This is a genomic window from Curtobacterium pomorum (assembly GCF_044497295.1).
Taxonomy (GTDB): Bacteria; Actinomycetota; Actinomycetes; order Actinomycetales; family Microbacteriaceae; genus Curtobacterium.
In genome coordinates this window covers 964063-1077351 of the sequence record NZ_CP172409.1, presented here as the reverse complement: position 1 = coordinate 1077351, position 113289 = coordinate 964063, and the positions used below count along the sequence as shown (strand labels likewise).

The following is a 113289-nucleotide window of genomic DNA, read 5'->3' as shown; positions in this document are numbered from 1 at the left end:
CGCGCCGCAGGGCGAGTCGGAGCCGGCGCATCGCCAGGGTGTCGAGGCCACCGAGCGGGCCGGTGGCGAACGCCGTGGCCAGGGCGGCGTCGAGCGGCAGCACCCCGAGGGCGACCGCTGCGGCGTCGAGCAGCGCGCGCGCTGCCGAGTCGTCACGCGGACGGACGGGCGCGGCGCCGGCGGTCGCCGGGACCTCGGCCACCGACAGGGCACGCACGAGCTCGGGGATGGCGGCGCCGCTGCGGGTGACGACCGCCATCCGGTGCCACGGCACACCGTCGAGCAGGCGGTGCGCGCGGAGCCGTCGGGCGATGGCGACGAGCAGCGCCGACCGGCTCGCGGCCTCGAGGTGCACGACGGCGTCGGCTCGGGCGTCCTCGTCGCTCGCCGTCGCCGCGCGCTGCCGACCGGCCGCCGCCGTGCCGATGCGCCCCGTGATCCCCGAGACCAGCGACCGGATCGGCGCGGGGTACCGGTGCACGGTGCCCAGGACGAGTTCGTCGACCCGGTCCACGCCGAGTCGGACCGCCAGGCGACCGAGCACGTCCGGTTCGGCGCCGCGGAACGCCGAGGCGGCGATGTCCGGGTCACCGAACGCGACGACCTGCACGCCGGACCGGGCGAGCGCGCCGAGCAGCGCCACCTCGCCCTCGACGAGTTCCTGGGTGTCGTCGACCACGATCAGCCCGAGGGCCGCGATGCTCGCCGGCAGCTCCCCCCGCAGCACGGCGGCGGTGGCGAACGCGACGAGCTCACCGGAGTCGAGGCTGGTCGCACGGAACGCCGTGACCGACGCCCGGTACTCGTCGACGAAGTCGCCGACGGCCCGCCACTCGGGTCGACCGCCCTCGTCGGCGAGCTCGCGCATGTCCTCGGGTTCGACACCCGCCGCCACCGCACGCATCATGACGTCGCGCAGCGCGGTCCGGAACCCGGCGCGCTCGCGCACCACCGCGGTGATCGGCTCGGGCCAGTCCGGACCGGTACGGTCGAGCTCGTGGCCGGCGAGCAGGTCGGCGATGATGCGGTCCTGCTCACCACCGGTGAGCAGCGTCGGCGCCTCCTGCCCCTGGACGGCGGCGGCGTGCGCGACGATCTGGAAGGCCAGCGAGTTCACGGTCCGGGCGAGCGCACCCGGCACGACGCGGTCGACGGCGGCCGCGAGTCGGTCACGCAGCGCGGTGGCAGCGGTCCGCGCCGAGGTCAGCGCGAGCACCGTGGCGTGCCCGTCGGGACTGATCGCGTCCGGTCGGTGCAACCGGTCGGCGACGAGCCGGGCGAGCGTCGTCGTCTTGCCCGTGCCGGGCGCCCCGATGACCGCCGCGTGTCGACCGTCCGGCAACGCGAGCACGGCCGCCTGGGACGGGTCGTCGACCAGGGCACGTGCGACGCCGGCGTCTGCGGGAGCTGGCGTCAGCGTGGTCTGCGGCACGCTCGTACGGTACCCACGACCGCCGACACCACCCGGTCGGGCGCGGGCGCGGCGTGCACCCCGGCCGTCGAGTGCGCCCGCGGCGAACGTCCGATGTCCTCCGGGACGGCTCGGATACGCTGTGCTCGTGGACATCAAGATCGGCATCATCAACAGCCCGCGCGAGATCGCGTTCGAGACCGCCCAGACCGCCGACGAGATCGAGAAGGCCGTGTCGGAGGCCCTCGCGTCGAAGGCGACGCACCTGTCGCTCCAGGACGAGAAGGGCCGCCGCTTCATCGTGCCGGTCGCCGCCCTGGCGTACGTCGAGGTCGGCGCGGAAGAGGCACGCCGCATCGGCTTCGTCGCCTGACGACGTGGAACTGCTCTTCGCCGTCCTCGGCGGCCTGATCATCGGCGGGATCGCGCACGTGGTCCTGCCGTGGCGCGCTAGTCGTGGCGTCCTGATCGGGCCCGCCGTGGGCGGCATCGCCGCTGCCGTCCTGTGGGAGGCACTGACCTGGGCCGGCTGGCAGTACGACGCCACCTGGATCTGGGTGGTGGCCCTGGTCGGTGCGGGCGTCGTCGCCCTCGTCGTCGAGTGGCTGCTCGGGACGCGCCGTGACAAGAGCGACGTCGAGTACTACGAACGACTCAAGGCCCGCGGGGTCTAGGCCGTCAGGCCGAGCGCGTCCATCCGGCGTGTGTGCGCGGCGATGAGCTCCGTCCAGACCGGCTCCAGCCGCTCCTGGTCCTCACGCGCGTGCGACGCCAGGGCCGACCGCGCCACCAGCAGGGTGTCCCCGACGAGCCGTCGGCCCCACATCGCCAGGCGCGAACCGACCTCGGGGTCGTCCTCGATCCGGGCGGTCAGTTCCTCGACGACCGCGGGTTCCTCACGCGCGTCGAACACGGAGCGCAGCCGTTGCCGCACGTCGTTCGGCAGCGAGCGCAGCAGGTTGCCGAACAGGTCGTTCAGGATGCCGGCCGTGACGTAGCCGGTCAGCATCGACTCGTACCAGTCGGCACCGCTCGTGCGTTCGAGGAACCGGTCGATCGCCTCGCGGTGCGGCGCCATCAGTGCCGCCGGGTCCGAACCGTTGCGCTCGATCTCGGCGACGATGGTGCGGTGCCGGTCGAGGGCCGTCGTCGCGAGCACGCCGGTCACCAGGCGACCGGACAGCGTCGGCGCCGAGGCACCGGCGCGACCCATCGTCTCGTAGACGGAGAGCTGCAGGTACGCGGCCTGGCCGAGGTACACGTCCAGCTCGGGGGTGACGTCGTCGAGCGCCAGGCGCTTGACCTGGGCTGCGCCTCGCGGGTTCCGCGACGCGAGCCACGCTGCTGCGAGCTGCGCCGCGCGCTTCCGGTTCCACCACGACACCACCCGGAGAGCATAGCGGGAACCGCCTCGCGCCCCGCTCCACCCGCCCATCGGTAGACTGGCCGGGACTTCCACCAGAACTAAGGTGATTCTTTGACTTTCGCAGACCTCTCCATCGAGCAGGACATCGTCGACGCGCTCGCGGGCAAGGGCATCCTCGAGCCCTTCCCGATCCAGCAGCAGACGATCCCGCTCGCCCTCACCGGCCAGGACATCATCGGCCAGGCCAAGACCGGTACCGGCAAGACCTTCGGGTTCGGCCTCCCCCTCATCCAGCGCCTCGGAGCCGACCCGGCACCCGGCGTCAAGGCACTCGTCGTCGTCCCGACCCGCGAGCTCGCGGTCCAGGTGACCGAGGACCTCGAGGTCGCCACCTCGAACCGCCCGACGACCATCGCGGCGATCTACGGCGGCAAGGCGTACGAGGGTCAGATCGAGCAGCTCAAGGCGGGCGCCCAGATCGTCGTCGGCACGCCCGGGCGACTCATCGACCTGCAGCGCCAGCGACTCCTCGACCTGTCCCACGTGCAGGAAGTCGTCCTCGACGAGGCCGACCGCATGCTCGACCTGGGCTTCCTGTCGGACATCGAGCGCATCTTCCAGGCCATCCCCGAGGTGCGGCACACGATGCTGTTCTCGGCGACGATGCCCGCGCCGATCGTCGCCCTCGCCCGCCGGTTCATGAGCCGTCCGGTGCACATCCGGGCGACCGACCCGGACGAGGGCCTCATGCAGGCCAACATCAAGCACCTCATCTACCGCGCGCACTCCCTGGACAAGGACGAGGTCATCGCCCGCATCCTCCAGGCCGAGGGCCGCGGCAAGACCGTGATCTTCACCCGCACCAAGCGTGCGGCGGCGAAGCTCGTCGAGGAGCTCAAGGACCGCGGGTTCAACGCCGCAGCAGTGCACGGCGACCTCAACCAGGAGCAGCGCGAGCGCGCGATGGCCGCCTTCAAGGCCGGCAAGCGCGACGTGCTCATCGCCACCGACGTCGCCGCCCGCGGCATCGACGTGGACGACGTCACGCACGTCATCAACCACACGATCCCGGACGACCCGGACACGTACCTGCACCGCGCCGGCCGCACCGGTCGTGCGGGCAAGACCGGCATCGCGGTCACGTTCGTCGACTGGGACGACCTGCACAAGTGGACGCTGATCGACAAGGCCCTCGAGTTCGGCATCCCCGAGCCCGTCGAGACCTACTCGTCGTCGCCGCACCTGTTCGAGGAGCTCGACATCCCGAAGGGCACCAAGGGCCGTCTGCCCGGTGCCTCGTCGCACGCAGCGTCGGCGGGTGCCCCTGCCGAGAAGCGCAGCAGCGACCGTCCGGCCTCCGGTCCGCGTGACGCCTCGCGTTCGCGGTCGCGCAGCCGCACCCGCTCAGGAGGCGCGGAGCAGCCCGCCTCGCAGGCCTCTGCCTCCGAGTCCACGGCTCCGACCTCCGCGCCCACCGACGACACGTCGGCCACCGAGGGTGGGACCACAGACGGCGCCGCGAAGCGTCGCCGCCGTCGCCGCCGTCGCGGTGCCGGCACCGGCGATGCCTCGGCGACCGCCTCGGCACCGCAGGGTTCGTCGGACGGCGAGTAGCGCCTCCAGACCGAAGGGTCCGTCGCTGACGCGACGGGCCCTTCGTCGTCTCCACCCGCCGACCGCGCCCGCGAAAGCGACAGATCGCCGCGAACTGTCGGCGGGAATCTGTCGCTTTCGCGGATCGGTCAGGCCGCGCCGTGCGAGATCTGTCGCTTCGGTGAGACAGCGCGACGGGTCAGGACTGCGTCAGGACAGGCGTGAGCCGGGGCCGACCACGGGTGCGCTGCCGGTGGCCTCGGACAGGATCGTGTCGAACGCGGCCCGAGCGGTGCGGTGCTCGCCGAGCCGGTTCGGCTTGCCGGTGCCGTGGTAGTCGCTCGAGCCGGTGACGAACAGGCCGTAGCGCGACGCCCAGTCGAGCAGGGTGCGCTTGCCGTGCGCGAGGTTCTCGCGGTGGTCGACCTCGAGCCCGCCGAGCCCGGCGTCGACGAGGTCGCGGAGCATCGGCTCGTCGATGACGATCCCCCGCGACGACGCCGCCGGGTGCGCGATGACCGGCACGCCGCCGGCCTGTCGGATGAGTTCGACACCGCGCAGGGGCGACGGCGCCTCGTGCGGTTCGTAGTAGCCGGACGCCGGGTGCAGGATGCCGCGGAACGCCGCGCTCCGGTCGGACTCGAGGCCCCGGGCGACGAGCGCGTCGGCGATGTGCGGGCGGCCGATGGTGGCCCCGGGACTCGCCTGCGCCAGCACGTCGGCCCAGGTGATCGGGTGGTCCGCACCGATGCGGTCGACCATGCGGTGTGCACGCGAGAGGCGGCCGTCGCGGATGCGGTCGGTCTCCTCGACCAGGCCGGGGTCCTGGGGATCGACGAGGTAGCCGAGGACGTGCACGCTGCGGAAGCCGATGCGCGTGCTCAGCTCGAGACCCGGCAGGAGCGTCAACGGCAGCGCACGTGCGGACTCCGATGCATCGGCCCAGCCGGCGGTCGTGTCGTGGTCGGTCAGCGCGACGGCGTCCAGGCCGGCGGCCGCGGCCGCTCGGACGAGCTCCGCGGGTCGCTCGGTGCCGTCGGAGACACTCGAGTGCGCGTGCAGGTCGATGAACGGGTCGGGCACGTCGACAATGCTATCCACAGGTGCGGGGCCGCAGAGGACGCCGGGGCAGCGCGGTGCGATGATGGAGCCATGGCCGACACGACTCCCCGCGCGACGAGCAACCGTTCCACGACCCCAGGGTCCTCGACCTTCAAGGACTTCATCGGGTCCCAGTGGGCCGACCGCGAGCAGACGATCCCCGCGCCCCGCGAGCAGGCCGCCTTCGCCGCCGAGCGTCGTGCGCGCATCTCCGAGCTGCACCCGGGCCGCACGATCGTGGTCCCCGCCGGCCAGGCCAAGGTCCGCTCGAACGACTGCGACTACCCGTTCCGCCCGCACTCCACGTTCGCCCACCTGACCGGGTGGGGCACCGACACGGTCGTCGGTTCCGTCCTCGTGATGACGCCGAACGGCTCCGGGCACGACGCCACGCTCTACTTCCGCGCCACGGCCGGTCGTGATTCGGAAGAGTTCTACGCGAACCCGGAGATCGGCGAGTTCTGGGTCGGCCCGCGTCCCTCGCTCGACGCCGTCGCCGCCGACCTCGGGCTGGCCACGGCCGACCTCGGTGCCTTCCCGGCCGTCGCCGACGGGCTCGACGCCTCGGCGCTGCTGGTGCGCGAGGCCGACGACGACCTGACCCGCACCCTCGACGCACGACTCGGCAGCGCCGTCGGCGGCGCGCCGGAGACCGACGACGCACCGGCCACCGACGACGTCCTCGCCCGTGACCTGTCCGAGCAGCGCCTGGTGAAGGACGCGTACGAGATTAACGAGCTCCGCAAGGCCGTCGACGCCACGAAGCACGGCTTCGACGACGTCATCGCCGACTTCGACGCCGTCCTCGCGCATCCTCGCGGTGAACGCATCGTCGAGGGCACCTTCAACCGCCGGGCCCGCGCCGACGGCAACACGGTCGGCTACGACACCATCGCCGCCTCGGGCCACCACGCCTGCATCCTGCACTGGACCCGGAACGACGGTGCCGTCCAGCCGGGTGACCTGATCCTCATCGACGCCGGGGTCGAGGTCGACTCGTTCTACACGGCCGACATCACCCGCACCCTGCCGGTCAGCGGCACGTTCTCCCCCGTCCAGCGCATGGTCTACGACGCCGTGCTCGAGGCGGCGGACGCCGCGTTCGCGATCGTCAAGCCGGGCATCACGTTCCGCCAGGTGCACGCCACCGCGATGGAGGTCATCGCCCGCAAGACCGCCGAGTGGGGCTTCCTGCCGGTCTCGGCAGCAGCATCCCTCGAGCCGGACAACCAGTTCCACCGCCGCTACATGGTGCACGGCACGAGCCACCACCTCGGCCTCGACGTGCACGACTGCGCGAAGGCCCGTCGCGAGATGTACATCGACGGCGTCGTGCAGCCCGGCATGGTGTTCACGATCGAGCCCGGCCTGTACTTCCAGCAGGACGACCTGACCGTGCCCGAGGAGTTCCGCGGCATCGGCGTCCGGATCGAGGACGACATCCTGGTCACCGAGGACGGCGCCGAGAACCTGTCGGTCGGCATCCCCAGGACCCCCTCGGAAGTGGAGGGGTGGATCGCCCGCTCCGGCCGCTAGCCTGAGCGGGTGACGACGCCCGACGCCTCCACCGACGCCCGCACGCCGCAGTTCTCGATCGAGGTCGAGCACTTCGACTCCCCGGACGCGCAACGACTCCGTGCCGCGCAGCGTCTGGAGATCGACCGCGCCTACGGGGGCGACACCGAACCCGGCGAGAAGCCGACGGCCGACTCCATCGCGGTGTTCTTCGTGGCGCGCGACGAGGCGGGCACCCCCCTGGCGTGCGGCGGTCTCCGGGTCGTCGCCGACGGCATCACCGAGATCAAGCGGATGTACGTCCGGCCGGAGTCCCGCGGCTCCGGCGTGGCAGCCGCGCTGCTGCGCCGGCTCGAAGAGGCCGCGCTCGACCTCGGGTCACCCGCGCTCGTGCTCGAGACGGGGAACGAGCAGAAGCGCGCCGTCGGGTTCTACGAGCGCGAGGGCTTCACGCGCATCGCCAACTTCGGCCCGTACGTCGGTGCCCCGCTGTCGATCTGCTACTCGAAGGTCTTGTAGGACCCAGCCGGCAGACCCGGAGGTCGCAGGGGTCAGGCGCGCTCGTCGCCCTTCGAGGACGACGGGGACGACGGTGCCGGCGGCGTCGCACCGGGCACCCGCTCGCCGTACTGCGGCGGGTCCTGCGGACGACGCTCGGGGATCGCCGGCCCGCCCGAGGTGGGTCGGTCGGCGGGAGCGGCAGCTGCCGGGTCTGCGTTCTCCCCGTACCGGGGCCCGTCGTTCGTGCCGTACCGCGGCGGGGCGGTGGGCGCATCCGGCTGCCCGCCGGGGGCCGACGTGCCGGGCTGATGCGGGCCTCCCGGCTGCTGGTGGGGCGTGGCGTGTCCGCCGTACGGCGACTGCTGCGGCGGGGCGGGACGCCACGGCTGCTGTCCCTGCACGGGCGCACCGGGAGCGCCCTGCTGGGGCTGCTCGTTCCAGTGCGTGGACGGCGTCGCGCCGTGCTCGCCGAGGATCCGCTGCGCCTGGCCGGTCAGCTGCGGGTTGACGACGATCTGGTAGTTCGTGGCCAGCACCTGGTGGACGCTCGTGAAGTCCCGCTGCCGCTTCGTGATCGCGAACGAGACGATGCCGTAGAGCATGCCGAACGCGGCGCCGATGATCGCTGCGGCGAGGATCAGGCCGCCGGCACTCGGCGAGAACAGGGTGAGCACGATGCCGAAGAAGATGCCGAGCCAGAGCCCGGACAGCGCTCCGGCGATCGCCGCGCGGCCGTAGGTCATCTTGCCGGTGACACGCTCGACGGTCTTCAGGTCGTTGCCCACGATCGAGAGCTGGTTGACCGGGAAGTCGGCGTCGGCGAGCTTCGCCACGACGCGCTGGGCGTCGGGGTAGCTGTCGTACGTGCCGAGGACGTCGCCCTTGGGCAACGTCGGGAAGGCCTGGGCGGTCCTGCCGGCGAAGGGACTCTGATTGCTCACACAGCCATCATTCACCGCACACCTTGCGATCGCACGTGCACCGCCGGGGAAGCGCCACCACGCACACCGACTACGCTGGGTCGGGTGAGCGCCACGAAGGTCTTCGTCGCCCGCCTCGCCGGGTGCTCCGTCTTCGACCCCGCGGGCGACCGCGTGGGCAAGGTCCGGGACGTCCTGGTGGTCTACCGCCGGGCCGATCCCCCGCACGTCGTGGGGTTGATCGTCGAGGTGCCGGGCAAGCGCCGCATCTTCGTCAGCGTCGGGCGCATCACCTCGATCGGTGCCGGCCAGGTGATCACCACCGGGCTCGTCAACATGCGCCGCTTCGAGCAGCGCGGCGGCGAGGTCCGGGTGATCGCCGAGATGCTCGGCCGCAAGGTGCTCATCAAGAGCCAGCGGATCCGCGCCACCATCGAGGACGTCGCGATCGAGGACCGCGGGCAGGGCGACTGGGAGGTCGCGCAGCTCTTCCTCCGCAAGCCGAAGACCACGCCGTCGCCGTTCGGCAAGGGCCCGACGACGTTCGCGACGTGGAACGAGGTCACCGAGGACGAGCTCCCCGGCGAGGCCCAGTCCGCCGAGCACGTCATCGCCGCGTACTCCGACCTCGTGCCCGCCGACCTGGCGAGCACCCTCCTCGACCTGCCGGAGGAACGCCGGTTCGAGGTCGCCGAGGAACTCCCGGACGACCGGCTCGCCGACGTGCTCGAGGAGATGCCCGACCAGGAGCGCGTCGAGATCCTGTCGCGGCTCGAGGACGCCCGCGCGGCGGACGTGCTCGACCAGATGCAGCCCGACGACGCCGCCGACGTGCTCGCGCAGTTCTCCGACGAACGGAGCGAGGCGCTCCTGCAGCTCATGGAGCCGGAGGAGGCGCAGGACGTCCGCATGCTCCTGGAGTACGAGCCGGACACCGCCGGTGGTCTGATGACCACCGAGCCCGTCATCGTCTCCGCCGACGCGACCGTCGCCGAGGGGCTCGCGCTCGTCCGCCGCCACGACCTCGCCCCGGTGCTCGGTGCCGCGGTGTGCGTCACGCTGCCGCCGTACGAGCCGCCGACCGGCCGGTTCCTCGGGCTGGTGCACTTCCAGCGCATGCTCCGCTACCCGCCGAACGAACGGCTCGGCACGCTCATCGACCAGCAGACCGAACCGGTCCGGGTCGACGCGAGCGCCGCCGAGGTCACCCGTGTGATGGCGACCTACAACCTGCTGTCCGTCCCCGTGGTCGACGACGCCCACCGCCTCGTCGGGGTGGTGACGATCGACGATGTCCTCGACCACGTCCTGCCGGACGACTGGCGAAGTCAGGGCGAGGGGGAACCCTCACCGCTTCCACGCCAACGCCCGCGCAAGACACCCGTGACGACGGGAAGGAGGACCACCCGTGGCCCGAACGGATGAGAACCGTCGCGATCGCGAGCGCTCCGACGTCCGCCTCGACTCCCCCAAGGGCATGCGCACGCGCGTGCTCCCGACCCGGCGCCGCGGCGGACGCGGCGACACGTTCGGTCGCGCGACCGAGGGCATCGCACGTGGCATGGGCACGCCGTGGTTCCTCATCGGCCTCACCCTGTTCTGCGTGGTCTGGATGGGCTACAACACCCTCGCGCCCAAGCCGTGGCAGTTCGACTCGGCGGCGATCGGCTTCACCGCGCTGACCCTGGTGCTGTCGCTCCAGGCCTCGTACGCCGCGCCGCTCATCCTGCTCGCGCAGAACCGGCAGGACGACCGCGACCGCGTGCAGTTCGAGCAGGACCGGCAGCGCGCCGAGCGGAACCTGGCGGACACCGAGTACCTGGCGCGCGAGGTGGTGGCGCTCCGGCTGGCGATGCGCGACATGGCGTCGAAGGACTTCATCCGTGCCGAGTTGCGATCCCTGCTCGAGGAACTCGACCGGCGCGACGCCGACGACGCCGGCTACGCGAACGAGCCCGGCAGCTCCACCCGTGGCTGACGCGGCTCCCGCCGACGAGCAGCTGGGCACGGCGGTCCTCGCTGCGCTCGGCCGCGTGATCGACCCCGAGATCCGTCGGCCCGTCACGGAGCTCGACATGATCCGCGGGGTGGACGTGCAGCCGGGAGGCGCGGTGCGCGTCGACCTGCAGCTCACGATCGTGGGGTGCCCCGCCGCCGACACCATCGAGCGCGACGTGCGCGTCGCCGCCGGTTCCGTGGACGGGGTGTCGTCGGTCGAGGTCGACGTCTCGGTGATGGCCCCCGCGACGCGTGCCGCGCTCACCGAGCGCCTGCGCGCCGGCCGGCCGAACGGCATCCAGTTCACGGCGGACTCGCTCACCCGGGTCATCGCCGTGACGAGCGGCAAGGGCGGTGTCGGCAAGTCGACGGTCACCGCCAACCTCGCCGTCGCGCTCGCCCGACGGGGCCTGCGGGTCGGGATCGTCGACGTCGACGTGCACGGCTTCAGCATCCCCGGGCTGATGGGGCTCACCGACGAGCACGGTGTCGCGCCGCGTCCGACCCGCGTGGACAGCATGATCCTGCCGCCCGTCGCCCACGACGTGAAGGTCGTGTCGATCGGCATGTTCGTCGACGACGCCTCCACCGCGGTGTCCTGGCGCGGCCCGATGCTGCACCGCACCGTGAACCAGTTCCTGACCGACGTGTTCTTCGGTGACCTGGACGTCCTGCTGCTCGACCTGCCGCCCGGCACCGGCGACGTCGCGATCTCGGTCGGCCAGCTGCTCCCGCACGCCGAGGTCCTCGTCGTCACGACTCCCCAGGCCGCCGCAGCCGACGTCGCCGAGCGCAGCGGGATCGTCGCTCGGCAAACGGGCCAGCGGGTGATCGGGGTCATCGAGAACATGGCCGGGCTCGTGCAGCCCGACGGCTCGGTCCTGCACCTGTTCGGCGAGGGCGGCGGCGCCGAGACCGCGGCCCGGCTGTCCCGTGGCCAGGACGCCCCCGTCCCGGTGCTCGGCAGCGTGCCGCTCTCCGTGCCGCTCCGCGAGGGCGGGGACAGCGGCCTGCCCGTGGTGCTCGGCGTGCCGGAGGACCCCGCGGCCGTCGCACTCGCCGCGATCGCCGACGGCATCACGACCATGGGGCGCGGCCTGGCCGGACGGAAGCTCGGCCTGTCGCTGTCCTAGGCTCGTTGCCATGAGCATGGATCACGTCAGCGTCGACTGGGACCGCGCCCGCGACACGAACCGGGCGAACTGGGACGACCGGGTCCCCATCCACGAGGGTGCCTACGCGATCGACGAGCTGTCCGACCCGACGCGCCGCTCCGACGTCGTGCGCGACGACCTGCCGGCGCTGACACCCTGGCTGCCGAACGGATCGCTCGCCGGCCTGGACGTCTGCCACCTGCAGTGCCACATCGGTACCGACACCGTGTCGCTCGCCCGAGAGGGCGCCCGGCTCACCGGGGTCGACTTCTCCCCCGCGGCACTCGCGTCCGCTGCCGGCCTCGCGACGCGGCTCGGCCTCGACATCACCTGGGTGGAGACCGACGTGCTCGACGCCCGTGCCGCGGTCACCGGCGACTTCGACGTCGTCTACACGAGCATCGGGACGATCACCTGGCTCCCCGACCTCGACCGCTGGGCCGCCCAGGTCGCCGGCCTGCTGCGCCCGGGCGGGGTGTTCTTCATCCGCGACGGCCACCCCGCGCTTTACGCCCTCGACGAGACCGCCGACGAACTCGTCACCCGGTACCGGTACTTCCCGGACGGCACCGCGCAGCAGTGGGACGACGCCGGGACCTACGCCGGCGACGGCACCGTCGCGAACACCCGGACGTTCGAGTGGCCGCACCCGCTGTCCGAGATCGTGAACGCCCTGCTCGGCGCCGGTCTCCGACTCCGGCGCCTGGATGAAGGGCGCACCCTGCCCTGGCGCTTCAGTCCCCGCATGGAGGACACCGGCGACGGTTCGTGGGCGTGGCCGGACGTCGATCGTGACCGGATCCCGCTGACCTACACGATCGTCGCCACCCGCGACTGACGACTCGGGCATCGCCCGTCCACCTGACGCACGCCTGTACGTTCGTTCATGGACAGGTCGTTCCACCCCGGAGCATTATGCAAGGGCATTGCACAATGCCCTTGCGGAATGTGACCGTCAGGGCTCCACCCGTCGGACGAGGACGTCCGGCCGAGGACAGGAGAACCGTGTGAACCAGAACACCCGCGTGCGATCGGGCCTCGTGGCCACCATCGCCGCCGTCATCGTCGCCGGAGGCTCGCTTGCAGCAGCGCCAGCCCTCGCCGCGACGACCTGCGCGACCACCTGGAGCGCCGGCACCGCCTACAACGGCGGAGCCACCGTCAGCGAGAACGGAACGAACTACACCGCGAACTGGTGGACGCAGGGCGACGACCCGGCGACCCACTCGGGGGCGACGGGCAGCGGCCAGCCGTGGGCCTCCGCCGGGGCCTGCACCGGTTCCGGCGGCGGCACCACGCCGCCCGGTGGGGGGACGACGACACCGGGCACGGGCGGGAGCGGCGGCACCGCCAAGGGACTGGTGTTCAGCCCGTACAAGGACATCACCGTGAACCTCGACTGGAACACGAACGTCATGAACACCGCCGTCACCGGCACCCGCATCCCGGTCGTCGGGTCGAGCAACAGCCTCGTGTCCACCCGCGAGCCCGGCCTCAAGGCCATCACCCTCGCCTTCGCGACCGGCACGTGCGGCAGCGAGAACTGGGGCGGTGTCGCGGCGGATGCCTTCGCGAACGCCAACATCCCGAAGCTCGACGCCGCCGGCGTGGACTACATCGTGAGCACGGGTGGCGCAGCCGGCTCCTTCAAGTGTTCGGGCGCGGCACTGCAGAGCTTCATCGCCCGGTACGCCACCCCGCACATGATCGGCGTCGACTTCGACATCGAGAGCGGCCAGTCCGCCTCGGACGTCCAGAACCTGGTGAGCGCCGCTGCCCTCGCCCAGGCGAAGTACCCGGGCATGCGCTTCTCGTTCACGCTCGCGACCCTGGCCGCCAGCGACGGCTCGTACGGCGGGCTGAACAGCACCGGCGACGCCACCGTGAAGGCGATCAAGGCGTCGACCCTGACGAACTACACGATCAACCTCATGACGATGGACTTCGGCCGCGCGACCGCCGCGAACTGCGTGCTCTCCGGCTCCACCTGTCAGATGGGCAAGTCGGCGATCCAGGCCGTCACGAACCTGCAGCACACGTACGGCATCGCGTCGTCGAAGATCGAGGTCACCCCGATGATCGGCGTCAACGACACCACCGACGAGGTCTTCACCCTCGCCGACGTCGACACCCTGTCCGCCTACGCGAAGGCGAACGGCCTCGCCGGGATCCACTCCTGGTCGCTCGACCGGGACACGCCCTGCGCCTCGACCACGGCATCGCCGACCTGCAGCTCCGTCCCGAGCGCACCGGCGCTCGCCTGGACGGACCGGTTCCTCGCCGACCTGCGGTAGCTGACTGGCGGTGGTCAGCACCACAGGAAGACGGGAGGCCCGGTGCCAGCTGGCACCGGGCCTCCCGTCCGCCGTGTCGTCACGTGACGGGCGTCAGGTCGCTTCCGCGTCGAAGGGTGGCGCTTCCCCCACGGCCAGTGGCACGACGGGAGCCGTCGCGCGCACCTTGGACGCGGTCACCTGCGCGGTCTGGACCGCTGCGGCGCTGCTGGCGCCGCCGGAGTCGAGGAGTGCATCGCGGATGATCCGGCGGGGGTCGTACTGTCGCGGGTCGAGCTTCTGCCACTCGATGTCGTCGAACTCGGGGCCCATCTCGTCGCGCATCCGCTCCTTCGCGGTGTCGGCGAACCGGCGGACGGCCTTCACGAACTCGGCCAGTTTCTGGGCGTACATCGGCAGGCGCTGGGGCCCGAGCAAGAGCACGGCAATGATCCCGATGATCAGGATCTTGTCGAGCGGGATGTTCACGTGAGCGAGCCTAACCCGTGCGGCTCGGATGCACCCCTAGAGTTGTCATCCGAACGGAGTGTGCGTGTCAGAGAAAGAGTCGAACTGGAAGTTCGCCGAGGACATCGTCTCGGAGTCCGAGGCGATCGCCCGCGCTCGTGAGCACTCCCTGGAGCTCGGTGTCGAGGCGATCTCGCCCGCGATCGGCGCGCAGATCGGCGTCATCGCCGCAGCGTCCCGAGCCACGAGCATCATCGAGATCGGGACGGGCCTGGGAGTCTCCGGGCTGTACCTGCTCGGCGGCGCGCCGGACGCGACCCTGACCACGATCGACGTCGAGGTCGACCACCAGCAGTTCGCCCGTGACGCCTACATCAGCGCCGGCACCGCCCCCGCCCGGATCCGGCTCATCCCGGGCCGCGCGAACCAGGTGCTCCCCCGGATGAACGAGGCGTCGTACGACGTCGTCCTGGTCGACGCCGACCCCGAGCACGTCATCGAGTACGTCGAACACGGACTGCGGCTCGCGCGCCTCGGCGGGACCGTCCTGGTGCCGCACGCGCTGTGGCGCGGGCGCGTGGCCGATCCCGTCAAGCGGGACCGGGCGACCACTGACTTCCGGCTGCTGCTCACCGAGGTGTCGACGTCGGGCGCGGTGCGGAGTGCGCTCTCGCCGGCGGGCGACGGTCTGCTGCAGCTGACGAAGGTCACCGCGTAGCGCACGCTGCGTCACCCTGACCGTCGGTCACTCGAGGTGCCGGAGGTACCGCTCGGGTGATTCGAGGAACGAGCGCTGGTTGCGCACCAGGTCGAGGTCCTCCCACTCGGTGCGCCGGAACCCCCACTCGCCGACCTCGTGGATCGTCGCGCCCGGGAACGCCGCCAGCACCGGCGAGTGCGTCGAGAGCACGACCTGTCCGACCCCGCTGTCGACGATCGACCGCAGCAGCGCGATGAGCGTCAGGCACCCGGAGAAGGACAAGGCCGACTCGGGCTCGTCGAGGATCCAGAGCCCCGGCCACTGCGCGCGGTCGATGACGAAGTCGAGGAACGCCTCCCCGTGGCTGCGTTCGTGGAACACCGGCTCCGGGCGGGAGTGGTTCGGGTGGTCCTCGAGGTACGTGAAGAAGCCGTGCATGGTCTCGGCGCGCAGGAAGAAGCCGCCGCGGGGCGCACCGAAGTCACGGCGGAGGACGATGTGCTCCCACAGGTCCGACTCGGACGGGCGAGTCGAGTGGTTCGCCAGGGTGGAGCCGCCCTCCGGGGACATCCCGAAACGGAGCGCGATGGCCTCGATCAGGGTCGACTTGCCGACACCGTTGTCGCCGACGAACACCGTCACGGGGTCGAGGTCGAGCCCCTCGTCGAGCAGCTGCCGCACCGGGGGCAGCGTCGCCGGCCAGACGTCGCGCGGCATCGGGTCCGGGTCGCGGTACTCCTCGACGCGGCGGATCGGCATGTGGGTCCTCGACACGAGGCCATCCTGCCGGACGCAGACGACGGGCCCGGCGCGTACACGCTCCGGGCCCGTCGTACTGGTGCTTTCGACTACTAGGCCGAGACGACCTCAGCGAGTGCGTCATGGAGTTCCTTGGCCTCGGCATCGTTGACCGAGACGACCAGGCGGCCTCCTCCTTCGAGCGGAACCCGCACGATGATGAGTCGACCCTCCTTAACAGCCTCCATCGGCCCGTCACCGGTCCTCGGCTTCATGGCTGCCATCAGATGTCCCCTTTCGTGCAGTACATGCCCGCTCATTATCTCGTATTGATGGGGCAACTGCGAAACCGCCCAGGTTGGGGGTGTCGGATCGGCGGATCTTCGCGGGTTGCGTTCGTAACCTTGGCGGATGCCGAACATCCGCTCCACGCGCCGTCAGTCCCCCAGCGGACGACCCGAGCGGACCGCGCGGTCCGACGACGCCGTGCCCGCCGGCCTGCGGATCGGCGCGGCGTTCACCTGGCGCATCCTCGTCGTGGGTGCCGGGCTCGCGGTCCTCGTGGCCCTGGTCGTGCTGCTGCAGGACATCGTGGTGCCGTTCCTCATCGCGCTGCTGGTCTGCGCGCTGCTCATGCCGATGTCGTCGTTCCTGCAGCGGCACCGGTGGCCGAAGTGGACGGCGGTGCTGTCGAGCCTCGTGGCCCTGGTGCTGGCACTCGGCGGGCTCGCGCTGCTCGTCACCGAGCAGGTGCGGTCCGACCTGCCGTCCCTCGAACGCCGACTCCACCACAGCGTGCAGTCGCTTCGGACCCTGCTCGACAGTGAGCCGTTCGGGATCACGGCGAAGGACGTCGACGGATGGGTGTCGAACGGCTTCGACTACCTGCAGGCGCACGCCTCGACGATCCTGTCCGGGTTCCAGGCCGCCGGCACCGGCGCCGTGCACGTGCTCGAGGGGCTGTTCATCATCGTGTTCACGACGCTGTTCGTGCTCATCGACGGTCCGCGCATCTGGGGCTGGGTCGTTCGGCTCTTCCCGCGCCGTGCCCGCGCGCGCATCGACGTCGCCGGGCATGCCGGATGGAAGACCCTGACGAGCTTCATCCGTGTCCAGCTGGTGGTCGCCGTCACCGACGCCCTCGGCGTGACCATCGGCGCGCTCGCCCTGCAGATCCCCCTGGCGATCCCGATCGGCGTCGTCGTGTTCTTCGGTGCGTTCGTCCCCGTCGTCGGCGCGATCGTCGCCGGTGCGGTCGCGGTGCTCATCGCCCTGGTGTTCAACGGGTGGGTGCCGGCGCTCGTGATGCTCGGGATCGTGGTCGTGGTGCAGCAGCTCGAGAGCCACGTGCTGCACCCGTTCCTGACCGGTACCGCCGTGAAGGTGCACCCGCTCGGGGTCGTCCTCGGGGTGACCGCGGGCACGACGATCGCCGGGGTCGTCGGCGCGTTCTTCGCCGTGCCGTTCATCGCCACCGTCAACGCGATGGTCGTGGCGGCGGCGAACTGGCGGCCGGGTGACCCGGAACCGATGTCAGCGACGGTGCCGAAGCGCGAGCGGAGCGGCCCCGCTGCACGACTCCTGGCCCGCGCCCAGGCCCGGGAGCGCCGCGCCGATCACGGCGGGGTCCAGTCGTAGCCGTCGATCCACCAGCAGGAGTACAGCCAGACCCACTGCAGCCCGACGAACGCCACCACGACGGCCACCCGGTACACGCGTGACCGCGGCAGCGCCACGATGCCGAGCAGCGGCGCGATCGGCACCAGGATCCGCCACGTGCTCGACTGCGGGAAGAACACGGCGAGCAGGTACACGACGTAGGCGATGCCCCAGAGCCGCAGCTCGATCCCGATCCGACGTGCCGCGGGCATGCAGACGAACGCCGCGAAGCCGACGACCACGACGGCCAGCAGGATCCCGCCGGCCGGCTGGTGGAACCACCAGCCGAAGCCCTGGATCCACGGCGCGAACGGGACGAGCTCCTGCCACCCGACGTACGACGACCGCCAGGCGAGCTCGGTGTCGGTGTACGCCTTCGGGACCCCCGTGACGGCCCAGGCGATCGCCGGCCACGCCAGGCCCACCAACCCGGACACCACCGCGACCACGGCGGGCGGCACGAGGCGGCGCAGGGTGAGCGGCTCCGACGACCGCACCCACGCGGGCCGGATCGCCCATGCGCCGACGAACAGGACGACGAGCAACGAGAAGGCGAGCCCGGTCGGCCGGGTCATGCCGAGCAGCAGCACGGCGGGCAGCATCGTCCACCACCGCCGGCCGACCATGAGCAGGAGCGCGACGAGCAACAGGAACAGCCCCATCGACTCGGCGTACGCGACCTGGAACATCGCCGACACGGGCGCGACGCAGAACAGCACGGTGGCGAAGGTCGCCCGTGCCGGGTCGAGGAAGCGCCCCATCAGGCGGCGGAACACGAGCGCAGCGCCGAGTCCGGCGAGCAACGACACCGACACCGCGACGAGTTCGAACGACGCTCCGGTCAGCAGCATGAGGCCGCGCACCAGGAACGGGTACGCCGGCATGAACGCCCACGCGTTCTCGGTCACGTGCCCCGCGGCGTCCACCGGCAGGGTCGACGGGTAGCCACCGGTCGCGATCACGCGGTACCAGGCGCCGTCCCAGACGGACGCGAACGACAGGTACCCCGGGCGCTGGACGGTGAACGAGTTCGCCGCCTGCACGCTCGCGAACGCCTGCATCATCAGTCCGGTGACGAACCGGGCGAGCACGTAGACGACCGTGATGCGGACCCACCACGGCACGACCCGGTACCGGGCGCGCCAGCGGGTGCGCGCAGGGGTCGGCCGGGAGACCCCGGCCGTCGTCAGGCCGTCAGCCACCGACGGAGGCCGGCCTCGACCGCGGTGATCTGCGCGACCGGGACCTGCTCGTCGTCGTGGTGGGCGAAGACGGGTTCACCCGGGCCGTAGTTGACCGCGGGCACCCCGAGCGCCGAGAACCGCGCGACGTCGGTCCAGCCGTACTTCGGACGGGGCTCCGGGCCACCGACCGCGGCCACGAAGTCCTGTGCGAGCGGGGCGTCGAGGCCCGGTCGGGCCCCGGCGGCCAGGTCGACGATCGTGACCTCGTACCCGTCGAAGAGTTCGCGGATGTGGGCAACGGCCTCGTCGGCGGAGCGCGAGGGCGCGAAGCGGTAGTTCACGTGCACCATCGCTTCGTCCGGGATGATGTTGCCCGCGATGCCGCCGCTGATGCCGACGGCGTTCAGGCCCTCGCGGTACTCGAGCCCGTCGACCGTGACGGTGCGGGGCTCGTAGGCGGCCAGGGTCGCCAGGATCGGTGCCGTCTTGTGGATCGCGTTGTCGCCGATCCAGCTGCGGGCGCTGTGCGAACGCTTGCCGAACGTGCGGATCTCGGCGCGGAGGTTGCCGTTGCAGCCACCCTCGATCTGCGCGCCGGACGGCTCCCCCAGGATGGCGAAGTCGGCGGCCAGCAGCTCCGGACGGGTCCGGGCCAGACGACCGAGGCCGTTCAGCAGGTCGCTGACCTCCTCGTGGTCGTACCAGACCCACGTGACGTCGACGGAGGGCGCAACCAGGTCGTACGCGAGCTTGAGCTGGACCGCGCAGCCGGCCTTCATGTCCACGGTGCCGCGACCCCAGAGGATCTCGGTGCCGTCCTCGGCGGTGCGGAACTCGGTCGGCAGGTTGTCGTTGAGCGGCACGGTGTCGATGTGTCCGGCGATCACGACACGGCGGTCGCGCCCGAGGTTCGTGCGTGCCACGATCGCGTCACCGTCGCGGATCACCTCGAGGTGCGACAGCGGCGTGAGCACCGCCTCGATCGCGTCGGCGAGGGCCTGCTCGTTCCCCGACACCGATTCGATGTCGCAGATGGCACGGGTGATGTCGATGGACGAGGCGGTGAGGTCGAGCTGCTCCGGCATGCGGTCACCTTATCGGCCGCCGCTTGCGTCGCGCTGGCCGACGGCACGGCGGTCCGGGAGGCACGGTGCCGGTCCGCAGCGTCCGTCCGGTCGGTCCGGTGCTCCCGTCCAGGGCGTCGGTACCCTGGTGCGGTGACCGACACGACCGCTGCCACCGACCCGACCGCCGCCGACCGCCCGACGCACGCCTGGGGCCACGGCCTCGCGACGATCGCCGCCGACGGCACGACGCTCGACACCTGGTACCCGGAGACGCACCTCGGCGCGCTACCGACCGACGCGGAATTCCCCGCCGAGCTGCAGGCGCACGTGGGCGACGACCCCCGCCGCGAGGTCCGGATCGAGGCCGTCACCACCGAGGTCACCATCGACGCCGCACCGACCAGCACCGAGGACGCGTACCTGCGCCTGCACCTGCTCAGCCACCTGCACGTGCGTCCGAACACCATCAACCTCGACGGGATCTTCGGGTACCTGCCGATCGTCGCGTGGACGAACGCCGGACCGGTGCACCCGGAGACCCTGACCCGACTGCGCCCGTCGCTGCAGCGCGCGGGCATCGCCGTGCACGCCATCGACAAGTTCCCCCGCCTGCTGGACTACGTCGTGCCCGACCGCGTCCGCATCGGCGACGCCAGCCGCGTCCGCCTCGGCGCGCACCTGGCGCCGGGCACGACCGTCATGCACGAGGGCTTCGTGAACTTCAACGCCGGCACCCTCGGCGACGCCATGATCGAGGGCCGTGTCTCGCAGGGCGTCGTCGTCGGACACGGCACCGACATCGGCGGCGGGGCGTCCATCATGGGCACGCTCTCCGGCGGTGGCACGCACCGGGTCTCCCTCGGCGACCGCGCACTGCTCGGCGCGAACGCGGGCCTCGGCATCTCGCTCGGCGACGACTCCGTGATCGAGGCCGGCCTGTACGTCACGGCCGGCACGAAGGTCGTCCTGGTCGGCGCCGCCCCGAACCCGGACGGCACGCCGAAGACCGTCAAGGCGGCGGAGCTCTCCGGCGCCCCGAACGTCCTGTTCCGCCGCAACAGCCTGTCCGGTGCGGTCGAGGCCCTGCAGCGCGCGGGCGAGGGCATCCAGCTCAACACCGCGCTGCACGCGTAGCTGAGCTCCACCACGGGAGCGATTGGCTGATATGTAGCCTCTTGCGCGTCAAACATCAACTCTCCTACGGTGAAATCGGCGCCGCACTGTAGCGACGCCTCGAGATCAAGGGGAAGAAGATGTCACTTCGCACCACCGGTACGGCGATCGGATCAGCTGTCGCCATCATTGCGTCGAGCTTGCTCATCGCTCCGTCTGCTCACGCAGAGGGCCGCTCAGCACTGAGCGGCCCGACCGCGACCGCGATGTCGCAACCGCTGGCGAACATCACGTCAGAGCAGCTCGATGTCGCCGTTGCCGAAGCCCGCGCAGGCGGGTACGTCACCGACGAGCGCGTCGGAAGCGACGGCGAGCGAACGACGACCGTCGAGCTCGGAGACGGCTTCTCGTTCGACCTCGTGCAGAGCGATCCCCGAGCTCGTCTCGGTGCGGGCAGCGACAAGTACGGAACCTACGTCTCCTTCAATGCGACTGATCAATCCGCCATCATCAGCGGTGCAGGCTGGGCCCTCGGCGCGGCCGTCTGCGCGATCAGCGCGGGGACCTTCTGCGTGGTGGCTGGAGCGATCATCGCCGCCGCGACGTGGGCGGTGACCACCAACGGCATTCGGTGCGGATCGAAGTCGCTCCGCGTCTACCCCTTCAACGGTTCACGGAACCCTCGTTGTGTGTGAGACCAGAACAGATCGGAGCGAATTGATGCGCGTACTCGTCGCGATCGTCGTCAGCATCTGCTTGGTCGCCTTCGGCGTCGTCATCACGACGTCGCCGGCGACGGCCGGACTGTGGACGAGCAACGCTCTGGGTGCTGTCGCGCTCTTCGCGGCCATCCTGCTCACCGGGACCGCGATTCGCCGCCACCGCAAGCGGCCCTGAGCCCGAGGCGTCCGCGAGGAGGCGACGGGCTCAGCGTGCCCCCGTGGCGAAAGTGAGGCACGGTGCCAGCTGGCACCGTGCCTCCTGTCCGTCACCGAGTGCGTCAGCGCGCGGGGAGGTCCCGCTTCGGGGCACCCACGTAGAGCTGCTGCGGGCGACCGATCTTGTTGAGCGGGTCGTTGTTCAGCTCGCGCCACTGCGCGATCCAGCCGGGCAGGCGGCCGATCGCGAACAGCACCGTGAACATGCGCGGCGGGAAGCCCATCGCCTTGTAGATGATGCCGGTGTAGAAGTCGACGTTCGGGTAGAGCTTGCGGTCGATGAAGTACTGGTCGCTCAGCGCGATCTGCTCGAGCTCCTTCGCGATGTCGAGCAGGTCGTCCTGCACGCCGAGGGACTCGAGGACCTCGTCCGCCGACTCCTTGACGAGCTTCGCGCGGGGGTCGTAGTTCTTGTACACGCGGTGTCCGAAGCCCATGAGCTTCACGCCGCGCTCCTTGTTCTTCACCCGCTCGACGAAGCGCTGCACGGGCTCGCCGGAGTCCTTGATCTGCTGCAGCATCTCGAGCACGGCCTCGTTCGCGCCGCCGTGCAGCGGGCCGTACAGGGCGTTGATGCCGGCGGAGATCGACGCGAACATGTTCGCCTTCGTCGAGCCGACCATGCGCACCGTCGCCGTGGAGGCGTTCTGCTCGTGGTCCTCGTGCAGGATGAGGAGCCGGTCGAGGGCCTTCGACAGCACCGGGTTCGGCTGGTACGTCTCGGCCATGGTGCCGAAGTTCAGGCGCAGGAAGTTGTCGACGAACGACAGGCCGTTGTCCGGGTATAGGAACGCCTGGCCGATGGACTTCTTGTGCGCGTAGGCGGCGATCACCGGCAGCTTCGCGAGCAGCCGCACGGTCTGCAGCTCGACCTTCTCCGGGTCGTCGACGTCCATGTCGTCCTCGTAGTACGTCGACAGGGCGCTGACGGCGCTGGACAGCACGGACATCGGGTGCGCCGAGTGCGGGAGGGCGTCGAACAGGCGACGGAGGTCCTCGTGCAGCAGGGTGTGACGACGGATGCGGGCGTCGAAGTCGGCGAGCTCGGACTCGCTGGGCAGCTCGCCGTAGATCAGGAGCCACGCGACCTCGAGGAACGTGCAGTTCGACGCGACCTGGTCGATCGGGTAGCCGCGGTACCGAAGGATCCCCTGGTCGCCGTCGATGTAGGTGATGGCGCTCTTGGTGGACCCGGTGTTCACGAACCCGTAGTCGAGCGTGTTCATGCCGGTCTGCTTCTTGAACGTCGAGATGTCCATCGTGGACGCGCCGTCGACGCTCGGCAGGATCGGGAACTCCGCGCTGCCGCCCGGGTACGTCAGCGTCGCGGTCTCGCCCGTCTGTTCGGCGGCGGGACTCACGGGCACGGGCGTCGTGGGCGGTGTGGCCGTCTTCTGAGCGTCGTTGGCAGTGTCAGTCACGATGACAGCCTAATCGCGGCGTCTGTCGCTCGTGCACACCTCGGAGGTCACGACTTGGTGGGAACCACCGATTGCGCTCCGGGCTGGGCGGTGCCGAGCCGTCGGCTGCTGGCGAGCCGCTGTGCCGCAGCTGCGATGCGCTCGTCGGTCGCCGTCAGGGCCACCCGGACGTGCTCTCCCCCGGCCACACCGTAGAACGTGCCCGGCGCGACGAGGATCCCGCGGTCGGCCAACCACGACACGGTGTCGAGCGCGGGTTCGCCCCGGGTCGCCCACAGGTACAGCCCGGCCTCGCTGTGGTCGATGCGGAAGCCGGCGCCCTCGAGTGCCCGTCGGAGCATGTTCCGGCGCGCACGGTAGCGGGCCTTCTGCTGCTGCACGTGGGTCTGGTCCGCGAGCGCCACGACCATGGCTTCCTGCACGGGCAGGGGCGGCATGAGCCCGGCGTGCTTCCGGACGGCGAGCACGTCGGCCAGGATCTCGGCGTCACCGGCGACGAAGGCCGCGCGGTACCCGGCCAGGTTCGACTGCTTCGACAGCGAGTACACGCTGAGCACGCCGTCGACCGAGTCGCCGACGACACGGGGGTCGAGGATCGTCGGGGTCGGGGTGGTCGCGTACTCCGGGTCCCATCCGAGCTCGGCGTAGCACTCGTCGCCGACGATCACGGCGCCGAGCTCGCGGGCCCGGGCGACCGCGACGCGCAGGTCGTCGATCGAGAGCACGCGGCCGTCGGGGTTGCCGGGCGAGTTCAGCCATACCAGCTTCGTCGTCGCCGGCCACGCCGCCGGGTCGTCCGAGGCGAGCGCGTCCGCGCCGACCAGGGCGGCCCCGAGTTCGTAGGTCGGGTAGGCGGCCGCCGGGAACACCACGGTGTCGCCGGTGCCGATGCCGAGCCAGAGCGCCAGACCGGCGATGAACTCCTTCGAGCCGATCGTCGGCAGCGTGTGCGCCTCGGTCAGGGTCACCCCGTGCCGGCGGCCGTACCAGTCGGCGATGGCCTGCCGCAGGGCCGGGGTACCGGCGACCTGCGGGTAGGCGTGCGCGTCGGTGGCGTCGGCGAGTGCCCGTCGGACGACCTCGGGCGTCGGGTCGACGGGCGAACCGACGCTCAGGTCGACGATGCCGCCCTCGTACTCCGCCGCACGTTGCTTGAACGGGACGAGCTGGTCCCAGGGGAAGTCGGGCAGGTCGAGCGCCACGTGCGTGTCCGGCTCAGCCGCGGGGCGGTTCGGCCATGACGACCGGGTGGTCCTTGTGGATCACACCGACCTTCGCGGCACCACCGGGCGAGCCGACCTCTTGGAAGAACTCGACGTTGGCCTTGTAGTAGTCGGCCCACTCGTCGGGCAGGTCGTCCTCGTAGTAGATGGCCTCGACCGGGCAGACCGGCTCGCACGCACCACAGTCGACGCACTCGTCGGGGTGGATGTACAGCGACCGGTCGCCCTCGTAGATGCAGTCGACGGGGCATTCGTCGATGCAGGCGCGGTCCTTGACGTCGACACAGGGCTGGGCGATCACGTAGGTCACGGTTCGGGTGCTCCCTTCGACGAGCGGGTTCGAGTCTACTCGCAGCCCGGGGCCGTCCGGGACCGCAGCCCCGACAGGTCCGGCCACGCGAGCACCAGGGCGGCGATGACGGCGGGTGCGAACGTCCAGACGTACCCGGCGGCGTTCGCCAGCACGAGCGGCGAGCCCTGCCCACCGACCGAGACGAGCACCTGCGTGGCGACGAGGATGCCGATGCCGATCGCGGCGACCATGGCCCGCGACCGGTACAGCAGCCGGATGCCCACCGTGAGCCCGACCACGAGCAGCGTGGTGATCACCATGCCGATCGGGAACGCGGCGGCACCGATGGTCTGCTGGTGCGTCACCGTGCCGAGCCCCCCGGTGACGAGCCCGAGCACGAGTGCGACGGCGACCGCCGCGACCTTGCCCTGGCCGGACATCTCGGCGTAGGTCTGCGGTGCCGGGGGCTGCGGGTCGGCGTCGTGCCGGAAGGCCTCGACCGCGGGGGCGTGCTGGCGGACGCCGTGCGGCATGACCCACGACAGCGCCGTCGGGTCGGCGGGGTCCACCGGGTCGACCGTCACCTGCGAGCGGTACTGCTCGACGGCGGCGCGTACCTTCGCCCGCACCGGCAGGACGTCGACGGTGACGTCGGCGTCTCCGTCGTCCGGGGCGACGATCATCGAGAACGCGACCTCTTCCGCCCGGGCCGCGTACCGGGCCGCGTGGTGCACGCGCACGTGGTCGGGGTGTCCGTACCCGCCGTCGTCGGCGTAGCTCACGACCGCGTCCGCCCCCGTGGAGCGGATCGCGGCACGGACGTCGTCGACGACCTCGCCGAGGTCGGCGGCGGTCAGCGAGTCGGCGGGGGCGTCGTCGGCGGCGGTCGCCCGGCCGTCCGGTCCCCACTGCATGCCGGAGTCGACGTACCGGCGTTCCGGCAGGTCGGTCGGACGCGCCCCCTGGCCGCCGAGCCACAGGTGCACGGGGCCGCCGAGGGCCGCGAGCGCCGCGTCGATCTCGGTCTCGCGGTGCGCGGCGACGCGCTGCGCGTCACCGGCGAGGGGCGCGAGCCGCTCGGTGAGCATCTCGCCGCGCTCACCACGGGTCGCCGTCAACACGGTGACCTCGGCGCCGAGCTCGAGCAGGGTGGCGATCGTCCCACCGGACGACAGGGTCTCGTCGTCGGGGTGGGCGTGCACGAACAGGACGCGCTCGGGGCGCGTGACGGAGGCCTTCGACATCGCCCCCAAGGGTACGGGACTAGCGGGCCGTGACGATGTAGGTCGCGGTGACGCCGTCGTCGCCGTCCGAGAACGTGAGCACGACGCGGTACCCGTCGCTGCGGAACATCCCGAACGCACTCGACGAGTCGGCGCGCTTCGCCGACTCGGTGTACCCGGCGTCGGCGAGCTGCTGGGCAGCGGCGGTGAAGTCGTCGACCGACCCTGCACGCACCTGTACGACCCACCCGGAGCCGTTCGGGCCCGCTCCCCCGCCGAGCACCGTGCCGTCGACGAGCGGCACGTCGGACGACGGGAAGCCGTCGGGCACCTTGCCGTCGGAGGTCACGTTCGCGCCCTTGAGCGCGGTGTCGAGCGCGCCGTCGATGCCGCCCGCGACCGAGGACATGCCGTCCTGGATCGCCTTGCCGTCGATGCCGGCGACGCCGTCCGCGACCGTCGAGGCGACCGAGGACCCGAGGTCCGTCGCCTGCTCGACGGCGTCGGACGAGCAACCGGTGAGTCCGGCCAGGGCGATGCCGGCGGCGACGGCGGCGATCAGCGGGGTACGGAGGGAACGCATGCGCCGACGGTAACGGGTGAGCCGGGAGGCACGGCGCGAGTTGGCTGTGAACGTCCTGTCCCCGGGACGGTCACCCGCGCGGCGGGGCCGCCCCGTGCCTCCCGTCCGCCCTTCGCGCGTACTTGGCCGGAACGGGCGTACCTGGTCCTTCGTTTCGACCAGGTACGCCCGTTCCCGCTTCCTACTGCCCGCGCAATGGGAAGGAAGCGTCAGGCGACGTAGGCGCGCGTCGCGGCGACCAGTGCGTCGACGCCCACCGGGATCGCGGTCTCGGCCTGCGGGGCGTAGAACGGCGAGTGGTTGCTCGGGATGTCCTCGCCACGGCGGAACAGCTCCGGGTCGGTGATGCCCGTGAACCAGTACACGAGCGGGACGCCCGCCGCCGTCGCGAGCTGACCGACGTCCTCCGACGCCATCGCCAGGCCGATCTCGAGCTCGCGCGCTCCCGGCACGGCAGCGCTCACGGCCGCGAACACCCGAGCGGCGGACTCGGCGTCGTTCACCGTCACCTCGGCACCCGGCGACCGCACGATCGTCGGCTCGGGCAGGCCACCAGCGTCGCTCTCCGCCCGGACGATCCGCTCGATCGACGCGATGATCCGAGCGCGGGTCTCCTCGTTGCGGGCACGCGTCGAGATCTCGATGACGGCCTGGTCGGGGATGATGTTGGCGCGGGTGCCGGCGTGGAAGCTGCCGACGGTGACGACCCCGGCGTCGCTCGGCGAGACCTCGCGCGACACGACGGTCTGCAGCCGGACGACGGCGGACGCGGCGGTGACGACCGGGTCGAGGGACGCCTGCGGTGCGGAACCGTGGGCCCCGCGGCCGTTGAACGTGACCGTCAGTCGGTCGCTCGACGCCATCACCGGACCGGAGCCGATCGCGACGATGCCGACGGGCGCCGGAGCGGAGTGCTGACCGAGCACCACGTCGGGCTTCGGGAACCGGTCGACCAAGCCGTCCTCGACCATCGCGCGGGCGCCGGAGATGACCTCCTCCGCCGGCTGGAAGACCGCCACGACCGTGCCGTGCCAGTCGTCCGTGGTCGCCGCCAGGCGCTCGAGCGTGCCGAGCAGCCAGGTGACGTGGATGTCGTGGCCGCAGGCGTGCATCGTCGGGACGTCGTTGCCGTCCTCGTCGGTACCGCGGTGCTGGCTGACGTAGGGCAGACCCGTGCGCTCCTGGACCGGCAGGCCGTCCATGTCGGCGCGGAGCCACACCACCGGGCCCTCGCCGTTCGCCAGCACGCCGACGACCCCGGTACCGCCGACGCCGGTGGTCACCTCGATGCCACCGATCTCGGCGAGCCGGTCGGCCACGATGCCCGCGGTGCGGTGCTCCTGGAAACCGAGCTCGGGGTGGGCGTGCAGGTCCTGGTACAGCGAGAGGAGGTCGAGAGTCACGGCATCCACCGTAACCCCCGACCTCCTCAGGTCGTGCTCTTGCTGACGCGACGCGTCGCTTGCTGCTTACGCGTCCTGACGCTTCAGGCGGGCGTACGAGCGCTGGCGGGCCTGCGCGTCGAGCTCGACCTTGCGGATGCGGACGACGGCCGGGGTGACCTCGACGCACTCGTCCTCGCGCGCGAACTCCAGGCACTCCTCGAGGGAGAGCTGGCGCGACGGCGTCATCGACTCGAAGGAGTCGGCGTTCGCCGAACGCATGTTCGTGAGCTTCTTCTCCTTCGTGATGTTGACGTCCATGTCGTCGGCGCGCGAGTTCTCGCCGATGACCATGCCCTCGTAGACCTCTTCGGTGGGGTTGACGAAGAACGTCATCCGCTCCTGCAGGTTCGTGATGGCGAACGGCGTGACGACACCCGAGCGGTCGGACACGATCGAGCCGTTGATGCGGGTCTGGATCGGGCCGGCCCACTCGTCGTAGCCGTGCGAGATCGCGTTGGCGATGCCGGTACCGCGGGTCTCGGTCAGGAACGACGTGCGGAAGCCGATCAGGCCACGCGACGGGACGATGAACTCCATGCGCACCCAGCCAGTGCCGTGGTTCGTCATGTTCTCCATGCGGCCCTTGCGCGCCGCCATGAGCTGCGTGATCGCGCCGAGGTACTCCTCCGGCGTGTCGATCGTCATGTGCTCGTACGGCTCCTGCAGCTTGCCGTTCTCGTCACGCTTCGTGACGACCTGCGGCTTGCCGACGGTGAGCTCGAAGCCCTCACGACGCATCTGCTCGACCAGGATGGCGAGCGCGAGCTCACCACGGCCCTGGACCTCCCAGGCATCGGGGCGACCGATGTCGAGGACCTTGAGCGAGACGTTGCCGATGAGCTCGCGGTCGAGGCGCTCCTTGACCATGCGGGCGGTCAGCTTGTGGCCCTTGACCTTGCCGACGAGCGGGCTGGTGTTCGTGCCGATCGTCATCGAGATCGCCGGGTCGTCGACCGTGATGGTCGGCAGCGGACGGACGTCCTCGGGGTCGGTCAGCGTCTCACCGATGGTGATCGTGTCGAAGCCGGCGACGGCGACGATGTCACCGGGGCCCGCCGACTCGGCCGGGTAGCGCTCGAGCGCCTTGGTGATGAGGAGCTCGGTGATGCGGGCGTTCGCGACGGTGCCGTCGTGCTTGACCCACGCGACCGTCTGGCCCTTCTTCATCGTGCCGTGGAAGATGCGCAGCAGCGCGAGGCGACCGAGGAACGGCGACGCGTCGAGGTTGGTGACGTGGGCCTGCAGCGGGTGCTGGTCGTCGTACTTCGGCGCGGGGACGTGCTGCAGGATCGCCTCGAACAGCGGCTCGAGGTCGTCGTTGTCGGGCAGCGAACCGTCGGCCGGCTTGTTGCGCGACGCGGCACCGGCACGGCCCGAGGCGTAGACCACGGGGACGTCGAGGATTGCGTCGAGGTCGAGGTCGTCGACCTCGTCCGACAGGTCGGACGCCAGGCCGAGGAGCAGGTCCTGCGACTCGGAGACGACCTCGTCGATGCGGGAGTCGGGGCGGTCCGTCTTGTTGACGAGCAGGATCACCGGGAGCTTGGCGGCGAGCGCCTTGCGGAGCACGAAGCGCGTCTGGGGCAGCGGGCCCTCGGACGCGTCGACCAGCAGCACGACGCCGTCGACCATGGACAGGCCGCGCTCGACCTCGCCACCGAAGTCGGCGTGACCCGGGGTGTCGATCACGTTGATGGTGATGGGGCCGTCCGCGCCGAACTCGGTCGCGTGCTTGCCGTTGTAGAGCACCGACGTGTTCTTCGCGAGGATCGTGATGCCCTTCTCGCGCTCGAGGTCGTTCGAGTCCATCATGCGGTCTTCGCCCTCGAAGTGGGCGTCGAACGAGTTGGTCTGCGTGAGCATCGCGTCGACGAGGGTGGTCTTGCCGTGGTCGACGTGTGCCACGATGGCGACGTTGCGCAGGTCGGACCGGGTGGCGAGCGCCATACAGGACATCCTTCAATTTCTGGGAGAGTGTCGGGCCAGTGATTTGACAGCACCGCACCCGTGGGCAGAACGCCCGACACGCCAGTCTACCGGTAGTTCGCAACCGACAGGAGTACTCCGCATGAGCCGACGGCGAACGTGGGTCGAGATCGCGATCGTGCTGCTCCTGTCGCTCGGTGCCAGCGCGCTGTACTCGATCCTGCAGATCATCGACGACCTGTCGCAGACGACCCCGCTCGGTGAGCAGTCGACGGCGCTCAACACGTCGTCGACGACGGTGCAGTACGTCGACCTGGCCCGGCAGTTGCTCGGCATCGCGGTGGACCTGGCGCCGGTCGCGCTCGTCTGCTTCCTGCTGTGGAGCACCTCGCGCCCGCACCTGGCCCGGCTCGGCATCGACCGCTTCCGCGTGAAGCCCGACCTGGGCGGCCCGGCGCTCATCGCACTCTGCATCGGGATCCCGGGGCTCGCCCTCTACTTCGCCGGGCGCGCCCTCGGCATCACGGTGGACGTCGACCCGGCCGCCCTGAACTCCTACTGGTGGACGGTGCCGGTCCTGCTGCTGTCGGCGATCCGCTCCGGCCTGCAGGAAGAGGTGATCGTGATCGGGTACCTCTCCGCCCGGCTCGGTGACCTCGGGTGGGGCCGGTGGCAGGTGATCCTGTCGACGGCACTGCTGCGCGGCAGCTACCACCTGTACCAGGGCTTCGGCGCGTTCGTCGGCAACGCCGTGATGGGCATCGTGTTCGGCTGGATCTACACGAAGTGGGGCCGACTGATGCCCCTGATCGTCACGCACTGCCTGCTCGACGCCGCGGTGTTCATCGGCTACCCCTGGGTCGCGAACGCGTTCCCCCAGCTGTTCTCCTAGACACACCCCTACCGTGAGCACATGAGCATCCCCGAGGTCGGCGAGTCCGCGCCGACGTTCACCCTGCCGGGCATGATCGTCCGCGACGGGGTACGGACCGACGACGAGTACGACCTGTCGTCGGAGATCGGCCGGACCGTGGTGCTCGCCTTCTACCCCGGCGACGCGACGGCCGTGTGCACCGCGCAGCTCTGCAGCTACCAGGCCGAGCTCGACGAGTTCGACGACCTCGGCGCCGTGGTGTGGGGCATCAGCCCGCAGGCCCTCGACTCGCACGAGACGTTCGCGCGCGGTTCCTCGCTCACGTTCCCCCTGCTGAGCGACACCGCCGGCTCGGTGATCCGCGACTACGGCGTGCGTGCGCCGGGGATCGGACTGCGCCGGTCGGTGTTCGTGATCGGCCCGGACGGGGTCGTGCGCTGGCGGCACGTCGGCCTGGTCGGCCTCCGGTTCCCGAAGGCCGAGACGATCCGCGAACAGATCGAACTGCTCGTCTCGTGACCGGATCCCGCGACTGACGCCGTTCCCGGCGTGGGGGTTTCCCGAATCCGTCGCCATGGGGTATTGACACCCGAACTGGGGGCGACGACCATTGTCCGCACGAGAGGTCCGAACAGGATCTGCCTCCCCGGGGAATCGGGTCGTCCGGAGATACGCGCTGGTGTGTCACACCCGCTCCCCGGGCGTTCCCGGGGAGGCATCTCGTAACCTCGTCCGGTGCACACCACCATCGTCGCCCCGGGTCTTCGCCGCCTCGCCCTCGTCCTCTGGGTGGTCGCGGTGGCGCTCGTCCCCCTGGCGCTGCTCGGTGGCAGCAACCCCTGGCTCGTGCCGGTCCCGAGCATCTGCATCGCGTTCGTGGCGTGGGCCGCGCTCTGGCGTCCGCGCATCGAGCTGACGCCCGAGCACCTGCGGATCGTGGACGTCCGCCGCACCAGCACCTACACGTGGTCGCGCGTCACCGAGGTGCGCACCAAGTACGGCATCGAGGTCGTCTCGAGCGAGGGCGTCCGCCGCGTGTGGATCGCGACCCGCCCGACCGCGCGGCTCACCGCGCAGGTCCAGGGCCGACCGGGAGGCCCGGATCACCTCGACGTCGACGCTGCGGCCGCGCTGGTGCTGGCCCTCGTGCCCGCACCGGCACCGCAGGACGGCCCGCCTCCGGCGACCGTCGTCGCGGCGCCGATCACCCACCGGGTGCACGGGTGGACGATCCTGGCGTTCGTCGTGCTCGGGATCGCGGCGTCGCTCGCGGCGGCCCGGCTGTAGATCCCGACGTCCACTCCCCCGCCGACGCAGAACGACACCCCCGACGTCGTGCGACGTCGGGGGTGTCGTTGCGGGTCGTGCGACCGCGGGACTACTTGGTGTAGCCCACGTCCTGCCACTTGACTGAGTACTGCTGGAACTGCGCGGGCCCGTAGTTCACGAGGTCCTTGCGGACACCCCAGGCGTACGGCTCGGCGAACAGCGGGATGGTGCCGGCGACGGCGACGATCTTCTTGTCGATCGCCTGCGCGTCCTTGATGCGGGCATCGGGGTCGAGCTCGGCGTTCGCCTTGTCCCATGCCGCGCCGAGCGAGTCGTCCGTCACACCGGTGTAGTTCTGGCCGGCGTCGGCGGGGTAGTAGATCGACTTGAGCGACGAGATCGGGAACGGCGTGCCCTGCCACGCGAAGTACGTGGCGTCGAAGTCACGGCCGTCGGTGGTGATGTACTTCGTGAAGAAGTCGTCCGAGGGCACGGTGTCGATCGTGACCTTGAAGCCGGCGAGCTTCGTCTGCTGCTGCACGAGCTGCGCGACGTTCGCCGAGTTCGGGTTGTCCGACGGGATCACGAAGCGGACGTCGAGTTCCTTGCCGCCCTTGGTCGCGTAGCCGTCCGAACCGACCTTCCAGCCGGCGTCCTCGAGCTTCGACTTCGCCTTGTCGGTGCTGTAGCCGTAGACGCTCGACACGTCGTCCTGGTAGCCCTCCTGGCCGGGCAGGTACGTCAGGTTGTTGAGCACGTCACCCGGGCTCTTCACCGGCGACAGGATCGCCTGGGCGAGGACCTTGCGGTTGATGGCCTGCGCGAACGCCTGGCGCACGTCCTGGTCCTTGAAGACGTCGGAGGTGCCGTTCAGCGTGATCTGCCGCTGCGTGGTGCCGAGCGAGCGCTCGATCTTCGAGTCCGAACGAGAGTTCGCCGTCTTGAGGTTGTCGGCGCTGCCGTTCAGGTTGAACGCGTCGAGTTCCTTGTTGCCGTACGCCTGCGCGACACCGTCACGCGAGACCGTCTTGAAGACGATGGTGTCGAGCTTGCCCTCGTCGCCCCACCACTTCGGGTTCTTCTCGAAGGTGAGGACGCCGCCGTTGGCGTCGAAGGACTTCACGATGTACGGGCCACCGGAGACGTAGGTCTTGCCGTCAGCGGCGTACGGACCCTTGGCCCAGGCCGTGTTGAAGTGCTCGGGGGTGTCGACGGCCCAGTACGGGTAGATGGAGCCGAGGACGCTCGCCCAGTCGGCGTTCGTCTTCGAGAACGTCATGATGACGTCGCGCTCGTCCGAGCCCTGCTTGACCGAGTCGACGTCCTCCCACACGTTGGTGGCGAGGGGCGCGAAGGCCTTGTTCGTGCCGTTCAGCGCCTTCCAGTTGGCGATGACGTCCTTCGCGCTGATCGGGGTGCCGTCGGACCACACGGCCTTCGGGTTGATCTTGATCTCGACGGTCTGGGGCGAGTCCTTGGTCAGCTCGACCGAGGTCGCGAAGTCCTTGTTCGCCTCCCACTCACCGTTCTCCTTGAACTGGATGAAGCTCGGCAGGTAGGTCCCGGAGATCGCCTGGTCGTCGACGGTCCCGGAGTCGAGGTTGTTGATCTGGAAGTTCGCCGGTGAGGTGTCGATCGGCAGGGTGATCGACCCGCCGTCCTTGACGTCCGCGCGGTCCGCGACGGTCCAGCCGGTCGACTTCAGCGACGACTCGGCGACTGCGGAGCTGCTGTTGCCCGCCTGTCCACCGCCGGAGCAGCCGGCCAGCACGACGGCCGCAGCCGCAGCGGTGGCCAGCACGGCGATGCCCTTGATCCTCTTTCGCATGGCGAGGATTCCCTTTCGTTGTGGTTCGCGCTCTTCGCGCTGGAACGCGACGACCCCCGCCGCCACGCCTGTTGGTTGAGAACCCTAGTCACATCCGAAGGCACCACAAGGGTTGATGTGGGGAATCGAAACATGCTCGTAACGAATGTTGCATAGCGTCACTTCCGATGTCCCACCCGCCCGCCGCGAACGGCTAACCTGTCGCCACCGACAACGCCGTCCGGACGGATGGCCGCACCCCACGAGGTCCCAGTACATGCTTGCCTTCATCGCAAAGCGGATCGTCAACTACATCGTCCTGACGATCGTGGCGACGACCCTCGGTTACATCCTCGCCAGCACCACGCTGAACCCGGCTGCCCGGTTCCTGGGCCGCAACCCGGCCGTACCGCAGGGCACGATCGACGCGTCCCTGCGGAAGCTCGGCGCGGATCCGGACACCCCGCTGATCGTCCGGACGTGGACCTGGTGGTCGAACCTCGTCACGCACGGGTCGCTCGGCATGAGCACGCGCGGCACCGAGGTCACGGCCGACATCGTCGCCCGCTCCGGCACGAGCCTGCGCTTGCTGGTCATCGGCACCCTGCTCGGCGCGATCCTCGGTGTGCTGCTCGGCGTGTGGAACGCCGTCCGCCAGTACCGCACGTCGGACCAGGTCTCGACGTACCTGTCGTTCGCGGTGCTCGCCACCCCGACCTTCGTCATCGCCGTCGTCCTGATGATCCTGGCGACCGCGATGAACCAGGGCCTCGGCACCCAGGTGATCCGGTTCACGGGTGAGTACACGCCGGGCGTGAACGGGTTCTTCCCGGTGCTCGGCGACCGGCTGATCCACCTGCTGTTACCCACGATCTCGCTGACCATCGGCGCCGTCGCCACGTACTCGCGGTACCAGCGCTCCGCGATGCTCGACGTGCTGTCGAACGACTTCATCCGCACCGCGCGCTCGAAGGGCCGGACGCGCGGATCGGCCATCATGCGCCACGGCGTCCGCGTCGCCCTCATCCCGATGTCGACGTTCTTCGCGTACTCGTTCGGGCTGATCCTGACCGGCGCGAGCATCACCGAGCTGGTCTTCAGCTGGCACGGCATGGGCGAGTACTTCGTCCAGGGCATCACCAACAACGACATCAACGCGGCATCGGGCACGATCCTCTTCACGGCGATCCTCGTGCTCATCGCAGGAACCCTCGCGGACCTGCTCTACGCCGCGCTCGACCCGCGAGTGAGGGTGTGACCCGTGTCTGTTCTCGACCCGACAACCACGACCACCGCCGGTGACCCCGGTGACGGCAACGCCGGTGTCCCGGCGCACGTCATCGAGGTCAAGGGCGGCCGCACGCCGCTCTGGCGCAAGGTGTTCGGCACCTGGCGCGCCCGCATCGGCGGTGGCGCGCTGCTGCTCATCCTGCTGTGGGCCTTCGTCGGCCCGCACCTGTACCACTGGAACGCCGTCGACTCCGACGGTCTGGCGTTCGGCATGCCGCCGAGCGCCGCGCACTGGTTCGGCACGAATGACATCGGCCAGGACATCTACGCGCAGACGCTCGTCGGCCTGCAGAAGTCGCTGCTCATCGGCCTCATCGCCGGTCCGGCCGCGACGCTGATCGCCGGCATCGTGGGTGCGATCGCCGGCTACTTCGGCGGCACGGTCGACCGCGTGCTCGTGTGGGTCATCGACCTGCTGCTCGTGATCCCGTCGTTCTACGCGCTCGTCCTCCTCAGCCCGGTGTTCAAGAACCTGACGTGGGTGGCGCTCATCGTGGGCCTCGCGGTGTTCAGCTGGATGGTCATGGCCCGGGTCATCCGCGGGCAGACGATGTCCCTGCGCGAACGCGACTACGTCAAGGCCGCCCGGTTCATGGGCGTGCCGGCGTTCACGATCATCCGACGGCACATCCTGCCGAACGTGGCGTCCCTGCTCATCATCGACGCGACGCTCGGCGTCGGGGCCGCGATCCTGGCGGAGAGCTCGCTGAGCTTCTTCGGCTTCGGCATCCAGATCCCCGACGTCTCGCTCGGCACCCTGCTCGCCGCCGGCAGCCAGTCCGCCGTCACCCGCCCGTGGCTGTTCGTCCTGCCCGCCGCGACCCTCGTCGCGACCGTGCTCTCGACCAGCCTGCTCGGCGACGCGCTGCGCGACGCCATCGACCCCACCTCCGGAGCCAACCGTGACTGAGCCGCTGCTGACCGTGTCCGACCTGTCGGTCACGTTCAACCCGAAGACCAAGCCCGTCTACGCCGTCCGCGGGGTCGACTACACGGTGGCCCCCGGCGAGTTCCTCGGGATCGTCGGCGAGTCGGGCTCCGGCAAGTCGGTGTCCTCGATGGCCGTGATGGGTCTGCTCCCGTCGTCCGCCCACGTCGAGGGCAGCATCCGCTTCGACGGCCAAGAGCTCTTGGGCAAGAACGACCGCGAGATGTCCCGCCTGCGCGGCGGCGACATCGCGATGGTGTTCCAGGACCCGCTGTCCGCCTTGACGCCCGTGTACACGATCGGCCAGCAGATCATCGAGGGGCTGCGACTGCACGACCGCTCCCTCACCCAGCACGCCGCCCGCACCCGCGCCGAGGAGCTGCTGCGCGTCGTCGGCATCCCGAACCCCGCGCGGCGCCTCGACGCGTTCCCGCACGAGTTCTCCGGCGGCATGCGGCAGCGCGCGATGATCGCCATCGCCATCGCGAACGACCCGAAGCTGATCATCGCCGACGAGCCGACCACCGCGCTCGACGTCACGATCCAGGCGCAGATCCTGGACGTGCTGCAGACCGCGAAGGACATGACCGGCGCCGCCGTGGTCCTCATCACGCACGACCTCGGTGTCGTCGCCGGCAACGCGGACCGCGTCGCCGTGATGTACGCGGGTCGCATCGTCGAGACGGCACCGGTCGAGCCCCTCTTCCGCGAGCCGGTCATGCCGTACACGATCGGGCTCCTCCGGTCGATGCCGAACATGACCGCGGCCCGCACCGAACGGCTCGTCCCGCTCGAGGGCCGCCCGCCCCTGCTCACGCAGAAGCCGACCGGCTGCCCGTTCGCCGACCGCTGCCCGGCGGTCATCGACGCCTGCCGCGACGGCGAGCCCGCGCTGGTCGAGCCGACCGTCCCGCAGAGCGGCGACAACCCGGTCCTGACCGGGACCGTCCCGACGATCGGCAACGGCACGCTGCTCGACGACCACACCGCCGCGTGCATCCGTCGCGACGAGATCGCCGCCGGCACCCTCGAACGGTCGGAGATCTTCCCCCGGCCCGACGACGTCCCCGAGGCGACGATCGACCACGGCGACGACGTCGTCCTCGAGCTCACCGACGTCGTCAAGACGTTCCCGCTCACCAAGGGCGCGCTCTTCCGTCGGCAGATCGGCGAGGTGCACGCGGTCGACGGCATCTCGTTGACGCTCAAGCGCGGGCAGGTGCTCGGGCTGGTCGGCGAGTCCGGCTGCGGCAAGACCACCACGATCATGGAGATCCTCGAGCTCGCCGGCGCCCAGCAGGGCACCATCCGGGTGAACGGCGTCGACACCGCGTCGCTGTCGACGAAGGACCGCCTGGCGATCCGCCGCGACATCCAGGTCGTGTTCCAGGACCCGATGGCGTCGATCGACCCCCGGCTCGACATCGGTTCGGTGATCGGTGAGCCGCTGACGGTGCACGGCGTCGCGAAGGACGAGATCCGGCGACGGGTCCGCGAGGTCCTCGAACTCGTCGGGCTCGAGCCGAGCTACATCGACCGGTACCCGCACGAGTTCTCCGGTGGCCAGCGGCAGCGCATCGGCATCGCCCGCGCGCTCATCGTGGAGCCGAAGATCCTGGTGCTCGACGAGCCGGTGTCCGCGCTCGACGTCTCGGTGCAGGCGGGTGTCATCAACCTGCTCGAGGACCTGAAGCACCGCCTCGGCCTGTCGTACCTGTTCGTCGCGCACGACCTGTCCGTCGTCCGGCACATCGCCGACGACGTGGCGGTCATGTACCTCGGGCGCATCGTCGAGTACGGCGACGGCGACAAGGTGTTCTCCGACCCACAGCACCCCTACACGCGGGCCCTGCTGTCGGCCGTGCCGGTGCCGGACCCGTCCGCCGAGGCCGCCCGCGGTCGGATCCTGCTCGACGGCGACCTGCCCTCCCCCACCGAGCGCATCGACGGCTGCCGGTTCCGCACCCGCTGCCCGCTCTACCAGCTGCTCGACGAGGGCCGGCAGGAGCAGTGCCGCACGGTGGACCCGCGCCTGCAGGACGTGCACGGCCGCGGCGTCGCCTGCATCCAGACCGACCAGGAGCACCTGCTCACCGAGCGGGTGGGCGCGGTCGTCTGACGACGCTGGTCACGTGGTGGACGTGACCAGCAGACGGACGGGAGGTGGGCCCATTCCGCCGGTACCGGCGCACCGCGCCAGCGGGGCGACGGCCGTGCCGGGAGGGACGTTGCCAGCTGGCAACGGGCCTCCCGTCCGTCTGTGGTCGCGATCGCGAGCCGCGTCAGGCCCCCAGCCACAGGCTGAGCAGCGAGACCACGAGGAGCGCCAGGGCGACCGCCCCGACGACCACGGCGGGGCGGTCCCAGCCACGCACGACGTCGCTGTCCGCGGCGACCTCACGCCGCTCCGCCCAGCGGTCGAGCAGCACGACCATCTCGTCCGGCTGGCGCAGCACCGCACGCTCACCGCGCCGGGCCGGTTTCGGCCGGGGCAGTGACGGGCCGCCCCAGCACTGCAGGCGACGGCCGGCGACCGTCTCGATGACGATCTGCCAGCGGAGCGTGACGTCCGCGACCGCGTGCCACGGCACCACCGTGCGGCGGAGCGGGTTGACGACGGTGACGGCCGTGTCGTCGATGCGGATGCACGGTCGGTAGGTGAGCACCCACAGGACCCAGACCAGCACGGCGATCGGACCGACGGCGTCGAGCACGACGATCCAGCTGCCGCGTACCGCCGCGTCGACCAGCAGGAAGAGGCCCAGGACGGCGACGAGGCCGGCCGCCACGGCGCCTCCGCGACCAGCGCGGAGGACGACGGGACGCCCGGCCTCGTTCGTGGTGTCCAGCAGGATCAGCGTCCGAACTCGAACCCGGCGCCGGGGATGGCGGCCAGGAGGTCCTTCGTGTACTGCTCCTTCGGGGCGGCGAAGACCTCGTCGGTCGTCGCCTTCTCGACGATCTTGCCCTGGCGCATGACGCACACGTTGTCCGCGACCAAGCGGACGACCGCGAGGTCGTGCGTGATGAACAGGTACGTCAGGCCGAGTTCGGTCTGCAGCTCCGTCAGCAGGTCGAGGATCTGCCCCTGCACGAGCACGTCGAGCGCGGAGACGGCCTCGTCGAGGACGATGACCTCCGGCTTGAGCGCGAGCGCGCGGGCGACGGCGATGCGCTGCCGCTGCCCACCGGAGAGCTCGTTCGGGTAGCGGTTGACCATCGACTTCGGCAGCGCGACCTGGTCGAGCAGCTCGAGCACGCGGGCCCGACGCGATGCCTTGTCGCCCACCTTGTGCGTGGAGAGCGGCTCGGCGATCGTGTTCCCGACGTTGTACATCGGGTCCAGGGAGCCGTACGGGTCCTGGAACACCGGCTGCACGCGGCGGCGGAAGTCGAAGAGGTCCTTGCCCTTCAGCGCGCCGATGTCGATGCCGTCGAACTGCACGGTGCCGCTCGTGATGCTCTCGAGCTGCAGCACCAGCTTGGCGACGGTCGACTTGCCCGAACCGGACTCGCCGACGAGCGCCGTGGTGGTGCCCTTCGGGATCGCGAAGGACACGTCGTCGACGGCCTTGAGCTCGCGGGTGGCGAGGCTCTTGCCACGCAGCTTGTAGACCTTCTCGAGGTTCTTCACCACGATGAGGTCCTCGGCGGGGCGGTGCTCGCGCTCCTGCGCCCGGGCGATGAGCTCGGCGTCGTCGCTGCCGGCGTCGGCGATCTCGACCCGCTCGTGCTGCACCTTCGACTGGATGCGGCGGCTCGCGAGCGAGGGCGCCGCGGCGACGAGGCGCTGCGTGTACGGGTGCTGCGGGTTCGCCAGGATCTCCTTGGAGGGACCGGCCTCGACGACCTGGCCCTTGTACATCACGACGAGCTTCTCGGCCCGCTCGGCGGCGAGGCCGAGGTCGTGCGTGATGAACAGCACCGAGGTGCCGAAGTCGCGGGTCAGGCTCTCGAGGTGGTCGAGGATGACCCGCTGGACGGTGACGTCGAGCGCACTCGTCGGCTCGTCCGCGATGAGCAGCTGTGGGCGGCTCGACAGACCGATGCCGATGAGCACGCGCTGCCGCATGCCGCCGGAGAACTCGTGCGGGTACTGCTTGAGACGGTTCGAGGCGTCGCCGAGGCCCGCCTCCTTCAGGACCTCGATCGCACGGTCGCGGACGGCCTTCTTGCCGGTGGCCATGCCGTTCGCACGGATCGCCTCCTCGACCTGGAAGCCGATCGACCACAGCGGGTTGAGGTTCGACATCGGGTCCTGCGGGACGTAGCCGATCTCCTTCCCGCGGATCTCGGACATCTCCTTGTCACTCAGCCCGACGAGCTCACGCCCGTTGAACTTGATCGACCCGCCGGTGACCTGGCCGGTGCCGGGCAGCAGCTTGATGATCGCCTGGGCGCTCGTCGACTTGCCGGAGCCCGACTCGCCGACGATCGCGAGACGCTCGCCCTGCTCGAGGGTGAGGTCCACGCTCCGCACGGCCTGCACGAGACCGGACTGCGTCTTGAACCCGACCTGCAGGTCGCGGATCTCGAGCAGCGGGGCACCGCCGGCGTTGGTGCGTCGGCCGGTGGGGTTGGTCAGCGTCTCGCTCATCGGCGGGCCCTCGCCTTCGGGTCGAGCGCGTCGCGCACCACGTCACCGAGGAGCAGGAACGCGAGCACGGTGATGGACAGCGCGGCCGACGGCCAGAAGATCGTCGACGGGTTGGTGCGGATCGACGTCTGCGCCGTTCCGATGTCGAGACCCCAGCTGAGGGCCGACGGCGGCAGTCCGATGCCGAGGAACGACAGGGTCGCCTCCGCCACGATGAACGTGCCGAGCGACACGGTCGCGACCACGATGACCGGGGCCAGCGAGTTCGGGATGACGTGGCGCACGAGCGTCTTGAACCGGCTGACGCCGAGGGCCGCCGACGCCATGACGTAGTCGGCCTGCTTGGCGCTCAGCACGGCGCCACGCATGATGCGGGCGATCTGCGGCCATGCGAACGCCGCGAGCACGAGCGCGACGGTGATCGCGTTCCGCGCGGGGATGACCGACATGATCACGATCGCACCGAGCACGGTGGGGATCGAGAAGAAGATGTCACCGATGCGGGACACGATCGTGTCGAGCCAGCCGCCGTAGAAGCCGGCCAGCGCGCCGATCACGATGCCGACGAGCGACACCAGGACCGTCGCGACGATGCCGACGATGAGCGAGTTCTGGGCACCCCAGATCACGCGGGCGTAGACGTCGGAGCCCTGACGCGTGAAGCCGAGGATGTGCCCGGCCTCGGGTCCGCCGTCGCTGTTGTCGAGGTTCGACGCACGCGGGTCGACGTGGGCGAAGAGGCCCGGGAAGACCGCGACGACGATGATCAGCAGGATCAGGATCGAGGAGATCCAGAACGTCGGGCGGGTCCGCATGGACTCCCAGGCGTCGGTCCAGAGGGAACGGGTCTTCTCGTCCTCGTTGACCTGGTCGATCGCCTGCAGGGGCGTTTCCTCGAGCGGGGCGACGAAGTGCGTCGCCGAGCGGGGTGCGGCGTTACTTGGCATAGCGGATCCTCGGGTCCAGGACGGCGTAGAGCAGGTCCACCAGGAGGTTGGCGAGCATGAAGATGATGACCATCACGGCGACGAAGGAGACCACCGTCGGGCCCTCGCCGAGCTTGACGGCGCGGAACACCGTGCCGCCGACACCGTTGATGTTGAAGATGCCCTCGGTCACGATCGCGCCGACCATCAGGTTGCCGATGTCGACACCCAGGTAGGTCACCACGGGGATGAGCGAGTTCCGGAAGATGTGCACGCCGACGACACGACGACGGGGCAGGCCCTTCGCGGTCGCGGTGCGCACGAAGTCCGCCGTGGTGTTCTCGGCCACGCTCGCGCGGGTGAGCCGCACGATGTAGGCGAAGGACACCGACGCGAGCACGATCGCCGGCAGGACGAGCTCGTCCCACGGCGCTTGTCCGGACACCGTGACCCGGAACAACCCGAGCTTGATGCCGAACACGTACTGCAGCACGAACCCGACGACGAAGGTCGGCACCGAGATGAGCAGGAGCGACACGACGAGCGCGGTGGCGTCGAACAGCTTGCCCTTGCGCAGACCCGCGATGACGCCGACGACGATGCCGGCGACGGCCTCGAACACGAGCGCGAGGATCGCCAGGCGCGCGGTGATCGGGAACGCCGAGGCGAGCTGCTGGCTGACCGGCAGGCCCGAGTAGGTCACGCCGAGGTCGCCGCGGAACACGCCGCCGATCCAGAGCAGGTACTGGACGATGAACGGCTTGTCCAGGTTGTACTGCTGGCGCAGGGTCTCGATGACCTGCGGCGACGGCTGGCGGTCGCCGAACAGTGCTGCGATGGGGTCGCCGGGCAGCGAGAACACCATGAAGTAGATGAGGAACGTGGCCCCGAAGAACACGGGGATGAGTTGCAGGAGGCGCTTGCCGAGGTACCAGAGCATCAGATCCCTGCCCGGTCCGGAGCGATGTCGATCAGGTTCATTGTGGTGAGGGGTGGACGTTCCGAGGGTCGGCACGGATGTCCGGCACGGGCGGCGGCGCCCGATGTGGTGGGGGAAGGTGTTGCCGCCGAGGTACGGGGGTTCGGGGACCTGTGCGGTCCCCGAACCCCCGTCCGGTGGTCGCGAGGCAGGATACCTGCTCGCGCTTTGGTCTCTGGGAGACCTAGATCAGTTCTTGACCTCGATGTCGTAGTACAGCGGCACCGAGTTCCAACCGAACTTCACGTTGGACACGTTGTCCGCGTTCCAGACACCGGTGACGTTCGAGTACCAGAGCGGGATCTCCGGGAGGTCCTTGAACAGGAGCTCCTGGGCCTGGTCGAAGGCCTTGTTGCCCTCTTCGACCGTGGCGGCCGAACGGCCCTCGGCGAGCAGCTCGTTGTACTCCTTGGAGTCGTACCGCGAGTAGTTGTTCGACGAGCCCTCACCCATGGTCGGGCCGAGGAAGTTGTACAGCGACGGGTAGTCGGCCTGCCAACCGGTGCGGCTGCCGCCCGTGAGCTTGTCGTTCGTCTGGAGGTCCAGGGCTTCCTGGAACGTCGGGATCGCGTTGCCCTCGGCCTTGATGCCGAGCGTGTTCGAGATCGAGTTCGTGACCGCGGTCACCCACGCCTCGTGCCCACCGTCGGCGTTGTACGTGATGGTGAGGGTGTCGTCGTACTTCGAGATCTTGTCGGCCTCGGCCCAGAGCTTCTTGGCCTCGGACTCGTTGTAGTCCAGGACGTCGGAGCCGTCGAGGTCGTCGTTCCAGCCCGCGATGACCGGCGACGTGAAGTCCTTCGCCGGGGTGCGCGTGCCGTCGAAGATCTTGTCGGTGATCTGCTTGCGGTTGATGGCCATCGAGACGGCCTCACGACGCAGCGTGCCTTCCTCGCCCTTCCAGTGGTCGAGGTAGTACGGCAGGTAGATCGCCTGGAAGATGGCGGCCGGCTGGTTGACGTTCGAGTCCGGGAAGTCGGACTTGTAGGTCTTGAAGGCGCTGTCCGGCACGGCGTCGAGGACGTCGAGGTTGCCGCCCTGCGCGTCGGAGTACGCGGTGTCCTGCGAGGCGTAGAACGTGATCGTCAGACCACCGTTCTTCGGCTTGCGCTTGCCCTCGTAGTCCTTGTTGGTGACGAGCTTGATGGACTGGTTGTGCGTCCAGGCCTTCTTGCCGTCGAGCTTGTACGGACCGTTGCCGATCGGGTTCTCACCGAACGCCTTGGTGTCGTCGTAGAACGAGGACGGCAGCGGCACGAAGGCCGAGTAGCCGAGCGACAGCGGGAAGTCCGACTGGGCCGACTTCAGCGTGACGGTGAACTCGTCGTCGTCGACGACCTTGAGGCCCGTGAGCTCCGAGTCCTTGTCGGCGTTGTAGCCCTCGATGTTCTCGAAGAAGTAGCTGGCGCCCTGGGCGTTCGACTTCTGGGCTGCCCAGTTCCACGCCTTGGTGAACGACTCCGCCGTGACCTTCTCGCCGTTCGTGAAGGTGTAGTTGGTGTTCAGCGTGATGTCGAACGTCTTCGAGTCATCGGTGTCGATGCTCTTGGCGACCTCGTTGACCGGCTTGCCGTCGGCGTCGTACGAGACGAGGCCTTCGAAGAGCGAGTCGATGATCTTGCCGCCACCGGTCTCGGTGGTGTTCGACGGGATCAGCGGGTTCTGGGGTTCGCTGCCGTTGGTGGTGACGATCCCGGACGCGTTCGCCGAGCCCGAGCCACCCCCGTCGGAGCTGTTGCTGGAGCAGGCGGTCAGGGCGAGTGCTGTGGCCCCGAGCACGGCGAGGGCGGAAAGCCCGGCGCGCTTCTTGATCAAGGTTCCTCCTGGTGCATGGGACGCGCAGGGCACAGCGGTGTCGCCCGGGCGCGTTTGACATCTGCACTGTAGGCAAGGTGGACAGCAGCCTCCAAACCCTGGAGCGAACGGTTACAAGCCGGTAACCAACTTGCACGATCCTTGCGAGAGGATGCAAGATTCGCGCGCTCGCTGAACGCCCTCGCGCTTTTGTTGCATCTGCATGAAATTCGTTGCACTGCGACACAGTTCTGTGCAAGGAACACCTGTCCCGAGTCCCCCTCAGGACCCGGGCATCCACCCTCCACCAGCCGTACCGTGAACACGTGCTCGCGAACGACATCCCCCATCTCCACGTCCCCTCCTCCCCCACCGTGAGCGGTGATCCCGGGAGCACCGGAGCGGCCTTCGTCGCGGTCTCCCGTCCGGACCTCGAGCAGGATGCCTCCCGCAGCACCATCGAGCGCGTGACCGCTGCGGGCGCGGTCCGCTGGACCTCCGGCGACCGCGACTCGTCACCGGTCCTGTCCCCGGACGGGCGCGCGCTCGCGTTCCTCCGGTCGGTCGAGGACGACCACGGGGTCGCGCACCCGCAGCTCGCCGTGGCACCGGTGCACGGCGGCGAGGCCCGCATCGTCACCGCCCTGCCGCTCGGCGCCGGCACCCCGGTCTGGTCGCCCGACTCGACGCGGGTCGCGGTCACCGCACGCTTCCCCGAACCGGGCCGCTACGGCTCGACGGTCCCCGGTGCCGACCGTCGTCCGGCACCGAACGCCGAGGCACCCCGGCTCGTCTCCCGGCTCGACTTCCACGTCGACGGCACTGGGTACCTGCTCGACAAGCTGCAGCAGATCGTGGTCGTCGACGTCACCGACCCCGCCGCGGCGCCGGTGGACGCCCCGCTGACGAGTGCGCCGTGCTCGGTCTCCGCTCCGGCCTGGTACCCCGACGGCGGCGCGCTCCTCGTCGTGGCCCCGCGTGACCTCGGTGCACGCGAGACCCACGACGACGACCTGTACCGCGTCGACGCGTCCGACGGCACGATGACGCTCGCGATCCGGACCGAGGGCTCCGTCAGCGCGATCGCGACGGCCCCGGACGGCACCGTGTACTACATCGGGGCGTCGCACCTCGACGGCCGCCTGGTCGCCGAACCCGAGGGCCTCTGGGTCGCGGCGCACGGCTCCGATCCGATCCGACTGACCGCACGGGCAACGGTCGACGTCACCGGAACGCCGGTGCTCCACCGCGGAGACGTCCTCGTCGCGGTGCTCGACCGCGGGACCGTCACCGTGCGTCGTGTCCCCGCCGGAACGACGGCGCCGCTCCGGCTCGACGAGCTCGGGGTCGTCCTCGGGGGCCGTCTGGTCGTCTCGGGCTTCGACGTCGACGGGGACGTCCTGGTCGCCACGGCGGCCACGACGGACTCGCCCGGCGAGGTGCACGTGGTCGACCTCACGGCATCCGACGATGCGTTGCCGACGATCCTCACCGACTACGCGGCTCCGCTCCGGACGGAGGCGTCCGCCCCCGGTGTCCGCCGCATCGAGGAGCTCACCGGCACCGCTGCCGACGGCACCCCGGTGCACGGCTGGGTCGTCCTGCCCGAGGGCGACGGCCCGCACCCCGTCCTCCGGGTGGTGCACGGCGGACCGTTCGGCCAGGACACCTGGGCCTTCTTCGACGAGGCGCAGGTGTACGCCAGTGCCGGGTACGCCGTCGTCCTCGGCAACCCGCGCGGGTCTGCCGGCTACGGCCTCGACCACGGCCGCGCGGTCATCGGTGCGATGGGCACCGTCGACGTCGACGACGTGCTCGCCCTGCTCGACGCGGCGCTCGAGCGCCCCGACCTCGACGCGGACCGCGTCGGCATCATGGGCGGCTCGTACGGCGGGTTCATGACGAGCTGGGTCGCCGCCCACCACGGTGACCGGTTCGTCGCCGCGTGGAGCGAACGCGCCGTGAACGCGTGGGACTCGTTCGCGGGCAGTTCCGACATCGGCTGGTACTTCGCCGACGCCTACGTCGGCGCCGACCCCGAGGAGCAGCGTCGCCGGAGCCCGCTGACGTACGCCGCGCAGGTCACGATGCCGTTCATGGTCGCGCACTCGGAAGCGGACTGGCGCTGCCCGATCGAGCAGGGGCAGCGCCAGTTCGTCGCGCTCCGCCGCGCCGGGGTCGACGCGTCGTTCCTCGTGTTCCCGGGCGAGGGCCACGAGCTCTCCCGCTCCGGCTCGCCGTGGCACCGCGTGCAGCGGTTCGAGCACGTCCTCGCGTGGTGGGCGGAGCACCTGCCCGTCACACCGGTCGCGTGACCTGACCGAGGGATGACGGGAGGCCCGTGGCGGATCCGCCACGGGCCTCCCGTCGTCTCGGTGGTGCGTCGAGGACGCAGGTCGCTACGCGAACGCCTCCACCGGCGGGCAGGCGCACACCAGGTTGCGGTCGCCGTACGCCTGGTCGATCCGGCGGACCGGCGGCCAGTACTTGCGGCCGCTGATGCCGGGCAGCGGGTAGACGGCCTGCTCGCGGGTGTAGGCGTGCGCCCACTCCCCCGAGATCACCGACGACGCCGTGTGCGGGGCGTGCACGAGCGGGTTGTCGTCCGCCGGCCACTCCCCGCGCTCGACCGCCGCGGCCTCGGCCCGGATCGCGAGCATGGCGTCGACGAAGCGGTCGAGCTCGGCCAGGTCCTCGCTCTCCGTCGGCTCCACCATCAGGGTGCCGGCGACCGGGAACGACATGGTCGGGGCGTGGAAGCCGTAGTCGACCAGACGCTTCGCGACGTCGTCCACGGTGATGCCGGTGGTGTCGCGCAGGGGCCGCAGGTCGAGGATGCACTCGTGCGCCACGAGCCCGTCGTCGCCCGTGTAGAGCACCGGGAACGCGTCGCGCAGTCGTGCCGCGATGTAGTTCGCCCCGAGCACGGCGGCTTCGGTCGCACGGGTGAGGCCCTCGAGCCCCATCATCCGGACGTAGGTCCAGGTGATGGGCAGGATGCTCGGGCTGCCGTACGGTGCCGCGCTGACCGGGCCACCGGCGTGCGCCAGTCGGCCGTCGGCGTCGGCCGCGGTCGAGCCGGGCCGGCGGTCGGCCTGCTGCGCGAACGGGTGCCCCGGCAGGTAGGGCGCGAGGTGCGCCTTCGCCGCCACCGGACCGACACCCGGTCCGCCGCCGCCGTGCGGGATGCAGAAGGTCTTGTGCAGGTTGAGGTGCGAGACGTCGCCGCCGAAGTCGCCGAAGCGGGCGTGGCCGAGCAGCGCGTTGAGGTTCGCGCCGTCGACGTAGACCTGGCCGCCGGCGTCGTGCACGGCGTCGCAGATCTCCCGGATGTCGTGCTCGTACACGCCGTGGGTCGACGGGTACGTGATCATCAGCGCCGCGAGGGTGTCGGCGTGCTGTTCCGTCTTCGCGCGGAGGTCGGCGAGGTCGACGTTGCCGTTCTCGTCGCACGCGACCACGACGACCTTCATGCCGGCGAGGACCGCCGACGCGGCGTTCGTGCCGTGCGCGCTCGACGGGATCAGGCAGACGGTGCGCTCGGCGTCGCCGTTGGCCTGGTGGTACCCGCGGATCGCGAGGAGCCCGGCGAGTTCGCCCTGGCTGCCCGCGTTCGGCTGCAGGGACACGGTGTCGTACCCGGTGACCTCGGCCAGCCAGGACTCCAGGTCACCGATCATGTCGAGGTAGCCCTCGACGTCACCGCGCGGCGCGAACGGGTGGATGTTCGCGAACTCCGGCCACGTCACGGCCGCCATCTCGGTCGCCGCGTTGAGCTTCATCGTGCAGCTGCCGAGCGGGATCATGCCGCGGTCGAGCGCGTAGTCCTTGTCCGCCAGGTGCTTCAGGTACCGCATCATGCGGGTCTCGCTGCGGTGTGCGCTGAACACGGGGTGCGTCAGGTACTCGCTCTCGCGCTGCAGCCCGGCCGGGAGGCCCGTGGCCGCATCACGCACGGCAGCCTCGGTCGCGGGGACGGTCACGTCCACGGCCCCGAACACGCCCGCCAGTCGGGCGACGTCGTCGGGCGTGGTCGTCTCGTCGACGGAGAGCTGGAACACGTCCTCGTCCACCTGGTGCAGCAGGAAGTCCGCGTCCTGCGCTGCGGCGACGACCGCCCCGGCGCGACCGGTGGCCCGCAGGGTGAGCGTGTCGAAGAACGCGTCGTGCACCACCTGGAGGCCGGCGTCACGGGCGACCGCGGCGAGCGCCGACGTCGTCCGGGCGACCCGGTTCGCGATGAACCGCAGCCCCTCGGGTCCGTGGTACACGGCGTACATCGAGGCCATGACGGCGAGCAGGACCTGCGCGGTGCAGATGTTGCTCGTCGCCTTCTCGCGGCGGATGTGCTGCTCGCGGGTCTGCAGGCTGAGGCGGTAGGCCATCGCACCGTCGGCGTCGAAGGACACCCCGACCAGGCGACCGGGCAGTTGGCGCTCGAGTCCGGCGCGGACGGCGAGGTACCCGGCGTGCGGGCCGCCGAAGCCGAGCGGGACACCGAAGCGCTGGCTCGTCCCCACGGCGACGTCGGCGCCGAGGTCGCCGGGGCTGGCGAGCAGGGTCATGGCGAGCAGGTCGGCCGCGACGACGGCGATGCCGCCCCCGGCGTGGACGCGCTCGATGATCGACGACGGGTCGACGATCCGGCCGGAGGCACCGGGGTACTGCACGATCACGCCGAAGGCGCCGTCGAGCTGCTCGTCGGTCGGTCCGGCGATGGGGTCGAACGCACGCAGCGTGATGCCGACGGCGTCCGCGCGGTGGTCGAGCAGCGCGCGGGTCTGCGGCAGCAGGTCGTCGTCGACGAGGAACGCGTCGCCCTTCACCTTGGACGCGCGGCGGGCGAGGAGCATTCCCTCGACCACGGCGGTGCCCTCGTCGAGCATCGAGGCACCGGCGGTGGCCATGCCCGTCAGGTCGGAGACCATCGTCTGGAAGTTGATGAGCGCTTCGAGCCGGCCCTGGGAGATCTCCGGCTGGTACGGCGTGTAGGCCGTGTACCAGCTCGGGTTCTCGAGCACGTTCCGCTGGATCACCGCGGGCGTGTGGGTGCCGTGGTAGCCGAGGCCGATCATGGCGCGGCGGACGGTGTTGCGTCCGGCCTTCGCCCGCAGTTCGGCGAGCGCCTCGGTCTCACCGACGGCGGCGGGGATCACCGAGTCGGTGACGGGTGCCGCGTGGATCGACTCGGGGATCGCGGCGCGGACCAGGGCGTCGAGCGACGTCTGACCGACGGTGTCGAGCATGGTCTGCTGGTCGGCCGGGGTGGTGCCGATGTGGCGGTCGGCGAAGGAGGTCTGCAGGTTCTGGAACACCTGCTGGTCGTCGGTGCCGGTCATGCGATGGACGCCCGGTACGCGTCGTGGTCCATCAGGTCCTCGGGGAACGAGGTGCCCTCGACCTTGATCTTCACGAGCCAACCCGTGCCGAACGGGTCCTGGTTGACGGTGTCGGGGGCGTCGACCACGGCGTCGTTGACCGCGATGACCTCGCCCTCGATCGGCGCGAAGAGCTCGCCGACGCTCTTGGTGGACTCGATCTCGCCGATCTGCGCGCCGGCGGTGGTGGCGGTGCCGACGGCGGGGAGTTCGACGTAGACGACGTCACCGAGCTGCTCGGCGGCGTGGTCGGTGATGCCGACGGTGACGGTGTCGCCCTCGACGAGGAGCCACTCGTGGTCGGCCGTGTACTGGAGTGCGGTCTGGTCGGTCATGACATCAGCCTTTCGAGGCGCGGCGGTAGAAGGGGAACGCGGTGACGGTGCTGGGGATGGCCGTTCCGCGGACGTCGATGTGCAGGAGTTGTCCCTCGGCGGCGAGCGCCGGGTCCACGAAGGCCATCGCGACCGGGTGGCCGAGCGTCGGCGAGAGAGCACCCGAGGTGACGGTGCCGACGACCGTGCCGTCGTGCACGACGTCGTAGCCGGCACGCGGGGCGCGGCGCCCCTCGGTGACGAGCCCGACGAGCACGCGGGCGTCGTCCGTCGGCGCGACACCGGCCGCGCCGACGAAGTCGCCGGTCTTCGCGACCACGCGGCCGAGTCCGGCCTGGGCGGGGCGCACGTCGGTGCTGAGCTCGTGCCCGTACAGCGGCATGCCGGCCTCGAGCCGCAGGGTGTCGCGTGCAGCGAGTCCGGCGGGGACGACACCGCGGTCGGCGCCGGCCTCGAGCAGCGCGTCCCAGATCGCCGGGGCGACCTCGGGGGCGCAGTACAGCTCGAAGCCGTCCTCGCCGGTGTACCCGGTGCGGGCGACGAGCACCTCGGAGCCGTCGAACACGGCGTGCAGGGCGCGGTAGTAGCCGAGGTCGTCGAGGGGGCTCTCCGGCTGCAGGCGGTCGGCGACGACGAGGGCGTCGAGCGTGCCGGCTGCCGCTGGGCCCTGGATCGCGACGAGTGCGGTGCTGTCCGAGTCGTCCGACACCGCGACGTCGAAGCCGTCGGTGCGCTCGGACAGCGCGGCGACGGCGACCTCGCGGTTCGAGGCGTTCGCGACGACGAGGAACACGTCGTCGTCGGTGCGGTACACGACGAGGTCGTCGAGGATCCCGCCGTCCTCGGCGAGCAGCAGGGAGTACTTCGCGCGGCCGAGCGGCATCGCGCCGAAGGAACCGGCGAGCGCGTGGTCGAGGAAGGCGACCGCGTCCGGACCGGTCACCCCGATCTCGGCCATGTGCGACAGGTCGAAGACCCCGGCCGACTGTCGGACGGCGTGGTGCTCGGCGAGGTCGGACGAGTAGCGCACGGGCATGCGGTACCCGGCGAAGTCGGTGAAGGTCGCACCGGCGGCTTCGTGCGCGGGTTCGAGCGGGGACGAACGCAGTGGCGTCGGACTCATGGCGGAGTTCTCCTGGCATCAGCAGGACCCGGCGACGATCGCCGGGTGGAACTCCCCCTCTGTCATGGGCCTGAGAGTTTCACCGCGGCCCGTGAGGTCCGGCGGCTTTCACCGTGGGCGAGACGACTGAGCGTCTGCTTTTCAGAGTGGCCTGTCCGCTGCGGTGTGGGACCTGAGAGATTGACGGGGGGATTGCTCCTTCGGTGCCGTGCGTGCGCCCGAGGGCACGATGTGCCCATGGGCACGATGTACCCGTTGGCACTGCACGGCGTCTCCCGCGACGGATGAGCGGCCGGTGTGTTCAGTTGTCCGCGCCGAGCATACCGAGACCGCGTTACGAACGTGTGTCGCGTGCCGGCCTTCGACATCTCGTAGAATGCGGGGATGGCCGGACAGCGATCACGCCCCAGGGGGCAGCTCGAGCAAGCGGTGCTCGACGCGCTCCGCTCCGTGACCGACGGCCTGACCGCCCGCCAGGTGCTCGACGCCTTCCCGGAGCCCCGTCCGGCACTGACCACGGTGCTCACCGTCCTCGACCGTCTCGGCCGCAAGGGGCAGGTGGAGCGGCAGGAGCACGACGACGCCCCGCTGAGCTTCCGCGCCGTGCACAGTCGCGACGAGCAGACCGCGTCCCTCATGTCGAGTGCGCTCGCCGCCTCGGCCGACCGTGAAGCAGCACTGCTGCAGTTCACCGGCTCGCTCGCCTCCGACGACCTCGAGGCCCTGCGCCGCGCCCTCGACGCCCGCGCACGTTCCTGACCGGGGTCGCTCCGTGGTCGTCGCCGGCATCGCGCTCATCGTCCTCGCCCTGCTGGTGGTCGTGTTCGCCCCAAGGGTGCTGACCCGGGCCGCCTGGACCATCGACCGCCCGCGCACCGCCTTGGTGTGCTGGTCGCTCGCGGTGCTGCTCGGCGTCGTCGGGTTCGTCGCCGGCATCGCCCTCGTCGTGCTCGCCGACCGCCCGCTCACCGACCTCCTGGGCGGCGACGGTTCTCCCACCCACGGCTTCAACGTCGGCGTCGCACTGCTCGCGGTCATCGCGTTCGTGGTCGCCGTCCGCGTCCGCCCCGGGCCCGAGCACGAGGCCGTCCGCCAGGCCATGCGCTCCGGCGTCGCGCCGCACCGCGAGATCGACGGCACCCCGGTGGCCGTCGTCGACGCGGACCACGCCCTGGCCTGCGCGGTGCCCGGACGGAGCGGCGGTGTGCTGGTCAGCACCGGCTTGGCAGACCGGTTGCGGACGGACGAACTGGATGCCGTGGTCGCCCACGAACGTGCCCACCTGACCCAGCACCACGCGGCGGCCGTCGCGGTCGCCGAATCGATCGAGCGTGCGGTCCCGTGGGTGCCCGGTGCGCGCGCCATGGCGCGCTCGACGCGCGTCCTCGTGGAGTTCGCCGCCGACGACGCCGCGGCCCGACGCGTCGGACGCGACGCCCTGCGCCGGGCCGTCCTGGTGGCGGACGAGAGCAGCGCGCTCGGGGCGATCCGGGCCTCCCGTCTCTCCTGAGCGAGCACGTGTCGGAGGCGAGGCATATGGTGATCGGACCGTGAAGCCACTGACCGAAGCCGACATCCGATCCTCGTTCGTCAACGCCACCCCCGACGAGCTCGAGCAGCTGCCGATCCCCGGCCTGCACGAGATGCTCTGGGACGAGCGCGAGTTCCTGGGCTGGCGCGACCCGCAGGCCGCCCGCCGCGGGTACATCGTGTCCTGGATCGACGACCGCCCCGTGGGCATCATCGTCCGGTCCGCGGGCGGCTCCCTCCGCGCCGGCATCGCCGCGATGTGCTCGTTCTGCCACTCCCCGCAGCCGGCGACGCAGGTGCGGCTGTTCTCGGCGCCCCGTGCGGGCGAGGCCGGGCGCAACGGCAACACCATCGGCACCTACATCTGCGAGGACCTCGGGTGCTCGATGCTCATCCGCACCGCGCCCCCGCACCTCAACCCGCCGGCGACCATCGCGATGCGCGGCGCCTCGCTGCTGCAGCGCGTGCAGAACTTCACCGCGGACATCATGAAGTCGGCGTGAGCCGCTTCGGCACCGCCCGCTGGGCCGTCGTCGAGGAGCTCGGCGACGGACGCTGGCGGTTGACCCTTCGCGACGAGGCCGACGACGAGCTCGGTGCGTTCGGCCTCGGGGTCGAGGGGCCGTGGGACCCGGACGTCGAACCCCACGTCGGGTTCGTGCTCGTGCAGCTCGGGCTGACCCTGCGGGGTGCACGGCCGTGGCACGTCGACGAGCTCGGCGACCACCGGGCACCCGTGCTCGCGCTCGGCTGAGCGGAGCGCTTCCCGCCGGGCGTCGCTCAGTCGGCGTCGCTCAGTCGGCTTCGACGAAGTTCCGCAGGATCTCGCGGTCGTCGTCGGCGCGCATCGCCCACGACAACTCGCTGCGGTGATCGCTGTCGGTCAGCGGCAACAGCACGACGGTGTCCGGTGCGGCGAGCGCGGCGCTCTCCGGAGCGACGGTCACGCCGAGTCCCGCACCAACCAGGTGCAGGACGGTGGCCCAGGTCGTGGCCTCCTGAACGACCACGGGTCGTCGACCGCCGGCCGTGACCGGTGCGAGGTTGCGCTCGGTCGCGAGCGAACCGGCCACGGCGGGGAAGAACACGAACGGCTCGTCCACGAGCTCGGTGCCGCGGATGGCTCGACGATCGGCGAGCCGGTGTCCGCGTGGGACCGCCGCGACGAACGCCTCGGTCCGGAACGGCAGCAGCCGCACGGCGGGGTCCGGATCCGGGTCGCGCACGACGGCCAGGTCGAGCTCGCCCCGCACGATCCGGGCGAGGAGCGTCGACGAGTAGCCCTCGGTCAGGTCCACACGGACCAGGGGGTAGCGCTCACGGAACGCCTGCACCCGCTCGATCGGACCGAGGGGCAGCGCCGAGACGACGAACCCGACGTCGAGCCGGCCGGCCTCGCCCTGACCGACCCGGACCGTCTCGTCCAGGTCGCGGCGTACCTGCCCGAGCAACGACCGCGCGCGTCCCTGCAGCGCTTGGCCGGCGGCCGTGAGGGCGACGCTGCGGCTCGTGCGGACGAACAGGTCGACGCCGAGTTCGCGTTCGGTGCGGCGGATCTGCTGGGACAGCGCGGGCTGCGCGATGCGAAGGCGCTCGGCAGCGCGGCCGAAGTGCAGTTCGTCGGCCACTGCGAGGAACGCACGGAGCTGGCGGAGGTCGACGTCCGGTTCCCGATCCATGCATGCAGCGTATCGATCAACGCGAACGAGTATTGGACGTGACCCCATCCGGATCGCAGGATGGAGCCATGCCCGAAGCGACCTCCACCGTCACCATCGCCGACCTCGCCACCCCCGCCGACGCCGAGGCGTTCCGCGTCCTCAACGAGGCCTGGATCACGCAGTTCTTCGCGCTCGAGGACGAGGACCGCAAGTTCCTCGGCGACCCCGTCGGTCACGTCGTCGAGCCCGGCGGGGCCGTCTTCGTCGCGCGGCTCGACGACCAGGTGATCGGGTGCATCGGCATCGTGCCGACGACCCCGGGGGTGTTCGAGCTCGTGAAGATGGCCGTCGGGCCCGGTCATCAGGGGCACGGCACCGGTCGGAAGCTCATCGCCGCTGCACTCGACCGCGCCCGGGAGCTCGGCGCGCAGCGGATCGACCTCGAGAGCAACGCGCAGTTGGCCAGCGCCGTGCACCTGTACGAGGCGTTCGGCTTCCGGCACCTGCGCGCTGACGAGCTCGTGCCGAGCCCCTACGTCCGCGCCGACGTGCACATGACGCTCGAGCTGCGCTGACAGCGGCCCGGTTTCGGTACGCTCGCGGCATGGCGACGTTCGAAGTGCAGGCGGTCCGCGAGCGCGGCGCGTGGCAGGTGTTCATCGACGGCTTCATGGTCACCGAGGTCGACCGCTGGCCAGCCGTCGGCTTCGTCGCACGCGAGGTTCTGGCGATGGACCGCACCGACGACCTGCAGATCCGTGTGGTCGGGCGCAACCAGTACATCGACTGACCCGGTCAGCGAGCGGCGGCGACCAACTGCTGTGCTCGCTGGTGCGACACGTGGAGCAGCGGCCCGATCTCACGCACCGTGAGTCCGGACTCGTGCAGGACCAGCGCCGCAGCGGCCGTCTCCTTCGCCGCTTCGATGCGCGCTCGCTCGGATTCCTCGCGGAGCGCCACCGCACGGTCCAGGTGTGCCTGCGCCGCTTGGGGCATCGCCACCTCGACGACGAGCTCGAACGACTCCGGATCGCGGTCGTCGTTCATCAGCGAGAGCCAGTCGCGGGCCATGAGCTCGATCTCACGCTCGCGCTTTGCCTGCGTCCGGACGACTCCGTCGATCCAGATCACCCAGTACTTCTTGCCGCGCTCTGCGCGCACCGTGTGTCGGCTCATCGTCGCCCATCTCCTTGTCGGTCGCAGTCACAGAGAATGCCGCGCACCGTCATCTCCTCCACCTCTCGGTGCCTCGGAACGACGATCGTGTTCCGACCGAAGCGGAACAGGTCGTGCTTCCCGCCATGCCGGTGGAACACGAATTCGACACCGTTCTCGTCAGCCTTCCGAGCGAGCCTGCGGAGCAACTCCGTGCGCTTCACCGTAGTTGGCCAACCACTACTAGGCAAACTTGCCTATCGCGGTTGGACAGAACCGGCTCGTAGCGCTGCATGTCCCGACTGTGGCGACCCGCGGGCTGCGGTTCAGGAGTAGCGACGTGATCTGTGGACAGGCTCCAGCCGGGGCGAATTGTGGAGGAACGGCCGGTCGCATTCGCGCCGGGGAGACGCCACCATGGACCGCATGAGCACCACCACGTTCGACGACCTGATCGCGATCGGCGAAGCCGCCGACGTCACCGGCTGGGACTTCTCGTGGCTCGACGGCCGCGCCACCGAGGAACGCCCGCCGTGGGGCTACGCGAAGATGCTCGGCGAGCGACTCGGTCGCCTCGCCGGGGTCCCCGGCACCGCCAGCCTCGACGTGCAGACCGGCGGTGGCGAGGTCCTCGCCGAAGCGCCCGCGTTCCCAGCCACCGCGGTGGCGACGGAGTCCTGGGCGCCGAACGTCGCCACCGCCACACGACTCGTGCACCCGCGCGGCGTGGTCGTCGTCGCCGACCCCGACGAGCCGCCGCTGCCCTTCGCCGACGGCGCGTTCGACCTCGTGACGAGCCGACACCCGGCCGCGATCCACTGGGACGAGCTCGCACGGGTCCTCGCTCCCGGGGGCACGTACTTCGCCCAGCACGTCGGACCCGCGAGCGTCTTCGAGCTGATCGAGTTCTTCCTCGGCCCGAAGCCCGTCGAGCGGCGCGGCCGGCACCACGACGACGAAGCCGACGCAGCACGTGCCGCCGGACTCGAGATCGTCGAGCTGCGGACCGCGCGGACCCGGATCGAGATCCACGACGTCGCCGCGGTCGTCTACCTGCTCCGCAAGGTGATCTGGTGGGTGCCCGACTCATCGAGGCGCGCCGACCCGTCTGAGTCGACCCGGGCCTCCTGGATGCACCACCGTCACGCGCTCACGCGACGTGCCAGACCAGCCCCTCCTGCGCACTCGACGGGTACGCCGAGGCGATGCGGAACACGGCCTCGCGCAACGTCTCCGGTGAGCACGCCAGGTTGAGGCGCACGAACCCACGCCCCTCGCTCCCGAACCCGAGCCCGGAGTTCAGGGCGACGTAGGCGTTCTCACGCAGTGGTACGGCCGGGTCGTCACCGAGCCCGATCCCGCGGAAGTCGAGCCACGCCAGGTACCCGGCGCGCGGCCGTGTGTAGACCACACCGGGCAGGTGCTCGGCGAGGAGCTTCGCGAGCAGTCGGTCGTTGGCCACGATCCGTGACACCACCTCGTCGAGCCAGGTGGTCCCGACGGTGAACGCCGCCAGGTTCGCGTGCAGCCCGAGGATGCTCGTGCGGCAGGCGACCTCCTCCCACAGGGTGTCGAGGAGAGCGGCGGTGCGGTCGTCACCGGCGACGATGATCGAGCACTTCACGCCCGCGAGGTTCCACCCCTTGCTCGCCGAGGTCACACAGACGCTGCGGGCTCCGACGGGCTCGGCGACGGCTGCGAACGGGGTGAACTGCACGCCCGGGTGGGTCAGCGGGGCGTGGATCTCGTCGCTGATGACGAGCACGTCGTACTTCGCGGCGAGTTCGGCGATCGCGAGCAGGTCGGCGCGGTCGTGCACGAGTCCGACGGGGTTGTGCGGGTTGCAGAGCAGGAAGACGCCGACCCCGCTGGCGAACGCCCGCTCGAGCCCTTCGAGGTCGAGCCGGTACTGCCCCCACTGCTCGAGCAGCGGGACCTCTTCCACCTGACATCGGGCCTCGTCGACGAGTTCGAAGAACGGCGGGTACACCGGCGGCGTGATCGCGACGCGGCCGCCGTCGGGCAGCGCGAGTCGCAGCGACTCGACGATGCCGACGCTGACGTCGGTGGCCAGGTGGATCCGGGACGGGTCGATCTCCCAGCCCCAGCGGTCGAGCGCGAACTGCGCGAACGCGGGCGCGAGCGGCCCGGGTCCGTCGAGGTACCCGAGGTCCGACTGCGACACGCGTTCGATCAGGGCCTGCCGGATCTCCGGCGCGACGTCGTGGTCCATCTCGGCGACGAACAGCGGCAGCACGTCGGGCGCGTACCGCGTCCACTTGATGCTCGTCCGGACCCCGCGGAGCGTGCCGACCGGGTCCTGCTCGTCGCTCGCCATGCGTCCCAGCATGCACCGACCGGGAGGCCCGGCGCGAGCCCGCCCGTCATCGAGCGTCGTCTTCCGCGCACCCTGGGACGCGGGGCGTCGCCCCGCCTACTGTCGGTCCCATGAGCACGAGCACCGCCGACAAGGCCACCACCCTCAAGCAGCTGCACGAAGCCCCGGAGATCCTCCGCGTCGTGAACGTGTGGGACGCGATCACCGCGAAGGTCGTCAGCGACCTGCCCGGCACGAAGGCGATCGCGACCGCCGGACACTCGATCGCCGCGTCGTACGGGTACGAGGACGGCGGGATGCCCCTCGACCTCGCACTGTCGGGCGCCGCGATCGTGGCCGCCGCGACCGACCTGCCGGTCACCGCGGACCTCGACGACGGGTACGAGGACCCCGCCGAGACCATCCGGCGCGCGATCGGCTCCGGCATCGTCGGCGCCAACGTCGAGGACCGCCTGCGCCCCTTCGACGAGGCCGTCGCCCGGGTCGCCGCGATCACCGCCGCTGCCCAGGCCGAGGGCGTCGACTTCCAGCTGAACGCCCGCACCGACGCGATCGCCCGCGGCGGCGACCGTCCGATCGACGAGAGCATCGCGGACGCCGTCGCACGCGGCAAGGCGTTCCTCGACAACGGCGCGGCACTCGTCTTCGTGCCCGGCGCGATCGACCGTGGCGTCGTGGAGCAGCTCGTCGACGGCCTCGGCCGCGGCAAGCTGTCGGTCATCGGTCTGCCGGGTGCCCTGCCCGCCGCCGAGTACGAAGCACTCGGCGTCGCCCGCATCTCCTACGGTCCGCTCACGCAGCGCGTCGCGCTGCGCGCGCTCCGCGACCTGGCGACCGACCTGTACGGCGACGGCGTCGTGCCGGAGGACACCCCGACCCTGAACTGACGAAGCAGACGGACGGGAGGCCCGGTGCCAGCTGGCACCGGGCCTCCCGTCATCTCTCTGGTCGCGTCACGCGACCCGCTCGGCTCAGCCGAGCGCCGGGTACAGCGCGGGCGTGGTGCGCGCCGTCGTCTCCTGCTCGAAGGCGTAGCCGAGGCCGATCAACGTGCTCTCGTCGAACGAGCGGCCGAGGAACTCGAGGTTCACGCCGGCGCCGGTGATCGTGCCGTCGGCCACGGTCGCCTGCCCCATCGGGACGGTGATCGCCGGCATGCCGGTGTTCGGGCTCAGACGCATGTTCGTCGACTGCGTGCCGTACGGCGTGCCCGACGGGTAGATCAGCGAGTCGAGGTCCTGGTCGTCGAGCATCTGCGTGACGAGCTGCTTGCCGGTGGCGAGCTGCGTCGTGTGCGAACCCGTCGGCCCGGCCCACGCCTGGTACTGCGCGTCGGTGATCAGGTCGCGGGACTCGTAGGTCGACTTGCGGCTCGGCACGTACTCGCCCGAGGCCAGGATGCCCTGCAGCGACCGGGCGGTCACGTCGGGGTCGAGGTGCTTCGCGACGTACTCGTCCAGGTCGTGCTTGAACTCGTTCGTGCTGCCGCTGCCCTCGGACAGGACCCGGTTGAACGCCGTCGTCGCGGTGATCGGGACGACGGTCGCGCCGGCCGCCTCGAGCTTCGCGACGGACGCGTCGAACAGCCGCTTGGCCGTGGCGTTCGTGCCGACCATGCTCGTGACGTAGCCGATGCGGGCACCCTCGAGCGAGTCCGCGTCGAGCGACGACGTGTACGAGGTGGGCACTCTGCCGGACTGTGCGCTCGTGACGGGGTCGGCGGCGTCCACACCGGTGACGGCGTCGAGCGCGACGGCCGCGTCGGTCACCGACCGGGCGATGGGCCCACCGGTGTCCTGCGACAGCGCGAGCGGGATGATGCCGTCGCGGCTGGCCAGGCCGACCGTCGGGCGGATACCGACGAGCTGGTTGTACGTCGACGGGATGCGGATCGAGCCGCCCGTGTCGGTGCCGAACCCGATGCCGGCGAGGTTCGCCGCGATCGCCGCACCGGTACCACCGCTGGAGCCACCGGCGGTCTGCGCCGTGTTGTACGGGCTGGCGACCAGCAACGACGAACCGGCGGGCTGGTTCGACGAGAACTCCGACACGAAGCCGTAGGCGAACTCGTCGAGGCTGGCCTTGGCGAGGATCACCGCACCGGCACCACGCAGGCCGGCGACCATCGTGGCGTCGGTGTCGGTCTGGTTGTCGTCCCAGCAGCCGCAGCCGCCGGTGGTCGGCATGTCCTTGGTGTCGTAGTTGTCCTTCACGGCGATCGGTACGCCCAGCAGCATGCTCGTCATGCCGTGCTCGGCACGCTCGGCGTCCGCCGTCTTCGCTGCAGCGAGGGCCTCGGCGTTCGTCGTGACGATCGAGTTGAGCGCGCGGCCGGTCGACGCGGAGTCGACCTTCGTGCGGTCGTACGCGGCGATGCGGTCGAGGTAGTCCTGCGTGATGGCGACCGAGGTGGTGACCCCGGCGTTCATCGCGGCCTGCATGTCGATGGTGGACGCCTCCACGAGCGTGAACGGGCCGTCGTCGTAGATCATCCGCTGGGACAGCGCCGCGAGGTCCGCGACGGTGATCGTGCCGTCGGCGTCGGTGTCCGCGGCGCTGACGGTCGCCCAGTCGGTACTCGCGGTCGTCGCGCCGAGGTGGTCGGTGAGCACCGCGAGGTCGGACTTCGTGACCTGGTCGTCGCCGGTCAGGTCGAGGTCCGTGTAGTACGGCGCGAGCATCGCGGCGGGGCTGGCGTCCACGGGTGCCGGAGCCGCTGCTGCCGTGATCGCCGGGGTCGCGGCGAGGACGGTGCCGACGAGGGCGATGAGCGAGGCGCCAGCGACGGCCGAGCGCTTCCGGGCGTGCTTCGTGCGGGCGGCCGGCTTGGTGATCGCCTGCTTGCTGGCGTCCGGCTTGGTGGTCGCCTGCTTGCTGGCGTCCGGCTTGGTGGCGGTCATTCGGCTGCTCCGGTGCGCTCGCGGCGGGCGCGGCGCGCACGCAGGGTGATCAGGGTCCCGCCGGCGGCGAGGAGGGCCAGGGACGCGGCGATCCACGGGGCGACGTCGGCGCCGGTCCAGGCGAGTTCGCCACCGGTCGGACGGTCGCCACCCGCTGCGGCCACGGCGGTCGCGCCGCTGGTCGGGTCGGACGGGTCGCTCGGGCCGGCCGTGGCCGTCGGGTCGAGGTCGCCCGCGCCGGCGCCCGGGTCGGCCGTGGCGGTGGCGCCCGGGGTCGGCGTGGCCGTCGGGGTGGGCGTCGGGGTCGCCGTCGCCGCTGCAGCGATCGAGATCGAGGTGCTCGCTGGGTCGGTGAGCGTCGTCGAGGTGCCGTCGGCGCCGACGAGCGTGATGCTCGTGACCGCCAGGTCGACGCTGCCCGCTGCGGTCGGCGTCAGGCCGATCGACGCCGCGAGGTCGCCACTGAGCGCCGGGGACGTCCCGAGGCGGGTGTGCACGACCGTCAGGGCGTCGCCGTCCTGCTCGACGCTGTCGAAGCCGCCGTCGGGACCGGTGACGCTGTCGTCGACGTACGCCACGGAGTCCGCGTCGGCGTCGAGCGTGATCTCGAACGCGTAGACGTCGGTCGTCGCCGGGATCGTGAGGTCGACGTCGAACGCGGTGCCGACGGTCGCGGTGGTGGGGGCGTCGATGATCGCGGTCGTCGCGGTCGGTGCTGCCTGTGCCGGTGCGGCGGTCAGGGCGGCGAGGCCGATCGCCCCGGCGGCGACGAGTGTCGAGGACACGATCGTCGCGCGGGGGCGCAGCCGGAGGCGGTGCTGCATGGGTGCAGGTCCTTCGGGAGGAGGTCGGGTGCTGAGCGGGTACTCAGTGATCCGAAAGCTAACGGTGCGCTGTTTCCGGCTCGGGCCCGGCACGTTTCCGCGCCGTTACGGCTCCGCCGCACCGCTACTGTCGTGCCATGTCGCTCGACGTCGAAGCCCTGCTCACCCCGCCCTCCCCCGTCGCCGCACGGGCGTTGGACGTCGTCCGCACCTGGTCCTCCCCCGCGCTGGTGAACCACTGCCTGCGCTCGTGGGCGTCGGCGGTCCTGCTCGCCCCGACCGTCGACCTCGAGCCCGACCGCGAGCTGCTCTTCGTCGCCACGATGCTGCACGACCTCGGCGTGACACCGTCGTTCGACGCCCACGCCGTGCCGTTCGAAGACGCCGGCGGCGCCGTGGGCTCCGTCTTCGCCCTCGGCGCCGGGTGGGACGCAGCCCGCGCGCGACGCGTCGGCGAGGTCATCGAGCGGCACATGTGGACCTCCGTCGACCCCGCAATGGACGTGGAGGGGCACCTGCTCGAGGTCGCCACCTCGCTCGACGTCTCCGGTGCCGGGTTCTCCCGGTGGTCCACCGACGACCTGCACGCCGTCGCCACCGCACTGCCCCGCCTCGGATTCTCCGGCTCGTTCGACGAGCTCATCCACGCGCAGGCTTCGCGCAAGCCGGCCTCCGCCGCTGCACGACTCGACGGCTCCGGGAACGTGGCTGCCGGTGGCGCCCGTTGGGACGCGTTCCTGGTGTCCTGAACCGTCTTTCCGGCCGTCTCTGGACTTCTTCGCTTCGAGTGCGTATAGTTCTTGGTTGGTGCACTGCCGCGAACCCATCTGACTCGCGCACACCAACGTCTCGACACCGACTCACCCGAGTCGCATTCCAAGCGAGACCACCGCTCGATCCGAACGGATCAGCAGCACGTTGAAACTCGACGTGCGCGCCCCGCACTCGATGCGTCGTGCCGGACTGAGACGTCCGCCGACACCGAGTCGCCCTGGCGCCGAATGACCAGGAAGTACAGCACCATGACCAGCAACGAACGAATCACCGTGTTCGGGACCGCACTCGCGGCCCCGACGATCACTCCCGACCGCATCGCCGAGTTCCCCGTGCGTGACGACCGCTCGCAGCGCGAGTACCTCGTCCGCATCGCGGCCGACGACCTGCAGACCTTCGTCACCCGCGGCACCCGTCTGGACGCCGTCGGCGAGGCCGGCTGGACCGTCCCGGGCCGCTCCTGGGCGGGCGAGGCCAGCCGCACCCTGCTGCAGGCACAGTCCGTGCAGGCGGGCGAGATGGCCCTCGCGGCCTAGGCTCCACCAGGACGAACGCGAAGCGCCGCCGGGCTACCCGGCGGCGCTTCGTCGTGCGTGGGGCCGTCCGTGCGACGGTCACGCACCTCGACGGGCCGCAGCCACGACCTGTGACGCCGCCCCGAGTACCCCCGGCACGATCGCAGCGAACGCCCCGACCGTGTGACCGGCCGAGATGAGAATCGCTCCCGCGATGAGCGCTCCGACGGTGAGTACCTGCGCACCGATGACACCCGTCAGGACGGCGACTGCCTCCGCTCTGCTCAGACGCTCGACGGCGTCAGCAGCGACCGCTTCGGAGCGGAGGTGGCAGCCGATCATCCGCTCGGCCGCTCCCGGAACGAGCCGCTCGTACTCGGCCAGGACGCGCGGAGACGCTACCGGTCCACTGAACATCTCCGTTGCAGCGATGTTGAGGACGTTGGCGTCCGCCTCTCCTCGGCTGCCGTTCGCCGTGCCGCTGACGCCCGCTTCTCGTTCAACAGCTCCCGCATCGCCCGCGCTCGGGAGCTGTCCCCCGTGAACCCGACGTACAGGCCGTGCATCACCGCAGTCTTCACCAGAGTCGCCGTCATAGCCCATGCCCTGCCCTTCATCACCGGTTCGTGGTGACCAGAGTCGATCAGCGTTGCCTGCCGTACCAAACATTTTGCATACATGGGGGCTTCGCGACGTCAGTACTCGCCCTTCACCACGAAGAACGAGCCGCGGATCGTGCCGGCGAGCTTCGACTTCTGCCGCGCGAACTTGAACTTGTCGGCGAGTTCCTCGGGCACGTCCATGCCGTCGGACAGCTTGAAGCCGACGGCGCGCTTGCCGCCCGGCTCGAGCGTGTACAGGACGTTGATCGCCAGGCCGGACTCGTAGAACACGTACGTCCAGCGCACGCCGTCGACGAGCGCTTCCGTGGCCTCGAGCGGTGGTGACGCGATGACCAGCCCGCGCTCCTCCTCGAGCACCCGTCGCACGTAGGCGACCAGATCCGGCACATCAGCCGCGGCGTGCGTGGTGAACACGTGGTCGTACTTGTTCGCGAAGTACCGCGCCTCGTTGGCCCGGAGCCCGGCGAGTGCGTCGGCGACCGGCGAGGACTCCAGACCCACCGTGGACACGTTCACGAAGTCGACGACGTACGACATGGGGGCCTCCTCGGGCGCTCAGACGAGCCGAAGCGAGCGTGTGGGTTGCTTCGACGCGCTCGGTTCATCCTGTGTACCGAGGGCGCGGAGGAGCGCCACGAGCGCGTCCTCGAATCGGTCGGTACTGAAGGTCAATGACCTCGCCGCTGCGTCCGCGAGCGACTCGGGTTTCCACGATCCTTTGAGCGTCGAGCTTTCCATGAGCAGTGACTCACGCTTCTCGTAGACCAGCGGCCAGGGCGACCCCGGCTGCGAGTAGGTCGGAACGTCGTCCGGTGCGTAGCCGGCGCACTCTGCGAGGAGCCGCGGATTGAGGTTGACGAACGATCCGTTCATCAGAGCGTCCACGGTCGTTCTGTGGTCCGCGACGTCTTCTGGGTCAAGTTCCTGATCGAAAGCGAGGATCGCCAGATGGGTGGCGTCCGTGTCCATCCAGGCAGCCTCGTTGAGGAGGTTGGCGAGACTCCCTACCGGCAACTGGTGCTCGTCGCTGATGGTGGTGTCGATCGCGCGCAAGAGCGCGACCTCAGTCTCCAACTGCGCGAGCAAGTGCCGGACCTCGCCTCGAAGCGCCCCGGTGTCAGCTTCGTTGACTGACTGGTCCGAGAGCAGTTCGGCCAATCTCGGACTCGTCAACGCCTCAATGCTCCGCGCAGCAACGAGCGCTGCTTTCCCGTGTGCCAGGACGTCCTGCTTCCAGGCCGAGATGAACATGCTCGCCTCACGACGCGCCTGGTCGTTTGCAAGCTCCCGAGCCTGCCGACTGGCAATTCGCGCGACGTAGATGGTCACGGCCAAGGCAGCAATGGAGAGCAGCGCTGCTACCGCAGTGGCCACCGCTGACACCACGTCCACCCACGTCATCGTTCCCCCGTGCATTCCTGCCCCTCCTGCTGCCCCTAGTTGTTGAAGCGGAACTCCACCACGTCGCCGTCCTGCATGACGTAGTCCTTGCCCTCGATCCGGGCCTTGCCGGCAGCGCGGGCCTCGGCGATGGAGCCGGTCTCGACCAGGTCGTCGAACGAGATGACCTCGGCCTTGATGAAGCCCTTCTCGAAGTCGGTGTGGATGACGCCGGCAGCCTGGGGTGCCTTCCACCCCTTGCCGATCGTCCACGCGCGGGCTTCCTTCGGACCGGCCGTCAGGTAGGTCTGCAGCCCGAGGGTGTCGAAGCCGATGCGGGCAAGCTGGTCGAGCCCGGACTCGGTCTGTCCGGTGGACTCGAGCAGCTCGGCGGCGTCGGCCGGGTCGAGGTCGATGAGCTCCGACTCGACCTGTGCGTCGAGGAAGACGGCCTGGGCGGGGGCGACGAGCGCGGCCAGCTCGGCCTTGCGGGCGTCGTCGGTCAGGATCGCCTCGTCGACGTTGAACACGAAGATGAAGGGCTTGGCGGACAGGAGTCCGAGCTCGGCGATCGGCGCGAGGTCGATCTTCGTCGCGGACAGCAGGGTCCCCTGCTCGAGCGCGGCACGGGCCTCGCGAGCGGTCTCGAGCACGATCGGCTCGGCCTGCTTGAGCTTCACGGTCTTCTCGTACCGCGGGAGCGCCTTGTCGATGGTCTCCATGTCGGCGAGGATCAGCTCGGTGTTGATGACCTCGAGGTCGTCCTTCGGGGACACCTTGTTCGCCACGTGCACGACGTCGTCGTCGGTGAAGCCACGGACGACCTGCGCGATGGCGTCGGCCTCGCGGATGTTGGCGAGGAACTTGTTGCCCAGGCCTTCGCCCTCACTCGCACCCTTGACGATGCCGGCGATGTCGACGAACGACACCGGCGCGGGCACGGTCTTCTCCGAGTGGAAGAGCTCAGCGAGCTGGTCGAGCCGCGAGTCGGGCAGGTTCACCACCCCGACGTTCGGCTCGATCGTCGCGAACGGGTAGTTCGCGGCGAGGACCTGGTTCTTGGTCAGGGCGTTGAACAGGGTCGACTTGCCGACGTTCGGGAGACCGACGATTCCGATGGTGAGAGCCACGGAAGAAGAGCCTACCGGCGGCGGCGCGCCGGAGCCGACCCAGGCCTCCAGTCCGTGCGTCAGGACAGCGGTGGCGACCCGCCCAGCGTGATCAGCCACAGGATCGCGGCGAGGATGCCGCGGGCCGATCCGGTGGCCACGATCGCGGCGGCGGCGCCGGCTGCGACGAGCGCGGTGGCCAACCCGACGGCACGCCGCGTGGTGTGCGGTGCTGCGTCGACGCGCTCCGCCTGCGCCAGCAGCTCGTCCATGTCCCGCGGTTCCCCCATGGCGTGAACCTAGTCCGGCTGCTGCTGGGAGGCCAGGGCGACCACGCGACGCTCGACGACGTCGAAGACGTCGGCCTGCAGCCGCTGCGAGCGCCGCCAGTCGGCGGCCACCTGCAGCGAGTGGTCGGCACGGTCGACGGTCTGGAGGCGCGCAGCAGTCCCCGAGACCCGCTCGGGCCGCCACATGGTGTCGTCTCCACCCCCGATCGCGTCATGCGCGTCGGTGGCGGCGGCGAGCGCCGTGGCCACGTCGTCGTGCGTGAGGACCGGCGTGAGCCAGACCCCGGGGACGTCGTTCCGGATCGCCCACGGCAGGGCGAAGCACCCGAACGACTTCGCGATGACCGGTCGGGCAGGCGATCGCCCAGCGCAGCCTCGATCGCGGCCTCGACGAACGCGACCGGGTCGGCCCCGGCGTCGTCGTCGATGATCCAGGCCGGTGCCACGACCTCGCATCCGGCCGCCGACGCGATGGCCTGTGACCACCACAGCAACGGCGCCTGCTGCCCGTAGCCGGCCCCGGCGAGCACCAGCACGAGCGGCCAACCGTCTCCGTCGTTCCCCATGGGCGCACGCTACCGCGCGGAACGCGCCACGACGGCTTCTGGCAGCGTGGTCCCCGTCGTCCGGACCGGGCGACGGAACAGGAGGACGTCGATGTGGTTCGAACGCGACGAGCGCGGTGTGCACTCGGTGGGCATGGGAGCGCCGGGGCTGCGGCAGCGCTTCGCACCGGAGACACTCGCCGCCCTCGAGCAGGCCTCTCGTGCTGAGCTCGAGCAGCTGCACGACGCGATGGCCGAGCTCGAGGCAGACGTCCTGGTCGTCTACGACCCCGAGGACGACACGATCGACTACGCCGAGGAGGACCGGTTCCGCGGGATCCCCCTCCCCCGCGACTCTGGGTTCCCGGTCGTCACCGGCGACCTGACCGTCGGACTCACCGAACACGTCCAGAGCCTGCCGCTGCGCTGGCGACTGGACGGCGTCGCGGTGGCGTTCGAGATGGTGGGCACGCTGCTCGCGCCGTACTGGAAGCGCGAACGTGCGCGTCGGACGGCGACCTGGCGCGCGACGGCACGACGTCGGCGCAGCGGTTCCCGGTCGGCACGCCGCCGCTGAGCGTCCGGCCGCAACGCCGAGGCGGCTTCCGGCGATGTCGGCGCCCCGTGCGACGATCGGAACCGTGCCGTTGAACTTCACCGCGATCGACTTCGAGACCGCGAACAGCTCGCCCGCCAGTGCGTGCTCCGTCGGACTCGTCAAGGTCCGCGCGGGCCGGGTCGTCGACCGGGCGTCGTGGTTCATCCGCCCGCCCCTCGGACACGACGCGTTCCTCGAGTGGAACACCCGGATCCACGGGATCGTCGCCGAGGACGTCGTCCGGGCGAAGACGTGGGAGCAGCAGTACCCCGACCTCGTCGCCTTCGCCGAGGGTGACGTCCTGGTGGCGCACAACGCCCGGTTCGACATGGGCGTCATCGCCGGTGGGTGTTCCGCGACCGGCATCGACCTCGCCGAACACCACTCGATGTGCTCGCTCGCGGTCGCCCGCAAGACCTACACACTCGACTCCTACCGGCTGCCGGTCGCTGCGATGGCCGCCGGGTTCGAGGGGTTCCAGCACCACGACGCCGCCGCCGATGCCGAGGCGTGTGCAGCGATCGTCATCCACGCTGCCGGCCATCACGGCACCGACACGGTCGAGGCCCTGGGTGCCGCGACCCGCGTGACGATCGCCCCGGTCCGGGCCCGCGCCGAGAAGCCGAAGTCGTCGACGCCGCAGCCGCGGCTGTCGAACCGCCCGATGGTCTTCGCCGACTGAGCCCAACGCGAGCGTGGGACGGTCTCGAGCCGACACCCGTTGTCCGGTGCTCGGGGCGCCGATACCCCGGTGGTATTGTCACGACATTGCCGTCGGCACCGACGCCGGCACCCAGCACGTGTGAAGGACCGCGATGACCAACGAAGGCCAGCTGCCGTCCGACCTGTTCATGGACCTGGACCGGTCGGGTCCCATGCCCCTCTACTTCCAGGTGGCCTCGCGCATCGAGGAGTCGATCCGCTCCGGCGTGATGCCACCCGGCGCCCGTCTCGAGAACGAGATCGCGCTCGGTGAGCGACTCGGGCTGTCCCGCCCGACGATCCGTCGGGCGATCCAGGACCTCGTCGACAAGGGGCTGCTCGTCCGCCGCCGCGGCATCGGCACGCAGGTCGTGCACGGCCCGGTGACCCGCAAGGTCGAGCTCACGAGCCTGTACGACGACCTGGCGCAGGGGTCACAGGCCCCGGCGACGAAGCTCCTCGAGCGCAACGACGTGCCGGCTCCGGACGACGTCGCAGCCGCGCTGAGCGTCGAGCCCGGCACGACCGTGGCGCACATCCGACGCGTGCGGTTCGCCGAGGACGTCCCGATGGCGATCCTCGAGAACTACCTGCCGCCGGAGTTCCTCGAGATCACCGACCAGGACCTGCAGGACCACGGGCTGTACCAACTGCTCCGCGGTCGCGGTGTGACGATGCGGGTGGCGAAGCAGCGGATCGGTGCCCGCGCGGTCACCGACGAAGAGGCCGGTCTGCTCGAGATCGAGGACGGCGACCCCGTCCTGACGATGAGCCGCACCGCGTACGACGCCTCGGGCCGCGCGGTCGAGTACGGCGTGCACTGCTACCGCCCCGACCGCTACTCGTTCGAGGTCACCCTCGTCGACAAGTAGGCGGTTCGCGCTGACCGCGTGACGTCGAGGTTCCACGAACCGCCGCACGCGTGACGCCGAGGTTCCACGGATGGCCGCTGAACGCCTCGAAATGCCGAGATTTCGGAACCTCGGCGGAACCTCGGCGGGCGCGCGGGCCGGACGGACCCCGCTCAGGCGAGCGAGGGCACGCCGAGCTCGCCCGTCACGTACTGCGCTCGTCCGAAGCCGAACGACCAGTCCTGCGGACCGTTTTCGACGTAGCCGATGAAGACGTCCTCGGACGCGACGCCGATCGCCGCCAGGGCGTCGTGGATGGCCGCGTACAGCGTCGTCTTCGCCTCGTCGGTGCGCCCGCGCTGCGTGAAGACCTGGATGACGATGACACCCTCGGTGCGCTCGAACCCCAGGCCGGCGTCCTCGGCGATGATCTGCTGCGCCGGGTGCTCGGTGATCACCTGGAACCGGTCGCGCACGGGGATCGCGTACACGTCGACGATGGCCTGGTGGATGGCGTCGGCGATGGCGCGCACCGCCTGCGGCGTGCGGCCGGTGGCGAGGTCGATACGGACGAGCGGCATGGTGCCTCCTGCTGTTCGGGACTTTGTCCTGACAAACTAACATGGATTTGGACCCAGCGACAGACGGACGGGAGGCGCGGTGCCAGCTGGCACCGCGCCTCCCGTCCGTCGTCCGCGACCGTCTAGAGCACGGGGGTCGCCGCCGCGTACGTGAGCGGTCCGTCGACGCGCGCGACGTCGTGCCACGCACCGTCGGCGAGGGACGCCTCCGCCGCCTCGACGATGGACGCTGCGGCCAGTCCGTCGGCGACGGACGGGGCGAGCTGCTCCCCGCGACGGACGCTCGCGATGAACTGGGCGGCCTCGATCGTCTTCAGGTCGTCGTAGCCCATGGCCGTGCCGGCGCCGGGCTGGAAGCGCGCGAACTCACCGTCACCCGCGGCGACGTAGTGCGTGGCGTAGCCGTCGACCTCTTGGCCGTCGAGGTACACCTCGAGCTCGTTGAGCCGCTGGAAGTCCCACCGCACCGAACCCTTGGTGCCGTAGATCTCGAGCGTGTACTCGGCGTGCGGTCCCCGCATGACACGGCTCGAGTCCATGGTGCCGACGGCGCCGTCCTCGAAGCGGAAGAGCAGGGCGGCGTAGTCCTCGTTCTCGACGCGGCCGAGCGCACCGGTGGCAGCGGCGCTCCGGTCGACGATGCCCGCGGCCGGCTTCGGGCGCTCCTGGATGAAGGTCTCGGCGAGGGCGCTCACACTCGCGATCCGACCGACGACGTACTGCGCCAGGTCGAGGCCGTGCGAGAGCAGGTCGCCGAGGACCCCCGAACCGGCACGCTCCCGCTCGAAGCGCCAGGTCAGCGGCGCCGCGGGGTCGGACGAGTAGTCGGCGAGCAACGAACCCCGCACGTTCGTGATCCGACCGAGGCGGCCGCTGCGGACGAGTTCGCGCGCCCGCTCGATCGCCGGAGCGTGCCGGTAGTTGAACCCGACGCTCGTGATGACGCCTGCGCGCTGCACGGCCTCGTGGATCTCGCGTGAGTCGCTGGCGTAGCGGCCCATCGGCTTCTCGATCCAGAACGGCTTGCCCGCTTCGGCAGCAGCGACCGCCATCTCGCGGTGCAGGAAGTTCGGCGAGCAGATCGAGACGACGTCGACGGCCGGGTCGGCGAGGACCTCGTGGTAGTCGGCGACGGCCCGCTCGTAGCCCAGGCGGGTGACGGCCTGGTCGCGAGCGGCCTCGATCGGGTCCGCGGCGACGACGAGCCGGGGGTGCACGCCGAGCTCGGGGAAGTGGTCCGGCAGGGCGCGGTAGGCCCGCGAGTGCAGCCGCCCCATCCAGCCGACCGAGATGAGGCCGACGCCGATGGTGTCCGGCACGGCTGCGTCCGTCGACGTCATGCGGCGGGGACGATGATGTCGCGGACCAGGGCGTCGAGCTGCGCGTCGGCGTCGAGGAACTGGCGCAGGGTCGTCACCGTGGCACCGAACCGGTCGAACTCGTCGATCGTCATGCCGTCGACGTCGTAGCCGCGCGCGAACTCAGGGGTCGCGGCGCGCAGGGCCGCGATGACGTCGGCCGGCACCTCGTCGTGGATGGCGTCCGGACGGAACGGGAACGCGTTCGCGTTGATGTCCTTCGACCACTGGAACGGCGGGGAGACGACGAGGTCGCCGCCCTGGAACTCCGACCACTGCAGCGCGTTGCGGAAGGCGGCGACGAGCACGCGCGACCGGAAACCACGCTCCTGGAACACGCCGTAGGCGTTCTTCACCGCGGCGACGCCGGCCCACTCGAGGATGCCGGGGTCGACCAGGACGTGGTCGCGCTTGACGACGGTCTTCAGCCAGTCGTCGAACCGGCCGGCCATCAGCGTGACGACGTGGCCGAACTCCTGGTCGGGCAGCCCGTCGGCGGCACGACGGTCGAGCGCGCGCTCGATGGCCTCGCCGACGGCCACGACCTGCGGCACCGTGAAGGACACGGTCGCGTTGATCGAGACACCGCGGTACGCGGCCTCCTCGATCGCGGCGATGCCGACCTTGGTGGCGGGGATCTTCACGATGATGTTCGGGGCGAGCTGCGAGAACCGCACGGCCTGCTCGACCAGGGCGTCGGCGTCGCGGTGGAACCGCGGGTCGGTCTGCATCGACAGGCGACCGTTGCGGCCGCCGGACGCCTCGAACGCGGGCAGCAGCTGCTCGGCCGCGGCGATGGAGAGCTCCTCGACGGCCTTCCAACCGATCCAGGACTCCCCCGCCGTCGGGTGCTCGGCGGCGATCTCGCGGATGCGCGGCACCCAGGTCTCCGGGTCCTGCTTGATGCACGTGTACGCGATCACCGGGTTGCAGGTCGCCCCGACGGCGCCGTACTCGTGGATCGCGGTCGACAGCTCGCGCGGGTCGGCGGAGTCGTTCCACAGGGCCGTCACGGTCTGCGACGCGGCCTGCAGCGTGACGGGTCGGGTGTCGGCGCCGGTGGGCGTCGTGGTCTCGAGGGTGTCGGTCATCGTGTGAGTCCCTTCTTGATCGTGTCGAGCTGGAAGCGCGAGACCTGGTCGGCGTTCTCGTCCTCCGCGAAGACGCTCGACACCGCCACGGTGTCCTCGCGCGCCGTGAAGCCGACCCGGTCGAGGGCGGCCCAGAAGGCGTCGAAGTCGACGTCCGCCTGCCCAACCGGCAGGTGCTGGTGCACCCGGACCGGGTTGCCGGGCGGGTTCGTGATGTAGCGCAGCCCGTGCGACCGGTGGTGGTCGTAGGCGTCGGCGACATGCACGAGCTGCAGGGAGTCGCCCGCGGCGTCGATGATCTCGTCCATGTTGCCGCCGTAGTGGAACGTGTGGCAGGCGACGTAGACGAAGCCGATGCTCTTCGAGTTCAGGCCACGGATCACCCGGAGTGCCTCGAGCCCGTCCTCGACGAAGTCGTCGGGGTGCGGGTCGATCAGGACCCGGATGCCGGAGTCCTCGATGATCGGCAGCAGTTCCTCCATCGCCCAGTGGAACTGGTCCTCGGACTCCTCGGCGCGCTCGGGGCGGCCGGAGAACTCCGTGTTGATCGTGTCCACGCCGAGGCGCTTCGTGATCTCGATGACCCGCTTCCACTTCTTGACGGCGGCCTCGCGGGCCTCCTTGTCCGGACCGGCCCAGCGCAGGACGGGCAGGACCGATGCGACCTGCACCCCGGCCGTCGTGCACGCCGCGGCGAACGCGTCGACGAGGTCGTCGTCGGCCGTCGGGTGCCGGTAGAAGGGGATGAAGTCCTTGTGCGGGGTGAGCTGCAGGTACTCGTAGCCGAGGTCGGCGACCTTCTGCGGGAACTCCAGCAGCGACAGGTCGTGGTGGTACGGCGTGGGGTCGAGTGCGATCTTCGGCATCGATCAGGCCGTCTCGTAGAAGGCGGGCTTCGCGGTCGCGTACGTGATCGGTTCGAGCGCACCGGACTGCTGCGCACGCACGGCGACCTCGGCGACGACCGACGCCGTGTACCCGTCCCAGGCGCTCGGCCCGTCGATCCCACCGGCCCGTGCGGCGTCGACCCAGCGCTGCACCTCTTCGTCGTAGGCGGCACCGAAGCGCTCGACGAACGACGGGGTGACGCCCTGGCCGGAGACGCCCTGCGACACGAGGTTCAACGAGGTCTCACGGCCGATGTAGGCGACCCCGGACTCGAACACCGCGTCGGTGGTGACCTGGTAGCCGAACTGGGCGTTCACGTTGATCTCGACGATCGCCATGGTGCCGGACTCGGTGGTGAACAGCACGAACTGCGGCTCGGGCAGGTCGGCCGGCGCGAGCGAGTTCTTGCGGGGCTTCTTGACCTCGACGCTCGTGATCGCCTCGCCCGTGATGAACGGGATGATGTCGATCTCGTGGATCACCGAGTCGTGGATGAGCATCGACTCGCTGAAGTTCGGCGGTGTGGTCGGGTTGCGGTGCGCGTGGTGCAGCGCGAGCAGGGCGCCGTTGGCACCGGACTCCCGCAGGGCACGCAGCTCCTGGTACCCCTTGTCGAAGCGGCGCATGAAGCCGACCTGGATCTTCGGGCGGTCGGCGTGCTGCTGCTCGAGCTCGACGATCCGCAGGGAGTCCTCGGCCGACGTGGTGAGCGGCTTCTCGCACAGGACGGCCAGGCCGCGCTCGAGCGCCGGCACCAGGACCGGCTCGTGCAGGAAGCCCGGCGTCGCGACGATGACGGCGTCGATCGCGGTGGCGTCGAGTGCTTCCTCGAACGACGCCGCGGTGATCGCGCCGGGCGCCTTCGCCGCGGCGGCGGTCGCGCGGCCGCTGTCGGGGTCGACGATGGCGACGACGTCGGCGCCGGCGATGGTCGAGGTGATGCGACGGATGTGGTCGCTGCCCATGGCGCCCGCGCCGACGACGGCGACGCGGAGGTTGTCAGTGGTGCTCATGGCGGTGCTCCTGGGGTAGATGACGCTGCGTGGACGGCTGTTGGTGGCCGGTCAGGACACGCGGGCGGCGGACGTGGAACCGAAGATGTGCTGGAACGTGCGCTCGGCGATCGGGCCGGGGGCGTCGACCGAGCAGCCGTACATGTCCTGCTCGACGATGCCGAAGACGTCCGGGTTGATCTTCGCGACGGCCTCGATGATCGGGGCGAGTTCCGGGGTACCGTGCGGCGGCTCGGTCATGATGCCCTGCGACACGGCGGTGGCGAACGGCACGTCGTTCTTCAGCACGTCGAACAGCAGGTCGGTGTCGACCTGCTTGAGGTGCAGGTACCCGATGCGCTCCGGGTGCGCGGCGATGAGCTTGAGGTTGTCGCCGCCGTAGTACGCGAAGTGGCCGGTGTCGAGGCAGAGGTTCGTGTACTCCGGGTTCGTCACCTCGAGGAACCGCACGGTCTCCTTGTAGGTGCCGACGTGGCTGTCGGCGTGCGTGTGGAACTGCTGGTGGACGCCGTACTCCTCGAGCAGCGCCTTGCCGAGCTGGTCGTGCCCCTTGCCGAGGCGGTCCCACTGCTCGTCGGTCAGGGTGCGCGACTCGAGCACCTCTTCCGTGGCGTCCGAACGCCACAGGTCCGGGATCGTCACGAGGTGCTGGGCGCCGAGCTTGGCCGCCAGACCCGCGACCGCCACGGCCTGGTCCCAGGCGCGCTGGAACTGGTCCTCGCCCTTGTGGAACCCGGTGAACACGGTGCCGGCGGAGAGCTTCAGCCCGCGCGACTCGAGCTCGTCGGACAGCTGCGAGGGGTCGGTCGGCAGGTAGCCGTACGGTCCGAGCTCGATCCACTCGTACCCGGCGGCGGCCGCCTCGTCGAGGAAGCGCTTCCACGGCACCTGGTTCGGGTCGTCGGGGAACCAGACGCCCCACGAGTCGGGGGCGGTGCCGATCCGGATGGCGTCGGTTGCGGTGGCGGTGTCGGTCATGACGTCGTCGTCTGCTCTCTGGGTGTGGTGCGTGTGGTGGACGGTGGTGCTCAGCCGAGCAGCGGGCGCTGGGCGGCGACCTGCTGCTCGTACTCGGCGCGGGCGGTCTGCGTGCTCGACAGCGTCGAGGTCTGCGCGACCGGCACGTCCCACCAGCCGTCGCCCTCGGGGGCGTAGACCAGCGGGTCCGAGTTGATGTGCACGAGGGTGGTGTGGTCGTTCGCCTTCGCCTGACGCACCGCGGCCTTGAGGTCCTCGATGCTGTCCGGGCCGGGCTGGACCTCGATCACGTCGACGCCGTACGACCGCGCGTTCGCCGCGAGGTCGACGGGCAGCGGGTCGCCGTTGTCGAACGACTGCGTCTCGTCCAGGTAGCGGTACTTCGTGCCGTAGCGCTCGGACCCGACGGTCTCGGACAGGTGCCCGATCGACGCGTACCCGTGGTTCTGGATGAGCACGACGATGATCTTGATGCCCTCGGCCACGGCGGTGACGAGCTCGGTGTGCAGCATGAGGTAGCTGCCGTCGCCGACCATGACGATCGCGTCGCGGTCCGGGGCGCCACGACGGACGCCGATGCCGCCGGCGATCTCGTAGCCCATGCACGAGAACGCGTACTCGACGTGGTAGCCGAGGGCGTCCCGCACGCGCCAGAGCTTGTGCAGGTCGCCGGGCAGCGAGCCGGCCGCCTGGATGACGACGTCGCGGGGGTCGGACACCGACTGCACGGCGCCGATGATCTCCGGCTGGCCGGGCAGGTCCGCGCCGGACGGCGCGAACGCGCCGTCGACGGCTGCGTCCCACGCGGCCTTCAGCGAGGCGATCTCCGCAGCGTAGGCGGCGTCGACGACGTACGCGGGCTCTGCGGGTGACGACCCGGTCGACGTGAGTGCCGCGGTCAACGCGACCAGGGCCTCCCGGGCATCCGCGATCAGCGGCAGCTGCGAACCGTGCTTGTAGGCGTCGAACGCGGCCACGTTGACGTTCACGAACGTGACGTCCGGGTTCTGGAACGCGGTCCGCGACGCGGTCGTGAAGTCGCTGTAGCGCGTCCCGATCCCGATCACGACGTCCGCCTGCGCGGCGACCGCGTTCGCGGCGGCCGTGCCGGTCGCGCCGATGCCACCGAGGGACTGCGGGTGGTCCCAGACGAGCGATCCGCCGCCGGCCTGCGAGGTGCCGACCGGGATGCCGGTCGCTTCGACGAAGGCGGCGAGCTCGTGCTCCGCGCCGGAGTACAGCACGCCACCGCCCGCGACGATGACGGGGCGCTTCGCCGCCCGGATCGCGGCGACCGCACGCGCCAGCGGCCCGTGCTCGGGCAGCGGACGGCGGATGTGCCACTCGCGCGGCTGCAGGAACGCGACGGGGACGTCGAACTCCTCGGCCTGCACGTCCTCCGGCAGGGCGATCGTCACGGCACCGGTCTCCGCCGGGTCGGTCAGCACCCGCATCGCCGCGAGGGCGATCGAGAACAGCTGCTCGGGCCGCTCGACACGGTCGAAGTAGCGCGACAGCGGACGGAACGCGTCGGTCACCTGCAGGGAGGTGTCGTGCGGCAGTTCGATCTGCTGGAGCACCGGGTCGGTGGTCCGCGTGGCGAACGTGTCCGACGGCAGCAGCAGTGCGGGCAGGCGGTTCGTCGTCGCGAGCGCGGCGGCGGTGAGCATGTTCGCGGCACCCGGACCGACCGACGCCGTCGCGGCGAAGGTCGCACGGCGGCGGTGCATGCGGGCGAACCCGACGGCCTCGTGCACCATCGCCTGCTCGTTGCGGGCCTGGTGGTACGGCAGCAGTCCGGGCTGCTCGACGTGGAGCTGCTTGATGGCCTGTCCGACGCCGGCGACGTTGCCGTGCCCGAAGATGCCGAAGATCCCCGGGATGGTGCGTTCGCGGACGTCGCCGTCGACGGTCCACTGGTTGGCCAGGAACTCGACGAGTGCCTGGCCGACGGTCATCCGGCGCGTGGTGGTGGTCACGCCTGCTTCCTTTCGTAGGGCAGGCGCGGGTCGAGCTGCTCGCTCGCCCATGCCTGGCGGACCCAGCCGTGCGCCGGGTCGTCGGTGATGTTCCAGACGCGCTCCGGGTCGGGCCCGGCCATCACGTTGAGGTAGTACATGTCGTAGCCCGGAGCGGCGACGGCGGGGCCGTGCCACCCGTGCGGGACGAGCGCGACGTCGCCGGTGCGGACTTCGCGGAACTCGTCGATCGGACGGTCGTCCGAGGCGTAGGTCCGGTGCAGCGCGAACGGATCGGCGGTGGCCGGAGCGGAGAGGCCGCGTGCGACCGCGGACTCGTAGTAGTAGATCTCCTCGAGGTTCGACTCCTCGCCGGGCACGTTCGTGTCGTGCTTGTGCGGCGGGTACGACGACCAGTTGCCGGCCGGCGTGATCACCTCGCACACGATGAACTTCACGGCGTCGAGCGCGGCCGGGGTGCCGAAGTTGTGCACCTGCCGGCTGGACTGCCCGGCACCGCGGAGCTCGACCGGCACGTCCTGCCGGGCCACGTACGTGGTCGGCTTGACGGTGTCGGTGGGCGCCTCGGCGACCGCGAACCGGCCGCTGCCGGTGATCGTCGCCGCTGAGCCGGACCCTAGGTACAGGACGTCGGTGGGACCCTCGAACACGCTCGCGCGCCCCTGCAGGGCCTGCTCGCCGTCACCGGCGGCGCCCGCGTAGGTCACGTGGAACGCCCCCGCGAGCGGCACGACGATGCGCTCCACGGCGACGGCCGGGAGGCGCAGCTCGCGTGTGCCGGTCGGGTCGCTGTCCGTCAGGGTGCCGGTCCGGAGCCCGGTGTGCGTCCATCCTGCGATGCGACCGTCGACGACGTCGGTCCAGCCCGCCTCGGGCCGGGAGCCCGCCGGGATGAACCACTGGTCGTGCTCGTGCTGTTCGTTCGCCATGCTGCGGCTCAGTTGTTCGACGGGAAGCCGAGGTTGATGCCGCCGTGCGACGGGTCGAGCCAACGGCTCGTGATCGCCTTCTGGCGGGTGAAGAAGCTCACGCCGTCGGCGCCGTACGCCTTGTGGTCACCGAACAGCGAGTTCTTCCAGCCGCCGAACGAGTAGTACGCGACCGGCACGGGGATCGGGACGTTGATGCCGATCATGCCGACCTGCACGTCGCGCTGGAAGCGACGCGCGGCGCCGCCGTCGTTGGTGAAGATGGCGGTCCCGTTGCCGTACGCACCCGAGTTGATGAGCTCGAGGCCCTCTTCGTACGTGGCGACGCGGACGACGCTGAGCACAGGACCGAAGATCTCCTCGGTGTAGACGCGGCTCGTGGTGGGGACCTGGTCGATCAGCGTCGGGCCCAGCCAGAAGCCGTTCTCGTCGCCGTCGGGTCGGACGGTGCGGCCGTCCACCACAACCACCGCACCGTCCTGCTCTGCGACCTCGATGTACGAGGCGACCTTGTCACGGTGCTGCTTCGTGACGAGCGGGCCCATGTCGCACCCGCGACGACCGTCGCCGATGCGCAGGGTCGCCGCGCGGTCCGTGATCTTCTGGATGAGCTCGTCGGCCACCGGCTCGACGGCGACGACGACCGAGATCGCCATGCAGCGCTCACCGGCAGATCCGAAGCCCGCGTTGATGGCGTTGTCCGCGACCAGGTCGAGGTCGGCGTCCGGCAGCACGAGCATGTGGTTCTTCGCGCCGCCGAGGGCCTGCACGCGCTTGCCGTGCTTCGTGCCGGTCTCGTAGACGTACTGCGCGATCGGCGTGGAACCGACGAACGAGATCGACTCAACGTCCGGGCTGGCCAGCAGCCCGTCGACGGAGAGCTTGTCGCCGTTGAGCACGTTGAAGACGCCGTCGGGCAGACCGGCCTCGGTGAACTTCTCGGCGAGCCAGATGGCGGCGCTCGGGTCCTTCTCGGACGGCTTCAGCACGACGGTGTTGCCCGCGGCGATCGCGATCGGCAGGAACCACAGCGGCACCATCGCCGGGAAGTTGAACGGGCTGATGATGCCCACGACACCGAGCGGCTGCCGGATCGAGTAGACGTCGATGCCGGTCGAGACCTGGTCGGAGAACTCGCCCTTCATCAGGCTCGGGATGTTCGTGGCGAGCTCCACGACCTCCTGCCCACGGGCGATCTCGCCCAGGGCGTCGTCGATGACCTTGCCGTGCTCGCTCGTGATGATCTCGGCGAGCTCGCCCTTGTCGCGGTTCAGGATCTCGCGGAACGAGAACAGGATCTGCTGGCGCTTGGTGAGCGACAGGTTGCTCCACGCCGGGAACGCCGCTTTGGCGCTCGCGATGGCGGCCTGGATCTCGTCCTCGTTCGCCAGGGCGACCTGCTTCGTCGCGATGCCCAGTGCCGGGTCGTACACGGGGGCGCTGTTGCCCGACGCGGACTCGACGTGCTTGCCGCCGATCCAGTGGCCGACGGTGGTGGTGGCGGTCTCCGTGGTGGTCATGCGTTGCTTCCTTCGAGTGTGGTGGTTGCTGCGTGCGTGGCGCCGGCGCTGCCGGTGTGGACGAGACCCGCGGCCACGTCGACCGCGGTGGCGACGTCGCCGTCCGGCGGGTAGAGCAGGGTGCGGCCGACGACCAGGCCGCGCACGCCGGGGAGCGCGAGGGCGTCGGCCCACTTGGCGTAGGTCTCGAGCGGCTTGCTCGACGGATCGCCCCCGAGCAGGAGCGTCGGCAGCGTCGTCGCCGCCATCACCCGCTCCATGTCGTCGACGACCGGGATCTTCAGCCAGCTGTAGGCGCTGGACTCCCCCAGGCCCGCGGCGATCGCCATCGAGGTGATGACGGCGTCGGCGGTCAGGTCGTTCACCACCCGGCCGTCCTGCCACGCGGACATGAACGGCTCGAGCATGATCGGCAGCTGGAGTGCGGCGGCCTCGCTGACCGCACGGGCCGTGGCCTCGAGCGTCGGTGCCGTGCCCGAGTCCTCCAGGGCGATGCGAACCAGCAGCTTCGCGAAGTCGAGCCCGGAGTCCTTGATGGCCTGTGCCGAGTACGCCGTGTAGCGGTCGTCCATCTCGAACGTCGCCCCGCGCAGTCCGCCGCGGTTCATCGACCCGACGACGACCTTGCCGTCGAGGGCGCCGAGCAGTGCCAGGTCCTCGAGGATGTCGGGCGTGCCGAGCACCCCGTCGACGCCGGGGCGGCCGAGCGCCGTGACGAGCCGCTCGAGCAGGTCGTAGCGGTCGGCCATCGCGGACTCGTCGTTCCGGACCGCCAGGGCACCGCGTGCCGGGTGGTCCGCGGCGACGATGAAGAGCTTGCCGTCGTCGGCGAGCAGCGAGCGCTTGTGCCGAGCGTCGAGCACGGACCGCACCAGTTCGGGCTGTCCGGCGCGGATGTCCCGGAGGCGCTGGAAGTCAGCGGGGCTGATCTCAGGCATGGGTCTTCTCCTCGGTGCTCGTGTGGTTGGTGCCGTCAGCGGGGTTGCTGGCGATGAACGCCTCGATCTCGTCGCTCGTGGGCATCGCCGTCGAGCACTCGAACCGCGTCGCGACGATGGCGCCGGCGGCGTTGCAGAACGCGAGGATCCGCTCGAGGCCCCAGCCCTGCAGCAGGCCGTGGGTCAGCGCGCCGCCGAAGCCGTCGCCCGAGCCGAGGCCGTTGACGACGTCGATGTGGTGCGGGCGGAACTCGACGAACTCGTCGCGGGTCTTCGCCAGCACGCCCTTGGGGCCCTGCTTGACGATGGCGATCTCGACCCCGCGCTCGAGCAGGGCGTCGGCGGCGCGGACCGGGTCGGTCTCACCGACGGCGACCTCGCACTCCTCGCGGTTGCCGACGGCGACCGTGGCGTGTTCGAGGGCGACGGCGACCTCGCGCGTCGCGGCCTCGGGACTCGACCAGAACATCGAGCGGTAGTCCAGGTCCAACACGGTGTGGGTCTTCGTGCTGTTCTGCGCGGCGGAACGCGCTTCGTACGCGACGTGGTGCGCCTGGCGGCTCGGCTCTTCGCTCAGGCCGGTCACCGTCGTCCAGAAGATCTTCGCCCGCTCGATCTCGTGCAGCGGCAGCGACTTCGCCGTGATCATCAGGTCCGGCGCCTTCGGTGCCCGGTAGAAGTACAGCGGGAAGTCGTCCGGCGGGAAGATCTCGCAGAACGCGACGGGGGTGTTCAGCCCCTCGACCGTCTCGACGAAGGCGTTCGCGACGCCGAACTCCGGCAGGGTGCGGGCGATGTACCGGCCGAACGGGTCGTTGCCCGTCCGGGTGATGACCGCGGCATCGGCACCGTGGCGCGCTGCGGCGATGGCGACGTTGGTCGCGCTGCCGCCGACGGACTTCGAGAACGTCGTGACGTCTTCGAGCGGGCCGGTCTGCTGCGGGTAGATGTCGACGCTGACGCGTCCCATCGTGATCACGTCGTAGGCGTGGGGAGCGTGGTTCGTCATGCGACGTGGTGGACCTTCCGTGCGGCTTCATCGGCGGACGATCACGACTGTACACCGTGTTTGCCCTAATGTCATGACATGGTTTCCCGGGACCGGTTCCGCCGGCCCGGTGGTCGCGTCGGTGTGCCGGGAGGCCCGGTGTCGGTGGGCCGGGAGGCCCGGTGTCGGTGGGTTCTGCCAGGGTCACGTCATGCAGATCCTCGCCCTGGTCATCGGTCTCGTGATCGGCATCGCCGTCGGTGCGGTCGTCGCCTGGTCGCTCGCGCGGTCGCGCGCCGGCGTCGACGCCGCGGCGGCGCGCGCGAGCGCCGAGGCACTCCGCACGCGGCTCGACGAGGTCCGCCGCGACGCCGAGGAGCGTCTCGACGCACAGGACGCCCAGTACCGCCGACAGGTCGACTCCCTCGAACGTCGTGCCGCCGAGCTCGAGCACCTCGTGCAGCGGATGCACGGCGCCGACTCGGCCCGGAACCAGAACGAGTCGAAGGTGCTGTCCGCGCTCAGCCCCGTTGCCCAGACCCTCGACGTGATGCGCACGAAGATCGCCGAGCTCGAGCAGTCCCGCAGCGAGCAGTACGGCGCCCTGTCGGCGCAGCTGCGGTCGGCCGCCGAGTCCGAGGAACGCCTGCGTGCCACGGCCGACACCCTGGCCAGCGCCCTGTCCTCGAACAGCACCCGCGGGGTGTGGGGCGAGACGCAGCTGCGCAACGTGGTCGAGGCCGCCGGGTTGCTCGAGCGGGTCGACTTCGACGTGCAGTCGTCGGTCACCACCTCGGCCGGCACCGCCCGACCCGACATGGTCGTGCACCTGCCCGGCGGCAAGACCATCGCCGTCGACGCAAAGGTGCCGTTCAGCGCCTACCTGCAGGCCGCCGAGATCCCGGCGACCGCCACCGGAGCCGAGGGGGCTCGGCGCGACGCCCTCATCGGACAGCACGTCAAGGCGCTCCGAGCGCACGTCGACGCCCTTGCCGCACGCGAGTACTGGACCGGGTACGACGCCTCCCCCGAGCTCACCGTCGCCTTCATCCCGTCCGAGTCGCTCATCTCGAGCGCCCTCGCCGCCGACCCCGGGCTGCTCGACCACGCCTTCCGCAAGCGCATCGCCCTCGCCTCACCCGTGACCCTGTGGTCCGTGCTGAAGACCGTGGCGTTCTCGTGGCAGCAGGACGTCGTCTCGCAAGAGGCACACGAACTCTTCAAGGTCTCACGCGAGCTCTACGGCCGACTGTCCACGATGGCGGGGCACGTCGACAAGCTCGGTCGTTCGATCCGGGGCTCCGTCGTCGACTACAACCGGTTCGTGGGGTCGCTCGAGCGGCAGGTGCTGCCGAGTGCACGGCGGTTGTCGCTGCTCGACGAGTCGAAGGTCATCGCGGACCCGGCGTCGATCGAGGACGAGCCGCGGTTGCTCACGGCGCCGGAGCTTGTCGGCGCCGTCGACGAGGACTGACCGGCCCCTCGTGGGTCACGTCTCGTCGGCGGATTCCTCGGCGAGCCAGTCCGCGTGCTGCCGCTCCATCTCTTCCCACCAGGCGTCGAACGACGGCCAATGTCCCCTGTCCTCCCAACCTGACTGGGTGAAGGTGTGGATGACGAGCACGGCAGGATCCCCGCCGTGGTCACTCCCGTCGAAACAGAACACGTCATCCGAGCCGCCGTGTTTAGCGAACGGGACGAGAACTCGGTCCGGAAACTGCTTCGCAACGATCTCTGCCCAGAACTTCGACTGTCCTTGGTGGTCCGAGGTCCACATCCACGGATCGATGACGGGAAGCTCGGTCATGGCAAGTGTCGCAAGGAGACGTTCCGGGTAGCGGAAGCCCTGTGGCGCGTACTGCTCGGCGTCATGCAGCCGATCCGACGCGTCCGTCGGCCCCTGATCGCCTTCGGATGACGCGTTGGAAGGGTCGTGCCGACGCGGCCATTTCCTGAACAGCGCCATCATGATGTTGCCCTGTGACCCGAGACCTCGGTGATGTACCGAGGCGGTACGCGCAACGCAAGCGTGACGACGTCATGGCCCTGCCAGAATTCCACACCGTCACGATGGGCGCGTTCTGCATCGATCCGCAACAGAACGGGGCGCGGGGCCTTCCGGCGCCCCGCCTGCATCGCCAGGTCTCGATCAGTTGTCAGGTGCGCATACTGTCGCCCCATCGGCAGAAGGCCTTCGCGCAAGATCGCAGCAACCACTTCCTGAGAGGTTGCATGCCACAACACCGGCTGAGGCGTGATCAACGACGTGACGATGCGCTCCGGCGGAATACCCGCACTGCGCGCGAATCCGGTCGCCGACTAGGGCGAAGCGCTGCTTGTCGGATTGGGCGACCACACGACGCAGGTCCTCGGAGTCGACCTCCAGGCCTGTTGCCTCCAACGCACCAGCCAGGTCAGTGAGCGGCACGCTCCCGTCGTCAGAGAGGTTGAGTGCATACGCCTTCGGTTCATGCCGGAGTGCGTGCGACATGGCTTTGCTGATCTCGACGTCTCGTCTGGCCATCAGGTTGCCCTTCGCCACAGGAAGACCATGGGTGGTTTCGCCGGGTCAGCTGATCGATCAGACGAGGGGGTTGCCCTCGAGGACCTTCTTGGACAACGATTCCCAATCACCAAATTCTGGCGTGTCCGCCCAGTTCGGTTCGACGTCGACTCCGTGGAACTGCTCCAAGTCTTTTGTCTGCTTGAAGTGATCGATCCGCGTGAGCTGCCCGTCACCGTTCGGAGACAGGTGCAATCGATTGGAGAACAGGGGCTTGTTGGCCAGCGCACGTTCCTTCGGCCTGAAGTCATCGGGGTCGGGGAAGATCTTGTAGATCACTTCACTGAGGAACAGCCGCCCGCCCCACCGATTCGAATACGTACCAATGGTCACATTGCGATTGTCTTCGTCCCAAACGAACACTTGGAAAGCTGTTCCGTCGACGGCGATACCGCCCCGAGGCGTGACCTCCATGGTCCAAGACGGCACGGCAGATGCGGGATCGATTGCAAAGCCGCCATCGTCCCGCCTGACGAAGCTGCCCACGCTCGGTTCGGCGGGGACCACAGTGAACCAGTCGATCTGGTCGGCCTGATGCTCGTCCCAACGCCCGCGACACTGTTGCTCGCTCAGGAACCCTCTCGGATCCGGTGTTCGGGTGAAGTGATTCCACTTCTGCATGTAAAGGTATCCGTGCTCGATCACGGGCTCTTCGACGGTCCTCGAGTTCTCGGCTCGACCAAATTTGAACATCAATCACTCCCGGCTGCGATGAAGTCTCCGGGCGCAGTCACGATGCCGGCACTCACAGCGACGCCTCGTTGAACGGGGGCATCCAGCGAGAACGCCACCGGTGTCGGGCCGCCTGGTAGGTCATTGTAAACGTGGCCCGCAGGATCCCTGATCAGGATGCCGGAGTCGGTCGCCGCATTGCTGATCGCGGGAGGCACAGCCAGATGCTGAACCGGAACCTCGAGGATCATGTCGCCGCTGAGCGGCGAACCGACGACGCCGGGGCCCAGCTGTGAGACGTTGTGCGGTGTGCCTGCGATGACCGCTTGGCCAGCTTGGTACTTGCCGACGAATTCATTGACGTAGCTCTCACCCGCACCCTCCGACACGGAAGCGAGCTGAGTGCTCTTCCTGGAAACGATGACATCACCGTGTTCGTACGAGTCCACCCGGAGGTACGAGTTCTTCCCAGCCTGTTCGATGTGTACTTCATTGGCGGAGTACACGGGCGAGCGCTCGGCATTGAACCTGTTGCCAGCCTCCATCCGGCCCCGCCACGGAACATGAGCAAGCGCCTTCTCGCGTCGAGCAGCCTTTTCGTACCGAGCAAGTTGCTCCGCGCTGAAGGAGCCTTTCTCGACGCGGTATGCGCCACCACGAAGCCCCCGCGTGGGGCAGCGACGGGGACGCGTGCCGCCGACGGAGCTGCGGCGTCAGAGGGCTGCGCGGATGGCATCGAGCTCGGGGAACCCTCGGAGCCGGTACCGGGCGGGGCGGACGTCGAGCTCGTCGATCAGGTCGGTCGCCAACTCCCGGAGCCGACCGAAGGGCACGGGCTGCGTCTGGCCGTCGAGTGTGACGAGCACCACGGTGTCGACCGCGGCAACGATCGTCTCGACGTCCTGGGTCCACGACGAGTACGAGAAGGCCGGGTCGTCCTCGGCGAGCCGGGCGACCGAGACCGCACCGACGTGGACGCTCTCGCCCCGCCGGTCGAACGACTCCTGCAAGGCGTCCTGCTGCAGGTTCGCGGCGGTCGCCGTCCAGAGCGCGCGGATCGTCCGGAGCTCGCCGTCGAGTGACGGGTGCTCGAACCGGACCCACCCGTCACCGCGCAGCACCATGGGCGGTCCACTCAGGACCTCGCCCTCGTCGTCGGCCAGGATCTGCTGGGCGACACCGGCCGCGACCTGGAGCCCGTCCTCGTCCTGGTCGCCGGTGACGATGAACGTCGTCGGCGCAACCGGGAAGACCACTGCGCTGCCGCGGAACTCGATGCCCTGGAACGCCTGGGGCGCGAGCACGAGCACCACGGCGAGGTCGGCGTCCTGGATGACGATCGTGCCGGGCTGGATCACCGCGACGTCACCGCCGGCCTGCTCCTGCGCGGCGGCGACTGCCGCACGCAGCACGTCCTCGTCCGTCCACCCCATCTCGGCGAGCGCCGGCGCGGTGAGGATCGAGCCGTCGTCGTCGGCGAGGATCACCCCGAGGTCAGGCGCCACCGGCACGACGTGCGGCAGGCGGCCGGTCGTGCCGTCCGCTTGCGCACGCAGGGTGCGGATGCCCGCGGTGTCCAGTCCGACGATCCGTGCCGTGGTGCCAGTCATGCATCGAGCCTATGCAACGGGGCGCCGCCGGAAGACCGGCGACGCCCCGAAGCGGCAGACGAGCGTCCGGCCTAGAACCACTTCTCCGCACGGTGGTCCGCCTGGATGCGGCGGATCGTGTTCGAGCGCGAGCGGAGCACGAGCGAGTCGGTGTGGATGACACCGCGCGAGCGACGGACACCGTCGACCAGGACGCCGTCGGTGACGCCGGTGGCGACGAAGAACGTGTTGTCACCCGTGACCAGGTCGTCCTGGTCGAGGACCTTGTCCAGGTCGTGGCCGGCGGCAATGGCGCGCTCGCGCTCCTCGTCGTCCTTCGGCTGGAGCTTGCCGAGGATCACGCCGCCGAGCGCCTTGATCGCGCACGCCGTGATGATGCCCTCGGGGGTGCCGCCGACGCCGACGCACATGTCGATGGTCGAGCCGGGCAGGGCGGCGGCGATGCCACCGGCGACGTCGCCGTCGAGCAGCAGTCGCGTGCCGGCACCGGTCGCGCGGATCGCGCGGATGAGCTCGTCGTGGCGGGGACGGTCGAGCACGGCGACGACCATGTCCTCGAGGTCCTTGCCCTTGGCCTTCGCCAGCGCGCGGATGTTGTCGCCGATCGGCTTCTCGAGGTCCAGGACCCCGCGACCCTCGGGGCCGGCGGCGATCTTGTCCATGTAGAAGACGGCGGAGGGGTCGTACATCGAACCGCGGTCCGAGACGGCCATGACGGAGATGGCGTTCTGGCGGCCGGCGGCGGTGAGCGAGGTGCCGTCGATCGGGTCGACCGCGATGTCGCAGGCCGGGCCGTGACCGTTGCCGACGTGCTCGCCGTTGTAGAGCATCGGGGCGTTGTCCTTCTCGCCCTCACCGATGACGACGACACCGTCGAAGTTCACCGTGCCGAGGAACTTGCGCATCGCGTCGACCGCGGCGCCGTCAGCGAGGTTCTTCTCGCCGCGCCCGACCCACGGCTGCGCACGGATCGCGGCGGCCTCCGTCGCACGCACGAGCTCGAGGGCCAGGTTGCGGTCGGGCTGGAGGAACAGGGAGCCGGTTTCCGGAGAGGGAGTCACGACCCGAGCTTACCGACCGCCGTCGAGTCACACTCCAGTCCGGCTGACTACGATCGGCGGGGACATCACCGAAGTCGAAGGAGATCCACGTGCCCATCGCAACGCCGGAACAGTACGCCGAGATGATCGAACGCGCGAAGGCGGGCAAGTTCGCGTACCCCGCGGTCAACGTGTCCTCGTCGCAGACCATCAACGCGGTCCTCCAGGGCCTGCAGGAGTCCGGCTCGGACGGCATCCTCCAGGTGACGACGGGCGGTGCCGACTACTTCGCCGGCCACACCATCAAGAACCGCGCAGCGGGTGCCCTCGCGATGGCGAAGTTCGCCCACGAGGTCGCGAAGAACTACGACATCACGGTCGCGCTGCACACCGACCACTGCCCGAAGGACGCCCTCGACGGCTTCGTCCTGCCGCTCATCGCGGCGAGCGAGGAAGAGGTCCGGCAGGGGCGCAACCCGATCTTCCAGTCGCACATGTGGGACGGCTCGGCCGTGCCGCTCGACGAGAACATCGAGATCGCGAAGACGATGATCGAGAAGACGCGGAACATCAACGCGATCCTCGAGGTCGAGATCGGCGTCGTCGGCGGCGAAGAGGACGGCGTCGAGCACGAGGGCACGAACGACGCCCTGTACACGACCCCGAACGACGTCGAGAAGGTCGTCGACGCACTCGGCCTGGGCGACAAGGGGCGCTGGATCGCCGCGCTCACCTTCGGCAACGTGCACGGCGTCTACAAGCCGGGCAACGTCAAGCTCCGCCCCGAGCTCCTCGGCGAGATCCAGGCCTCGGTCGCGGCGAAGCACGGCACCGGCGAGAACCCCCTCGACCTCGTCTTCCACGGCGGCTCCGGCTCGACCGACGACGAGATCCACGAGGCCGTCCGCAACGGCGTCATCAAGATGAACATCGACACGGACACGCAGTACGCGTTCACGCGCTCGATCGCCGACTCGATGTTCCGGAACTACGAGGGCGTCCTGAAGATCGACGGCGAGGTCGGCAACAAGAAGCAGTACGACCCCCGCGCCTGGGGCAAGGTCGCCGAGTCCGCCATGGCGGCTCGCGTGGGCGAGGCCGCGAAGGTGCTCGGCTCCGCCGGTCACACCAAGGGCTGAGCAGGTCCGTCCGGTCGGGTCCACCGGCCGGGAGGAACGGGGCGCGTCCGACGGACGTGCCCCGTTCTGCGTCCGGTCGACTCCACCGCCGTGCCACGATGGGCGGGTGACCGTCGACGCCATCGCCTCCGAGTTCGCCCAGTTCGTCACCGAGTCGCCCACCGCGTTCCACGCGGCAGCGGCCTCCCGTGACCGCCTCGTCGCAGCCGGGTTCACCGAGCTGTCCGAGCTCGACGCCTGGCCGACCGAACCCGGCGCGTACGTGGTTGTCCGCGACGGTGCGGTGATCGCGTGGCGACTGCCGGAGGGTGGGTCGGCGACGACCCCGTTCCGGATCCTCGGCGCCCACACCGACTCCCCCGGCTTCCGCGTGAAGCCGAACCCCGGCGTCCGCACCGGGGGCTGGGAGCAGCTCAACGTGGAGGTCTACGGCGGCGCACTCCTGTCCACCTGGTTCGACCGCGACCTCCGCATCGCCGGCCGGGTCGTCGATGCCGACGGCAGCGTCCGACTCGTCAGCACCGACGCCGTCGCCCGCATCCCGAACCTCGCCATCCACCTCGACCGCGGGGTGAACGACGGCAAGGAGATCGATCGCCAGCGCCACACGCTGCCGATCGTCGGGGTCGACGGCGACGCCGGTGGGACCTCGGTCGTGGAGTGGCTGCGCGCCCGTCTCGGTGACGATGCCGTGTCGTGGGACCTCTTCCTCGCCGACGCCCAAGCCCCCACCCGCATCGGCATCGAGCGCGAGTTCCTGGCCTCGGGCCGGATGGACAACCTGACGAGCGTGCACGCCGGACTCCGCGGCATCGTGGACGCCCCGGTCGACGGCGACCACATCCCCGTGTTCGCCGCGTTCGACCACGAGGAGATCGGTTCCTCGACCCCGTCCGGTGCCGGTGGTCCGTTCCTCGAGGACGTCCTCGGCCGCGTGCAGGAGGGCCTCGGTGCCACCCGCTCCGAGGCCGCCCGGGCGTTCCGCGCCTCGTGGTTGCTGTCGAGCGACGCCGGCCACCTGGTGCACCCGAACCAGCCGGAGAAGCACGACCCGACGAACCGTCCACGCCCCGGTGCCGGCCCGCTGCTGAAGATCAGCGCGAACCAGCGCTACATGACCGAGGCGAAGGGCGAGGCCGTCTGGGCCGCCGCGTGCGACACGGCCGGGGTGCCGTGGCAGCCGTTCGTCAACGTGAACACGATCCCCGGCGGCTCGACCATCGGTCCGATCGCGGCGACCCGGCTCGGGATCCCGACGATCGACATCGGCGTCGGGCTGCTGTCGATGCACTCGATCCGCGAGCTCGTGCACGTCGAGGACCTGGCGTCACTGCACGGCGCCGTCGCGGCGTTCCTGGCCGGCTGAGCCCCGGTTGGCTGAACCCGTCTGGCTGCGGTCAGGCGCCGGTCTGGCGCATCATGAACTCGACGAACTGCGGGTCCTGGAACACCACGACGACGAACGCGATGGTGCTCACGAACGTGGCGACGACCGCGCCGACGATCGGCACCCAGAACGTGCGCTTCCGTGCCCGGAGCCGGCGGATCGACCACCACGCCACGAGCGCGAACACCACGACGTTCGTGATCGCGCCGATGACGGCGGCACCGCTCAGCGCGCTCGGGTCGTTCAGCGCCGTGTACTGCGTCTCGAGGGTCCGCCGGACCGTCGAAGCGACGTTGGTCACGGCGAGCGACTGCACGACGGAGATGAGCCCGAAGGCGAGCAGCCCGACCGTCAGGACGAAGTCGGCGGGGGTGCGGCCGAACCGACTCGTCGCCACCGAACGCTGCGGCCCGCCCGGGGTAGGGTCGTCGACTGCGCCGGGTCGGCCCGGAGGCACGGTGCCGGTCGGCGCGCCGGCACCGGACCGGTACGCGGTCGCGCCGTCCCGCCCGGCCTGGCTCGCTGCCTGCTGGCGGCGGTCGCGCTCCTGCTGCTCGCGCTCCTGTCGTTCCCGTTCGACCAGGACCGGGTTGACCCACCCCTCGGGCGCGTACTCGCCGTAGGCGGGGGCGGGTCGGCCGTGGACCCGGCCGCTCGTGGCACCGTCGGCCGTCGTCGGGGACGTGCCCCGGGCCTCCTGGCCGGCTGCCGCCGTGTCGTCGACGTGACCCGGCTCGCGTCGCGGCACCGAGCCCCAGCCGTCCGCGCCGCTCATGCCCGACGCCCGCCGAGCGCGCGCGTCGGGTTGCCCGACGCGTCGGTGCGGAGCTCCTTGGGGAGCGAGAACATCAGGTCTTCGTGTGCGGTCACGACTTCTTCCACGGCGCCGTACCCGGCGTCGGCGAGCTGTTCGAGGACTTCGGCGACGAGCTCTTCGGGGACCGAGGCGCCGCTGGTGACGCCGACGGTGGCGACGCCGTCCAGCCACTCCTGGCGGATCTCCTCCGCGTAGTCGACGCGGTGCGCGGCCTTCGCGCCGTGCTCCAACGCGACCTCGACCAGGCGGACGCTGTTCGACGAGTTGGCGGAGCCGACCACGATCACCAGGTCGGTGCCCGGTGCGACCTTCTTGATCGCGACCTGGCGGTTCTGGGTGGCGTAGCAGATGTCGTCCGACGGCGGGTTCGCGATCGTGGGGTACTTCTCGCGCAGCAGGCGGACGGTCTCCATCGTCTCGTCGACGCTCAGCGTGGTCTGCGACAGCCAGACCAGGTTGTCGGGGTCGGGGACGTCGAGCGCAGCGACGTCGTCCGGTCCGTTGACCAGGATCGTGCGGTCGGGGGCGTGGCCCATGGTGCCCTCGACCTCTTCGTGGCCGGTGTGCCCGATCAGGATGATGGTGCGCTCGGCCTTGGCGAAGCGGGTGGCCTCGCGGTGGACCTTGGTGACCAGGGGGCAGGTGGCGTCGATGGCGTGCAGGTCGCGTTCGGCAGCCCCTGCCACGACGGCCGGTGAGACGCCGTGGGCGCTGAAGACGACGTGTGACCCGCGCGGGACCTCGGCGACGTCGTCGACGAACACCGCCCCGCGCTGCTCGAGGGTCGACACGACGTGGACGTTGTGGACGATCTGCTTGCGGACGTAGACGGGCTCGCCGTACTGCTCGAGCGCCTTCTCGACCGCCACGACCGCCCGGTCGACCCCGGCGCAGTACCCGCGCGGGGCTGCGAGCAGCACCTTCTTCGGACCGGCGACCGGCTCGTCCCGCAGGCGCCCACGCGCCGCGTGCACACGCGGCGGGGCGAGCGGGACCGTGTGGCCGTTGGTGATCGTCACGTCCCCGATGATAGGTGAGCGGGACGCGCGCGACCTGGGCGCGGGCACCATCCGTGGAGATCCCGCCGCTCGCCCGCTGTCACCGGTGTCGGGCACGATGGACGTCCCGCACGAGAAGGAGCGACATGGCGATCGAACAAGGCCCGCCGACGGCCGACAACCCGTGGCCGGTCGCACTCCTGGGCGCGAAGCTCCGCGACTGGATCGACCGGCTCGGTACCGCGTGGATCGAGGGCGAGATCACGCAGTGGAACGTCGCCGGCGGCAACGTGTACGGCAAGCTCAAGGACGTCGAGGTCGACGCCACGGTGTCGTTCTCGATCTGGTCGAGCGTGCGCTCCCGGGTGCCGGCGGACATCAAGCAGGGCGACCGGGTCGTCGCGGCCGTCAAGCCGAACTACTGGGTCAAGGGCGGCTCGCTGACCATGCAGGTCGTCGAGATGAAGCACGTCGGCCTCGGTGACCTGCTCGAACGACTCGAACGCCTGCGCCGCACCCTGGGCGAAGAGGGCCTGTTCGACCCCGCACGCAAGAAGCGCCTGCCGTTCCTGCCGCACCGCATCGGCCTGATCACGGGCAAGGACTCCGACGCCGAGAAGGACGTCAAACGCAACGCGCAGCTCCGGTGGCCGCAGGTCGAGTTCCGCACCGTCCACACCGCGGTGCAGGGTGAGCGCACCGTCGGCGAGGTCACGGCGGCGATCCTCGAGCTCGACGCCGACCCGACGGTGGACGTCATCATCATCGCCCGCGGCGGCGGCGACTTCCAGAACCTGCTCGGCTTCAGCGACGAAGGGCTCGTCCGCGCAGCAGCAGCGGCGAGCACCCCGATCGTGTCGGCCATCGGGCACGAGGCCGACCGTCCGATCCTCGACGAGGTCGCGGACCTCCGAGCCTCCACCCCGACCGACGCCGCCAAGCGCGTCGTGCCGGACGTCGCGGAAGAGCTCGCGAACGTCCGGCAGGCCCGCGCCCGCATCGGCCTGCGGTTGTCGCAGACCCTCGCGGTCGAGGCCGACCGGATCGCGGCACTCCGCTCGCGGCCCGCGCTCGCGTCCACCGCGTGGCTCGTCGACACCCGTGCGGAGGAAGTCGCCCGCGACCTCTCCCGGTCGCGGGAACTGCTCGACCGCCGGCTCGAGCGGGGACACTCCGAGGTCGGGCACCTGACCGCCAGGCTCCGGGCGCTCTCGCCGCGGGACACCCTGCGTCGTGGCTACGCGATCGTGCAGCGGGCCGACGGCGGCGTGGTGCGGTCGTCCGACGACCTGTCCGGGCAGACGCCGGTGCACGTCACGCTCGGCGCGGGGACGGCGACCGGGACGCTCGAGCCGGACGGGCCGGGTCCGGACGGCTCGGGGTCGGGGTCGGGGTCGGCCGCCTGACGCGTCGGGGTCACCGACGGTCTGCTCACCACCCGCGGTCGCGCAGCCAGGTCGTCGCCAGCGTGCTCCACGCCTCGGCCGGCCCGAGCCCTTCGGCCAGCCCGATGCCGTGCACACCGCGCTCGAACACGTGCAGCTCGAAGGGCACCCCGCGTCGCGCCAGCGCGTGTGCGTAGGACAGCGAGTGCGTCACGGGCACGTGCTCGTCCTCGGCCGTGTGCCACAGGAACGTCGGCGGGGTCCGGTCGTCGACGAGCAGGTCCGCGTCCACCGCGGACCGCTCGCGGACGCTCGCGCCCGGTCCGAGCAGGTTGTCGGTGCTGCCGACGTGCGGGTGGTCCGTCATCGACGTCACCGGGTAGCAGAGCACCGTCAGGTCGGGTCGGTCGTCGACGTCCGACACGGCGCGCTCCGCCGGCGTCGGTGCGTTCGACACGAGGGCCGCCAGGTGCCCGCCCGCCGACGACCCGATCACGACGATCCGCGGATCGGACGGGAGGCCCGCCCAGCGTCCGGCACGCAGGTCGCGGACGAGCGCGCGGGTCGCCACCACGGCGTCCGGGTGACGGTGCGGGGCGAGCGGGTACGCGAACACGACCGCGTCGATGCCGATCCCGTTGAGCCAGCGGGCGTACCCCTCCCCCTCGTGCGGAGCGTGCATGCCGTACCCGCCACCGGGCAGGACGACCGCGAGCGCGGGGCGGCCTGCCCGTCCGCCGCGCTCCGCTCCGGATCCTGCTTCCGGTGCCGGGTACCAGTCCACGCCCTCGGGGAGATCAACCATGGCGCGACCCTACCGGCCGGTGTTCTCCCCAGGCGCAGCGGGCGGGACCGTGCGTCGGTGGACGCTCGGTAGGATCGGGTCGTGCCATCCCAGCAGGAACCCGAGCAGACCGACGTCCAGTCGCTGAGCTACGAAGCCGCCCGCGACGAACTCGTGCGCGTCGTGAGCGAGCTCGAACAGGGCTCCGCGACCCTCGAGCGCTCGCTGTCGCTCTGGGAGCGCGGCGAGGCCCTCGCCGCGCGCTGCGAAGAGTGGCTCGTGGGCGCCCGTGCACGGCTCGACGCGGCGCGCGCGGCCAGCAGCGCCGAGGACGGCTCCGCCCGATGACCGACGCGAACGGTCGTCCGATCGTCGCCGAGCTCGGTCGCCCCGAGACGGCGGAGGAGACCTGGGCGCGCAAGGACGCCGCACGGACCGCTCGCCGCCAGCACCAGACTGCCTTCAACCTCGTGATCGCGCTCATCGCGTCGCTCGGCATCGTCCTGTTCCTCGTCGCCGTGGTCGTGCGGCCGGACACCACGGTCGACCGCACCGTCGACTACCAGCAGATCGCAGCCGACGCCCACGTCGGGGACATCACCCTGGCCGCCCCGGACCTGCCGAGCGGCTTCACGTCGAACCGCGCCGACTTCTCCGACAAGGCCTCGGACGACGTCGACGTCTGGACCGTCGGGTTCGTGACGCCGGACAAGCAGTACCTCAGCCTGCAGCAGGGCATCGACGCCAACGGCTCGTGGGTGTCGAACCAGCTCGACCAGCGCCCGTCCACCGGCACCCGCGTGATCGACGGCACGAAGTGGACCGTCTACGACCGACGGGACGAAGGCTCCGACGCCGGCAACCACGCGTACTCGCTCGTGTCGACGTTCAGCGCGAACACCGTCGTGCTCTCCGGCACCGCCGACGACTCGTCGTACCGCACCGTGGCCAAGGCCGTCGCCGAGCAGTTCGCCCGGTAACGACCGCCGGACGCCGCACCGCCGGACACCCCCGCAACCCGACACCGCCCGACCCGATCCGAGGAGCCCCATGCCCGACCGCGCCGCCTCCACCCCGTCCGACGCCCTGCGCCTGCTCGTCGACGGCAACGCCCGCTTCGCCGCCGACAAGCGCCGCATGGGCCGCACGGACCCCGACCGTCGCACCGAGCTCCAGGGCTCGCAGTCGCCGTTCGCGACCGTCCTCGGCTGCTCCGACTCACGCGTGCCGTTCGAGCACGTGTTCGACGCGGGCATCGGCGACCTCTTCGCCATCCGCAACGCCGGGCAGATCGTCGACGACGTCGTGCTCGGCTCGATCGAGTTCGCGGTCGTCGCGCTCGGCACCCCGCTCGTCGTCGTCCTGCGCCACACCCGGTGCGGTGCCGTCGCCGCCGCCCGCTCGGGTGAGCCGGTCCCCGCGCCGCACCTGCAGGCCCTGGTGGACGCGATCGCCCCCAGCGTCGAGAAGGTCCGCGCCACCGACGCCGAGCTCCCGCAGGAGGCGATCGGCGCCGCCCACCTCGAAGCCACGCTGCGCCAGGTGCTCGAGCGCTCCGGTGCGGTCTCCGACGCGATCGCCGAGGGCCGGCTGGCCGTGGTCGGCGCGACCTACGACCTCGGCACGGGCGAGGTCACCATCGACACGGTCGTCGGCAACGCCTGACGCCCCCTCGGCGCCGCACCCGCACGTCCCCACACCCGACGCACCGGTACAGTCGAACGCGACGCCCGGCGCCGGTTCCGTGACCCACGGAGACCTCGTGCGCCGGCGCAGTCCCCCGACGCGACCGCGTCCGGCGAGCACCCCAGGAAGGACCACGACGACGTGACCGACACCACCGAGACCGAGTTCCGCATCGAGCACGACACCATGGGCGAGGTGCGGGTGCCGAAGTCGGCCCTGTACCGCGCCCAGACCCAGCGTGCGGTCGAGAACTTCCCCATCTCGGGCACCGGGCTCGAGTCGGCGCAGATCATCGCGCTCGCACGCATCAAGCGCGCGGCGGCGCTCGTCAACGGCGAACTCGGCATCGTCGAGCCCGCTGTCGCCGACGCCATCGCTGGCGCGGCGGACCTGGTCATCGGTGGGCAGCACCACGACCAGTTCCCCGTCGACGTCTACCAGACCGGCAGCGGCACGTCGTCGAACATGAACATGAACGAGGTCCTGGCAACCCTGGCGTCGGAGATCGGCGGCACCGCGGTGCACCCGAACGACCACGTCAACGCCTCGCAGTCTTCGAACGACGTGTTCCCGACCTCGGTGCACGTCGCCGTGACCGAGGCCCTGCTCCGCACGCTCGTGCCGTCGCTCGAGCACCTCGCCGAATCGCTCGAGGCCAAGGCGACGCTGTGGGCCGACGCCGTGAAGTCGGGCCGCACGCACCTGATGGACGCCACCCCGGTCACCCTCGGGCAGGAGTTCGGCGGCTACGCGCGCCAGATCCGCCTGGGCATCGAGCGGGTGACCGCGACGCTGCCCCGCGTCGCCGAGGTCCCGCTCGGCGGCACCGCCGTCGGCACCGGCATCAACACCCCGAAGGGCTTCCCGCAGCGGGTCATCGCCCAGCTCGCGGCGGACACCGACCTACCGATCACCGAGGCCGTCGACCACTTCGAGGCCCAGGGTGCGCGCGATGCCCTGGTCGAGGCCTCCGGGGCGCTCAAGGTGCTCGCGGTCAGCCTGACGAAGATCAACAACGACCTGCGCTGGATGGGCTCCGGCCCGAACACGGGGCTCGGCGAACTCCACATCCCCGACCTGCAGCCGGGCTCGTCGATCATGCCCGGCAAGGTCAACCCGGTCATCCCCGAGGCGACCCTGATGGTCGGCGCTCGGGTCATCGGCAACGACGCCACCATCGCCTGGGCGGGTGCGTCCGGTTCGTTCGAGCTCAACGTCGCGATCCCCGTGATGGGTACGGCCCTGCTCGAGTCGATCCGACTGCTGGCGAACAGCTCGCGGGTGCTGGCCGACAAGACCATCGACGGCCTGCAGGCGAACCTCGAGCGTGCCCGGGCCTTCGCCGAGTCCTCGCCGTCCATCGTCACCCCGCTCAACCGGGTCATCGGCTACGAGGCCGCCGCGAAGGTGGCAAAGTACGCCGTCGCCGAGGGCATCACCGTCCGGCAGGCGGTCGTGGCGCTCGGCCACGTCGAGCGTGGCGAGGTCACCGAGGAGCAGCTCGACGCGGCACTGGACGTCCTGTCCATGACCCACCCGAACTGACCCCTCCGCCTCAGCGCTGACGCCTCCGCGCTGACCCCTCCGCGCTGACCCCTCCGCCGAAGCGACAGATCTCCGCGAACCGTCCGCGGAGATCTGTCGCTTTCACGAGGGGTTTGCCGGGCGCTACACCAGGTCGGGCGAGTCCAGCAGGTCCGTCACGAGGGCGGCGATCGCGGACCGCTCCGACCGGGTCAGCGTGACGTGGGCGAACAGGGGGTGGCCCTTGAGCCGCTCGATGACGCTCGCGATGCCGTCGTGGCGGCCGACCCGCAGGTTGTCGCGCTGCGCGACGTCGTGGGTGAGCACCACGCGGGAGTTCTGCCCGATGCGGGAGAGCATCGTCAGCAGGACGTTCCGTTCGAGCGACTGGGCCTCGTCGACGATCACGAACGCGTCGTGCAGGGACCGACCGCGGATGTGCGTGAGCGGCAGCACCTCGATCAGCCCGCGTTCGACGACCTCGTCGAGCACGTTGTCGGACACCACCGAACCGAGGGTGTCGTAGACCGCCTGCGCCCACGGGTTCATCTTCTCGCCGGCGTCACCGGGCAGGAAGCCGAGGTCCTGACCACCAACGGCGTACAGCGGCCGGAACACCATGATCTTCTTGTGCTGCTGCCGTTCGAGCACCGCTTCGAGCCCGGCGCACAGGGCCAGCGCCGACTTGCCGGTGCCCGCACTGCCGCCCAGGGACACGATGCCGATCTCGGAGTCGAGCAGCGCGTCGATCGCGAGCCGCTGCTCGGCGGACCGGCCGCGCAGCCCGAACACCTCGCGGTCGCCGCGCACCAGCGCCACGGAACCGGCCGCGTGCACGCGGCCGAGGGCCGACCCGCGCTCGGAGTGGATGACGACGCCGGTGTTGACCGGCACGCCGTCGAGCTGGACGGAGCGGATCTCCTCCTTCTCGTACAGGTCGGCCATCTGCTCGCCGGACACCTGCAGGTCGGCGATGCCGGTGTAGCCGGAGTCCACCGCGAGCTCGGCGCGGTACTCCTCCGCCGCCATGCCGATCGAGGATGCCTTGACGCGCAGGGGCAGGTCCTTCGAGACGACGACGACGTCGAGCCCGTCGTTCTGCAGGTTCGAGGCGACGGCGAGGATGCGGGAGTCGTTGTCGCCGAGCTGCAGCCCGGACGGCAGGACGGACTGGTTGGAGTGGTTCAGCTCGACGCGGAACGAACCGCCGTCACCGAGCGCGATCGGGAAGTCGAGCCGTTCGTGTTCGATGCGCATCTCGTCGAGCAGCCGCAGGGCCTGCCGTGCGAAGTACCCGATCTCCGGGTCGTTCCGCTTCGACTCGAGTTCGCTGACGACCACCACGGGCAGGACCACCGCGTGCTCGGCGAAGCGGAACAACGCCCGCGGATCGCTGAGGAGCACCGATGTGTCGAGCACGTACGTGCGCTGGGCGACCGACGTGGACGAGTTCGCGGTGGGCTGGTGCTGGGTTCCGCGAGAGACGTTCTGAGAGGTCACGACCACTCCATCCCCGGGCCGCGAGCAGCCCGGTCCATGTCCTCGAACGCGGCCGTGGAGCGGGTCCCGAAGCACCGACTGTGGCCGCTTCGATCGGGCGCGGTGCCCGATGGGGACAACGTACGTCCGGCCTCCGACACCCCGCCAGCGACACGCGGTCCCCGGCGTTACGGTCACGTGAACAACGCGGCGTTCTGCACGTCCACACCCGCGAAAGCGACAGATCTCCGCGAACCGTTCGCGGAGATCTGTCGCTCTGGCGGAACTCTGCTACTGCAGCGTGGCGTACGAGACGCAGGCGTCCCGGAACATGTCGAGCGTCTCGTCGGTGGTCGACGCGAACACCGACACCCGCGCGACGCCGAGCCGCGTGGTCGCCGTGACACCGTGGTTGTGCAGCGCGGCGGACAGCGCCGTCAGGCGCCCCTCGGCCGGCCGTAGCACGACGATGCCGGCGCGCTCGCGCGGGTCGCGACTGGACTCGACCTCGAGCCCGAACTCGTCCGCGATCGCGAACACGCGCTCGACGCGCTCGGTGACGCGCTCCTGCACGGCGGCGACACCGACGGCGGTCAGCCGGTCCAGCGACACCGCCAGGCGGGCCTGCGCGATCGGGTCGATGCGGGTCATCTGGTACCCGGCTGCACCGGGGCGCACGGCGGGGACGTCGACGGGCCAGCCGGTGGTGCCGTGCGGACCGGACAGCGCCGGACGCAGGCGGTTCAGGGCGCGGTCGCTGAACGCGGTGAAGCCCGTGCCCCAGCCGGCGTGCAGCCACTTCTGGCCGCCCGTCGCGACGACGTCCGCGATCTCGTACGGGGCGTCGACGACTCCGAAGCCCTGGATCGCGTCGAGGATCAGCAGGCGGTCGCCGATGACCTCGCGGATGCCGGCGAGGTCGGCCAGGTAGCCGGTGCGCCAGTCGACCAACGAGACCGCCACGGCCGTCACGTCGTCGGTCAGGCGCTCCTGGATGAGCGACGGGGTCATCCACCCGACACCGGACTCGATGACGACGGGCTGGACCCGGCCGCCGGTCGCCGATGCGGCGCTCGCCAGCGCGAGCGGCAGCGACGGGTACTCGTCCGCCGACACCAACACCCCGCCGGTCAGGCCGAAGGCGGTGTGCAGCAGGCCGGGGGTGGTGGCGGTCTGCGAGACGACCTGGTCCTCGCGGCGACCGACCAGCCGGGCGGCGACGGTGCGGACGCGGGCGTCCTGCTCGTCGAGCGTCTCCATGGCGCCGAAGCGCATGTGCTCCTGGATCGTGCCGAGCACGCGCTGCTCCTCGAGCACGGCGGTCTGCACGGGGCCGAACGCGGCGTGGTCGAGGTAGCCGGGGTCTTCGGAGAAGCCGGCGGCGTACTCGTCGATGTTCACAGGTGGTGCACCTTTCACGGGGTGGAACCCTGTGAGCCTACTGGGACGGGGCTGCCGGGGCCGAACCGACGCGGGACGTGGCCAGCGCGTCAGCAGCTTGGGCGACGTCCGTCGGTCAGCCGCCGAAGCGTCGCGAGCGGAGGCCGAAGTCGCGGACGGCGCGCAGGAAGTCGACCTCGCGCAGGTCGGGGTAGAGCGCCTCGACGAAGTAGAACTCGCTGTGTGCGCTCTGCCACAGCATGAAGTCGGACAACCGCTGCTCGCCCGAGGTCCGGATCACCAGGTCGGGGTCGGGCTGGCCCTGGGTGTACAGGTGGTCGCCGATGAGCTCGGGGGTCAGGACCTCGGCCAGGGTGTCGATCGTGCCGCCGCCCGCGCCGTGCGATTCCACGATGCTCCGCATGGCGTCGGCGATCTCACGGCGTCCGCCGTACCCGACGGCCAGGTTGATGTGGAGGCCGGTGCGGCCGGCGGTGCGCTCCTCGGCCTGGGCGAGCGCGGACACGAGCGAGTCGGGCAGGCCTTCGTTCGACCCGACGTGCTGGACGCGCCAGTCCGTGGTGTCGGCCAGGACCCCGGCCAGGTCGCCGATGATCCCGACGAGCTCGCTGAGTTCCGCTCCGGCACGCCCGGTCAGGTTGTCGGCGGAGAGCAGGTACAGCGTCACGACCTCGATGCCGAGCTCGTCGCACCAGGTCAGGAACTCGGGGATCTTCGCGGCGCCGGCGCGGTGGCCGTGTGCGGCGGACTCGAGCCCGAGCTGCTTCGCCCACCGACGGTTGCCGTCGACGATCATGGCGACGTGCTTGGGCTTCGCGCTGCCCTCGATCTGGCGGCGGATGCGGCTCTGGTAGGCGCGGTAGAGGATCCCTCGTCCTGCCCATCCCACCCTGCCGGTCACGCACCGAGCGTAGTGCACCGTCGGTCGGAGCGTCCCGAGTGCGGCTCCCCCGGAACTCGTGGCATCCGTTCGGGCGCGGGGCTTACAGTCGCACCATGCAGGACGAGCACGAGACCGCCACCCTCCCCCACGTCCCGTTCACCGAAGAAGCCGCGACGACCACGGAGGACACCCGCCCCGCCTGGCGCGGCTGGATCCACCTCGGAGCGTTCCCGTTCGCCGTCGCGATGGGCATCGTCCTCATCGCCCTCGCCGACAGCACCGCGGCGAAGGTCGGCAGTGCGGTGTTCATGGCGACGTCGCTGGCCATGTTCGGGGTCTCCGCGACGTACCACCGGTTCCCGTGGGGGCCGACCGTCAAGGCGGTGCTCAAGCGCATCGACCACACGAACATCCTGCTGCTCATCGCCGGCACCTACACGCCGATCGCGATCTGCGCCCTGCCGCACACCCTGATGGTGGTCGTGCTCTGGGTGATGTGGTCCGGGGCGGCGCTCGGGATCGCCTTCCGGGTGCTCTGGATCAACGCGCCGCGGTGGCTGTACGTGCCGATCTACCTGGTGCTCGGGTGCGCGGCGCTCGGGCTGCTGCCGCAGTTCTTCGCGGCGAGCGTGCCGATGACGGTGCTCGTGCTGTCCGGTGGCGTCGCCTACATCATCGGGGCGCTCGTCTACGGCTTCAAGCGGCCGAACCCGGTCCCCACCCAGTTCGGCTTCCACGAGGTGTTCCACGCCCTGACGGTGGTGGCCTTCGGCGCGCAGTGGGTCGGCGTGCTCATCGTCGCCCTGGACCCGGTGCGCTGACCGTCCGTCGCACGTTCCTTCCCAGAACGGGTGCGATGCCTGATCGTTCCGGGCGTACTCACCCGGAACTTCCGACCAGGTACGCCCGATTCGACCAGGAACGCCCGGTTCCGGCGGGTGCGCTAGCGCGTCAACCGCGCTCGGTGTCGTCCCCGACGTCGGCGCGGCCGTCCTCGGCCGCACGCCGCTCCGACTCGTCCGTCGCCGGACCGTCGACCGCGGTGCCGTTCGCTTCCGCCTCGAGACGCTCGCGGATCTCCGACCGGTAGCGCGTCCGCCGGATGCGTCGGGTCATGTCGACGACCAGGACGATCGTCGCGACGGCCACGAGCGCGATGGCGATGAAGCCGACGACACCCGGGGTGACGTTCACGTCCGGCACGACGCTGGGGCTGGGACTGGGGGTGGCGGCGAGTGCCGCCGCGATGGAGCTCACGGGGTCGGTTCCTTGTCGGCTGGGATCCCGGCGAACAGGTCGGTCTCCGGGAGCTCGGTCGGCACGCGGGCCTCCACGAGCTGGTAGTCCTCGGTCGGCCACACCGTGGCCAGGAGGTCGTTCGGCCAGTAGAAGAACGCGCTGTCCGGCGCCACCTGGCTGGCGTGGGCACGGAGCGCGGCGTCGCGGTGGTCGAAGTACTCGTGCACGTCGACGTGCGTGGTGGCGAGGTCGGGTCGGTCGGCGAACCGCTCGACCCACTCGCGCAGCTGTTCGATCGCGGGGCTGTCCGGGTCGCGCTCCTGCAGCGCCTCGAAGATGGTGCTGAAGCGTCGCGGGTTCATCGTGCGCTCGTAGTAGAGCTTCGCGATCGACCACGGTTCGCCGGCGCCGGGGTACGCAGCGGGGTCCGCCGCGGCGGTCCAGGCGGCGACGGACACCTCGTGCGTGCGGATGTGGTCGGGGTGCGGGTAGCCGCCGTTCTCGTCGTAGGTGACGAGCACGTGCGGGCGGAAGCGTCGGATGACCCGGACGAGCGCCTCGGTGCTGTACTCGAGCGGCACGGTCGAGAAGGTGCCGGGTCGGACGGTCTCACCCTTGTCGGCGTCGGGCAGACCGGAGTCGTGGTAGCCGAGCCACAGGTGGTCGATGCCGAGGGCTGCCTGCGCGGCGGCCATCTCGGTGCGGCGGTACCCGGCCATGTCGCGGTGCGCACGGCTGGTCGCCGGCTCACCGAGCTGGTCGTTCAGGATGTCGCCGGCCTCACCGCCCGTACAGGACACGACGAGCACCTCGTGCCCCTCGGCCACGTACTTCGCCGCGGTCGCCGCCCCCTTGCTCGACTCGTCGTCGGGGTGGGCGTGGACGGCCAGCAAGCGGTACGGCACAGGACTTCCTCACGTGTGGTGAGCGTGGGCGAGCGGGAACGGGAAGTGCACAGCGACGCGTGAACTACCCTGGGATCAGGATAATCACCCCGGGAGCCCCGAACTGTCCGAACAGCACCACGCCGCCACCCTCGACGACCGCTACGGCCGCACCCCGGCCCGCGCGCGCCGCAGCAAGGCCGTCGCGATCACCGCCGCGATCGCCGTCGTCGTGGTCTTCGCCGCCTGGGTGATCTGGGCGGGTCTGGACCAGTCCGACCGCGGCCTGACCGACGACGTCGTGGGGTACGAGGTCCTCTCCCAGCACAGCACGGTCGTGCACTCGCAGGTCTCCGTCGACCCGGGGGTCCGCGCGAAGTGCGCCGTCCAGGTCCTCGACAAGAGCTACTCGATCGTGGGCTGGAAGGAGATCACCCTCGCCCCGTCCGAGCAGCGCACGCGCAGCATCAGCACCGAGGTGACGACGACGACCCGTGGCGTCACCGGCTTGATCCACGACTGCTGGATTCCCTAGACTGACCTGATTCGCCTCTCGAGACCGACCACTCGGCCGGTCTCGTTTTTTCATGGTCGAAGGGACAGAAGATGAGCAACGACACGCAGGTCACCTGGCTGACCCAGGAGGCGCACGACCGTCTCCAGGCGGAGCTCGACGAGCTGAGCGGCGAGGGCCGTGCCGAGATCGCGCGCCGCATCGAGGCCGCTCGCGAAGAGGGCGACCTCAAGGAGAACGGCGGCTACCACGCCGCCAAGGACGAGCAGGGCAAGATCGAGGCGCGCATCCGCGTCCTCACGAACCTCCTCAAGCACGCCACCGTCAGCGAAGCCGTCTTCGACGGCACGGTCGAGCCCGGCACGGTCGTCACCGCCGTCATCGCGGGCGACGAGTCGACCTTCCTGGTCGGCAGCCGCGAGATCGTCGCCGAGGGCTCCGACCTGACGGTCTACAGCCCGGTCAGCCCCGTCGGCGCTGCGATCGTCGGCCTGAAGGCCGGCGACAAGGCCACCTACACGGCGCCGAACGGCAAGGAGATCGCGGTCGAGGTCGTCAAGATCGAGCGCTACGAGCCGTAGGCCCGGCCCTCTGCAGACGGGAGGCCCGTGGCGACACCGCCACGGGCCTCCCGTCTGTCCGCCGGTCGCGTCCACGGCCCGCGCCGACTCGGAACGACACCACCGACGTCGTACGACAGCGAGGCTGTCGCTCCCCAGCGGCCGCAACAGTTGCACGCGCGCAGGAACGACGTCCTCGATGTCGCACGACGTCGACGTTGTCGCACCGCCCGTCGGCGCGGGGCTAGTGCTCGAGGAGCTCGGGGCGGAAGCCGACCTCGTGGAGGCGCTGGATGACCTCCTGCGCGTGTTCGGGGCCGCGGGCCTCGATCGACAGGTCGAGGGCGACCTCGTTGATGACCAGGCCCTGTCCGTGGCGGGTGTGCAGGACCTCGACCACGTTCGCACCGGCGTCCGAGATCACCTGCGCGACCCGGGCGAGCTGGCCCGGGCGGTCCGGCAGCATGATGCGGATGCCGATGTACCGTGATGCGGCGACCAGACCGCGGGTGATCACGCGCTCCATCATGAGCGGGTCGATGTTGCCGCCGCTCAGCAGCACGACGGTGCGCCCGGTGTCGCGGACGGCACCCGACATGATGGCGGCGACGCCGACGGCGCCGGCGGCCTCGACCACGAGCTTGGCGCGCTCGAGCAGCACGAGCAGGGCTCGGGCGGTGTCGTCGTCGGAGACCGTGACGATGTCGTCGACCAGGTCGCGGATGATCGGGAAGTTCAGGTCACCGGGGCGGGCGACCGCGATGCCGTCGGAGATGGTCGGCTTCGTCGTGATGGTGACGGGTTCGCCGGCGCGGATCGACGATGGGTAGGCGGCGGCGTTCTCGGCTTGCACTCCGATGACCTTGATCGGGCGCCCGAGCCGCTCGGCCATGCCCTTGACCGCGAGGGCGATGCCGGAGATCACACCGCCACCGCCGATCGGCACGACGACGGTGTCGACGTCGGGCACCTGGTCGATGATCTCGAGACCGAGGGTGCCCTGACCGGCGATGACGGCCGGGTGGTCGAACGGCGGGATGAAGACCGCTCCGGTGTGCGCGGCGAAGTCCTTGGCGGCGCTCAGCGCTTCCTCCACCGAGTGGCCGCGCAGCACGACCTCGGCACCGTAGTGGCGCGTGGCCTGCAGCTTCGGCAGCGCGACGCCGACCGGGGTGAAGATCGTCGCCGGGATGCCGAGCTCGCGTGCGGCGAGGGCGACGCCCTGGGCGTGGTTGCCGGCGCTGGCGGCGACGACGCCCTTGGCGCGCTGTTCCGCGGACAGGGTCGACAGGCGGTTGTACGCGCCGCGGACCTTGTACGCACCGGTGCGCTGCAGGTTCTCGCACTTCAGGTGCACGGGCGACCCGAGCAGTTCGGCCAGGAACTGCGAGGTCTCCATCGGGGTGACGCGCGCGACGCCCGAGATGGTCTCCCGTGCCGTCTCGATGTCCGCCAGGGTGGGGATCGCGGCGAGCGTGTGCTGGGAGGCGCTGGTGTCGGTCACTCCCCCATCATCGTCGTTCCGGGCGTCTGCGGCGAACCCGTGACACGAGGGATCGTGCAGCGTCAGCCCGCCGTTCCCTTGACCGCGGTCGGCTGCTCGTCGGTGCCGGGCTTCGGGACGTCGCCACGGCGCTCCCGCAGCTTGAGGATCTTGCGCCGGCGCTTGGTCCGGACGTTCTCGTCGTGCGCCTCCTGCTTGGCCTCGCGCACGTGGTCGGAGTCCATCGTCTTCCAGCGGCCGCTCGAGATCGTCGTGACCATCGAGTTCACGGTCGCGATGAGCGGGACGGCGAAGAACGCGCCCGCGATGCCCGCCAGGCCCGAGGCCGCGGTGACCCCGAGGACGACGGCGAGCGGGTGCACCTTGACGGCGCTGCCCATGACGAGCGGCTGCAGGATGTGCCCCTCGACCTGCTGCACGATGAGGATGACGACGAGCATCCAGACCGCGGCCACCCAGCCGTTGAACACCAGGGCGACGAAGACCGCCAGGAACCCGGTGACGATCGCACCGACGACCGGGATGAACGACCCGAGGAAGACGAACACGGCGATCGGCACGACGAGCGGCAGCTGCAGGATCGCGGCGCCGATGCCGATGCCGACGGCGTCGACGAACGCGACGAAGATCTGCACCCGGATGAAGCTCGTCAGCGTCGTCCACCCCGCGACACCCGCGCCGTCGATCGCGCTGCGGGCGTTCTTCGGGAAGAGCCGGACCGTCCAGCGCCAGACGTTCTTGCCGTCGATGAGCAGGAAGATCACCGTGAAGATGACGATGAACAACCCGGTGAGGATGTGCGTCAGCGACGACCCGGCGCTGGCCACCCCGGACAGGATCGAGCCGGAGTTGCTCTGCAGCCAGTCGGTCGCCTGGTTGAGGTAGGAGTTCAGGTCCTTCTGGCTGATGCCGAGCCCGGACCCGAGCACGAAGTCGCGGATGTTGTCGTACTGCGACAGCGTGCGGTCGCGGAGCGACGGGTACGCGGCGGCGATCTGGTCGACGACGAGCCAGATGAGCGCCCCGACGGCGGCGAGTCCCCCGACCAGGCTGACGATGACGGCGACCCACTTCGGCACGTGGTGTCGCTGCATCCAGTTCGACAGCGGGACCAGGAGCGCGGCGACCACGATGCCGATGAGGAACGGGATGAGGATCTCGCTGAAGAGCGTCACCAGGTAGATGACCACCGCGACGACGCCCACCACGACGAGGATGCGCCACGACCACGCACCGGCGATCCGCATGCCGGGCGGCACCGCGTCATCGACGACGACGGGATCGGTGTGCGGTGTCTTCTTGCCCCAGGCCATGGGCCGATCCTAGCGATGCGCTCGGCGTCGCGTTCCAGATACGGCATACGTTCCGACGCCGTGCTGTCGGCAGGGTTCGGTAGCGTCGGCGCATGGTCAGGTCCTCGCTCTCCGCCGCCGAAGCCCGCCGCGTCGCCCTCGCCGCGCAGGGGTTCGGTCGGCCGCCGGCGACGGACGTCTCGACGCGCGCGGTGAACGCCGCCTTCGCCCGCCTCGGGCTGCTGCAGATCGACTCCGTGAACGTGTTCGAACGCAGCCACTACCTGCCGCTCTTCGCACGCCTGGGGGCGTACGACCGGTCCACGCTCGACCGGCTGACCCTCGGTCGGTCCGGCCCGTACACCGAGTACTGGGCGCACGAGGCCGCCCTCATCCCGCGCGACGACCTGCGGCTGTTCCGCTGGCGGATGGACGCCCTGCGGCAGCGCGACGCCGGCCCGACCCGGATCGACGGCGTCACCCGCACCGCCGCGGTCCGACGCGAGCTGCACGCGCTGCTGCGTGCCGAGGGGCCGATGCGTGCCAGCGCGGTCGAGCACGAGTCGAACGTGCGCCGTGGACCGTGGTGGGGCTGGAGCGACGTGAAGACCGGGCTCGAGCAGATGTTCCGCTGGGGCGAGACCGTGAGCGCCGGGCGGTCGGGGTTCGAGCGCGTGTACGCCCTGCCCGAGCAGGTCCTGCCGGCCGGCTTCCTCGAGACGGCGCCACCGCGCGCCCACGCCGTCCTCGACCTCGTGCGGCACGCCACCCGCGCCCTCGGCGTCGGCACCCGCGCGGACATCGCCGACTACTACCGGCTGCGGTCGGACGACACCGCGGCCGCCATCGCGGAGCTGACCGCCGCCGGCGAGCTCCAGCCCGTGCGGGTCGAGGGCTGGGGCGAGCGGGCCTGGCTCCACCCCGACGCCCGGGTGCCCCGACAGCTCACCGCCGACGCCGTGCTCAGCCCGTTCGACCCGGTCGTGTGGTTCCGCCGCCGGGCGGAGCGCATGTACGGGTTCCACTACCGGATCGAGATCTACACCCCGGCGCCGAAGCGGGTCTTCGGGTACTACGTGCTCCCCGTGCTGCAGGACGACCGGCTCGTCGGCCGGGTCGACCTGAAGAGCGACCGGCAGCGGGGCGTGCTTCGGGTCCGGACCGCGTGGCAGGAACCCGGCGAGCACCTCGATGCCGAGCGGCTGGCCGAGACCCTCCGACGCACCGCCGCGTGGCAGGGACTCGACGCCATCGAGGTCACCGATCGGGGCACGGCCGCGGCGGCCGTCGCCGGCGCGCTCGGCCTCTCGCTGGTCCCCCACGAGGCCGTGGACGACGCCGATCCTCCGGAACCCGCCGAGCAACTCGACGCAGCGGAGGCCTGACCGGCGTCAGAAGCGGTCGGCGTTCGCCCGCAACCGCGCGATGCGGTCCGGCAGCGGCGGGTGTGTGGAGAACAGCCGGTCCATCACACCGGGGCGCATCGGGTCGGCGATCCACAGGTGGGCCATCGACGAGTTCTGCGTCTGCATCGGGCGACCGTACGCGCCGAGCTTCTCGAGCGCCCGTGCGAGACCTTCTGGATGGCGGGTCGTCATCGCACCGGTGGCGTCGGCGAGGTACTCGCGCTGCCGGGACACGGCGGCCTGCACACCCGCTGCGGCGATCGGCGCGACGACGACGGCCACGATGCCGGCGATGAGCAGCACGGGGTTCGCGCCGCCACCGTTGTCGGAGTTGCGGTTCCGGCCGCCGGACAGGCCGCTGAAGATCGAGATGCGCAGGAGCACGTCGGCGATCAGGCCGACGGCCACCACCAGCCCGAACACCATCGTCGAGACCCGGATGTCGTAGTTCCTGACGTGGCCGAGCTCGTGGGCCATCACGCCCTGCAGCTCCTGGTCGTCCATGATCTGCAGCAGCCCGGTCGTCGCGGCCACGACGGCGTGCTCGGGATCGCGCCCGGTGGCGAAGGCGTTCGGCGACGGGTCCTGGATGACGTAGACCCGGGGCATCGGCATGCCGGTCGAGATCGCCAGGTTCTCGACCGTCCGCCAGAGCCGCGGTTCGGAGGTGCGGTCGATCTCGATGCCGCCGGCGATGGCGGTCGCCTGCCGAGCGGCGAAGAAGTACTGCAGCACCGCGTAGCCCAGGGCGACCGCGAGGACGATGACGCCGATCGAGACGTTCCCGGCCAGGTAGCCGCCCAGGAACCCGAGCGCGCCGATGATCAGCAGGAAGACCAGGACGATGACGACGGTGTTGCGCTTGTTCCGCGCGATGGCGCTGTACACGGCAGCTGCGGGACTGGGGTCAGAACTGGACGCGCGGCGGCTCGGCGATCGCTGCCGGCTCGGCGGTCTCGAAGAACGTCGCCTCGGCGAAGCCCCGCCGCTTGGCGAACGTGGAGTTCGGGAAGACCCGGATCTTCGTGTTCAGCTCGCGCACGCCGCCGTTGTAGAAGCGCCGGGCGGACTGGATCTTGTCCTCGGTGTCGACGAGCTCGGTCTGCAGCTGCAGGAAGTTCTGGCTCGACTGCAGCTGCGGGTACCCCTCGGCGACCGCGAACACGCTCTTCAGCGCCTTCTGCATGTGCCCCTCGGCCGCGGAGGCCGTCCCGGCGTCTCCGGCCGTGAGGGTCTCCGAGCGCGCCTTGGTGACGTCGTCGAAGACGGCCTTCTCGTGGGTGGCGTACCCCTTGACCGTGTCGACGATGGTCGGGATGAGGTCGGCACGCCGCTTCAGCTGCACCGAGATGTCGCTCCAGGCCTCGTCCACCCGGACCTTGAGCGTGACGAGGGAGTTGTACGTCACCCAGAGGTAGATCCCGATGATGACCAGGATCACCACCACCACTCCGACGACGATCAGCGTCGTGACGAGTCCGGTGTCCATGTGGGGGTGCTCCTTCTCGCGTTCGGATCCGCGGTGCTGCGTGGCCTGAACGGCCGTCGTGAAGTCTACCGACGCGTGCGCGGTGCTCCCGTCGACCGCCGTGGTTCACGGGCGATTCCCGAGTCATGCACACCGGGCATTCGGACTGACGGACGATCCGGGCCGGATGCCCGACATCATCCGCGAGGTGTATTGACCCGGCGGCCCCCATCACGTGGGATGGACTCGGTGAGCACGCGCGGGGACAACGTGGACGACCGGGCCGTCGGGGGCGACGGCCCTCGTCGTCGTACCCGGTTCGTCGCACTCGCCTCGGCCACGGCGGTCCTCGCCGCGGCGCTGTTGGCAGCGGCAGCCGCCCCCGCGTTCGCCGTCGCCGGCGCCGCGGACACCGAGCGCACCAGCGCCGCGACCACCGCGACCCCGCAGCCGGGCGAGCTCGTGGGCCCGCCGAGCAGCGGCCGCCCGGGCACCCCGACGCCCCCGCCCGCGTCCACCGGGCGACCACCCGTCGCCCCGACCATCGCCGACCCGGGGGACGTCACGAGCAGCACCGCCCGGTTCCACGGCACCGGCACCCCGGCGCACGTGGTCCGCGTCACCGGCCCGGCGTCCACCGGGTCGGCCGGGTGCTCCGCGCAGGTGCAGGCGAACGGGTCGTGGGCCTGCCTGGGCACGGTGCGGTCGGGCCCCCAGCAGGTCTTCACGGTGCGTGACGTCACGATCCCGACCCAGCCGTCCGCGAGCGCTCCGGCGTCCGACGTCATCGTGCCGCCGACCGTCGCGTCCGACCACCCGACCAGCGGCGCACTGTCGGGCACCGGCTACCCCGGGTCCACCGTGCTCCTGTCGGTCTCCGGGTCGTCGTCGCAGCAGAGCGCCCCGGTCGGACCGGACGGTCGGTGGGTGGCCTCGCTCGCCCTGCGGTCCGACGCCACCGTCACGGTCACCGCGTCGCAGACCGCGAGCACGGCGCACGGCTACCGCTCCGACCTGCGCAGTGCGTCCTCGGCCCCGGTGCGGGTCACCGTCGATCGCACCGCGCCGTCGGTTCCGCGGATCACGGCGCCCGGCGACGGCGACCGCGTCGGTTCGCGTGCCACGCTCGTCCGCGGCACCGGCGAGCCCGGCGCCGACGTGACCGTGTACGTCGACCGAGCACCGGTCTGCCGGGCCGCGGTGGCTGCGAACGGGTCCTGGTCCTGTTCGACCGCCGGGTCGCAGCTCCGTTCCGGCGGTCACGACCTCACCGCGACGCAACACGACGCCGCGGGCAACTACTCGCGGTCGTCCACTGCCGTGCGGGTCTCAGTGTGGTCGACGTCGGGCACCCCCACCGGGACGCCCGGCACCGACGGGGACGCACCCACGAACGGCACAGGCACCGGCACCACGACCACGCCCGGCGACGGCCAGGACCCCGGTGACACCGGCACCCCTGGCGGGCACGAGAACGGAAACGGGACCGGGACCGGCACCGGCACGAACGGGAACGGCGGCGGCGGCGACGACGGCAGCGGCGGATCCGACGGCAGCGGTGGGTCCGGATCGGCGGCCGGACCCGGCGACGGCACCACGACGAGCGGCACCAGCGCCCCCGGAGCGGCGGGCCCCGGCGGCGGCCACACCGACTGGTCCGGCCCCGCGGGCGACTGGACCGCAGCCACCGCCTACGACCGCACCGTGCCGACGATCCAGGCCGCGTTCTCGTGGCGGACCGTGCTCATCGCCACGGCCGTCGCCGCGGGCTTCCTCCTGCTCATCGCTGCACCCCTCGCCCTCGTCGCCGCGGCGGCCCGCGGTCGCATCCGGTCGCCCTTCGCCGGCCTGCTCGGGCGGAACCGCTCGCGTTCGGACCGCTCGGGAACGGACGACGTCCTGCCGACGTGGGTGTCGATCACGATCGCGGTGACCGTGGCCGCCCTCTGCACGCTGCTGGGCGTGGGCGTCTCGCTCGAGGCCCGCTACGTCCGCCTCGCGATCGCCGTGCTGCTCGGGACCACGGTGCTCACCGCCGCCGTGGTGCTCGTGACCCGGTGGGCGGCCGGACCCGACCACCGCGCTGTGGGCTTCCGGGTGTCCCCGTGGCTGGTGCTCGCGGCGCTGATCGCGTGCGGCATCACGCGGGCCGCCGACCTCTCCCCCGCCCTGATCGTCGGGGTGGTGCTCGTGCCGTCGGGTCGCCCCGACCTGGACACCGGCGCGCTGCGCCTCGGCTCGGCGATCGCCGCGGGTGCCCGGAGCGCGACCTGGCGGACGGTCGCCCTGCTCGCACTCGCGGCCTCCGGCTGGGTGCTGCACAGCCTGACCGCCGGTGGGGGCTTCTGGCACGCGCTGACGTCGGAGTTCGCCATCACCCTGTGCGTGGGCGGGGTCGGAGCCGTCATCGCGACGCTGCTGCCGTTCGCCGGGTCCGCCGGCAGCGCGCTCCTCGCGGCCTCGCGCGGACGGTACGTCGCGCTGGCCGTCGTCGCGGTCGCGCTCACCGCCGCGGTCTACTCGGGCCCGACGGGGACGCACGTGTCGCCGGTGCTGCTCGGCGCGGTCGGCGCGGCCTGCGTGGCGGGCGCGATCGGGGCCTGGTTCTGGGCGCGCACCACGCGACCGGACGCGCGCGCCTGACCCGCACCGGGCCTCCCGTCCGCCGTCCCCGCGCGGCGGATACAGTGACGAACGGTGCGTGACGCGCCGCTCGACCGCCCCAGGGAGCGATGATGACCGAGACCCGATCCGACTACGACCCGACGCGCTTCCGTGAGGTGTTCGAGGGCAGCTTCACGTACGCGAACGGCTTCGCGCGGAACACCCACCGCTTCGCGGGCCGCCCTGCGCTGCGCGAGCCGGACACGGGTCGGTCGTGGACGTACGCGGAGCTCGGCGACGCCGTCGACCGCATCGGCGGGTGGCTCGTCCGGCACGGCGCCGGCCGCGGTTCGGTCGTGATGGTCGAACTGTTCAACTCCCCCGAGTTCGCGATGCTCTACCTGGCGTGCCACCGCATCGGTGCGGTGTTCTCCCCCACGAACTTCCGGCTCGCGCCGGACGAGGTCGCCTTCATCATCGAGGACTCCGCACCGGTGGTGCTGGTGCACGACGCCAGCCGCACCGCCGAGATCGCCCGCGCGCTCGAGACCTCGCCGCACCGTCCCGACCACCTGGTCGTCGTCGGTGGCGACGACCAGGCCGCACGCGACGACCAACACACGCACGACGCGCACGACGACCAGCCCGCACGCGGTGCGCGCGTCGCGTTCACCGCCCTCCTCGCCGCCGACCCGGTCACACCCGCCGAGCTCTCGGCCACCGAGCCCCGCAGCGCCTACGACGAGACCACTCGGCTCTACACCTCCGGCACCACGGGACGACCGAAGCCGGTGCCCCTGCCGAGCCTGGTCGAGGTGCTCAGCGCCCACGACGTCGTGATGCACTTCCCGCTCAGCCCGTTCGACAAGACCCTCAACATGTCGCCGCTGTTCCACCGGGGCGGCCTGTACTCGGGCGGCCCGAACCCGGTGTTCTACGTCGGTGCCGAGCTCACGACCCTGCGCCACTTCGACGCCGAGCGGGTGCTCGACCTGGTCGAGTCCGAGCGGCTGACGTTCCTGATCGGCGCACCCCCGAACCTGGTGCAGCTCGCGGACGCGCAGGAGGCGCGTCCCCGCGACCTGTCGTCGTTGCACGGCATCGTCACGATGGGCGCACCGCTCGACCGCGCCGCCGCACTCCGCTACCAGGAGCTCCTGTCCCCGCGGATCTTCAACGGGTACGGCACGACCGAGACCTTCTGGAACACGTTCCTGCGTCCCGAGGACTTCCCCGACGGCGCCGGTTCCACCGGACGTGCGTCGACGGACGACGACGTC

115 protein-coding genes and 1 riboswitch (2 of these 116 cut by a window edge) are annotated in these 113289 nt (G+C 70.6%); of the genes, 49 read left to right on the top strand and 66 right to left on the bottom strand.

The features are described 5' to 3' along the window. Positions 1-1432, bottom strand: the start of a protein-coding gene (locus ACGH48_RS05230) for a PD-(D/E)XK nuclease family protein (protein ID WP_396290440.1). The gene continues 1724 nt to the left of window position 1, outside the view; the window shows 1432 of its 3156 coding nt (coding positions 1-1432); it begins with the start codon at positions 1430-1432; its stop codon lies beyond the left edge, outside the window. Positions 1433-1559: 127 nt separating this feature from the next. Between ACGH48_RS05230 and ACGH48_RS05225 the strand changes: the two genes are divergently transcribed. Continuing rightward, positions 1560-1784 (top strand): DUF3107 domain-containing protein, encoded by a 225-nt coding sequence (locus tag ACGH48_RS05225; RefSeq protein ID WP_111084998.1) that lies wholly within the window; start codon positions 1560-1562, stop codon positions 1782-1784. Between the two features lie 4 nt (positions 1785-1788). Beyond that, complete coding sequence (locus ACGH48_RS05220; protein WP_396290438.1) at positions 1789-2085, top strand: hypothetical protein; 297 nt, start codon at positions 1789-1791, stop codon at positions 2083-2085. On the opposite strand, the gene ACGH48_RS05215 is transcribed toward ACGH48_RS05220, so the two are convergent. Beyond that, on the bottom strand, positions 2082-2795 hold the full coding sequence (locus tag ACGH48_RS05215; RefSeq protein ID WP_260233092.1) for a ferritin-like domain-containing protein: 714 nt from the start codon (positions 2793-2795) through the stop codon (positions 2082-2084). The genes ACGH48_RS05220 and ACGH48_RS05215 overlap by 4 nt on opposite strands. A gap of 93 nt (positions 2796-2888) precedes the next feature. On the opposite strand from ACGH48_RS05215, the gene ACGH48_RS05210 reads away from it, so the two are divergent. Continuing rightward, positions 2889-4391 carry a DEAD/DEAH box helicase gene (locus tag ACGH48_RS05210; protein WP_396290436.1) on the top strand — a complete coding sequence of 501 codons (1503 nt, stop codon included), beginning with the start codon at positions 2889-2891 and terminating at the stop codon, positions 4389-4391. A gap of 189 nt (positions 4392-4580) precedes the next feature. Here ACGH48_RS05210 and ACGH48_RS05205 read toward each other — a convergent pair whose 3' ends face one another. Beyond that, positions 4581-5453, bottom strand: coding sequence for a PHP domain-containing protein (locus ACGH48_RS05205; protein WP_396290434.1), 873 nt, complete (start codon positions 5451-5453; stop codon positions 4581-4583). Between the two features lie 69 nt (positions 5454-5522). On the opposite strand from ACGH48_RS05205, the gene ACGH48_RS05200 reads away from it, so the two are divergent. Together ACGH48_RS05200 and ACGH48_RS05195 are read left to right on the top strand one after the other, a co-directional pair. Then, entirely contained in the window at positions 5523-7007 is a 1485-nt protein-coding gene (locus ACGH48_RS05200; protein ID WP_396290433.1) for an aminopeptidase P family protein, read from the top strand. Positions 7008-7016: 9 nt separating this feature from the next. After that, the gene (locus tag ACGH48_RS05195) at positions 7017-7505 is read left to right on the top strand and encodes a GNAT family N-acetyltransferase (protein ID WP_123313345.1); all 489 of its coding nucleotides are present in this window, start codon (positions 7017-7019) and stop codon (positions 7503-7505) included. 32 nt (positions 7506-7537) lie between these two features. Here the strand turns inward: ACGH48_RS05195 and ACGH48_RS05190 are convergent, their stop codons facing one another. Beyond that, positions 7538-8428: a general stress protein gene (locus tag ACGH48_RS05190; RefSeq protein ID WP_396290431.1), complete on the bottom strand. Its 891-nt coding sequence runs from the start codon at positions 8426-8428 to the stop codon at positions 7538-7540. A gap of 84 nt (positions 8429-8512) precedes the next feature. On the opposite strand from ACGH48_RS05190, the gene ACGH48_RS05185 reads away from it, so the two are divergent. From ACGH48_RS05185 to ACGH48_RS05165, 5 genes are all read left to right on the top strand, one after another. Then, entirely contained in the window at positions 8513-9832 is a 1320-nt protein-coding gene (locus tag ACGH48_RS05185; RefSeq protein WP_396290430.1) for a magnesium transporter MgtE N-terminal domain-containing protein, read from the top strand. A 52-nt stretch (positions 9833-9884) separates the two neighbouring features. Further along, a complete protein-coding gene (locus tag ACGH48_RS05180) occupies positions 9885-10385 on the top strand; it encodes a DUF1003 domain-containing protein (RefSeq protein ID WP_111085044.1) in 501 nt (166 codons plus the stop codon). Continuing rightward, positions 10378-11538 carry an Mrp/NBP35 family ATP-binding protein gene (locus ACGH48_RS05175; protein ID WP_396290429.1) on the top strand — a complete coding sequence of 387 codons (1161 nt, stop codon included), beginning with the start codon at positions 10378-10380 and terminating at the stop codon, positions 11536-11538. Before ACGH48_RS05180 ends, ACGH48_RS05175 begins: the two co-directional genes overlap by 8 nt. 10 nt (positions 11539-11548) lie before the next feature. Next, a complete protein-coding gene (locus tag ACGH48_RS05170) occupies positions 11549-12397 on the top strand; it encodes a class I SAM-dependent methyltransferase (RefSeq protein WP_396290428.1) in 849 nt (282 codons plus the stop codon). 169 nt (positions 12398-12566) lie between these two features. Next, positions 12567-13853, top strand: coding sequence for a carbohydrate-binding protein (locus ACGH48_RS05165; RefSeq protein WP_396290427.1), 1287 nt, complete (start codon positions 12567-12569; stop codon positions 13851-13853). Positions 13854-13946: 93 nt separating this feature from the next. Here the strand turns inward: ACGH48_RS05165 and ACGH48_RS05160 are convergent, their stop codons facing one another. After that, complete coding sequence (locus tag ACGH48_RS05160; protein ID WP_123313339.1) at positions 13947-14321, bottom strand: twin-arginine translocase TatA/TatE family subunit; 375 nt, start codon at positions 14319-14321, stop codon at positions 13947-13949. A gap of 64 nt (positions 14322-14385) precedes the next feature. On the opposite strand from ACGH48_RS05160, the gene ACGH48_RS05155 reads away from it, so the two are divergent. Next, entirely contained in the window at positions 14386-15018 is a 633-nt protein-coding gene (locus ACGH48_RS05155) for an O-methyltransferase (RefSeq protein ID WP_123294100.1), read from the top strand. 27 nt (positions 15019-15045) lie between these two features. On the opposite strand, the gene ACGH48_RS05150 is transcribed toward ACGH48_RS05155, so the two are convergent. Together ACGH48_RS05150 and ACGH48_RS05145 are read right to left on the bottom strand one after the other, a co-directional pair. Further along, entirely contained in the window at positions 15046-15774 is a 729-nt protein-coding gene (locus tag ACGH48_RS05150; protein WP_340197364.1) for an AAA family ATPase, read from the bottom strand. A 77-nt stretch (positions 15775-15851) separates the two neighbouring features. Then, positions 15852-16022 (bottom strand): DUF3117 domain-containing protein, encoded by a 171-nt coding sequence (locus tag ACGH48_RS05145; RefSeq protein ID WP_017887054.1) that lies wholly within the window; start codon positions 16020-16022, stop codon positions 15852-15854. A gap of 127 nt (positions 16023-16149) precedes the next feature. On the opposite strand from ACGH48_RS05145, the gene ACGH48_RS05140 reads away from it, so the two are divergent. Next, complete coding sequence (locus ACGH48_RS05140) at positions 16150-17376, top strand: AI-2E family transporter (RefSeq protein WP_396290426.1); 1227 nt, start codon at positions 16150-16152, stop codon at positions 17374-17376. Here ACGH48_RS05140 and ACGH48_RS05135 read toward each other — a convergent pair. Then, positions 17355-18599 carry a hypothetical protein gene (locus tag ACGH48_RS05135; protein ID WP_396290425.1) on the bottom strand — a complete coding sequence of 415 codons (1245 nt, stop codon included), beginning with the start codon at positions 18597-18599 and terminating at the stop codon, positions 17355-17357. The two genes, ACGH48_RS05140 and ACGH48_RS05135, sit on opposite strands and share 22 nt — an antisense overlap. Continuing rightward, a complete protein-coding gene (dapE, locus tag ACGH48_RS05130) occupies positions 18584-19666 on the bottom strand; it encodes a succinyl-diaminopimelate desuccinylase (protein ID WP_123313337.1) in 1083 nt (360 codons plus the stop codon). The genes ACGH48_RS05135 and dapE overlap by 16 nt, the downstream gene beginning before the upstream one ends. 132 nt (positions 19667-19798) lie before the next feature. Here dapE and dapD point away from each other — a divergent pair, with 132 nt between their 5' ends. The 3 genes from dapD (at position 19799) to ACGH48_RS05115 (ending at position 21658) form a co-directional block, all read left to right on the top strand. After that, complete coding sequence (gene dapD / locus ACGH48_RS05125; protein ID WP_396290424.1) at positions 19799-20782, top strand: 2,3,4,5-tetrahydropyridine-2,6-dicarboxylate N-succinyltransferase; 984 nt, start codon at positions 19799-19801, stop codon at positions 20780-20782. Positions 20783-20961: 179 nt separating this feature from the next. Further along, positions 20962-21456, top strand: coding sequence for a hypothetical protein (locus ACGH48_RS05120; protein ID WP_396290423.1), 495 nt, complete (start codon positions 20962-20964; stop codon positions 21454-21456). A gap of 25 nt (positions 21457-21481) precedes the next feature. Then, positions 21482-21658 (top strand): DUF308 domain-containing protein, encoded by a 177-nt coding sequence (locus tag ACGH48_RS05115; protein ID WP_396290422.1) that lies wholly within the window; start codon positions 21482-21484, stop codon positions 21656-21658. Positions 21659-21761: 103 nt separating this feature from the next. Here the strand turns inward: ACGH48_RS05115 and ACGH48_RS05110 are convergent, their stop codons facing one another. From ACGH48_RS05110 to typA, 7 genes are all read right to left on the bottom strand, one after another. Further along, the gene (locus tag ACGH48_RS05110) at positions 21762-23060 is read right to left on the bottom strand and encodes a citrate synthase (RefSeq protein ID WP_123313623.1); all 1299 of its coding nucleotides are present in this window, start codon (positions 23058-23060) and stop codon (positions 21762-21764) included. 107 nt (positions 23061-23167) lie between these two features. After that, positions 23168-24322 (bottom strand): succinyldiaminopimelate transaminase, encoded by a 1155-nt coding sequence (dapC, locus tag ACGH48_RS05105; protein WP_340197357.1) that lies wholly within the window; start codon positions 24320-24322, stop codon positions 23168-23170. Positions 24323-24335: 13 nt separating this feature from the next. Then, positions 24336-24653: a ferredoxin gene (gene fdxA, locus ACGH48_RS05100; RefSeq protein ID WP_069711637.1), complete on the bottom strand. Its 318-nt coding sequence runs from the start codon at positions 24651-24653 to the stop codon at positions 24336-24338. Positions 24654-24688: 35 nt separating this feature from the next. Continuing rightward, complete coding sequence (locus ACGH48_RS05095) at positions 24689-25879, bottom strand: PIG-L family deacetylase (protein WP_396290421.1); 1191 nt, start codon at positions 25877-25879, stop codon at positions 24689-24691. Positions 25880-25898: 19 nt separating this feature from the next. Next, a complete protein-coding gene (locus ACGH48_RS05090; RefSeq protein WP_123313332.1) occupies positions 25899-26441 on the bottom strand; it encodes a hypothetical protein in 543 nt (180 codons plus the stop codon). Between the two features lie 209 nt (positions 26442-26650). Beyond that, positions 26651-27844 carry an amidohydrolase gene (locus ACGH48_RS05085; protein WP_396290420.1) on the bottom strand — a complete coding sequence of 398 codons (1194 nt, stop codon included), beginning with the start codon at positions 27842-27844 and terminating at the stop codon, positions 26651-26653. Positions 27845-27910: 66 nt separating this feature from the next. Further along, positions 27911-29833: a translational GTPase TypA gene (gene typA / locus ACGH48_RS05080; protein ID WP_222659974.1), complete on the bottom strand. Its 1923-nt coding sequence runs from the start codon at positions 29831-29833 to the stop codon at positions 27911-27913. A gap of 121 nt (positions 29834-29954) precedes the next feature. Here typA and ACGH48_RS05075 point away from each other — a divergent pair, with 121 nt between their 5' ends. From ACGH48_RS05075 to ACGH48_RS05065, 3 genes are all read left to right on the top strand, one after another. Continuing rightward, positions 29955-30704 (top strand): CPBP family intramembrane glutamic endopeptidase, encoded by a 750-nt coding sequence (locus ACGH48_RS05075; protein ID WP_396290419.1) that lies wholly within the window; start codon positions 29955-29957, stop codon positions 30702-30704. A gap of 21 nt (positions 30705-30725) precedes the next feature. Then, on the top strand, positions 30726-31205 hold the full coding sequence (locus ACGH48_RS05070) for a peroxiredoxin (protein ID WP_123294109.1): 480 nt from the start codon (positions 30726-30728) through the stop codon (positions 31203-31205). A 216-nt stretch (positions 31206-31421) separates the two neighbouring features. Then, positions 31422-31973, top strand: a complete 552-nt coding sequence (locus ACGH48_RS05065; RefSeq protein ID WP_123313327.1) for a PH domain-containing protein — start codon at positions 31422-31424, stop codon at positions 31971-31973. A 91-nt stretch (positions 31974-32064) separates the two neighbouring features. On the opposite strand, the gene ACGH48_RS05060 is transcribed toward ACGH48_RS05065, so the two are convergent. Next, positions 32065-33783 carry an ABC transporter family substrate-binding protein gene (locus tag ACGH48_RS05060; RefSeq protein WP_396290417.1) on the bottom strand — a complete coding sequence of 573 codons (1719 nt, stop codon included), beginning with the start codon at positions 33781-33783 and terminating at the stop codon, positions 32065-32067. Between the two features lie 256 nt (positions 33784-34039). Here ACGH48_RS05060 and ACGH48_RS05055 point away from each other — a divergent pair, with 256 nt between their 5' ends. Genes ACGH48_RS05055 through ACGH48_RS05045 form a run of 3 tightly spaced genes read left to right on the top strand, consistent with a single transcriptional unit; the run spans position 34040 to position 38099 of the window. Then, positions 34040-35020, top strand: a complete 981-nt coding sequence (locus ACGH48_RS05055; RefSeq protein WP_111084974.1) for an ABC transporter permease — start codon at positions 34040-34042, stop codon at positions 35018-35020. A 3-nt stretch (positions 35021-35023) separates the two neighbouring features. Continuing rightward, entirely contained in the window at positions 35024-35962 is a 939-nt protein-coding gene (locus ACGH48_RS05050) for an ABC transporter permease (RefSeq protein WP_111084973.1), read from the top strand. Then, the gene (locus ACGH48_RS05045; protein WP_396290416.1) at positions 35955-38099 is read left to right on the top strand and encodes a dipeptide ABC transporter ATP-binding protein; all 2145 of its coding nucleotides are present in this window, start codon (positions 35955-35957) and stop codon (positions 38097-38099) included. The genes ACGH48_RS05050 and ACGH48_RS05045 overlap by 8 nt, the downstream gene beginning before the upstream one ends. A gap of 163 nt (positions 38100-38262) precedes the next feature. Here ACGH48_RS05045 and ACGH48_RS05040 read toward each other — a convergent pair whose 3' ends face one another. From ACGH48_RS05040 to ACGH48_RS05020, 5 genes are all read right to left on the bottom strand, one after another. Further along, positions 38263-38769 carry a PH domain-containing protein gene (locus ACGH48_RS05040; protein ID WP_340197351.1) on the bottom strand — a complete coding sequence of 169 codons (507 nt, stop codon included), beginning with the start codon at positions 38767-38769 and terminating at the stop codon, positions 38263-38265. 65 nt (positions 38770-38834) lie between these two features. Beyond that, positions 38835-40577, bottom strand: a complete 1743-nt coding sequence (locus ACGH48_RS05035; RefSeq protein ID WP_123313323.1) for an ABC transporter ATP-binding protein — start codon at positions 40575-40577, stop codon at positions 38835-38837. Beyond that, positions 40574-41524 (bottom strand): ABC transporter permease, encoded by a 951-nt coding sequence (locus ACGH48_RS05030; RefSeq protein WP_111084969.1) that lies wholly within the window; start codon positions 41522-41524, stop codon positions 40574-40576. Before ACGH48_RS05030 ends, ACGH48_RS05035 begins: the two co-directional genes overlap by 4 nt. Continuing rightward, on the bottom strand, positions 41514-42443 hold the full coding sequence (locus ACGH48_RS05025; RefSeq protein ID WP_123313322.1) for an ABC transporter permease: 930 nt from the start codon (positions 42441-42443) through the stop codon (positions 41514-41516). Before ACGH48_RS05025 ends, ACGH48_RS05030 begins: the two co-directional genes overlap by 11 nt. A gap of 228 nt (positions 42444-42671) precedes the next feature. Next, complete coding sequence (locus tag ACGH48_RS05020; RefSeq protein ID WP_123313321.1) at positions 42672-44297, bottom strand: ABC transporter substrate-binding protein; 1626 nt, start codon at positions 44295-44297, stop codon at positions 42672-42674. A 305-nt stretch (positions 44298-44602) separates the two neighbouring features. Here ACGH48_RS05020 and ACGH48_RS05015 point away from each other — a divergent pair, with 305 nt between their 5' ends. Next, positions 44603-46591, top strand: coding sequence for a prolyl oligopeptidase family serine peptidase (locus ACGH48_RS05015; protein ID WP_396290414.1), 1989 nt, complete (start codon positions 44603-44605; stop codon positions 46589-46591). Between the two features lie 84 nt (positions 46592-46675). Here the strand turns inward: ACGH48_RS05015 and gcvP are convergent, their stop codons facing one another. From gcvP to gcvT, 3 genes are read right to left on the bottom strand one after another with little or no spacing between them, the layout of a single operon-like run. Continuing rightward, positions 46676-49615, bottom strand: coding sequence for an aminomethyl-transferring glycine dehydrogenase (gene gcvP, locus ACGH48_RS05010; RefSeq protein ID WP_396290413.1), 2940 nt, complete (start codon positions 49613-49615; stop codon positions 46676-46678). After that, on the bottom strand, positions 49612-49989 hold the full coding sequence (gcvH, locus tag ACGH48_RS05005; protein WP_123313318.1) for a glycine cleavage system protein GcvH: 378 nt from the start codon (positions 49987-49989) through the stop codon (positions 49612-49614). The genes gcvP and gcvH overlap by 4 nt, the downstream gene beginning before the upstream one ends. Before the next feature lie 4 nt (positions 49990-49993). Then, a complete protein-coding gene (gene gcvT, locus ACGH48_RS05000) occupies positions 49994-51112 on the bottom strand; it encodes a glycine cleavage system aminomethyltransferase GcvT (RefSeq protein ID WP_123313317.1) in 1119 nt (372 codons plus the stop codon). A gap of 49 nt (positions 51113-51161) precedes the next feature. Continuing rightward, a riboswitch (glycine riboswitch) is annotated at positions 51162-51267 on the bottom strand. 229 nt (positions 51268-51496) lie between these two features. On the opposite strand from gcvT, the gene ACGH48_RS04995 reads away from it, so the two are divergent. The 4 genes from ACGH48_RS04995 to ACGH48_RS04980 are packed head-to-tail and all read left to right on the top strand — an operon-like array spanning position 51497 to position 53396. Then, positions 51497-51871, top strand: a complete 375-nt coding sequence (locus ACGH48_RS04995; protein WP_111084962.1) for a BlaI/MecI/CopY family transcriptional regulator — start codon at positions 51497-51499, stop codon at positions 51869-51871. Between the two features lie 13 nt (positions 51872-51884). After that, the gene (locus ACGH48_RS04990; RefSeq protein WP_396290412.1) at positions 51885-52622 is read left to right on the top strand and encodes a M48 family metalloprotease; all 738 of its coding nucleotides are present in this window, start codon (positions 51885-51887) and stop codon (positions 52620-52622) included. Between the two features lie 40 nt (positions 52623-52662). Beyond that, complete coding sequence (locus ACGH48_RS04985; protein ID WP_123673093.1) at positions 52663-53145, top strand: FBP domain-containing protein; 483 nt, start codon at positions 52663-52665, stop codon at positions 53143-53145. Further along, positions 53142-53396: a hypothetical protein gene (locus ACGH48_RS04980; RefSeq protein WP_111084959.1), complete on the top strand. Its 255-nt coding sequence runs from the start codon at positions 53142-53144 to the stop codon at positions 53394-53396. The genes ACGH48_RS04985 and ACGH48_RS04980 overlap by 4 nt, the downstream gene beginning before the upstream one ends. A gap of 40 nt (positions 53397-53436) precedes the next feature. Here ACGH48_RS04980 and ACGH48_RS04975 read toward each other — a convergent pair whose 3' ends face one another. Next, a complete protein-coding gene (locus tag ACGH48_RS04975; RefSeq protein ID WP_396290411.1) occupies positions 53437-54321 on the bottom strand; it encodes a LysR substrate-binding domain-containing protein in 885 nt (294 codons plus the stop codon). Positions 54322-54389: 68 nt separating this feature from the next. Here ACGH48_RS04975 and ACGH48_RS04970 point away from each other — a divergent pair, with 68 nt between their 5' ends. Beyond that, positions 54390-54878 (top strand): GNAT family N-acetyltransferase, encoded by a 489-nt coding sequence (locus ACGH48_RS04970; protein ID WP_396290410.1) that lies wholly within the window; start codon positions 54390-54392, stop codon positions 54876-54878. A gap of 29 nt (positions 54879-54907) precedes the next feature. After that, positions 54908-55093, top strand: a complete 186-nt coding sequence (locus tag ACGH48_RS04965) for a hypothetical protein (protein ID WP_396290409.1) — start codon at positions 54908-54910, stop codon at positions 55091-55093. A gap of 5 nt (positions 55094-55098) precedes the next feature. Here ACGH48_RS04965 and ACGH48_RS04960 read toward each other — a convergent pair whose 3' ends face one another. Next, positions 55099-55479 carry a hypothetical protein gene (locus tag ACGH48_RS04960; protein WP_111084955.1) on the bottom strand — a complete coding sequence of 127 codons (381 nt, stop codon included), beginning with the start codon at positions 55477-55479 and terminating at the stop codon, positions 55099-55101. Between the two features lie 405 nt (positions 55480-55884). Here ACGH48_RS04960 and ACGH48_RS04955 point away from each other — a divergent pair, with 405 nt between their 5' ends. Then, positions 55885-56712, top strand: coding sequence for a class I SAM-dependent methyltransferase (locus ACGH48_RS04955; protein WP_396290407.1), 828 nt, complete (start codon positions 55885-55887; stop codon positions 56710-56712). Here the strand turns inward: ACGH48_RS04955 and ACGH48_RS04950 are convergent. Continuing rightward, positions 56609-57796, bottom strand: a complete 1188-nt coding sequence (locus ACGH48_RS04950) for a MalY/PatB family protein (protein WP_396290406.1) — start codon at positions 57794-57796, stop codon at positions 56609-56611. The two genes, ACGH48_RS04955 and ACGH48_RS04950, sit on opposite strands and share 104 nt — an antisense overlap. 110 nt (positions 57797-57906) lie before the next feature. On the opposite strand from ACGH48_RS04950, the gene ACGH48_RS04945 reads away from it, so the two are divergent. Further along, a complete protein-coding gene (locus ACGH48_RS04945) occupies positions 57907-58683 on the top strand; it encodes an isocitrate lyase/phosphoenolpyruvate mutase family protein (protein ID WP_396290405.1) in 777 nt (258 codons plus the stop codon). 84 nt (positions 58684-58767) lie between these two features. On the opposite strand, the gene ACGH48_RS04940 is transcribed toward ACGH48_RS04945, so the two are convergent. Together ACGH48_RS04940 and ACGH48_RS04935 are read right to left on the bottom strand one after the other, a co-directional pair. Then, positions 58768-60696, bottom strand: a complete 1929-nt coding sequence (locus ACGH48_RS04940) for an amidase family protein (protein WP_396290403.1) — start codon at positions 60694-60696, stop codon at positions 58768-58770. After that, positions 60693-61520: a hypothetical protein gene (locus ACGH48_RS04935; RefSeq protein WP_396290402.1), complete on the bottom strand. Its 828-nt coding sequence runs from the start codon at positions 61518-61520 to the stop codon at positions 60693-60695. Before ACGH48_RS04935 ends, ACGH48_RS04940 begins: the two co-directional genes overlap by 4 nt. 137 nt (positions 61521-61657) lie before the next feature. On the opposite strand from ACGH48_RS04935, the gene ACGH48_RS04930 reads away from it, so the two are divergent. Both ACGH48_RS04930 and ACGH48_RS04925 read left to right on the top strand, forming a co-directional pair. After that, on the top strand, positions 61658-62269 hold the full coding sequence (locus ACGH48_RS04930; protein WP_396290401.1) for an HD domain-containing protein: 612 nt from the start codon (positions 61658-61660) through the stop codon (positions 62267-62269). A gap of 273 nt (positions 62270-62542) precedes the next feature. Continuing rightward, positions 62543-62830: a hypothetical protein gene (locus ACGH48_RS04925; RefSeq protein WP_131845315.1), complete on the top strand. Its 288-nt coding sequence runs from the start codon at positions 62543-62545 to the stop codon at positions 62828-62830. A gap of 78 nt (positions 62831-62908) precedes the next feature. On the opposite strand, the gene ACGH48_RS04920 is transcribed toward ACGH48_RS04925, so the two are convergent. From ACGH48_RS04920 to ACGH48_RS04895, 6 genes are all read right to left on the bottom strand, one after another. Further along, the gene (locus ACGH48_RS04920) at positions 62909-63412 is read right to left on the bottom strand and encodes a hypothetical protein (RefSeq protein WP_396290400.1); all 504 of its coding nucleotides are present in this window, start codon (positions 63410-63412) and stop codon (positions 62909-62911) included. 92 nt (positions 63413-63504) lie between these two features. Next, entirely contained in the window at positions 63505-63969 is a 465-nt protein-coding gene (locus ACGH48_RS04915) for a phage tail protein (protein WP_123294134.1), read from the bottom strand. Positions 63970-63987: 18 nt separating this feature from the next. Further along, positions 63988-64833 carry a hypothetical protein gene (locus ACGH48_RS04910; RefSeq protein WP_396290399.1) on the bottom strand — a complete coding sequence of 282 codons (846 nt, stop codon included), beginning with the start codon at positions 64831-64833 and terminating at the stop codon, positions 63988-63990. 35 nt (positions 64834-64868) lie between these two features. After that, positions 64869-65942: a redox-regulated ATPase YchF gene (gene ychF / locus ACGH48_RS04905; RefSeq protein ID WP_123313302.1), complete on the bottom strand. Its 1074-nt coding sequence runs from the start codon at positions 65940-65942 to the stop codon at positions 64869-64871. A 59-nt stretch (positions 65943-66001) separates the two neighbouring features. Next, positions 66002-66211 (bottom strand): hypothetical protein, encoded by a 210-nt coding sequence (locus ACGH48_RS04900; protein ID WP_396290398.1) that lies wholly within the window; start codon positions 66209-66211, stop codon positions 66002-66004. Between the two features lie 9 nt (positions 66212-66220). Continuing rightward, positions 66221-66460, bottom strand: coding sequence for a hypothetical protein (locus ACGH48_RS04895; RefSeq protein ID WP_396290397.1), 240 nt, complete (start codon positions 66458-66460; stop codon positions 66221-66223). A gap of 408 nt (positions 66461-66868) precedes the next feature. On the opposite strand from ACGH48_RS04895, the gene ACGH48_RS04890 reads away from it, so the two are divergent. The 3 genes from ACGH48_RS04890 (at position 66869) to ACGH48_RS04880 (ending at position 68928) form a co-directional block, all read left to right on the top strand. After that, positions 66869-67333, top strand: a complete 465-nt coding sequence (locus ACGH48_RS04890) for a hypothetical protein (protein WP_396290395.1) — start codon at positions 66869-66871, stop codon at positions 67331-67333. 64 nt (positions 67334-67397) lie between these two features. Continuing rightward, positions 67398-68036, top strand: a complete 639-nt coding sequence (locus tag ACGH48_RS04885; RefSeq protein ID WP_123313619.1) for an exonuclease domain-containing protein — start codon at positions 67398-67400, stop codon at positions 68034-68036. Positions 68037-68169: 133 nt separating this feature from the next. Continuing rightward, the gene (locus ACGH48_RS04880; RefSeq protein WP_123313299.1) at positions 68170-68928 is read left to right on the top strand and encodes a GntR family transcriptional regulator; all 759 of its coding nucleotides are present in this window, start codon (positions 68170-68172) and stop codon (positions 68926-68928) included. 152 nt (positions 68929-69080) lie between these two features. Here ACGH48_RS04880 and ACGH48_RS04875 read toward each other — a convergent pair whose 3' ends face one another. The 11 genes from ACGH48_RS04875 to iolC form a co-directional block, all read right to left on the bottom strand. After that, complete coding sequence (locus ACGH48_RS04875) at positions 69081-69488, bottom strand: tautomerase family protein (RefSeq protein WP_123313298.1); 408 nt, start codon at positions 69486-69488, stop codon at positions 69081-69083. A gap of 122 nt (positions 69489-69610) precedes the next feature. Continuing rightward, a complete protein-coding gene (locus ACGH48_RS04870) occupies positions 69611-70828 on the bottom strand; it encodes a Gfo/Idh/MocA family protein (RefSeq protein ID WP_396290394.1) in 1218 nt (405 codons plus the stop codon). Beyond that, positions 70825-71937, bottom strand: a complete 1113-nt coding sequence (locus ACGH48_RS04865; protein ID WP_396290393.1) for a transaldolase family protein — start codon at positions 71935-71937, stop codon at positions 70825-70827. The genes ACGH48_RS04870 and ACGH48_RS04865 overlap by 4 nt, the downstream gene beginning before the upstream one ends. After that, complete coding sequence (locus ACGH48_RS04860) at positions 71934-72803, bottom strand: sugar phosphate isomerase/epimerase (protein ID WP_111084937.1); 870 nt, start codon at positions 72801-72803, stop codon at positions 71934-71936. The genes ACGH48_RS04865 and ACGH48_RS04860 overlap by 4 nt, the downstream gene beginning before the upstream one ends. A gap of 3 nt (positions 72804-72806) precedes the next feature. Then, entirely contained in the window at positions 72807-73838 is a 1032-nt protein-coding gene (locus ACGH48_RS04855; RefSeq protein ID WP_396290392.1) for a Gfo/Idh/MocA family protein, read from the bottom strand. Positions 73839-73889: 51 nt separating this feature from the next. After that, on the bottom strand, positions 73890-74816 hold the full coding sequence (locus ACGH48_RS04850) for a sugar phosphate isomerase/epimerase (protein WP_173169472.1): 927 nt from the start codon (positions 74814-74816) through the stop codon (positions 73890-73892). A 50-nt stretch (positions 74817-74866) separates the two neighbouring features. Continuing rightward, positions 74867-76774 carry a 3D-(3,5/4)-trihydroxycyclohexane-1,2-dione acylhydrolase (decyclizing) gene (gene iolD / locus ACGH48_RS04845; RefSeq protein WP_396291166.1) on the bottom strand — a complete coding sequence of 636 codons (1908 nt, stop codon included), beginning with the start codon at positions 76772-76774 and terminating at the stop codon, positions 74867-74869. 17 nt (positions 76775-76791) lie between these two features. After that, positions 76792-77724: a 5-deoxy-glucuronate isomerase gene (gene iolB / locus ACGH48_RS04840; protein WP_396290391.1), complete on the bottom strand. Its 933-nt coding sequence runs from the start codon at positions 77722-77724 to the stop codon at positions 76792-76794. Between the two features lie 8 nt (positions 77725-77732). Then, positions 77733-79244: a CoA-acylating methylmalonate-semialdehyde dehydrogenase gene (locus tag ACGH48_RS04835; RefSeq protein WP_396290389.1), complete on the bottom strand. Its 1512-nt coding sequence runs from the start codon at positions 79242-79244 to the stop codon at positions 77733-77735. Further along, a complete protein-coding gene (locus ACGH48_RS04830; RefSeq protein ID WP_396290388.1) occupies positions 79241-80182 on the bottom strand; it encodes a class I fructose-bisphosphate aldolase in 942 nt (313 codons plus the stop codon). Before ACGH48_RS04830 ends, ACGH48_RS04835 begins: the two co-directional genes overlap by 4 nt. Further along, positions 80175-81191 carry a 5-dehydro-2-deoxygluconokinase gene (iolC, locus tag ACGH48_RS04825; protein WP_396290387.1) on the bottom strand — a complete coding sequence of 339 codons (1017 nt, stop codon included), beginning with the start codon at positions 81189-81191 and terminating at the stop codon, positions 80175-80177. The genes ACGH48_RS04830 and iolC overlap by 8 nt, the downstream gene beginning before the upstream one ends. A 190-nt stretch (positions 81192-81381) precedes the next feature. Between iolC and ACGH48_RS04820 the strand changes: the two genes are divergently transcribed. Beyond that, positions 81382-82644 (top strand): DNA recombination protein RmuC, encoded by a 1263-nt coding sequence (locus tag ACGH48_RS04820; RefSeq protein WP_396290386.1) that lies wholly within the window; start codon positions 81382-81384, stop codon positions 82642-82644. A 15-nt stretch (positions 82645-82659) separates the two neighbouring features. On the opposite strand, the gene ACGH48_RS04815 is transcribed toward ACGH48_RS04820, so the two are convergent. The 7 genes from ACGH48_RS04815 to glpX form a co-directional block, all read right to left on the bottom strand. Continuing rightward, entirely contained in the window at positions 82660-83139 is a 480-nt protein-coding gene (locus ACGH48_RS04815; protein WP_396290385.1) for a hypothetical protein, read from the bottom strand. After that, positions 83136-83387, bottom strand: coding sequence for an RNA 2'-phosphotransferase (locus tag ACGH48_RS04810; RefSeq protein ID WP_396290384.1), 252 nt, complete (start codon positions 83385-83387; stop codon positions 83136-83138). Before ACGH48_RS04810 ends, ACGH48_RS04815 begins: the two co-directional genes overlap by 4 nt. Then, on the bottom strand, positions 83320-83712 hold the full coding sequence (locus tag ACGH48_RS04805) for an RNA 2'-phosphotransferase (RefSeq protein ID WP_396290383.1): 393 nt from the start codon (positions 83710-83712) through the stop codon (positions 83320-83322). Before ACGH48_RS04805 ends, ACGH48_RS04810 begins: the two co-directional genes overlap by 68 nt. A gap of 39 nt (positions 83713-83751) precedes the next feature. Beyond that, positions 83752-84378, bottom strand: coding sequence for a hypothetical protein (locus ACGH48_RS04800; protein WP_396290382.1), 627 nt, complete (start codon positions 84376-84378; stop codon positions 83752-83754). 47 nt (positions 84379-84425) lie between these two features. Further along, positions 84426-84950, bottom strand: a complete 525-nt coding sequence (locus ACGH48_RS04795; RefSeq protein ID WP_396290380.1) for a hypothetical protein — start codon at positions 84948-84950, stop codon at positions 84426-84428. A 168-nt stretch (positions 84951-85118) separates the two neighbouring features. Continuing rightward, the gene (locus tag ACGH48_RS04790) at positions 85119-86015 is read right to left on the bottom strand and encodes a hypothetical protein (protein ID WP_396290378.1); all 897 of its coding nucleotides are present in this window, start codon (positions 86013-86015) and stop codon (positions 85119-85121) included. 71 nt (positions 86016-86086) lie between these two features. After that, on the bottom strand, positions 86087-87076 hold the full coding sequence (gene glpX, locus ACGH48_RS04785) for a class II fructose-bisphosphatase (RefSeq protein ID WP_396290377.1): 990 nt from the start codon (positions 87074-87076) through the stop codon (positions 86087-86089). 89 nt (positions 87077-87165) lie between these two features. On the opposite strand from glpX, the gene fbaA reads away from it, so the two are divergent. Both fbaA and ACGH48_RS04775 read left to right on the top strand, forming a co-directional pair. Next, positions 87166-88194 (top strand): class II fructose-bisphosphate aldolase, encoded by a 1029-nt coding sequence (fbaA, locus tag ACGH48_RS04780; protein ID WP_123313285.1) that lies wholly within the window; start codon positions 87166-87168, stop codon positions 88192-88194. A gap of 106 nt (positions 88195-88300) precedes the next feature. Then, positions 88301-89560 carry a M18 family aminopeptidase gene (locus tag ACGH48_RS04775; protein ID WP_396290376.1) on the top strand — a complete coding sequence of 420 codons (1260 nt, stop codon included), beginning with the start codon at positions 88301-88303 and terminating at the stop codon, positions 89558-89560. Between the two features lie 31 nt (positions 89561-89591). Here ACGH48_RS04775 and ACGH48_RS04770 read toward each other — a convergent pair whose 3' ends face one another. Both ACGH48_RS04770 and ACGH48_RS04765 read right to left on the bottom strand, forming a co-directional pair. Continuing rightward, positions 89592-90356 carry a DUF6264 family protein gene (locus ACGH48_RS04770; RefSeq protein ID WP_396290375.1) on the bottom strand — a complete coding sequence of 255 codons (765 nt, stop codon included), beginning with the start codon at positions 90354-90356 and terminating at the stop codon, positions 89592-89594. Further along, the gene (locus ACGH48_RS04765; RefSeq protein WP_260233085.1) at positions 90353-91417 is read right to left on the bottom strand and encodes a 4-hydroxy-3-methylbut-2-enyl diphosphate reductase; all 1065 of its coding nucleotides are present in this window, start codon (positions 91415-91417) and stop codon (positions 90353-90355) included. Before ACGH48_RS04765 ends, ACGH48_RS04770 begins: the two co-directional genes overlap by 4 nt. A gap of 125 nt (positions 91418-91542) precedes the next feature. On the opposite strand from ACGH48_RS04765, the gene xseA reads away from it, so the two are divergent. Continuing rightward, positions 91543-92802: an exodeoxyribonuclease VII large subunit gene (gene xseA / locus ACGH48_RS04760; RefSeq protein ID WP_123313282.1), complete on the top strand. Its 1260-nt coding sequence runs from the start codon at positions 91543-91545 to the stop codon at positions 92800-92802. Positions 92803-92827: 25 nt separating this feature from the next. Here xseA and ACGH48_RS04755 read toward each other — a convergent pair whose 3' ends face one another. Then, positions 92828-93586: an alpha/beta hydrolase gene (locus ACGH48_RS04755; RefSeq protein WP_396290374.1), complete on the bottom strand. Its 759-nt coding sequence runs from the start codon at positions 93584-93586 to the stop codon at positions 92828-92830. An 81-nt stretch (positions 93587-93667) separates the two neighbouring features. Between ACGH48_RS04755 and ACGH48_RS04750 the strand changes: the two genes are divergently transcribed. From ACGH48_RS04750 to ACGH48_RS04735, 4 genes are all read left to right on the top strand, one after another. Continuing rightward, positions 93668-93913: an exodeoxyribonuclease VII small subunit gene (locus ACGH48_RS04750; RefSeq protein ID WP_111084805.1), complete on the top strand. Its 246-nt coding sequence runs from the start codon at positions 93668-93670 to the stop codon at positions 93911-93913. Next, entirely contained in the window at positions 93910-94545 is a 636-nt protein-coding gene (locus ACGH48_RS04745; protein WP_396290373.1) for a DUF4245 domain-containing protein, read from the top strand. Before ACGH48_RS04750 ends, ACGH48_RS04745 begins: the two co-directional genes overlap by 4 nt. 70 nt (positions 94546-94615) lie before the next feature. Further along, complete coding sequence (locus ACGH48_RS04740; protein ID WP_123313279.1) at positions 94616-95230, top strand: carbonic anhydrase; 615 nt, start codon at positions 94616-94618, stop codon at positions 95228-95230. 162 nt (positions 95231-95392) lie between these two features. Beyond that, complete coding sequence (locus ACGH48_RS04735) at positions 95393-96796, top strand: aspartate ammonia-lyase (RefSeq protein ID WP_123313278.1); 1404 nt, start codon at positions 95393-95395, stop codon at positions 96794-96796. A gap of 123 nt (positions 96797-96919) precedes the next feature. On the opposite strand, the gene ACGH48_RS04730 is transcribed toward ACGH48_RS04735, so the two are convergent. The 3 genes from ACGH48_RS04730 to ACGH48_RS04720 form a co-directional block, all read right to left on the bottom strand. Continuing rightward, a complete protein-coding gene (locus ACGH48_RS04730; protein WP_396290372.1) occupies positions 96920-98281 on the bottom strand; it encodes a PhoH family protein in 1362 nt (453 codons plus the stop codon). Positions 98282-98545: 264 nt separating this feature from the next. Further along, positions 98546-99655, bottom strand: a complete 1110-nt coding sequence (locus ACGH48_RS04725; RefSeq protein WP_396290371.1) for an aminotransferase class V-fold PLP-dependent enzyme — start codon at positions 99653-99655, stop codon at positions 98546-98548. A 115-nt stretch (positions 99656-99770) separates the two neighbouring features. Beyond that, a complete protein-coding gene (locus ACGH48_RS04720; RefSeq protein WP_173170760.1) occupies positions 99771-100556 on the bottom strand; it encodes an isoprenyl transferase in 786 nt (261 codons plus the stop codon). A 95-nt stretch (positions 100557-100651) separates the two neighbouring features. On the opposite strand from ACGH48_RS04720, the gene ACGH48_RS04715 reads away from it, so the two are divergent. Further along, the gene (locus ACGH48_RS04715) at positions 100652-101359 is read left to right on the top strand and encodes a hemolysin III family protein (RefSeq protein WP_123313276.1); all 708 of its coding nucleotides are present in this window, start codon (positions 100652-100654) and stop codon (positions 101357-101359) included. A gap of 130 nt (positions 101360-101489) precedes the next feature. Here the strand turns inward: ACGH48_RS04715 and ACGH48_RS04710 are convergent, their stop codons facing one another. Both ACGH48_RS04710 and mca read right to left on the bottom strand, forming a co-directional pair. After that, positions 101490-101795, bottom strand: coding sequence for a hypothetical protein (locus ACGH48_RS04710; protein WP_111084812.1), 306 nt, complete (start codon positions 101793-101795; stop codon positions 101490-101492). After that, positions 101792-102682, bottom strand: a complete 891-nt coding sequence (gene mca, locus ACGH48_RS04705) for a mycothiol conjugate amidase Mca (RefSeq protein ID WP_222659880.1) — start codon at positions 102680-102682, stop codon at positions 101792-101794. Before mca ends, ACGH48_RS04710 begins: the two co-directional genes overlap by 4 nt. 103 nt (positions 102683-102785) lie before the next feature. On the opposite strand from mca, the gene ACGH48_RS04700 reads away from it, so the two are divergent. Together ACGH48_RS04700 and greA are read left to right on the top strand one after the other, a co-directional pair. Continuing rightward, positions 102786-103196, top strand: coding sequence for a DUF4307 domain-containing protein (locus tag ACGH48_RS04700; RefSeq protein ID WP_396291165.1), 411 nt, complete (start codon positions 102786-102788; stop codon positions 103194-103196). 71 nt (positions 103197-103267) lie between these two features. Beyond that, positions 103268-103756 carry a transcription elongation factor GreA gene (gene greA, locus ACGH48_RS04695; RefSeq protein ID WP_111084815.1) on the top strand — a complete coding sequence of 163 codons (489 nt, stop codon included), beginning with the start codon at positions 103268-103270 and terminating at the stop codon, positions 103754-103756. 223 nt (positions 103757-103979) lie between these two features. Here greA and ilvA read toward each other — a convergent pair whose 3' ends face one another. Together ilvA and ACGH48_RS04685 are read right to left on the bottom strand one after the other, a co-directional pair. Continuing rightward, complete coding sequence (ilvA, locus tag ACGH48_RS04690; protein WP_123313273.1) at positions 103980-105239, bottom strand: threonine ammonia-lyase; 1260 nt, start codon at positions 105237-105239, stop codon at positions 103980-103982. A 62-nt stretch (positions 105240-105301) separates the two neighbouring features. After that, the gene (locus tag ACGH48_RS04685; protein ID WP_396290369.1) at positions 105302-106552 is read right to left on the bottom strand and encodes an AI-2E family transporter; all 1251 of its coding nucleotides are present in this window, start codon (positions 106550-106552) and stop codon (positions 105302-105304) included. A 92-nt stretch (positions 106553-106644) separates the two neighbouring features. Between ACGH48_RS04685 and ACGH48_RS04680 the strand changes: the two genes are divergently transcribed. Beyond that, positions 106645-107916, top strand: a complete 1272-nt coding sequence (locus tag ACGH48_RS04680) for a winged helix-turn-helix domain-containing protein (RefSeq protein WP_396290368.1) — start codon at positions 106645-106647, stop codon at positions 107914-107916. A gap of 6 nt (positions 107917-107922) precedes the next feature. Here the strand turns inward: ACGH48_RS04680 and ACGH48_RS04675 are convergent, their stop codons facing one another. Both ACGH48_RS04675 and ACGH48_RS04670 read right to left on the bottom strand, forming a co-directional pair. Beyond that, entirely contained in the window at positions 107923-108825 is a 903-nt protein-coding gene (locus ACGH48_RS04675) for a M48 family metalloprotease (protein WP_111084819.1), read from the bottom strand. Between the two features lie 19 nt (positions 108826-108844). Beyond that, on the bottom strand, positions 108845-109426 hold the full coding sequence (locus ACGH48_RS04670) for a LemA family protein (protein WP_111084820.1): 582 nt from the start codon (positions 109424-109426) through the stop codon (positions 108845-108847). Between the two features lie 228 nt (positions 109427-109654). Here ACGH48_RS04670 and ACGH48_RS04665 point away from each other — a divergent pair, with 228 nt between their 5' ends. After that, on the top strand, positions 109655-112048 hold the full coding sequence (locus tag ACGH48_RS04665) for an Ig-like domain-containing protein (protein WP_396290367.1): 2394 nt from the start codon (positions 109655-109657) through the stop codon (positions 112046-112048). A gap of 92 nt (positions 112049-112140) precedes the next feature. Continuing rightward, positions 112141-113289 carry the 5' portion of a class I adenylate-forming enzyme family protein gene (locus ACGH48_RS04660; protein ID WP_396290366.1) on the top strand. 579 nt of this gene lie beyond the right edge of the window, so only the first 1149 of its 1728 coding nucleotides appear in the window; its start codon is at positions 112141-112143; the stop codon falls past the right edge of the window.

Excerpts from the sequence above, each read along its gene's own strand:
- ACGH48_RS04685 (WP_396290369.1), bottom strand. The coding sequence starts at position 106,552 with ATGGCCTGGGGCAAGAAGACACCGCACACCGATCCCGTCGTCGTCGAT.
- ACGH48_RS04930 (WP_396290401.1), top strand. The coding sequence starts at position 61,658 with ATGTCGCTCGACGTCGAAGCCCTGCTCACCCCGCCCTCCCCCGTCGCC.
- iolC (WP_396290387.1), bottom strand. The coding sequence starts at position 81,191 with ATGACGAACCACGCTCCCCACGCCTACGACGTGATCACGATGGGACGC.
- ACGH48_RS04890 (WP_396290395.1), top strand. The coding sequence starts at position 66,869 with ATGTGGTTCGAACGCGACGAGCGCGGTGTGCACTCGGTGGGCATGGGA.
- ACGH48_RS05025 (WP_123313322.1), bottom strand. The coding sequence starts at position 42,443 with ATGCTCTGGTACCTCGGCAAGCGCCTCCTGCAACTCATCCCCGTGTTC.
- iolB (WP_396290391.1), bottom strand. The coding sequence starts at position 77,724 with ATGGCGAACGAACAGCACGAGCACGACCAGTGGTTCATCCCGGCGGGC.
- ACGH48_RS04920 (WP_396290400.1), bottom strand. The coding sequence starts at position 63,412 with ATGGGCTATGACGGCGACTCTGGTGAAGACTGCGGTGATGCACGGCCT.
- xseA (WP_123313282.1), top strand. The coding sequence starts at position 91,543 with ATGGCGATCGAACAAGGCCCGCCGACGGCCGACAACCCGTGGCCGGTC.
- ACGH48_RS04870 (WP_396290394.1), bottom strand. The coding sequence starts at position 70,828 with ATGACGTCGACGGACGCAGCCGTGCCGGACACCATCGGCGTCGGCCTC.
- gcvP (WP_396290413.1), bottom strand. The coding sequence starts at position 49,615 with ATGACCGGCACCGACGACCAGCAGGTGTTCCAGAACCTGCAGACCTCC.
- ACGH48_RS05075 (WP_396290419.1), top strand. The coding sequence starts at position 29,955 with ATGAGCCGACGGCGAACGTGGGTCGAGATCGCGATCGTGCTGCTCCTG.
- ACGH48_RS05170 (WP_396290428.1), top strand. The coding sequence starts at position 11,549 with ATGAGCATGGATCACGTCAGCGTCGACTGGGACCGCGCCCGCGACACG.
- typA (WP_222659974.1), bottom strand. The coding sequence starts at position 29,833 with ATGGCGCTCGCCACCCGGTCCGACCTGCGCAACGTCGCCATCGTGGCA.
- ACGH48_RS04830 (WP_396290388.1), bottom strand. The coding sequence starts at position 80,182 with ATGCCTGAGATCAGCCCCGCTGACTTCCAGCGCCTCCGGGACATCCGC.
- ACGH48_RS04875 (WP_123313298.1), bottom strand. The coding sequence starts at position 69,488 with ATGCCGCTCGTCCGTATCGACCTCGCCACCGGCCGCACGCCGCAGGCG.
- ACGH48_RS04935 (WP_396290402.1), bottom strand. The coding sequence starts at position 61,520 with ATGCAGCACCGCCTCCGGCTGCGCCCCCGCGCGACGATCGTGTCCTCG.
- ACGH48_RS05030 (WP_111084969.1), bottom strand. The coding sequence starts at position 41,524 with ATGCCAAGTAACGCCGCACCCCGCTCGGCGACGCACTTCGTCGCCCCG.
- ACGH48_RS05060 (WP_396290417.1), bottom strand. The coding sequence starts at position 33,783 with ATGCGAAAGAGGATCAAGGGCATCGCCGTGCTGGCCACCGCTGCGGCT.
- ACGH48_RS05115 (WP_396290422.1), top strand. The coding sequence starts at position 21,482 with ATGCGCGTACTCGTCGCGATCGTCGTCAGCATCTGCTTGGTCGCCTTC.
- ACGH48_RS04815 (WP_396290385.1), bottom strand. The coding sequence starts at position 83,139 with ATGATGGCGCTGTTCAGGAAATGGCCGCGTCGGCACGACCCTTCCAAC.
- gcvT (WP_123313317.1), bottom strand. The coding sequence starts at position 51,112 with ATGAGTCCGACGCCACTGCGTTCGTCCCCGCTCGAACCCGCGCACGAA.
- ACGH48_RS04740 (WP_123313279.1), top strand. The coding sequence starts at position 94,616 with ATGCCCGACCGCGCCGCCTCCACCCCGTCCGACGCCCTGCGCCTGCTC.
- ACGH48_RS04955 (WP_396290407.1), top strand. The coding sequence starts at position 55,885 with ATGAGCACCACCACGTTCGACGACCTGATCGCGATCGGCGAAGCCGCC.
- ACGH48_RS04820 (WP_396290386.1), top strand. The coding sequence starts at position 81,382 with ATGCAGATCCTCGCCCTGGTCATCGGTCTCGTGATCGGCATCGCCGTC.
- ACGH48_RS04770 (WP_396290375.1), bottom strand. The coding sequence starts at position 90,356 with ATGAGCGGCGCGGACGGCTGGGGCTCGGTGCCGCGACGCGAGCCGGGT.
- ACGH48_RS05070 (WP_123294109.1), top strand. The coding sequence starts at position 30,726 with ATGAGCATCCCCGAGGTCGGCGAGTCCGCGCCGACGTTCACCCTGCCG.
- greA (WP_111084815.1), top strand. The coding sequence starts at position 103,268 with ATGAGCAACGACACGCAGGTCACCTGGCTGACCCAGGAGGCGCACGAC.
- ACGH48_RS04925 (WP_131845315.1), top strand. The coding sequence starts at position 62,543 with ATGACCAGCAACGAACGAATCACCGTGTTCGGGACCGCACTCGCGGCC.
- ACGH48_RS04860 (WP_111084937.1), bottom strand. The coding sequence starts at position 72,803 with ATGCCGAAGATCGCACTCGACCCCACGCCGTACCACCACGACCTGTCG.
- ACGH48_RS05140 (WP_396290426.1), top strand. The coding sequence starts at position 16,150 with ATGCCGAACATCCGCTCCACGCGCCGTCAGTCCCCCAGCGGACGACCC.
- ACGH48_RS04755 (WP_396290374.1), bottom strand. The coding sequence starts at position 93,586 with ATGGTTGATCTCCCCGAGGGCGTGGACTGGTACCCGGCACCGGAAGCA.
- iolD (WP_396291166.1), bottom strand. The coding sequence starts at position 76,774 with ATGACCGTCGGCCAGGCACTCGTCGAGTTCCTGGCCAACCAGTGGACC.
- ACGH48_RS05090 (WP_123313332.1), bottom strand. The coding sequence starts at position 26,441 with ATGCGTTCCCTCCGTACCCCGCTGATCGCCGCCGTCGCCGCCGGCATC.
- ACGH48_RS04900 (WP_396290398.1), bottom strand. The coding sequence starts at position 66,211 with ATGGGGGAACCGCGGGACATGGACGAGCTGCTGGCGCAGGCGGAGCGC.
- ACGH48_RS04995 (WP_111084962.1), top strand. The coding sequence starts at position 51,497 with ATGGCCGGACAGCGATCACGCCCCAGGGGGCAGCTCGAGCAAGCGGTG.
- ACGH48_RS05145 (WP_017887054.1), bottom strand. The coding sequence starts at position 16,022 with ATGGCAGCCATGAAGCCGAGGACCGGTGACGGGCCGATGGAGGCTGTT.
- ACGH48_RS04835 (WP_396290389.1), bottom strand. The coding sequence starts at position 79,244 with ATGACCACCACGGAGACCGCCACCACCACCGTCGGCCACTGGATCGGC.
- ACGH48_RS04795 (WP_396290380.1), bottom strand. The coding sequence starts at position 84,950 with ATGGAGGCTGGCAACAGGTTCAATGCCGAGCGCTCGCCCGTGTACTCC.
- ACGH48_RS04670 (WP_111084820.1), bottom strand. The coding sequence starts at position 109,426 with ATGGACACCGGACTCGTCACGACGCTGATCGTCGTCGGAGTGGTGGTG.
- ACGH48_RS05200 (WP_396290433.1), top strand. The coding sequence starts at position 5,523 with ATGGCCGACACGACTCCCCGCGCGACGAGCAACCGTTCCACGACCCCA.
- gcvH (WP_123313318.1), bottom strand. The coding sequence starts at position 49,989 with ATGACCGACCAGACCGCACTCCAGTACACGGCCGACCACGAGTGGCTC.
- dapE (WP_123313337.1), bottom strand. The coding sequence starts at position 19,666 with ATGCCGGAGCAGCTCGACCTCACCGCCTCGTCCATCGACATCACCCGT.
- ACGH48_RS04965 (WP_396290409.1), top strand. The coding sequence starts at position 54,908 with ATGGCGACGTTCGAAGTGCAGGCGGTCCGCGAGCGCGGCGCGTGGCAG.
- ACGH48_RS04945 (WP_396290405.1), top strand. The coding sequence starts at position 57,907 with ATGAGCACGAGCACCGCCGACAAGGCCACCACCCTCAAGCAGCTGCAC.
- ACGH48_RS05095 (WP_396290421.1), bottom strand. The coding sequence starts at position 25,879 with ATGTCGAAGGCCTCCGTCACGCGCCCCGAGCGCGTCCTGTTCGTGCAC.
- ACGH48_RS04865 (WP_396290393.1), bottom strand. The coding sequence starts at position 71,937 with ATGACCGACACCCTCGAGACCACGACGCCCACCGGCGCCGACACCCGA.
- ACGH48_RS04680 (WP_396290368.1), top strand. The coding sequence starts at position 106,645 with ATGGTCAGGTCCTCGCTCTCCGCCGCCGAAGCCCGCCGCGTCGCCCTC.
- ACGH48_RS05180 (WP_111085044.1), top strand. The coding sequence starts at position 9,885 with ATGCGCACGCGCGTGCTCCCGACCCGGCGCCGCGGCGGACGCGGCGAC.
- ACGH48_RS05055 (WP_111084974.1), top strand. The coding sequence starts at position 34,040 with ATGCTTGCCTTCATCGCAAAGCGGATCGTCAACTACATCGTCCTGACG.
- ACGH48_RS04950 (WP_396290406.1), bottom strand. The coding sequence starts at position 57,796 with ATGGCGAGCGACGAGCAGGACCCGGTCGGCACGCTCCGCGGGGTCCGG.
- ACGH48_RS04850 (WP_173169472.1), bottom strand. The coding sequence starts at position 74,816 with ATGACCGACACCGCCACCGCAACCGACGCCATCCGGATCGGCACCGCC.
- ACGH48_RS04940 (WP_396290403.1), bottom strand. The coding sequence starts at position 60,696 with ATGACCGCCACCAAGCCGGACGCCAGCAAGCAGGCGACCACCAAGCCG.
- ACGH48_RS05035 (WP_123313323.1), bottom strand. The coding sequence starts at position 40,577 with ATGAGCGAGACGCTGACCAACCCCACCGGCCGACGCACCAACGCCGGC.
- ACGH48_RS04715 (WP_123313276.1), top strand. The coding sequence starts at position 100,652 with ATGCAGGACGAGCACGAGACCGCCACCCTCCCCCACGTCCCGTTCACC.
- ACGH48_RS04745 (WP_396290373.1), top strand. The coding sequence starts at position 93,910 with ATGACCGACGCGAACGGTCGTCCGATCGTCGCCGAGCTCGGTCGCCCC.
- ACGH48_RS04960 (WP_111084955.1), bottom strand. The coding sequence starts at position 55,479 with ATGAGCCGACACACGGTGCGCGCAGAGCGCGGCAAGAAGTACTGGGTG.
- ACGH48_RS04880 (WP_123313299.1), top strand. The coding sequence starts at position 68,170 with ATGACCAACGAAGGCCAGCTGCCGTCCGACCTGTTCATGGACCTGGAC.
- ACGH48_RS04790 (WP_396290378.1), bottom strand. The coding sequence starts at position 86,015 with ATGACTGGCACCACGGCACGGATCGTCGGACTGGACACCGCGGGCATC.
- ACGH48_RS04855 (WP_396290392.1), bottom strand. The coding sequence starts at position 73,838 with ATGAGCACCACTGACAACCTCCGCGTCGCCGTCGTCGGCGCGGGCGCC.
- ACGH48_RS04915 (WP_123294134.1), bottom strand. The coding sequence starts at position 63,969 with ATGTCGTACGTCGTCGACTTCGTGAACGTGTCCACGGTGGGTCTGGAG.
- ACGH48_RS04910 (WP_396290399.1), bottom strand. The coding sequence starts at position 64,833 with ATGACGTGGGTGGACGTGGTGTCAGCGGTGGCCACTGCGGTAGCAGCG.
- ACGH48_RS04970 (WP_396290410.1), top strand. The coding sequence starts at position 54,390 with ATGCCCGAAGCGACCTCCACCGTCACCATCGCCGACCTCGCCACCCCC.
- ACGH48_RS04975 (WP_396290411.1), bottom strand. The coding sequence starts at position 54,321 with ATGGATCGGGAACCGGACGTCGACCTCCGCCAGCTCCGTGCGTTCCTC.